Here is a 110109-nt window from a genome sequence, read left to right as displayed (position 1 = left end):
TCCACCAGCGCCCGCAACACGCCCGCCTGTGGGCCGCGCAAGGCGGTGTACAGCACCTCGCGTACCCGCGCCGGGCCCAGCACCTTGGCGTCCACCGGGTCCTGCAGGCAGCGCAGCAGCCGTTCCACGCATTCGCGCATCGGCGCATCGAGTGCAGCCGAGGTCATTGAATGCGGGGGTTGCGCCTGCACCGCGGCATCCGGCGCCAGGGCCATGCTTTGCACCAGTTCACCCAGCACGCCGCGGTCGATGTCCACCGCCACGCCCAGCAACGGTGCTTCGGGGGTGGCAAAGGTTTCGCACATGAACGGCACCGACAGTGCCTGCACCAGGTAATGCCCGGCGCCATATTCCAGGGTACGCGGCCCCAGGCGCGCCAGCTTGCTGCCCTGGGCCAGGATCATCAGGCTGGGTTCGTAGATCTGCGGGCTGCTGGCCACATAGTGGTCCCAGCTCAGCACCTGCACCTGGGGCAGATGCGTGGGCACGAAGCCCGGGCGCGTGGCAAGGCTGCGGATCAGTGTGCAAAGCGGCGCATTGGCGTCGACGTGGCGGGTCAGTTGCATGATGGACCTGGGCAGAGAATCAGACAGTTTGATCATCGCAGATTGAACGCTCGGCGCCAGATGCTGCATGGCATCTTCGGAGAATCAGGCATCGATACCGGAGAATCAGTCGTGGGCGAAGCGACGCATGGCGCGCAGAATGCGCAGCCTGAATCGTTTCACTTCATTGCGAGGCCCTGCATGTATACCGCCATCGGTTACGCCGCCCAGACCCCCACCAGCCCTCTGGCTCCCATGACCTTCGAGCGTCGCTGCCCGCGCTCTGACGACGTCGCCATCGACATCCTTTACTGCGGCGTATGCCACTCCGACATCCACCAGGCGCGCAACGAATGGGGCATTGCCGTGTACCCGCTGATGCCTGGCCACGAGATCATCGGCCGCGTCACCGCCGTGGGCGACAAAGTGACCACGCACAAGGTCGGCGACCTGGTCGGCGTTGGCTGCATGGTCGACTCGTGCCGACACTGCGAAGCTTGTGCCAAGGACCTGGAGCAATATTGCCTGGAAGGCCCGACCATGACCTATGCCACCCCGGACCGAGTCGACGGTAGCAACACCATGGGCGGTTACTCCAGCAGCATCGTGGTCAGCGAGCACTTCGTGGTGCGCATCCCGGCCGGCATGGACCTGCCCAGCGCCGCGCCAATCCTCTGCGCCGGCATCACAACCTATTCGCCACTCAAGCACCACGGCGTCGGCCCTGGTCACAAGATCGGCATCCTCGGCATGGGCGGCCTGGGCCACATGGCCATCAAGCTGGCCAAGGCGCTGGGCGCCGAAGTGACCCTGTTCACCCGTTCCCAGGCCAAGGCCGACGAAGCCCGTCGCCAGGGTGCCGACCATGTGATCGTGTCCACCGATGCCGAGCAGATGCACGCCGCGGCGGGCCGTTTCGACTTCCTGCTCGACACCATCCCGGTGCAGCACGACCTCAACCCGTACCTGGAAACCCTGAAATTCGATGGCGTGCACATCCTGGTCGGGCTGATCGAGCCGATCGACCCGGCGGTGCATGCGGCCAATCTGGTGATGAAGCGCCGGGTGCTGGCGGGGTCGTTGATCGGTGGTATTGCCGAGACCCAGGAAGTGCTGGACTTCTGTGCCGAGCACGCGATTCGTTGTGATATCGAGTTGCTGGATATCCGCAACATCAACCAGGCGTATGAGCGGATGATTGCCGGGGATGTGAAGTACCGGTTCGTGATCGATATGGCTACTTTGCAGGGCTGATGGTTGCCTGACCCGGCCTCTTCGCGGGCTCGCCCGCTCCCACAGGTACTGCACAGACTTCGTAAGCTGTGATTTACCTGTGGGAGCGGGCGAGCCCGCGAAGAGGCCGGTACAGGCAATGAAGATGCTGCAACTGTTACCAGGCCAATGCCCTGTCCCAGCCTTTCCAGAACAACCACCGCCGTACCTCGCCATGCGCCCCGGTACCGATCTGCCAGGCCGGGCGCCCGTTGTCCAGGGCAATCACCGAAACGAACCCGGCATGGCTCGCCGCTACCAGCGTACGCCCGTCGGCACTGATATCCAGGGCACTGATGGTCGACCCCAGGTAATGCTGCCAATGCTCGGTGCCATCTTCGCCAAATGCCCGCAGGTAACCATAGGCATCCCCCACGATATATTCGCCCTCGCGCGCCACGCCGGCATACACCCGTGCGCCATCCTGTACCAGCGGGGTACGCGGGTCCTGGCTGTAGTAGTCGGTATCCAGCCCCGGCAAGTCGGCCACCCTGACGGCCAGCGTGGCACCGCTATAGAAATGGCAGGCATTGACTATCAACTGGTCACCCGCACGATTGAACAGCGCAAAGTGCGGATACTCGCTGGCCGGGCCGATGGCCGCCACGGGCCGGAGCTGGTCATCCAGCACCAGGTGGCGGCTGCCTTGCTCGCCAACCACGATCAACCGACCATCCGCCGATACCGCACCGTGCTCCATGCTCAGCCCAAGGCTGATGTCGTCCGGGTCGGTGCCTTCGTCCAGTTCGTCGAGCACCCGCCCCTGGTGCGGCAGCAGGCGGGTCGCGCCGTGGCGGGTCAGCAGGAAGATACCCTCAGCGCTCACCAGCAGCACCCGCTGGCCATCCGGGAAGGGGATCAGCGTGGTCGGCGTGGGCGGCAGGTCGAAAGGCTCGAACGGGTAACCCGGCGGCAACCCCTCCAACCCCGTGGGCCAGGCCAGGCGCAGCACCTGCGGGCCGCCCCAGCCATCTGTCACGCGTATGCCCTCGGCATTGGCCAGGGCGAAATAGCGGCGGGCCGGGCAGCGGCCGAAGTGATCGACGCCGATCACCGGGGTCACCCCGAGAGGGTCGATGCGCACCACCTGGCCTTTGTCATGCGGCATGCCGATACGTGCCAGCAGGCTGCCATCCTCCAGCAGCAGGACGTTGCCGATGCCTTGCCCGTGCTCCTTGATCAGCGGCAGCAAAGGGTGGTGGGCGGGCGGCCAGGCTTCGCGGAAGGCTTGCTGCTCGAAGGCTTCGACGCCAGGCCGGTTGGCTGCTTGCAGGGCTTGCAGCCAGGCATCGAGCAAATGCTCGGTGGCTTGCGGCAGGGGCTCTTCGAGGTCATCCCAGCCTTGCGCGCGGCCCTGCGCGACATAGTCGTTGACGGCCTGGGCATAGGCGGTGACCGCCTGCTGCCACTGTTGCTGCTGGGAGTGCTGCTGGTCCATGAGCGGATCGGGCTCCTTGTTGCATACGCGTTCGCACAAAGCGCGCATGTTACTCCTTCTGCCCGCCTCGCGGTTGTGAGCCCCCGGCTTGACGCGTACCATGCCGGGCATTCCTTTCAATAACAAAGCGTGCGTCGACACCCCGGCAAGTGGGTGGCCGACGTGCGTCCTGTTGCCTTGCCTGCGGAGAAGCGGTTTGTACCCATGAATGGACCCATACCCACCAACATGCCACCCACGGCGGGTAGCGGCAGCTGGCTGAGCGTCATTGCCCTGGCCCTGGCGGCCTTCATCTTCAACACCACCGAGTTCGTCCCGGTGGCGCTGCTCAGCGACATTGGCCGCAGCTTCGACCTGAGCACCGCGCAAGTCGGCCTGATGCTGACCATCTACGCCTGGGTAGTGGCACTGGCCTCGCTGCCGATGATGCTGCTGACGCGCAACATCGAGCGGCGGCGGCTGTTGCTGTTCGTGTTCCTGGTGTTCATCGTCAGCCACTTGCTGTCGTGGATGTCACAGAGCTTTGCCATGTTGCTGGTCAGCCGTATCGGTATTGCCCTGGCGCATGCGGTGTTCTGGGCCATCACGGCTTCCCTGGCGGTGCGCGTGGCGCCGCCCGGGCAGCAGGCCAAGGCGCTGGGCCTTTTGGCCACTGGCACCACCCTGGCCATGGTCCTGGGTATCCCGCTGGGCCGCGTAGTGGGTGAAGCGCTGGGCTGGCGCATCACCTTCCTGAGCATTGCCGGGGTGGCGCTGGCGACCATGCTGTGCCTGATGAAGTCGTTGCCGCTGCTGCCCAGCCAGAACTCGGGCTCGCTGCGCAGCCTGCCGATCCTGTTCAAGCGCCCGGCGCTGGTGATCACCTATGTGCTGGTGACGCTGGTGATTACCGCGCAGTTCACCGCCTACAGCTATATCGAGCCGTTTGCCCTGCACGTGGCGCAGATAGGCGGAGAGCGCACCACGCTATTGCTGCTGCTGTTCGGCGGCGCCGGGGTGTTCGGCTCGGTGCTGTTCAGCCGTTACAGCGACCGCTTCCCGCATGGCTTCCTGGTAGGTTCGATCGGCCTGCTGGCGGCGTGCCTGTTGCTGCTGTTGCCGCTGTCGGGCAACTTCTATGTTTTCGCCTCGTTGAGCATGTTCTGGGGTGTGGCGATCCTCAGCTTCAGCCTGTCGCTGCAGTCCAAGACCCTGAAACTGGCGTCCGATGCCACCGATGTGGCCATGGCGCTGTTCTCGGGTATCTACAACATCGGTATTGGCGGTGGCGCGTTGCTGGGCAGTATCGTCAGCAGCCAGCTGGATGTGGCGGATATCGGCCTGGTGGGCGGTAGCGTGGCGGTGGCCGGGTTGCTGCTGGCTGTGGCCAGCACCCGGCAGTTCCGCGAGGCGCTGGGCGGGGGGCAAGGCATTCCTGAATGACCGTGCTGTTTTTTTCGCGGGCACGCCTGCTCCCACAGGTACTGCATCAACTTCAGGCGCGATGCAGTACCTGTGGGAGCGGGCGTGCCCGCGAAGAGGCCGGTACTGGCAATAGCGGGCTCAAGCCAGTACGGCAGCCCATGCAGAAATCAAGAGCACCCCCGCCAATACCTGGTTGAACACCCGCAACCGCCGCGGTGCCTGCAACCATCGCGCGCTGCCCACCCCCAGCAGCGCCCACGCCGCCATGCATGGCAGGGCAATCAGCCAGAACACCAGCGCCAGCTGCCATACCGGCAACGACGGCGAGGCAAACACCCCGACCACCGCCACGGCCATCAACCACACCTTGGGGTTCACCACCTGCAACGAGGCTGCGCTGAGTGCGCTGAAGCCTTGCGCCGTGGCCGCCTGCAGCGGGGCGGCGGCACTGCGCAGCATCTGCCACGCCAGCCAGCTCAACCACAAAACCCCGGCCCAGCTCATCAACTGCTGGGCCAGCGGGTGGCGCAGCAGCAGTTCACCCAGCCCCAGGCCCACCATCAGCACGATCGCCGCTGCGGCACCGCAGGCCGCAACGACCGGCGCCAGGCTCGCGCACAGGCCAAAGCGGGCCCCATGGGCAAGAATCAACAGGTTGGTCGGCCCGGGGCTGATGCTGGATACCAACGCAAACAGGATGAAGGGCAACAACGACTGCGACATGATCAAGGGCTCCGGATAAACGAAGCACCATGCTCGCTGCCCGCTGCCTTTCAGTCTGGAAGGTTTGAGCAGCGCCTGCGGTAGTCGGCCGGGGTCAGCTGGTAGGCACGGCGGAACCAGCGCCCTAGGTGGCTCTGGTCGGCAAAGCCCAGGGCCATGGCCACTTCGGTGGGAGTCTGGCCCTGGGCGAGCAGGCGCCGCGCCCGGGCCAGGCGCAGCTGGATCAGATAGGCATGCGGCGCCAGGCCGAATGCGGCCTTGAATGCGCGGGTGAGGCGGAAGCGGTCGATGCCACAGGCCTGGGCCAGGTCTTCCAGGCCGATGTCGCGCTCCAGGTTGGCGTGCAGGTAATCCCGCGCGCGCTGCGCGGTCAGCGGCAGGCGCGGGTCCGGGTTCAGGCGCCGGCGCCAGTGCAGGTGGCGGGTCAGGCAGGCCAGCAGGTCGTCCATGGCCGTCTGCCGGACAATGCGCAAGTCCTGGGTATGCACGGCCTGGAAGGCGAGGGCAGTGGCACGCGCCAGGCGCTCATCGTGGCACAAGGTATCGGCGAAGCTGGGCAGGCTGTCGCCCGGCGCGTGTTCGAAAAGTGCCCGCAGTTGGCTGTCCACCCAGGTGGGTTCCAGGTACAGGGTCGAATAGGTGAAGCCGTCCTCGGTGGGCGCATGGCCGTTATGGATTTCACTGGGCTCCAGCAGGAATACGTTCCCCGGCGTGCTGCGATGGCGCACTCGCCGGCAATCGAATTGCTGCACGCCCTGCTCGGTAACGCCAACCAGGAAGCTGTCGTGCCAGTGCGGGTCGTAGGCATGCCCGACGAAATGCGCGCGGACCGACTCGATGCCGGTGTCGGCGTCCTGCTTGAGGTCGATCCAGTTGCTCATGGGGGCGTGTCGTGGCAGAAATCGCTACCTTAGCGCAACGGCCAGGCTCAGTCTGGAACGATTGTGCAGCCGTTGGCCAGCGCCCGGTTACGCAAGGCCTCGAAGCGTTCGCGCAGCCACAGATGCAGTTGTGCCACTGCGGGCGTGAGCTGCTTGCGGTGCGGGCACACCAGGGTGACCGGGGCGGGTTCACCAAAGTGCTCGGGCAGGATGATTTCCAGTTCGCCGGCCGCGATGTTGGCGCTTACATCCAGCCACGACTTGTAGACGATGCCTTCGCCCTGCAAGGCCAGGCGGCGGATCACGTCGGCATCGTCGCTGACCAGCGGCCCACTCACCTGCACGGTGCGGTTGCCCACCCGCCACTTGTCGTAGACCCGGTTGTGCTGCATGTACAGCAGGCAGGCATGCTGCTGCAGGGCGTCGGGCGTGAGGGGGCGGCCGTGACGGGCCAGGTAGTCGGGCGCCGCCACCAGCACCCGGCGGTTCCAGTCTGCCAGCGGCAGGGCAATGTAGTTGGCGTCCTGGTTGAGGCCGTAGCGGATCGCCACATCTACCGGGTCGCGGTTGAGGTCGGCAATCTGGTCAGACAGGAAGAAGCGAAGGTGCAGGGCCGGGTGCTCGCGGCGGAAGGCGCTCAGCCACGGCAGCAACATGTTGCGGCCCAGGTCTGACGGTGCCGAAACCTGCAGGGTACCGCGCAGGGTGTTGGCGTTGCCATGCAGGTCTTCACGCCCCTGGCGCAGGCTCTCCAGCACATTCAGGGCAGTCGGCAGGTACAACTCGCCTTCGGCGGTCAGGCGGAGGCTGCGGGTAGTGCGGGCGAACAGGCGCACATCCAGGTCGCGCTCCAGGCGCTTGATCGCGGCGGCCACCTGCCCCGGCAGCAGTTCGGCCTCATGGGCGGCGGCGGTGAAGCTGCCCAGCACGCTGCTGCGGACGAACAGTTCGAGGTCGGCGATGCGCAGCATTTTCACTCCAGAGATGAAAGTGTTGCTGCATTGTGCCGGTTTTTCTTTTCTGCAGGAAAGATAAGATGCCCGGCAAATCCTCTGTTCATTCCCGGAGTTGTTGCATGGATACCGTCTCTCTGGCCAAGCGCCGCTACACCACCAAAGCCTACGATGCCTCGCGCCGCATTCCCCAGGCGACTGTCGATGCCCTGCTCGAGCAACTGCGCCATAGCCCTTCCTCGGTCAACTCGCAGCCGTGGCATTTCATCGTTGCCGACAGCGCCGAAGGCAAGGCTCGCCTGGCCAAAAGCACCGCAGAGCGCTATGCCTACAATTCGCCGAAGATCCTCGATGCCTCGCATGTGATCGTGTTCTGCACCCGAACCGAGATGACCGAAGCGCACCTGGATGCCGTGCTCCATCAGGAAGCCGCCGATGGCCGCTTCCGCGATGAGCAGGCGCGTGCCGGGCAGAACCAGAGCCGTCGGCATTACGTCGACCTGCACCGTTTCGACCAGAAAGACCTGCAGCACTGGATGGAAAAGCAGACCTACCTGGCGTTGGGTACTGCCTTGCTGGGGGCTGCGGCACATGGGCTGGATGCCACCCCGATCGAAGGCTTCGACAGCAAGATTCTCGATGCCGAGCTGGGCTTGCGTGAGCGTGGATACAGCAGTGTGGTCATTCTCAGCTTGGGCTATCGCAGCGAGGCGGATTTCAATGCCGGGCTGAACAAGTCGCGGTTGCCGGCTTCGCAGGTGTTCACCTTCCTGTGAGGTTGCCGGGGCCGCTCTGCGGCCCCGTCTTTCCGGTCGGCTTGCAAAATCCGGCATATGCCGCATACTTGTCGGCAAACGCCGGAAAGGAGAGAGCCATGCTTGCCGAAGTGCTTCGCGACAACGGTTACCACGAGTACCGGGCGCGCCTGCATGCACTGCTGGAAATCCCCGAACTCGCCAGTGACTTCGAAATCCACACCCGCATCACCCATGGCTTCGCTGCCACCTGGCTGGTGAAACTGACCGAACTCGGCGTGTTCACCCCTGTGGAGCGTGACCAGATCATTCCCCTGCGCACGCTGAAAACCCGCATCGAACGTGACCAGCCGCTGACCGTGGAAGAAAGCGACCGGCTGTTCCGTTCGGCCCATATCACCGCCATGGCCGAAGCCGTGTTCGGCGAGGCAGGCAAGGCAAAACGCTGGCTGTCCAAGCCCAAGGAGCGCTTCTCGGGGCTGACGCCGATGCAGATGCTAACCACCCAGCAGGGCACCACCCAGGTCGAAGAGATGTTGCTGCAGATCGCCGAGGGCTTCGGCCTGTGATTCTGTGGCGTATCAGCGCCTATGCAGACTTGAGCGGAACGGGCGGCTTGCGTGTCAGCGGCCGCTGGCACCAGGCGGGCCGGCCAGTGGTGTATGCCGCCACCAGCCCGGCCGGGGCGATGCTGGAGGTGCTGGTGCACCTGGAGATCGACCCTGAGGATTTCCCCACCACCATGCGGCTGCTGCGTATCGAGTTGCCTGACACCGTTTCGCAAGCGCAGTTGCCCGCCTTGCAGCCTGGCTGGTCGAGCCAGACCGAACTGACCCGGGGCCTGGGCAACCGCTTTCTGGATGAGTGTTCGGCGTTGCTGCTGCCGGTGCCGAGCGCGATCATGCCCAGCACCACCAATTACCTTTTCAACCCGCGCCATCCGCAGGCAAACAGTGCCAGGCTCGAGGTCGAGGACTTCACCCCGGACAGCCGGCTGTTTTAGGGAAGTTTCACCAAAGTGCCGCTGACGCCGCTGTCAGCACCCGGCCAAACACTTCGAGGGCCTTGTCCACTTCGGCCTCGTTGCTGAAACGCCCGATGCTCAGGCGCACGCTGTTACGTGCCTGGCGTTCATCCAGCCCCAACGCGAGCAGCACATGCGAGGCTGCATCGCTCGCCGAATTGCAGGCCGAGGTGGTCGACAACGCCAGCTCGCTGGCCAGCGCCGCGCTGTTGAAGCCCTTGCTGTCGATACACAGGTTCAGCGTATGGGGAATGCGTTGTTTGGCGCAGCCGTTGAGGGTGACGCCGGGCAGGGCCAGCAGGCCTTCACGCAGGCGCCTGGCCAGTTGTCCGAGGCGCAGGTGTTCGCTGTCGCCGGGCTGGCCGGCCAGGGCAAAGGCACTGCCCATGCCGGCAATCTGGTGGGTCGCCAGGGTGCCGGAGCGCAGGCCTTGCTCATGGCCGCCCCCGTGCATCTGCGCACGCATCAGCGTGCGGGCGCGTGGCCCCACGTAGAGCGCACCGATGCCCTTGGGCCCATACACCTTGTGCGCCGAGAACGACATCAGGTCCACGGCCATGGCGTTCAGGTCGATGGCCAGTTTGCCCACCGCCTGCGCCGCATCCACGTGCAGCAGGGCACCGTGGGCACGTACCTGTTCGCCAATCGCGGCAAAGTCTGTGATCGTGCCCAGTTCATTGTTCACCGCCATCAGCGATACCAGGCGGGTGTCGGCGCGCAACGCTGCCTGCACCGCCGCAGGCTGAATCAGGCCGGCGGCATCCGGTGCCAGGCGGGTAACGGCCCAACCCTGGCGCTCCAGTTCGGCCACCGTGTCGAGCACGGCCTTGTGTTCCAGTTGGCTGGTGATCAGGTGCCCGGGCTGGCCGAGGCCCTGGGCAATGCCCTTGAGCGCCAGGTTGTTGGACTCGGTCGCACCTGAGGTCCAGACCAGTGCATCGGCCTGCGCGCCGACGCGTTCGGCCACTTGCAGACGGGCCTGCTCCACGGCGTGGCGGGCTGCCTGGCCGAAGGCATGGCCACTGGACGCCGGGTTGCCGAAGTTGCCCTGGCTGCCAAGGCAGGCGAGCATGGTTTCGATGACCCGATCGTCGACCGGAGTGGTGGCGGCGTAATCGAAATAGAGCGGGGCGCTGGGCATGAGGGCGGGTCCGTGTCTGTCGCCGTGAAATCGGCAATCGTTGGAGCAAGCGTACCCGCTACTTCGGAGATATTTTTCACTTCCAGCGGCTCTATTCTGGAAATGATCAAGAAAAATTTCTCTCTATCGAGTTTTTCTTGGGATTTTTTTCTCCGCATCCCGCCATTCTGTTCAGGCTGGTTCCAAGGCCCTTTCTTCCTCGGCCACCACACGTTCGCACAACTCGGTGATCTGCTCGCGCATCCAGCGGTTGGCCGGGTCCTGATCGGTGCTTTCATGCCAGTACAGGTGCGTTTCCAGCGCAGGCACCTCCACCGGCAGTGGCTGGTAACGCAACTGATGGCGGCGGGCGAAGCGCTCGGGGACGGTCATCGCCATGTCGGTCTGCTGCAACACCTGCGAGGCCATCAGGTAATGCTGCGAGCGCAAGGCAACCTTGCGCTGCACGCCCATCTTGCCCAGGGCCAGGTCGACATAGCCCAGGCCGTTGCGGCGGCTGGAAATATGGATGTGGGTCATGCCGAGGTAGTTGTCGAGGGTCAGCTTGCTGTCGGCCAGCGGGTGGCCCTGGCGCAGGGCGCAGACATAGCGGTCTTGCATCAGTTTTACGTGGCGTACTTGCGGGTCGGTGTTCAACGGTGCGTCGATGGCGAAGTCCAGGCGGCCGGCGGCAAGTTCCTTGGTGGTCTCGCGGCGCTTGCACAAAAAGCTTTCGATCAGCACCGCCGGCGCCAGGCGGCGCAAGCGCTGGAACAGCGGCGGCAGGATGACCGCTTCGGTCAGGTCGGTCATGCTGATGCGGAAAGTCTTGTTGGCCTGTTGCGGGTTGAAAATGCGGCTTTCCTGCACCGAGGTGCGCAACAGTGCCAAGGCATTGCGCACCGGGCCGATGATGTTCTGCGCCATGGGCGTTGGCACCATGCCTTGCGCGGTGCGCACGAACAGCGGGTCATTGAAGGTTTCGCGCAGCCGTGAAAGGGCGTTGGACACTGCCGGCTGGGTGATGCCCACGATCTGCCCGGCGCGGGTCAGGTTGGCTTCGGTGTAGATCGCATCGAACACGATGAACAGGTTGAGGTCGACCTTGCTGAGGTTCATGGGCGCCGCTCTTTGTTGGAATTATTGGCCGATCATATATCGGTTATGAATGTTTATACACGCGGAAAATAGGCTAGGTGGATGAGGCCATGCTGCTCTAGGCTCTGGCCCATGTACTCCGAACCGTGAAGGTAGCCCCGATGGATTTCGCCTATTCGCCCAAGGTCCAGGCACTGCGTGAGCGCGTCAGCGCGTTCATGGACGCCTATGTCTACCCCGCCGAGGCGGTGTTCGAGCGCCAGGTCGCCGAGGGTGACCGCTGGCAGCCCACCGCGATCATGGAAGAACTCAAGGCCAAGGCCCGCGCTGAAGGGCTGTGGAACCTGTTCCTGCCCGAATCGGAATACGGTGCCGGCCTGAGCAACCTGGAATACGCCCCGCTGGCTGAAATCATGGGCCGTTCGTTGCTCGGCCCGGAGCCGTTCAACTGCTCGGCGCCGGACACCGGCAACATGGAAGTGCTGGTGCGCTATGGCAGTGAAGCGCAGAAGCGCCAGTGGCTGGAGCCGCTGCTGCGTGGCGAGATCCGTTCGGCGTTCGCCATGACCGAACCGGACGTGGCCTCCTCGGATGCCACCAACATGGCCGCCACCGCCGTGCGTGACGGTGACCAATGGGTAATCAACGGCCGCAAGTGGTGGACCTCTGGCGCTTGCGACCCGCGCTGCAAGGTAATGATCTTCATGGGCCTGTCCGACCCTGAAGGGCCACGCCACCAGCAGCACTCGATGGTGCTGGTGCCCACCGATGCGCCTGGGGTCAAGATCGTCCGCCCTCTGCCGGTGTTCGGTTATGACGATGCTCCCCATGGCCACGCCGAGGTGCTCTTCGAGAACGTGCGGGTACCGTATGAGAACGTGATCCTGGGTGAAGGCCGTGGCTTCGAAATTGCCCAGGGGCGCCTTGGCCCTGGCCGTATCCACCACTGCATGCGCTCGATCGGCATGGCCGAGCGAGCGCTGGAACTGATGTGCAAGCGCTCGGTGGAGCGTACCGCCTTCGGCCGGCCACTGGCGCGTCTGGGCGGCAACGTCGACAAGATTGCCGACTCGCGCATGGAGATCGACATGGCCCGGCTGCTGACGTTGAAAGCGGCCTACATGATGGACACGGTCGGCAACAAGGTGGCCCGCAGCGAGATTGCGCAAATCAAGGTAGTGGCGCCGAACGTGGCACTGAAGGTGATCGACCGGGCGATCCAGATTCATGGCGGGGCAGGGGTGAGTGGCGATTTCCCGCTGGCTTACATGTACGCCATGCAACGCACCTTGCGCCTGGCCGACGGGCCAGATGAAGTGCACCGGGCGGCGATCGGCAAGTATGAGATCGGCAAGTACGTGCCGGCGGAGATGATGCGTAGCGGACGATGATTTACCGGCTTGTTCCGGCCTCTTCGCGGGCTTGCCCGCTCTCATAGAACTGCACATAACTCATTGAATTAGCAGGGACCCTGTGGGAGCGGCTTTAGCCGCGAACACCGGCGCAGCCGGTGCCATGCACCGCGTTGGATTCTTCGCGGCTAAAGCCGCTCCCACAGGGTACGAGGATCGCTTGCGAGTTCAGTTCTCTGTGCGACAGCGCACAGGTACTGTGCTGCCTCCAAGCTGTGCACAATATCTGTAGGAGCGGGCTTGCCCGCGAAGAGGCCCTTGAAGGCTCACTGGTTCTCTGGATGGTCAGACCCGCATCTGCGGGTCTTCCTCCTTCTCGCTGAGTGTGCGATCGGCATTTGAAGGCTGTCTGGATTGAGCACCCTTGATTTCCGGCTTTTCCCCCCGCGTCTTGACCAACGAAACCACCACCCCACCCAGCAACAACCCGAACGTCACCCCCAGCGACAGCAATGCCGGCACCTTGCCCACCATGCCGTGGTAGAAGATCTTGCAGCCAATGAAGATCAGCACCAGCGCGAGCGCGTACCTGAGGTAAACGAACCGGTGCATCAGCGCCGCCAGCGCAAAATACAACGAGCGCAAGCCGAGGATGGCGAAGATGTTCGAGGTGTAGACGATGAACGGGTCCTGGGTGATGGCGAAGATTGCCGGGACACTGTCGACGGCGAACACCAGGTCGGCCAGTTCGATCAGCACCAGCGCCATGAACAGCGGGGTGGCATGGCGTAGCGCCTTGTGCTGCCCGGGCGGGGTCTGCTGCACGAAGAAGTGCGAGCCGTGGATCTGCTCGGTGACCCGCATGTGCCGGCGCACGAACTTGAGAATCGGGTTGTTGGCCAGGTCGGGGCGGCTATCTTCCTTAGACAGCGCCATCTTCACCCCGGTAAACAGCAGGAAGGCACCGAAGATATACAGTACCCAGGCGAAGTTCTGCACCAGCGCCGCGCCCACGCCGATCATGATCGCCCGCAGGAAAACCACCCCGAGGATGCCCCAGAACAGCACGCGGTGCTGGTAGCGGCGGGGGATGGCGAAATAGCTGAAGATCATCGCCATGACGAACACGTTGTCCATCGACAGCGACTGTTCGACCAGGAACCCGGTGTAGAACTCCAGCGCCGACTGCGCGCCCAACTGGTACCAGACACCGACGCCGAACAGCACGCCGACGCTGAAATAGCCCGAATACAGCAGCAGGCTCTCGCGCATTTCGATTTCCCGGTCGTGGCGGTGCAGCACGCCCAGGTCGAGTACCAGCAAACCGATGACGATGGCCATGAACACCAGCCACAACCAGGTGCTGGTACCGAGGAACGGGGTGGTGAGGAATGTGTGTAGAGCTGTCATGAGCCCCTCCTTGAATGTCGACGTTGCATGGCAACAGTGATCCGACATGGCGGCCTGGCAGCCGTCAGAGGGGCCCGGTATCACATGGGCTTGAGCCTAGACCCGTTTGCCGGTGATGCCGAATGGGGAGCTGTTACATTTCTTTGCCAGGCCGCTCCTACACCAGTCAGGCCAGAGCAGGCCAATCGTTCAATAAACCCACACTTCCACCCGGCGATTACGCAGTCGCCCTTGCTCCAGTTCGTTCCCTGCCACTGGCAGTTCATCCCCCATCCCCGTCACCTCCAGCACCTCCACGCCATCGCGCGCCAGCTCGCGGCGCACCGCCTGGGCCCTTAGGCGGGACAGCAGGGCGGCGCGACCGGGTGTCTCCTTGGGGTCGCCAAAGCCCACCAGCACCGCCTTGCGCTGCAATTTGCCCGCTTGGCGCAGGTAGTCGGCAACGCGCTGGACATCGCGCAGGGCCTTGTTGTCGAGGCTGGCGCTGCCTTCCTGGAAGCGGAAATTCACGCTCAACCGTTGCGCCTGTAGGGCGAGGGTGCGATAGCGCGGCGGCATGTCCGCCTGAAGGGGCGCAGGTTGGGCCTTGATCTGCTGCGAAACGAAACCCTGCTGGGCGACGATCGCCTGGCCCGCGGGACTCTGAGTGAAATCGGCCAGCGCCTTGGCCTGGGGCTTGGGGTTGGCCGGCAGGTAGAAGTACAGGCGCCGCGATAGCGGGTAGTCCTCGCTGGCCACCAGTGCACGCTCCGGCAGCATGGCCGGCGCGTCACCCTCGGCAACCGCCAGCACCTTGGCCCCATGCACCGCCGCCAGGCTGCTGAAGCCGATGGCCTGGCGGTCGGCGCCCACTCGCGCGGCCAGCTCGTCGCTGGACTCGAAGCGTTGGGCCTTGGGCGAAAGCTCGCTTTGCTGGGGTTCCAGCACCAGGGCCTTGAAGGTCTCGAAGGTACCGGAGCGGTCGTCACGGGCGTACAGGTGGATGGCCCCGCCGGCAACACCCAATTGCTCCCAGCGCTGGATCTGCCCGGCAAAGATCTGTGCCAGTTGCCCCGTGGTGAGCTGTGGCAGCGGGTTGTCGGGGTGAACGATGACCGCGACGCCATCCAGGCCGATGACTTGTTCGGCGGCAGCGGCGCGCAGGTCGCCCAAAGCCTGCAGTTGGCTTGCTTCGTTGTCGTTGATAGGCCGCGACGCGGCGGCCAGGTCGGCCTCGCCATGGCCCAGGGCGACGAAGCCGGTGCTGGAACCGTGTGCGGCGATGTCGATGCGCAAAGGCTGGCCATGCTTATCGCGAGCGGTGATGACAGTCTCGTTGGCCAGCTTGCCTGGGTATTGTTCGATGGCGGTAGCTTGCTGTGCGCGCAATTGCCCTTGCACCAGCGCTGGCAGCAAGGCCGCGCCGATGGTGTTGGAGCCTTGCACGCGCAGGTGAGCGGGCTCGGCCAGGGTCGCCAGCGGCAGCAGGGTGAGCAGCAAGACAAGCAGGCGGGGCATGCCGGAAGGCCTATGGCATAGAGATGGCCGGCAGATTACGACAGTGGCGTGATGATAATGTGACAGTCCATGGGGCAGTGAAAGGCCGCCCCTGTAGGAGCGGCCTTGTGTCGCGAAAGGGCCGCAAAGCGGCCCCAGCGGTTTCAATGCGCCCCGGCAGACTTGCTCAGGTCACTTTCCGCCCACTCGGTATAGATGCACGCATCCGCCACCGCCCAGCGCACCTTCACGGTATCCCCTGGCTGCATCGGCATGCCCGCCGCCGACAAAGCCTTGACCGTCAGCTCGGTTCCGCCCGCGGTCACTACGTGGCAGGTCTGGCTCTCGCCCAGGAACAGCACTTCACCAACCTTGGCACTGACCTCGTTCCACCCCGCCGGCAGCGGCTCGCGTGCGGCCTGTTCGGCGGTCAGGGCCAGGGCCTTTTCCGGGCGTACCATGATCAGTGCATCCTGCGAGGCGGCCAGGCCCGGGGTCAGGCGGATGGCTACCGGCTGGCCCTCGAAGCTGCCCGCGCCATTGCTGCTGGCCTTGATCCGCAGGAAGTTGGAGTTGCCCAGGAACGAGGCGACGAAGGCATTCGGCGGGTTTTGGTACAGGTCGTAACCGGTGCCCAGGCCGACGATCTTGCCATGGCTGAAGATGGCGATGCGCTGGGACAGGCGCATGGCTTCTTCCTGGTCGTGGGTGACGTAGACGATGGTGATGCCCAGGCGCCGGTGCAACTGGCGCAGTTCATCCTGCAGGTCTTCGCGCAGCTTCTTGTCCAGCGCGCCGAGCGGTTCGTCCATCAGCAGGATGCGCGGTTCGTACACCAGCGCCCGGGCGATAGCCACGCGCTGCTGCTGGCCACCGGACATCTGCGACGGCTTGCGGTGGGCGAACTTTTCCAGCTGCACCAGCTTGAGCATGGCATCGACGCGCTTGCTGGTTTCGCTGGCACTGAGCTTGCGAATGGCCAGCGGAAAGCCGATGTTGTCGCGCACGTTCAGGTGCGGGAACAGCGAATAGCGCTGGAACACCATGCCGATGTCACGCTTGTGCGGCGGCACGTTGACCAGTGACTGGCCATCGACCAGGATCTCGCCGCTGCTCGGCGTTTCGAAACCGGCCAGCATCGACAGGGTGGTGGACTTGCCCGAGCCGCTGGAGCCGAGGAAGGTCAGGAACTCGCCGTCCTGGATTTCCAGGTCGAGGTTGTCCACGGCGGTGAAGTCGCCGTAGTGCTTGTTCAGGCCGCGCAGGCTGACCAGGGTCTTGCCGTGCGCGTTGTCTTTGATCACTGCACTCATTGTTGTTTTCTCCGCGCGCTCAGGCGTTGGCTTCGGTGCGCCGGCGCAAGGCGGCGGCAATGAACATGACAAGCAGCGACAGGCCGATCAGCAGGGTCGAGGCCACGGCGATGACCGGGCTGAGGTCCTGACGCAGGGTGGTCCACATCTTCACCGGCAGGGTCTGCAGGTCGGGGCTGGCCATCATCACGCTCAGCACCACTTCATCCCACGACACCAGGAAGGCGAACAGGCCGCCGGCGATCATCCCCGGGCGAATCGCCGGGAAGGTTACCTTGAAGATCGCCTGCAGGCGCGAGGCGCCGCAGATCACCGCGGCATCCTCGATGGATTGGTCGAACAGCTTCAGCGAATTGATGATCGAGATGATGGTGAAGGGCAGGGCGACGATCACGTGGCTGACCACGAAGGCGAACAGCGTGCCGGTGTAGCCGAGCTTGAGGAACAGCGCGTACACCGCCACGGCAATGATCACCAGCGGCACGATCATCGGCATGGTGAACAGCCCGTACAGCAGCTCGCGGCCCGGGAAGCGGCCACGCACCAGGGCAAACGCGGTGGGCAGGCCGAGCAGCACGGCGGCGATGGTGGTCAGCACGGCCACCTTCAGGCTGGCCAGCGCGGCGTCCATCCACTCCGGGTTGGAGAAGAACTGGCCGTACCACTTGAAGGTCCAGCCCGGCGGCGGGAACACCAGCCACTGCGACGAGCCGAACGACAGCAACACGATGAACACCACCGGCAACAGCAGGAAGGCCGCGATGACCCCGGTGGTCAGGTACAGGCCCGTACGCAGCGGGCGGCCCATGGCATTGGGAGACAGGAGCATGGCGGTTTACCTCGCGTTGCCAACCGGGGATTCCGGCTGCAGCTTCAGGTACAGGTAGAAGAGCACCAGGGTGATCACCACCAGCAGTGCGGCGGCGGCGCTGGCCAGGCCCCAGTTGAGGAACGACTGCACCTGCTGGATGATGAATTCGGGCAGCATCATGTTCTGCGCACCGCCCAGCAGGGCCGGGGTGACGTAGTAACCGAGCGACATCACGAACACCATCAGTGCCCCGGAGAACAGCCCCGAGCGGCACAGCGGCAGGAACACTTTCCAGAAATTGGTCCACGGGCTGGCGCCACAGATCGAGCCGGCCTGCAGCACCATCGGGTCGATGGCGTGCATGGTCGCCTGCAGCGGCAGCACGATGAACGGGATCATGATGTAGCTCATGCCGATCACCACGCCGGTCAGGTTGTGCACCATTTCCAGCGGGGCATCGATGATACCCATGGCCATCAACGCCTTGTTGATCACCCCCGAGCTCTGCAGCAGCACCAGCCACGAGTAGGTGCGCGCCAGCAGGCTGGTCCACATCGACAGCAGCACGATGTTCAGCAACCAGCGGCCCCAGCCCTTGGGCACCAGGGTAATTGCCCAGGCCAGCGGGAAGCCCAGCAGCACGCTGATCAGGGTGACCACGCCGGCCACCGAGAAGGTGTTGAACAGCACCCGCGCATAGGCCGAGTTGGCGAACAGCTGCTCGTAGTTGCCCAGGCCCGGCGTTGGCTCCAGCACCCCGCGCAGCAACAGGCCGGCCAGCGGGGCGAAGAAGAACAGGCCAAGGAACAGCAGCGCCGGCAGCAGATTGCGGCTGCCTTTCCAGCGCTGGCTCAGGCTGACGCGGCGGGGGGCCGTTCCTGGGGCGCCGGTGCCCGTGGGGGCACCTTGCGCGTTATGCAGGGCGTTGATGGCGACTTTCATTTGACCAACCACTCATTCCAGCGGGCTGCGATGGCCTGGCCGTTCTTGGCCCAGTAGGCGAAGTCGAGGGTGACCTGGTCCTGGGCGTAGGCGGTTGGCAGGTTCTGCGCGAGGTCTTTGTCCAGCTTGGCCACGCTGTCGACGTTCACCGGCGCGTAGGCGGTCTTGTTGGCGAACTCGGCCTGGCCTTCGGCGCTGCTGGCGTTGGCCAGGAACTTCATGGCCGCGTCCTTGTTCTTGGCACCTTTGGGGATGACCAGGAAGTCGGCCATGACCAGGTTCTGCTTCCAGCTCACGCCCACCGGTGCACCGTCTTGCTGCAGGGCATAGACGCGCCCGTTCCAGAACTGGCCGAGCGAGGCTTCACCGGAGGCCAGCAGTTGCTGCGACTGGGCGCCGCCGCCCCACCAGACGATGTCTTTCTTGATGGTGTCGAGCTTCTTGAAGGCGCGGTCCAGGTCCAGCGGGTACAGCTTGTCGGGGGCTACGCCGTCGGCCAGCAGGGCCAGTTCCAGTACGCCTGGGCTGGGCCATTTGTACAGGGCGCGCTTGCCGGGGTAGGTCTTGGTATCGAACAGTGCGGTCCAGTCCACCGGTTTGTTGGCACCGAGCTTGCCTTCGTTGTAGCCGAGCACGAAGGAGAAGAAGAACGAGCCGACGCCATGGTCGGAGACGAAGCGCGGGTCGATCTTGTCGCGCTTGATCTGGGTGAAATCGAGGGGTTCGAGCAGGCCTTCGCTGGCGGCACGCAGGGCGAAGTCGGCTTCGACGTCGACCACGTCCCACTGCACGTTGCCGCTCTCGACCATGGCCTTGAGCTTGCCATAGTCGGTGGGGCCGTCCTGGACGACTTTGATGTCGGTGGCTTTGGTGAAAGGTACGGCCCATGCTTCTTTCTGGGCGTCCTGGGTGGTACCGCCCCAGCTGACGAAGTTCAGGCTGTCGGCGGCCTGGGCGGCCTGACATGCCAGGGTCAGCAGGCTGGCGGACAGCACTGCGGTTACACGTTTGCTCAACAGCATGGTTACGCCCTCGTTGCTTTTGTTATTCGAGGCGGGGCTTGTGGTGCGCCCGCCAACAGTGTTCGGGGAGCAGCTAAAACAAAGTGTTTTTTGGCCGTTTTTGATTGTAGGTGCCGGCCTGCAGATTCAAGGTCTACGGGATATCATATTATGGTATTCCAAACTTTTGGCAAGAGGTATGAGGCTACCGGCCATCACTCCGTCCCTTTCAGAAACAGCGCGGGCCCTGTAGGAGCGGGTTCACCCGCGAATGCGTTGGTGGCTTCACCATCGCATTCGCGGGTGAACCCGCTCCTACAGGGCCCTGCCAAGTCAGTTGCTTCGGTGTTTTAGCCGACCATGTCCGGCTCGAAGGGGATGCTCTGCACCACCTCCAGCTCATACCCCGCCAGCCCCGCGTATTTCAGCGGCGGGCCCAGGTGGCGCAGCTTGCCCACGCCCAGGTCCTGCAGAATCTGCGCGCCTGTACCCACCTCCGAGTACACCTTCGATTGCCCACGCTGGTAAGGCCGCACCGGCTGGGTCAGCTGCGGCACGCGCTCCAGCAGCGCCTGTGAGGACTCATGGTTGGCCAGGATCACCACCACGCCGGCGCCTTCCTCGGCCACCTTCTGCAGCGCCGCCCAAAGCGTCCAGTTGGCGGGGCCGGCGTATTCGGCGCCGACCAGGTCGCGCAGCGGGTCGATCACGTGCACTCGCACCAGGGTCGGCTGCTCGCGGCGGATATCGCCCATGACCATGGCCATGTGTACGCCACCTTCGATGCGGTCTTCGTAGGTGACCAAGCGGAAGGTGCCATGCACGGTCGGCAGTTCGCGTTCGCCGATGCGCTTGATGGTCTGCTCGGTGCTCAGGCGGTAGTGGATGAGGTCGGCGATGGTGCCTATCTTGATGCCGTGCCGGGCAGCGAACACCTCCAGGTCCGGGCGGCGGGCCATGGTGCCGTCATCGTTGAGTACTTCGACGATAACCGACGCCGGGGTGAACCCGGCCAGGCGCGCCAGGTCGCAGCCGGCTTCGGTGTGGCCGGCGCGCGTCAGTACACCGCCTTCGCGGGCGCGCAGGGGGAAGATGTGACCGGGTTGCACCAGGTCTTCCGGGCGGGCGTTGGGGGCCATCGCCGCTGCCACCGTACGTGCCCGATCAGCAGCGGAAATACCGGTGGTAACGCCCGTGGCAGCCTCGATCGACACGGTGAAGGCGGTGCTGAAAACGCTGCCGTTGGCCGGCACCATCTGCTCCAGGCCCAGACGTTGGCAGTGATCGTCGGTCAGCGTCAGGCAGATCAGCCCGCGCGCTTCACGGGCCATGAAGTTGACGGCCTGGGCGTCGCATCGCTCGGCGGCGATCAGCAGATCGCCTTCGTTTTCCCGGTCCTCGTCATCCACCAGCAGGACCATCTTGCCTTGCCGGTAGTCCTCGAGAAGTTCTTCGATGGTGTTGAAAGCCATGTTGCACGCTCACTGTGGTGGGATGATTATTATGGTATACCATCATACATAAATATCGCCGTAACAGGAGAGCAGCGCATGAAGGCCTATTGGATCGCCCATGTGGACGTGACCGACCCCGAGCAATACCAGCAGTACACCCAGCGCGCCCCGGCTGCCTTCAAGGCATTCGGCGGCCGTTTCCTGGCCCGTGGCGGGCGTAGTGAGGCGATGGAAGGGCGGCCTACCCCTCAGCGTAGCGTGGTGATCGAGTTCGATTCGTACGAGCAGGCGCTGGCGTGTTACCGGTCCGAGCTGTACCAGGAGGCTTGCAGCCATCGTCAGGGGGTGGCGAAGGCTGAGGTGATCATCGTCGAAGGGGTCGAGCCCTGAGTTGGATTTGCGGCCTCTTCGCGGGTAAACCCGCTCCCACAGGTACGCCACAGATTTCGAAGTCTGTGGCGTACCTGTGGGAGCGGGTTTACCCGCGAAAGGGCCGGACCTGCCTCAAGGCATACCAGGCAACTCATGCGGCCGCAGGTCGAATACCAGCACCTCGGCATCCACCCCATTGCCCAGTTCCAGCACCTGTTCCTGCCTCACTCGCACCCCATCCCCTTCATTCAGCACTTGCCCATTGAGCTCGATGCTGCCCCGGGCCACATGCACATAGGCATGGCGGTTTTCCGGCAAGGTCAGGATGGCACGCTCGTCACCGTCGAACAGGCCGGCATACACCCGCGCATTCTGCCGTACCTGCAATGACCCCTCGGCGCCATCCGGCGAGATGATCAGGCGCAGCTTGCCGCGCTTTTCCTCGGCACTGAAATGCTGTTGCTGGTAACGCGGCGTTGCCCCCTGCACGTTCGGTACGATCCAGATCTGCAGGAAGTGCACCGGCTGCACCTGGCTGTGGTTGAACTCGCTGTGGGCCACGCCGTGGCCAGCGCTCATCAGCTGCACATCGCCCGGGCGGATCACCGAGCCGGTGCCCAGCGTGTCCTTGTGCTCCAGCGCGCCTTCCAGCACGTAGGAGAAAATCTCCATGTCGCGGTGCGGGTGTTGACCAAAGCCCTTGCCGGGGATGACGCGGTCGTCGTTGATCACCAGCAGGTCCGAGAACCCTTGCTCGTCCGGGTTGCGGTAGTGGCCGAAGGAGAAGGTGTGGAACGATTTCAGCCAGCCATGAAAGGCCAGGCCGCGGTCTTTGGCGTTGCGTACGGTGAGCATGACGGGTCTCCTGAACCGGCAGGGCACCAGGCCCTGCCGCATGCGTGGATGAGGTTACTGCAGGTGCACTTTCAGCTCGCCGGCGGCCTGGCGCATGGCCGCTTGCACGGCCGGCACCTGATGCAGCGGGTTGAGCAGCCCGTAGTCATGGATCATGCCGTTGTAGCGCACCGAGGTAACGGTCACCCCGGCAGCATTCAGCTTACGAGCATAAGCCTCACCTTCATCGCGCAGCACGTCGAACTCGGCCGTTTGCACCAGGGCCGGCGGCAGGCCCTTGAGCTGTTCACTGCTGGCCCGCAGCGGCGAGGCGTAGATCTGTTCCCGTGCCTTGGCATCGGTGGTGTAGTTGTCCCAGAACCACTTCATCATCCCGGTGGTCAGGAAGTGCCCCTCGGCAAACTGCTTGTACGACGCAGTTTCGAAGCTGGCATCGGTCACCGGCCACAGCAGCAGCTGGAAACGCAGGGCCGGGGTGCCGGCCTCTTTGGCTTTCAAGGCCACTACTGCCGCCATGTTGCCGCCGACGCTGTTGCCGGCCACGGCCAGGCGCTTGCCGTCCACGCCAATTTCCTTGCCATGCTCGGCCACCCAGCGGGTGGCGGCGTAGGCCTGGTTGATCGCGGTCGGGTAGTGCGCTTCCGGCGATGGGGTGTAGTCGACGTAGACCGCCACTGCGCCAGAGCCAACCACCAGGTCGTGGATCAGCCGCTGGTGGGTCGGGAAATCGCCGAGCACCCAGCCGCCACCGTGGAAGAACATGAACACCGGCAGGTCACCCTTCACGTTGGCCGGGCGCACCACTTGCAGTTTGATCGACTCGCCATTGGCCTGGATGGTGCGTTCCTTCACCTCGATACCCGAGAGATCGACCTTTACCGAGGCCTGGGCACCGGTCAGCACCGCGCGGGCGTCTTTCGGGCTGAGCTGCTCCAGTGGCTTGCCGCCGCCTTGTTCCAGGGCTTCGAGGAAGGCCTGGGTGTGCTGTTCGATACCCGGGCTGCCAGCGGCGAAGGCGCTGGAAACGGACAGGGCCAGAAGGGAAGCGGTAAGGGTTTTGTGGACAATGTTCATGAGCGAATCCTTTTCTGTTGAATGTTGGTAGTGGGCGTCTTGCCTGGCCTTCAGGGCCATCGCTGCGACTTGTGCGTAGATTAGGGAGATGCGTTGATGGGAAAAAGCCGCTATAAAGCGTTTGACTGTCACCAAGAGCGAGACAATGAACCCTTACGAAGACATGCGGATCTTTGCCCAGGTCATGGAAGCTGGCAGTTTCACTGCGGCTGCCGACCGCCTGGGGATGTCCAAGCAATCGGTCAGCCGGCGCCTGATGCAGCTTGAGGAGCGCCTGGGCGTGCGCCTGCTCAACCGCTCCACCCGGCGCCTGGATGCCACGCCGCTGGGCCAGCACTACTACCAGTCGGCGTTGCGCCTGCTCGGCGAAGTGCAGCAGGTGGAGCACGACATCAGCGGCCAGGCCCAGGCCTTGCGTGGCACCTTGCGTCTGAGTGCGCCGCTGTCGTTCGCCATGGCGCACCTGGGGTGCCTGCTGACCGAGTTCCTGCAGTTGCACCCGCAGGTGGATGTGGAGGTGGATTTGAGCGACCGCGCAGTGGACCTGATCGGCGAGGGCTATGACCTGGCGCTACGGATTGGTGCGCTGGAGGATTCCAGCCTGATTGCGCGGCGTATTGCCAGTGTCGAGCGGGTGTATTGTGCGAGCCCGGCGTACCTGAAGGCTCGGGGCGTGCCGGCCAGGCCGGAGCAACTGGCTGGGCATGATTGCCTGCCTTATGGTCATTCGCGGCAGGTACAGTGGCATTTCCGCCAGGGCGGCAAAGTACAGGCGATCCAGGTAGTCGGGCGGATGCGGGCTAACAATGGCGAGCTGCTCAGGGATGCGGCGATTGCCGGGATGGGGGTGACCTATCTGCCAACCTTCATCGTGGGACAGGCGCTGGCGGATGGGCGACTGGTGACAGTGCTGGATGAGTGGCGGCCGCCAGCACTGCAGTTGTCGGCGGTGTACCCCCAGCACCGGCAGGTGGCGCGGCCGGTTCAGGGGTTTGTGAACTTCCTGCGTGAGCGCTTGGTGCACCTCTGACCTTCGGTACCGAGTGAGCTTCTTCGCGGGCGTGCCCGCGAACACCGGCGCAGCCGGTGCCAGCCACCGCGTTGGCTTCTTCGCGGGCCTGCCCGCTCCCACAGGTACTCCACAGCCCCAAGCCCAGTGATTACCCTGTGGGAGCGGGTTTACCCGCGAAGAGGCCGGTGCAGGTCAACGCATCAATTCATCTACCCCGACCCACCCACCATCGAACTCATCCATGGCATCCAGCACCGCTTCACGGAAATACGCCAGCGACGCCCGATCAAACAGCAACTGCAAGGCCGGCCTCTCATCGCTCCCCACATTCAGTACGATCACGTTGATCCGCGCCGCCGAGGTCTGCGCCACCGCCCCAACGGGAAACGCCCGGGCGCGCAAGTCCACACCGCACAACTTGGCCATCACCGCGCTGCAATGCACCCCCGAGAGCTGCAGCCAGGCATGGCTATCCTGACGCGGCAGCAGGTAGTTGCGCCGGGCATCCTGCACCCACTCGGCCTCTTCGGCAGCCACCCGTGCACCGCCGTCGGCCAGGCTGCCCAGCAACAGGTACTCGGTCTGCGACAAGCGCGCTATCCAGCCACCGTCTTCCTGGCGCACGGCCTGGTTGGGTAGCGACGGCAAGCGGTAGCCACGCGCCTGCAGGCAAGCGGCACTGTCGCCCCCGCGAAACCCGACCCGTGCCAGATCGGTCAGGTCAGTCAACGCGCAGGTATGCAGCAGTTCGGCCCGCGGGCCGAGTGAAATAAAAGCTTTGGCTTGCAAACTGGTCATGGCTCAGAGCTCCTGGCGCAGGTTGTCGGGATCGTGGAACGGCAGTGGCACCACCTTGGCATTGACCATCACGCCGCCCTCAACGCGGATCGGGATGTGCGTGCCAGGCGTGGCCTGATGGGCACCGGCGTAAGCCAGGCCGATGATCTGCCCCAGGGTTTGCGAGTATTCGCAGGATGTGACGTTGCCGCTGATGTCCGCCCCGTCCAGCACCAGATGCCCCTCCAGCGGTTGCGGGCTGCCCTTGGGCAGGGTGAAGCCGACCAGTTTGCGCTTGAGCGGCTGCGCTTCGAGGATCTCGATCGAGCGTTTGCCGACGAAGAATGGCTTCTTGCGGCCGATGGCCCATTGCATGTCGATCTCCGCCGGGTGGGTCATGCCGTCGGTGTCCTGGCTGATGATCACGTGGCCCTTTTCCAGGCGCAGCAGGCGTTGGGTCTCGACGCCGAACGGGCGAATGCCCAACCCCGCGCCAGCCTGCATCAAGGTATCCCACAGGCGCTCGGCGTGGCGCGCCGGCACATGCACTTCGTAGCCCAGTTCACCCACAAAGCCCACCCGCAGGATGCGCGCGGCAATGCCGGCCACTGTGCCCTGGCGTACGCCGAGGTAAGGGAAGGCCTCGGCCGACAGGTCCACATCGTCACACACCTTGGCCAGCACCTGGCGTGAAAGCGGCCCGGCCAGGTTGACCGCGGCCAGCGCGGCGGTGACGTTGGTAATGTCCACATCCAGGCGCCATTGCGCATTCCACTTCAGCATCTGCTGGTAGATGCGGTCGACGCCGCTGGTGGTGGCGGTGACGTAGAAGTGCTGCTCGCCCAGCCGGGCGCACACGCCGTCATCGATTACCACGCCATGCTCGTTGGTCATCAGCGCGTAGCGGGTGCGGCCGATGGCCAGCTTGGCGAAGCCGAAGGTGTAAAGGCGCTCCAGCAGTTCGGCGGCGTCGGGGCCGCGCACATCCAGGCCACCGAGGGTGGAAACGTCGATCAGGCCGACCTTCTCGCGCACATGGCGGGCTTCCTCCTGCATGCAGCGTTCGCGGTCCTCGGGCTTGCCATAATAGGCCGGGCGCTGCCAGATGCCGGCCGGCATCATCTTCGCCCCGGCTTCCAGGTGGCGGCGGTGCATGGGCGTTTGCCGGTACGGGTCGAAGGCGCGGCCGGCGACGTGGGCCAGTTTTTCCGCCTGGAACGGTGGACGGGCGGTGGTCACCCCGGTTTCGCTGATGCTGCGCCCGGTGGCGTGGGCCACCAGGCGGGCGGTCGGCAGCGCCGAGTGGCGGCCCTGGGACGGGCCCATGCCGACCGTGGAGAAGCGCTTGACCAGTTGCACATCGCGGTAGCCGCTGCGCGTGGCGTTGACGATGTCGCGCACTTGCAGGTCTTCGTCGAAGTCGACGAAATCCTTGCCCTTGGGGTGGGGGAAGATCGGCCAGGGGAAGTTGACCTTGGATTCGGCACTGAACACGGGCTGCACCGGCGCTTCCAGGCCCAGCGCTGCCAGCGCATCGGCAGCCCCGCGAGTGGCGTCGGCCAGCACATTGCCCAGTGCGTGACGGCCGTTCACCGAACCGGCGATATCCAGCCCGGCCGGCAGGTTGCTGATGACGAATTCGTCGCGGTTCACATCGTAGGCCAGCTTGCCGCCAGCCTGGCACGGCAACTGGTACACCGGCATGTAGCCTGCCGACATGCACAGCAGGTCGCAGGCCAGGCGCAGGCCATGCGGGCCGACCTTGCCCTGGCCGGTGATCGGGCGAATATCCACGCCACTCACGTGGCGCATGCCCGCTTCGTGCAGGGCTTCGTACACGGTGCTGCCCAGGTGCACGGGTATATCGCGGCGCTTCAGTTCGGCGGCCACTGCGGCATCGGCTGGCGCAGCGCGCATGTCGACCACCGCGGCCACGGCCACGCCTTGCTCCTGCAGGTCGAGGGCGGCGAGGTAGCCGTCATCGTGGCCGGTGAGGACTACCGCGCGCTGGCCGGGTTTTACCGCGTACAGCTTCATCAGCCGCTGCACGGCGCTGGTCAGCATGACCCCCGGCAGGTCGTTGTTGCGGAACACAACTGGCTGGTCGAACGAACCGGCCGCCACCAGGCAGCGGCTGGCGCGCACCTTGTACAGGCGCTTGTGCTGGATCACCGGCAGGTAGTTGTCGGTGAACCAGCCGTTGCAGGTGGCGTCCAGCAGCACCTGGATGTTCGGGTGGCCCTCGACGGCAGCCAGCAGCTCCTGGCGCAGGCTGGTGGCGCGGGTGCCGGCAATGTCGAAGCGGGCGTAGGTGAGCGAGCCGCCAAGCACCGGCTGTTGCTCGACAAGCAACACCTTGGCCCCGGCATTGGCCGCGTCCAGTGCCGCACGCAGGCCAGCCGGGCCAGCGCCGATCACGGCCAGATCGACGAACAGATAGGCCTTGTCGTAATACTGCGGCCTGAAGCCTAGGTCGAGCACGCCCAGGCCGGCCTTCTTGCGGATCAGCGGCTCCCACACCTTCCACATGCCCTTGGGCTTGTAGAACGAGCGGTAATAGAAGCCCACCGGCATGAAGCGCGAAAACTTGCCCAGGTAGGCGTCGCGATCGTGCGCCAGGCTACCGTTGAAGTTTTGCCCTTCGACTACCTGGCCATCGCGGGCGGCTTCCAGGTCGGCCAGCACATTGGGCTCGTCCGGCAGCTGCACCAGGGTGTTGGCATCCTGCCCGGCCATGCTCAGCGGGCCGCGCGGGCGGTGGTACTTGAACGAGCGCGACAGCAGCCAGCGGCCACTGCCGAGCAGGGCGCTGGCGATGCTGTCACCGGCAAAGCCCTGGCAGGCCTGGCCGTCGAACTGGAAGTGCAGGGGCCGCTCGCGGTCGATCAGCAGGCCCATGGGCGCGGGGAGGCGAGTGTGGCTGTTCATCCGGCAATCTCCGGGGTGGCGGCGGGGGTGAAGTCGACGCGGCGGTCGAACAGTTCTTTCGGGTCGAAGGTGCGCAGCACCTGGTCGCTCACCGTGTGGCGTTCGGCCAGGAACCAGTAGCTGGAGGCGTTGTGCAGCCACCACTCGGTCACCACCCCGGCCAGGTTGTCGCTGTTGAACACATAGTCGGCCCATTGCGCATCGCTGCAGCTGGCCGGGTCGGGCATGTGCCTGAATTCGCCGCCGTAGGTGAACTCGCTGATATTGCGCGGGCCGTTCAAGGGGCAGGTCAGGATCTTCATCGTCGTCGCTCCTTAGTGGCTGGCTGCGGTGGCGCCCATTTCGTTGACTTGCTGGAAGCGGCTGAAGCGCTCCAGGGCAAAGGGTGCGATCAGTTCCGGCACCTTGCCGCCACTGGCGACCAGCTCGGCCATGGTCTTGCCGCAGATCGGCGTGGCCTTGAAACCCCAGGTGCCCCAGCCGGCGTCCAGGTAATAGTTGTGCACCGGCGACAGGCCCATGATCGGGCTGTAGTCCGGGGTCATGTCGGTGATCCCGGCCCACTGGCGCATCAGCTTGGCGTTGGCCATGAACGGGAACATCTCGATGGCGTGTGCCAGCAGGCTCTCCTTGAGGTCGAGGGTGGAGCGGGTGTTGTACAGCGGGTAGGGGTCGGAGCCGCCGCCAAAGACGATCTCGCCGCGGCTGGTCTGCTGCACGTAGCAGTGCAGCGCCGAGGAGCTCACCAGTGGGTCGAGAAACGGCTTGAACGGCTGGGTGACCATGGCCTGCAGCGGGTAGGTGTGGATCGGCGCACGAATGCCGGCCTTGGCCATCAGCAGCGAACTGGCCCCGGCCACGGCCTGTACCACGCAACCGCACTGCACGGTGCCACGGTTGGTCTTCACCGCCTCGATGCGGCCATTTCGGATCAGCAGGTCCTGCACTTCGGTCAGCTGGTGGATCTCGACGCCGCGCTTGGCAGCCTGCTTGGCGTAGCCCCAGGCCACCGCGTCGTGGCGGGCGGTGGCACCATCGATGTGCCAAAGGCCGGCGAGTACCGGCAGGTGACCGGGGTCGAGGTTCAGGCTCGGCACCAGCTCGCGGATCTGCTGGCGGTCGATCATTTCAGTGCGCCCGCCAAAGTGCTTGTTGACCTCGGCGCGCTGGCGAAAGGCGCGCACGGTGGCGTCGGTGTGCGCGAGGGTGAGCTGACCGCGCTCGGAATACATGATGTTGAAGTCGAACTCGTTCGACAGGTTCTGGAACATGCGCACCGATTCTGCGTAGAAGCGCACACCCTCACTGGTGAGGTAGTTGGAGCGGATCACCGCTGTGTTGCGCGCAGTATTGCCGCCGCCCAGGTAGGCCTTCTCCAGCACGGCGACATTGGTGATGCCATGGTACTTGGCCAGGTAGTAGGCGATGGCCACGCCGTGGCCGCCGCCGCCGATGATCACCACGTCATAGCGTGGCTTGAGTTCGCACGGTGGTGGCAGGTCGACCTCCACCGGGTAGTCGGCGCTCAGGCCGTATTTCAGCAGGGCGAAAGGCATGGGGTGCGCTCCTGGTGGGCGGCCTGTTGTTGCAGGTCGAGGGCGAGCAGGGTGTTTTTCATCAGGTAGGCGATGGTCATCGGGCCGACGCCGCCGGGTACCGGGGTGATGCCGGCCACCTGGGGCAGGGCGGCGGCGAAGTCGACATCGCCGACCAGGCGGCTGTGGCCGCCTTCGTCGATGCGGTTGATACCGACATCGATCACCACCGCGCCAGGCTTGAGCCAGTCGGCACCGATCAGCCGTGGCTTGCCCACTGCGGCCACCAGGATGTCTGCCTGGCGACACAAGGCCGGCAGGTCGCGGCTGCGCGAATGCACCACGGTCACCGTGCAGTCGGCCTGCAGCAGCAGGGCGGCCATGGGCTTGCCGACGATGTTCGAGCGGCCGACCACCACCGCATGCTTGCCACGCAGTTCGCCACAGGCATCGCGCAGCAGGCGCATGCAGCCGCTGGGCGTGCACGGGGTGAGCACATCGCGGCCCTGGGCCAGGCCGCCGACGTTCTCGCTGTGGAAGCCGTCCACATCCTTCAGTGGGCTGATCGCCTGAAGAATGCGGTGTTCGTCGATATGGGCCGGCAACGGCAGTTGCACGAGGATGCCGTTGACCTCGGTGTCGCGGTTGAGGCGGTCGATCAGGGCCAGCAGCTCGGCCTGGCTGGTGTCTGCGGGCAGGCGATGCTCCAGCGAGCGGATGCCCACCTCTTCGGCACGCAGCACCTTGTTGCGCACGTACACCTGGCTGGCAGCGTCGGCGCCGACCAGCACCACCGCCAGGCTCGGTTGCACGCCGCCCTGGCGCAGCTCCTGCACCTGCTCGCGTACCTCGGCCAGCACCCGCGTCGCGGTGGCCTTGCCGTCGATCAGCTTGATACTGGGAGTGGCGTTCATTTGAAGATCACCGTGCGGTCGTGGTTCAGGAACACCCGATGCTCCAGGTGGTATTTCACGGCGCGGGACAGGGCGATGGTCTCGGTGTCGCGGCCGATGGCCACCAGGTCGTCCGGTGCGTAGGCGTGGTCCACGCGCTGCACTTCCTGCTCGATGATCGGGCCTTCGTCGAGGTCGCTGGTGACATAGTGGGCGGTGGCACCGATCAGCTTCACCCCGCGCTGGTAGGCCTGGTGATAAGGCTTGGCGCCTTTGAAACCGGGCAGGAACGAATGGTGGATGTTGATCGCCCGGCCTGACAGCTGGCGGCACAGGTCGTCGGAGAGGATCTGCATGTAGCGCGCCAGCACCACCAGTTCAGTGCCGGTGTCCTCGACGATGCGCAGCAGCGCGGCTTCCTGTTCGGCCTTGGTGTCCTTGCTGACCGGCAGGTAGACGAAACGGATGCCCTGGCGCTCGGCCATCGGGCGCAGGTCCAGGTGGTTGGAGACCACGGCGGTGATCTGCATGTCCAGCTCGCCCTTGGCATGGCGGTACAGCAGGTCGGACAGACAGTGGTCGAACTTGCTCACCATCAGCAGCACGCGCATCGGCCGGGCACTGCTGTGCAGGCTCCACTGCATGTCGAAACGCTGGGCGACATCGGCAAAGCCGGCTTCCAGCTGCGGTGTGTCACCCGTGACACCGGTGTTGTAGCGGAACACCGCGCGCATGAAGAAGCGCCCGTTGTCCTCGTCGTCGAACTGCGCCATCTCGCTGATGTAGCAACCGTGCTCGGCCAGGTAGGTGGTCACCGCGGCGACGATGCCGGACACGGCCGGGCAACTGACGCGCAGGATGAAGTGATCGGGAGCGGGATGCATGTCGGATAGGCCTCGTGATGGGGTGGGGCAGGTCGGGCACAAGGGCAAAAGAGGCTTCGCGTGGAGGCGAAGAAATATTTCTTGGTAGGAATATAAATTTCCTTTAGGCGATTTATAGGCGAAGAGGCGGGTGACGGTCTAGAGGTTTGTGAATTTTTTTTGCCTGGCAGGAAAGTTTTACCGGGGACCTGTAGGAGCGGGTTCACCCGCGAATAGGCCGGTACAGGCTATGATTGCTCCATGAGCACTACACCGCCTCTGCGCCAACCTTGCCCCCCTGGCGCCTGCGACTGCGGCCGCGAACACTTGGTCGATCACCCGCAGGCCGCTCAGCGCATCCTCCTGCTGACCCGCCAGGAAGAGAAACGCCTGCTCGACCGCCTGGAAAACCTCAAGGACCTGGAAGACCTGCAACGCCTGCAGCAGCGGATGTATGAAAACCTCGGCATTCGCGTGCACATTGCCCCCGGTTTCAACGAAGTGCGCACCATGCGCGGCATCGTCATCGAGCTGGATGATCAGCTCGGCCTATGCCGCAAGACCCGGCAGTCGATCCCGGCGGCGATCCGCCGTGGGCTGGAGCGCAATCCGCAGGTGGCCTTCCGCTTGCTCGATACCCACGACCTGTTGCGGGATACCTGAAGACCGCGTCAGCCCCACTAATTTTTTCGCCGCACGCCACGTCTACTTGAAAGCCCCCCTGCGCCAGGCGCGCAGCGGCATCCATCACTCAAGGAGACAGGCAATGACTTCCGTTTTCGACCGCGACGATATCCAGTTCCAGGTAGTGGTCAACCACGAAGAGCAATACTCGATCTGGCCCGACTACAAAGCCATCCCCAACGGCTGGCGTGCCGTAGGCAAGAGCGGCCTGAAGAAGGACTGCCTGGCCTACATCGATGAAGTCTGGACCGACATGCGCCCGCTGAGCCTGCGCCAGAAAATGGCCGAAGCCGCCGCCCAGTGACTGCATTGAACCTGCTGTGCCTGCCGTATTCCGGGGCCAGCGCCATGGTCTACAGCCGCTGGCGGCGCAAGCTGCCGACGTGGTTGCAGGTGCGCCCGGTGGAACTGCCCGGGCGTGGCGCGCGCATTGCCGAGCCACTGCACACCGACATGCAGGCCCTGGCCCGGCAACTGGCCGCCGAACAGCGCCTGGCGGCCAGCGCCCCTTACGCGCTGCTCGGCCATAGCCTGGGCGCCTTGCTGGCATTTGAACTTGCCCATCAGCTGCAAGCGCTGGGCTGCCCGGCGCCACTGGCCCTGTTCGCCTGCGGCACCGCAGCACCGACCCGGCGCGAGGACTACGATGGCAAGAACTGGCGCGAGCCCAAGAGCGACGCCGAGTTGATCGGCGAGTTGCGCGAGCTTCAGGGCACGCCAGAGGAAGTGCTGGCCAACGCCGAGCTGATGAGCCTGACCTTGCCCACCCTGCGCGCCGACTTCCTGCTGTGTGGTACCTACGCCTACCGCCAGCGGCCGGCCTTGCAGTGCCCGCTGCACGTGTTGGGCGGCATGCAGGACCGCGCCAGTGACGAGCAATTGCAGGCCTGGCGCAAGGAAACCCTCGGGGCGTTCTCGCTGCAGATGTTCCCAGGCGGCCACTTCTTCATCCATGAGCATGAGGACCGGGTGCTCGCTGCGCTGACCGCGTCGCTGCAACCGCTTCGGCTGTCCGCCTGATTGACGTCACCGCTTGCCTGGGGGAGGCTAGGCCTTTTCCCAGGCAAGAGGCAGACAATGCTGATCGATCCCCACAAGGCCACGCTGCTGGTCGTCGACATCCAGGAAAAACTCATCGGCGCCATGAGCGACCCTGAAGGCACCCGCGCGCGGGCCCGCTGGTTGTTGGCAGCGACGAACGAGCTGGAACTGCCGACGGTGATTTCCGAGCAGTACCCCAAGGGCCTGGGCCATACCCTGGCCGAACTGCTGGCCGCAGCGCCGGTCGCCGAGGTGGTGGAGAAAAGCCATTTTTCATGTGTGGCCGCCGAGTGTCTGCCAGCAAGTATGATGGCGCGCGAGCAAGTGATTGTCTGTGGCATTGAAACCCACGTCTGTGTGCTGCAGACCGTGCTTGGCCTGCTGGCACTGGGCAAGCAGGTGTTCGTGGTCGAGGATGCCTGTGATAGCCGTACGCCGGCGAGCAAGGCCGCAGGGCTGGCACGCATGCGGGCCGCGGGAGCGCAGGTGGTGACCCGCGAAATGGTTCTGTTCGAGCTCATGGGCAGTGCCAGCCACCCGCTGTTCCGGCACATCAGCAAGACCTACCTGGTCGGTGAACAGCCCTGAACGGCCGGTTACTGGCTGCCGGGTTGATGGCCCTGGCGCTGCTGCAAGGCTGCGCCGGGCGCCGTGAGGAAGCGCCCGAGACGGACCCGGCCAAGGTCCGCGCCCAACTGCTGCGGCTGTTACCCGCCCAGGCCAAGGACCGCGAGGGCTGGGCCCGGGACATTCAGGTGGCGTTCGACGCCCAGCGAATTGCCCCCAGCAAGAGCAACCTGTGCGCGGTGCTGGCGGTGACCGAGCAGGAATCGACCTTCAATGCCGACCCGCAAGTGCCCAACCTGGGGCGTATCGCCCGAGAGGAAATCGACCGCCGCGCTGCGCGCCTGCACATCCCCAAGCTGCTGGTCGACGGTGCACTGAAGGCGCCGTCGGGTAATGGCAAGAGCTACCAGCAGCGTTTGCAGGCGGTGCGCAGCGAGAAGCAGTTGAGCGAACTGTACGACGAAGTCATCGCTCGCGTGCCGCTGGGCAAGACCTTGCTGGGCGGGCTGAACCCGGTGCATACCGGTGGGCCGATGCAGGTCAGCATCGACTTTGCCGAAAAGCATGCGCGGGATTACCCCTACAGCCATGATGGCAGCATTCGCCAGGAAGTGTTCACCCGGCGCGGTGGCATGTATTTCGGTATCGCCCACTTGCTAGGCTATTCGGCCAACTATGATCGCCAGCTGTATCGCTTTGCCGATTTCAACGCGGGCTGGTACGCCAGCCGCAATGCGGCATTTCAGGCGGCACTGAGCAAGGCGACGGGGGTGATGCTGGCGCTGGATGGCGACCTGGTGGCGCCGGGCTCGATCATGCCCGGGACCACTGAAAAGGCGGCACGCAAACTGGGAGGAAAGCTGGGCCTGCGCAACCCGCAGATTCGCAGCCAGCTGGAGCAGGGCGATAGTCTGGCCTTCGAGGACAGCAAGCTCTACAGCGGGGTGTTCGCCCTTGCTGATGCTGCGGCCGGCAAGCCGGTGCCACGGGCGGTGCTACCGGGGATCCAGCTGAAAAGCCCGAAGATCACCCGCAAGCTGACCACGGCGTGGTTCGCCGGGCGGGTGGATGAGCGTTATCAGCGGTGCATGAAGCGCTAGCGCTGCATTCAACGCGATCAACTGTGGGAGCGGCCTTGCGTCGCGAAAGGGCTGCGCAGCAGCCCCAGAAATTTGTGCATCTGTGCTGAAATCCTGGGGCCGCGATGCGGCCCTTTCGCGACGCAAGGCCGCTCCCACATTGACCGTGCCAGCCTGCCTGATCAGCTTTCGCCCAGGGCGGCAACTACCTGATCCACACTGGCCTTCAACCCGGCAAACGCATCCTCAGGGTCACTCTCCACCACCACCAACTTCGCCCCGGACGCCTTGATCACCTCGGCCACAGCCGCCTCCGGCTGCCGATGGTCCAGCACCAGCGCCACATCCTGCGCTTTAAGGTTGTCCCCCAGCGCCTTCAGCGCAGTCGCATCCCACTCGGCTGGCAGCGGCTGCTCGACCATGTCCAGGTTCAACCCGCTGGCCAGATAACCCAGCCGTTCCGACAGGCTCACCACCGTCAGGTTGTCGACCTTGGCCAAGCGTGTCTGGCTGCTGGCCGAAAGCTCCAGCAACTGGCGTTTGAGCCCGGCCAGGTTGCCCTGGATCTGCGCCTTGTCGCCCGGCGCCAACCGCTCCAGGTCATTGGCTACCACGTCGGCCATGCGCCCGAAGTTGGTCGGGTTGAGCCAGGGGTATGCGCCATAGGCCTCGTCGCCGCTCACCGCTATGCCCGGTAGCGCGCCATCCACTGGCCGTGCTGCGTCGATTTCGACGATCCGGATATTGCTACGCCGAGCCATCGGGTACAGCGGGTCGTCACGCCAGATCGAGCGCACGCCGATCACCGCGTCGGCCTGCTGCGCGGCCTTGTGCAGGCTGGCGCCACCGCGACCGCTGAAATAGGAAGGCTGGCGGCTGGCAGGCAGGTTGGCGGGTGCTGCACGCTTGAGCTGCACCTTGGTGCCCTCGAGCAAGGCGCTGGCCAGGCTGTGGGTGACGGGCAGGGTGGTCAGCACTTGCGTGGCGAAAGACAGCGACGGCAGGCCGGCCAGGGCCAGCGCCAGGGTCAGGGTCAGGCGTTTCAGGTTCATGCCGGGTTTCCTTGCAGGCGGGGGACGAGGGCGCGGGCCAGCGCCGCCAGGGCGAAGCAGATGCCCGCGACCAGGATGATCGCGGCGCCGGACGGCACCGGCAGGTCGAAAACGATCGGCAGCAGGATGCCCAGCAGCGTGCTCAGCGTGGCGATCAGCACCGACAGGAAGAAAAAGCCCTTCAGCGACTGGCTGACCAGGCGTGCGGCGGCAGCGGGGATCACCAGCAGCGCCCCGACCAGGATCGCCCCGATCACCTTCACCGAGGCCACGGTGACCAGGGTCACCAGCACCACGAACAGGTAGTCCAGGGTTTTCACCGCCACCCCGCGCACGGCTGCCAGCTGTGGGTTGAAACTGGCCAGCATGATGCGGTTGTACAGCGGCACTGCCAATGCCAGCACCAGCACCGCGACGATGCCCAGTACCACCAGGTCCTGGCCGCTGACGGTCAGCACCGAGCCGAACAGCACGTTCTCGAGGATGTGCACGTTGATCTTGCCCGCCAGCATCAGCAGCAGGCTGGCGCCCAGCGCCAGCGACACCGACAGGAATACGCCGATCAGCGTGTCCGGCGACAGCCCGGTGCGGTTGCGCAGGAAGTTGAGCAAGATGCCGAACAGCAGGCAGTAGCCGAACAGGCTGCCGTAGGGGCCGGTGTAGGGCTCGCCCAGCAGGATGCCGATGGCCACGCCGGTCAGCGCGGCATGGCCGACCGCCTCGGAGAAGAAGGCAAAGCGCTTGACCACCACCAGGGTGCCCAGGCCGCCCAGCACCGGGCCGATCATCAAACCGGCCAGCAAAGCGTTGACCACGAAGCCGTAGGCCAGCGCCTCCGGCAGGTACCCGGCAGTGGCCCAGTCCTGGACCGTTTGCCGAAAGATTTCAAAACTCATCAGGCAAGGCTCTCGCTACGCGGGTGAACGGAGAACAGGCCGAGCAGGCGCTCCGGGGTCAGGGCCTGGGCGGGCGGGGCGTCGAACAGTACCTGGCGGCTCAGGCCGGTAACTCGGTCGGCCAGACGCATCACTGCTTCCAGGTCATGTTCGATCCACAGCACGGTGGTGCCGGCCTGGCGCCAACCCTGCAGCAGTTGTTCGAACACCTGGATGCCGGCTTCATCCAGGGCCGACATCGGTTCGTCCAGCACCAGCAGTTGCGGCTCGGGGATCAGGCCCTGGGCCAGCAGCACGCGTTGGCGTTCGCCACCGGAAAGCGCGCCCATGCGCCGTTTGCGCTTGTCGAGCATGCCGACCTGCGCCAGGGCTGTGTCGATGGCCGGCTGCACGCGACGCGACAAGCCGAGGAAGGCAGGGCGGCGCTGGCACATGGCAGCCATGAAATCGTCCACGGTCATCGGCAGGCCACGGTCGAATTCCAGCGCCTGCGGCACATAGCCGATCACGTCGCGTTCGCCGGGCCAGTGCAGGGTCAGCTGGCCCTGGTGCGGCATCTGCCCGAGCAGGGTCTTGATCAGCGAACTCTTGCCGCCGCCGTTGGGGCCGACGATGGCATGCACGCTGCCGGCGGCGACGTTGAAGCTGACATTCTCGAGGATGCGGGTGCGGCCCAGGGTGAGGTCGATGCCGGCGAACTCGATGCGCGGCCCGCAGGCTGTCACCAGGTTGGCGGCGGCGGTCATGCGCGGTTCTCCTGGATGGCGCGGACCACGGTGTCGAGGTTGCGCTTCATCTCCACTTCGTACTTGTCCTTGGTGTATTCGCCGTAGGAAATGTGCGTAAGCGGGTACAGGCGCACGCCGGATTCACGCTGGATGGTTTCGACATAGGCCGACGGGAAGTCCATTTCCGAGAAGATCACCCGCACGTCCAGCGCCTTGAGCTGATCGATGGTCTTCTTCAGCTGGGCCGGGCTGGGTTCGATGCCATGGGCTGGCTCGACCACCGCAGTCACTTCCAGGCCGAAGTCACGTACCAGGTAGTCGTAGGCGGCATGGATGGTGGCGACCCGGAAGGTGGCGCTGGGTGCCTCGGTGACCTTGGCCAGTGCTTCGGCACGCAGTGCGCGCAGGCGCTTGGCATAGGCGCGGGCGTTTCGCGTGTACAGCTTGGCGTTGTCCGGGTCGAGCTTGCCCAGTTCACGGGCGATGTTGTTGACCTGGGCGATGGTGGTGCTGATCGACAGGAAGGTGTGCGGGTTGACCACCTTGCCGGCGCCGCGGGCGGCAATGCCGGTGGCCGCCAGCAAGGGTACGTTCTGGTTGGCCTCGATGGTGTTTATGTCGGGCTTCTCGCTGGCGGCGATCATACGGTCGGCGAAATCGTCATGGCCGACGCCGTTCAGTACCACCACGTCCAGGGTACCGATGCGCTTGATGTCCTCGGCCCGTGGCTCGTAGGCATGGGGGTTGAACCCTGCCGGAATCAGCGGCACCACTTCGGCCTTGTCGCCGACGATGTTGCTCACATAGCTGTAGTAGGGGTGCAGGGTAATGCCGATACGCAGGGGCTTGCCGTTATCGGCCAGGGCCTGTGCCGGCAGGGCAATGGCCAGGAGCAGGGCGAGGGCGGAGCGGAGCATGGTGAAGTCCTTGGGTTCAATGACGGTGTTCGCGGGTGACCCCGGCGTCGTAATGGCTGACCACCTGCTGCCAGCCGGCGGCGATCAGGGCGGCCTGGCCAAGGTCGTCCGGGGTCACGGCGGCGCTGTCGCGGCGCAGCCAGACATCGGCCTGGCCGGTGCTGTCGGCCGGCAGGATCAGCAGCAGGCTGCCGGCCACTTCCGGGGCCTGGCTGCGGCCAAGGTAGGCCCCGGTCTCCAGCCACGACCATTGGTGGCTGCCGCGGCCCTGGCTGCCGGCATCGACCACGAACGGCGGCAGGCCTTCCTCGGCAAGTGCCTGTACGCTGGGCGCAGCGGTGTTCTCTTCACGCAGCAGCTGGATTTCGTCGAAGGCCACCCGCAAGTCGGTGTACAGGCCTTGCTCGGCGGCGGTCAGGTCGCGACGGGCGTCTATCTGGTGGCTGGCGATGGCCTGTTCATCCTCGCGTTCGCCGCGCAGCAGCACCACGCCGGTGGCGAGTACCACGATCAGCAGGCTGACCAGCAGCACGTACAGGGTTTCGTGCCCGGCGCCGGCCGGGCGAATCACTTGGGCGCGGCTCATGGCTGGGCTATATCGGCGTAGTCGACTTCCACCACGTGCCCGGGGCCGGCATCGAACAGCACGTAGAACTCGCCGTCCGGGCGCTTGAAGGTCAGGGTCGAGTCATCACCGAGCTTGCCGCCGACCAGCACCTGTTCGTCGTAGCCGATCACATCCAGGGTAACTCCGGGGGCGCCGCTGCCGTCTGAGAAGCCGCCGGTGCACTTGACCTGGCCGCCAGCCAGCTCTTCACACTCGCACATCGGGTTGTGCGCCAGGGCCGGGCAGGCGGCCAGCACCAGCAAGGGCAGGGCGAGGGTGCGTATCAGGTGTTTCATTTCTTGCCTCCTTGTTTCTCGAGCCAGGCCACGGTGGCTGGCGATGCCTTGGCCAGGGGGACCGACGCCTGGTGCATGCTGCCGTCCCAGCCTTCCAGGGTGATCCAGATCTGCGCGTCGGGCTTGGTGCGTGGCGGGATCGGCAACGAGGTGCCCATGTTGTACGGCGCACCGAAGAAAATCGTGCCGGCGGCGCGCAGGCTGCGCGGTTTGCCGATGCGCAGGTAGGCCGCCTTGACGCCGTTGACGCAGGCCTTGCACAGCGATGCATTGAAGACCTTGAAGTGGCCGGCCGGGCCATCGGCGCGGGGCGCCTCGTCACGCATCTCGGCCAGGTCCAGGGTATAGGGGCCGACCTGGATGTCGTGGATCACATTGGCGCCGAGCCCCGCTTCGCCGCGAAACAGCTTGGCCTCGGCGAAGTACTTGGGCATGAAGCCCAGCGGGATGAGAATCAGCAGGATGTTCAAGTGAAAACGCCACTTCAGCCACAGTTGCTTCAGCGGGCTGACGGTCACGGCTTGGGCCTGGCTCATGGGCGGATCTCCACGGTGGGTTCATGGCGCGCCATGCGCGGTGCGCGCTCGCTGCGCTTGAGGGCGGCGGCGGTGGCCTGGGCGGTGCGTTTGGTCCAGATCAGCAAACCGCTGAACACCATCAGGGTGAGGACCAGGCCGAAGAAGAACCACACCAGCTTGATCGGCAGGCCGCCGAAATCGCCGGTGTGCAGCGGGCGCATCGACTCGGTGACGAACTCCAGGGCGGAGCGGTCGCTGATCAGGAACTGACTGTCGACATTACGCGTGTACGGGTTCACCGAGGCGCTCTGGAACATCAGCGGGTACCAGCCTGGTCCGGCCAGGGTGATGTGGCTGTAGGCGGTAGCCGGCAGCGAGATGAAGCTGATCTCCAGCCCCGGGACCGCCAGGCCGGCGATGCGTGCCGCTTCATCCAGGTCGATGCGCGCTGCCGGGCTGCCATTCGGGGTTTGCGGCACGTCCTCACGGGCGATCACCGGCACGATGGGCCGGCTGGAAATGGTGATGTGGTTGTCGGCCAGGATTGCCTGGATCAGGAACCAGGTGCCGGTGATGGAAATGACCGCAATGAACCAGATCGACCAGACCCCGGCCAGGCGGTGCAGGTCGCCCCAGAAAATTCGCGAACCATGGCCGGTGCGCACCGGCTTGAAGAAGCCCTTCCAGAACTTCTTGTACACCACCAGGCCGGTGACCAGTGAAGCCAGCATGGGCAGGCCGAGCAGCGACACCAGGTACCAGCCCCAGCTGAAACCGCTGGTGAACGGCACCAGCCACCAGCCGTGCAAGGCGCGGGTAAAGGCTTCGAAGTTGAAGTCCGGGGTCTTGCCCTGGATGGCACCGGTGTAGGGGTTTACATACAGTGTCGGGCTGGTGCCGTCAGGCAGAGTGACATTGGCTTTGACCGCGAAGTGCGAACCGTCGGGCTGGATCAGCCGCTCCACCACCATGTCCGGCTCGGCCTTGTGCATGGCGTCCAGTACCTGCTGGAAGCTCAGGCGCTCGGCGTCGGCGTCGGGCTTGTTGGCGCGCACGGCGGGGTCGGCCAGCCAGACGATTTCCTGGCTGACCACCGCGAGCATGCCGGTGAAGCAGACGATCAGGACAAAGAACCAGATCGGCAAGGCGAGCCAGCTGTGGACCAGGAACCACAGCCTGGATTTGGATTTTTTCGGTGATTTGGCCATCTGACGGTCTTCTGCAATGGGGAGTCGAGCGTGTGCCCAGCCAAAGAGGGGCTGTATTGATAAGGACGAATGAGAATCGAAAACCTGCCGTTTTAAATGCAAGCAAATGTTTCAGGCAAAGAAGCCTGAAAGCTGGCGCGACCCTGTAGGAGCGGCCTTGTGTCGCGAAAGGGCTGCGCAGCAGCCCCAGGGTTTCAGCGCAGACGCACAAATTGCCGGGGCTGCTTTGCAGCCCTTTCGCGACACAAGGCCGCTCCTACAGGACCTGTGCATGCCTTGAGGGCAGGGGATCAGGCGCGGGTCAGGGCCACTGCCGGTTGCGGCTTGCCGTGCAGCTGCGCCAGGTCCTGGTACAGCGCGCGGCCAATTTCCGCAGCGCGCGCCGGCAGCACCGAGAGCAGGGTGTCACTCAGGCCGTGGCTGTTTTCGCAGAATCCCTGCAGGTACACCGAGGCCTGCAGGTCGGGGCTGGCCAGCACGCGGTAGTTGCGGTCGACGCTGAAATCTTCCAGGTAGCCGGCCAGGGGCGCCAGCAGGTCACGGTGCGAGCGGCGCTCGTAACCGGTGGCGAGTATCACCGCGTCGTAGCGGTGGGTCTGCTGCTGGCCGGTGGCGAGGTCGCGCAGTGTCAGCTCCAGGCCTTCGCGGGTGGCCACCACGGCTTCGACCTGGCGCCGGCACAGCACGTTGTGGCGGTACTGGTGGGCGACCTTCTGCCGGTAAAGGATGCCGTAGATGCGTTCGATCAGGTTGAGGTCGACCACCGAATAGTTGGTGTTGTGGTATTCGCCCAGCAGCTTGCTGCGCTGGTCGGCCGGTTCGTTGTAGACCAGGTCGGTGTAGTCCGGCGAGAAGATCTCGTTGACGAACGGGCTGTCATCGGCAGGCTTGAGCGCCGAGCCACGCAGGATCATGTCGACCTTGACCGACGGGTAGCTGTCGTTGAGGTCGATGAACGCCTCGGCGGCGCTCTGGCCCGAACCGATCACGGCAATGCGCATCGGCTTGCCGGCGGTGCATGGCAGCTTGTTCAGGCTGCTCAGGTACTGGGAGTGGTGGAATACCCGCGGGTCGTCCTTGAAGGCACCGAACTTTTCCGGGATTTTCGGCGTACCGCCGCTGCCGACCACCACCGAACGGGTGCGGCGGCTGTATTCGCGGCCTTGGGCGTCGCGCGAGACCAGGCGCAGGTGCTCGACCCGGCCCGCCTGCACGTCCGGCTCGATGCGCAGCACTTCCTCCCCATAAACCGCCTGGGTGGCGAAGTGCTCGGCGGCCCAGCGCAGGTAGTCGTTGTACTCGAGGCGGCACGGGTAGAAGGTGCCGAGGTTGATGAAGTCGGCCAGGCGCTGCTTCTGGTGCAGGTAGTTGACGAAGCTGTAGGGGCTGGTGGGGTTGCGCAGCGACACCAAGTCCTTGAGGAACGAGATCTGCAGCTCGCTCTGAGTGGCCAGGGTTTCGCCGTGCCAGCGATAGTCCTGCTGCTTGTCGATGAACAGCGCGTCGAGGGCATGGCCTTGGGACTCGGCGAGTTCCTCCAGGGCGATGGCCAGGGCCAGGTTGGAAGGGCCGAAGCCCACGCCGATCAGATCTTTGATGGTTTCCTGCTGTGAGGGCTGGCTCATGGCTGCGATTCCCTGAATGGTCGAATTTGGACGCCCGCCGGGGCTCCGGCTCCTGCGCAAGTACATGTGTTGGAACGAGCCAGTCGGGGGGGAATTTAAGCGGACTAAAGAACTGTGAGGGGTGGCCGATAGGGGATACGACAAGGAGCCAACTCGAGGCAAGGAACCGAGATGAGCGGGATAACAGCAAGCAATTTGATAATCAACGGCGTTTCGGCCCAGACGCTGAGTGCGAACGCAACTGCCGATCGCGAGCAGGCGAAACAGGCTGGTGAGGCACTGGGGCCCTTGAGCATCAGTAGCGACAGCATGAAGGTTGGCGGGGCTGGCCAGGCGCAATCCACGGACAGTGAAGGCAGTGGGGAGTCACAGGCCGTGTCCGAGCTGCGTCAGTTGATCAAGGATTTGCAGAAGCAGCTGGCCGAGGAGCAGAAGCAGCTTGCTGCATTGATGGACAGCAAAATGGACGAGGCTGCCAAGGCGGCTGCGGTGGGAGCCAAGCAGGCGAGCATTGCCACTATCAACGGGCAGATCATGGCGGCCACGGCGCAGTTACTGGAGTTGTTGCAGCAAGAGGGTGGCAGCAGCGCGGGCGGAATGGTCAGCGCCACGGCCTGACGAACTTGGGGCTGCTGTGCAGCCCTATCGCGGCAAGCCGGCTCCCACATGGACCGCGCAGGGCAGTTGCTCTCGCAGGCCTGGTGCTGTCACTGTGGGAGCTGGCTTGCCGGCGATAGGGCCGGTGCAGGCCCCATCATTCCGGCTCCGGTCATTCGGCCGCCAGGCGCCCCTTGTTCTGCCGCTCTGCCTTGTACTGCATGGCCACCGCCGGCGCCGGCTTGGCAGCACCGGTTTCCAGCCACTGACGCATGCGGCTGGCATCGGCGAAGTGGGTGTACTTGCCAAAGGCGTCGAGGATCACCATGGCCACCGGGCGGTTGTCCATGCGGGTCAGCAGCACCAGGCAGTGCCCGGCTTCATTGGTGAAGCCGGTCTTGGTCAGCTTGATGTCCCAGTTGCTCTTGTTCACCAGGTGGTCGGTGTTGCGGAAGCCCAGGGTGTAGTTGGGCTTGCGGAAGGCCACGGTCTTCTCGCGGGTGGTCGACAGCTCGCTCAGCATCGGGTACTTGCGCGACGCCATCAGCAGCTTGGCCAGGTCACGGGCCGTGGACACGTTCTGCGTCGACAGGCCGGTCGGCTCGACGTAGCGGGTGTGCGCCATGCCCAGGCTGCGGGCCTTGGCGTTCATCGCCTTGATGAACGCCGGGTAGCCGCCAGGGTAATGGTTGGCCAGGGTGTTGGCCGCACGGTTTTCCGATGACATCAGGGTGATCAGCAAGGTTTCGCGGCGGTCGAGCTGGCTGCCTAGGCGCACACGCGAATACACGCCTTTCATTTCCGGGTTGTTGGCAATGGTCATGGTGAGCATCTCATCCATGGGCTGCTTGGCATCCAGCACTACCATCGCCGTCATCAGTTTGGTCACCGAGGCAATCGGCACCACGCGGTCGGCGTGGCTCGAATACAGCTCCTGGTTGGTGTTCAGGTCGATCAGCAGGGCGCTGCCCGAGGCGAGATGCAGCTTGGATGGGTCACGTTGAACCTGGGCCGGGGGTTGTGCAGCAGCGGTCGACGGAAGGGTCGCAGTACCTGTGAGCAACAGCAGCAGGCTGAGGATGGACAGGGATGTTTTCACGTTGAGGCTCACTAAAAGTTGGTATGTCGTTGGCTGTGCAAGGGTTTTCCCCCAAAAAACCGCTGCATTCTGGAGTATGGCTGATTTGCTGTCGAATGCCTTATGACTAAAGGGCGCAACGTGAACGAAATTTAATCCTGTACCAATTCTGTACCCATCATCACTCTGCCGAAGACAGCAGAACAACCTCGAAGGTCGTCCCGTCCTCCTCAGTCGACTCCACCTCAATTCTGCCACCGTGGTTCGCCACGATCTCCGATGCGATGAACAGGCCAAGGCCGAGCCCCGCTGCTGAGCCACGCTCTCCGGATGAGTAGCTCGAGTATCTCCCTTCCGGCTTGAAGATCTAGGGCATCACCTCGGGTGGAATAGGTTCTCCGGAATTCTGGACGCTGACCCGTGGAACACCATCCACCTTGGCCAGCGTGACCTTGATCGGGGCCGTTGCATCGCTATGGCGCAGGGCATTGCCTATCAGGTTGGAGAAAACCTGAGAGATGCGGTCAGGGTCGAATTGGCCCGTGATGTGCGCCTGCTCATCCAGGATGATGCGCGCGTGCGGGAACGCCGTGCGCAGTTCGTCAATGACAGCCTTGCAGATTGGATTCAAATCCATTTTCCGCAAATCCACTGGAATGCCAGTCCCCAGATTGCAGCGGGCCAGATCCAGCAGATCGTTGATCATGACATTTGCCCGATGTGCACTGGCACAAACCTGGGTCGCAAGTAACTTTCCCTTTTCATCCAGACCGGCCTGCCGCTGGATCAGCCCGCCAGCCATGAGTATCGCGCCCAAGGGCGAACGCAAATCATGACCGAGCACGGCTAGCACCATTTTCCGGGTCGCCTCGACTGCCGTTCCGTAGGCAGCGATCGACTCTGCGAGCGCCTGGTCAATCGCTTCATTGAACCGGATCATGTCCTGAACATGATGCGCGTCTGCGAACGACTCCTGGGTAAGCCAGAGTGACAGAACGCTTGCGCGCAATGCCCGGTATTCGGACACCATCTGGTCCATCGAGAACCCAGCTATCAAGCGAGCAACAGCGTGGGTCTGCGCTGCGGTTTCGCTTGAACTCCTGGGGCCTCTGCCTTGTGCCTTCTCGGACTGTTGTTGCCTGCTCTGAGGCGTTCTCATGTCTTTGGCCACGGTGCGGAGCATCTTTTCGGCATGATCGCGCAAGCCGGAGGAGTCCTGCTTCGGCAGCTCTGTTTCAACCGAGCGGGCGTAGTTTTCCCAAGCCTGGAGAATGGGTTCCATACTGCTATCAATGAAATCGAACAGTCTCATGGGGCCTAACCCTGTCTGGAAAAAAGAGACCCGAACAGCTTAGTTCATCCGGGAATCAGGAAGTTTGGGCGACAGCCATTCGAGCTGATCGCTAAATGCAGGGCGATCCCGATGCAACCTGTGCCGGGATGCAGGGGCATCGGGATGTCTCGCCGGGTGCCTGGGTTCAGGCATGGATCAGCGAGAGGTCGCTGATGATGCAGATCGAGCCGTCATCGGCGGGCGTCGTGTCGGAGTAGTCCACCTGGTTGTACACCCCGCCGTGGAACTCGAACAGCCGCGAAGCCCAGGTACTGTCGAACTGGAGATCGCCGGACGAACCCGTCACCCCGTTGTACTTGGCGGTAACGGTGACCACGCCTGCCGACGTGGCGTGGATGCTCACCTCGAACTTCGACCCCAGCGGTACCCCCTTGAGCACCGTCGAATTCACAGGATCCGCCTGGTTGTAGGTCCGTCGAAACCCCAGGGTGATGTCGCCCTTTTTCCAGAACACCTTCACGGGCGGGCTGTCGTCCCCGTAGACGTGCATCTGCGCGATAACCACCTTCTGCGCCCAGTTGACCTTGGTCAGTGTCATTTCCTGGCGATTCCAGTGATCCAAGGCGCCGCCCAGGCTCCAGTATTCCGGCTCCGACCACTCGCAGCGGGTCCTGCGGGTGCTTTTGCTCGAAGCGCCTTTGGTGGGGGCAGACAACTGGACCGAACCATCGCTGAGCACTGTCACGTAGTTCGGGTACAGGGCAATCGCTTCGCTGCCGGTGAGTTCGACCGCTACGGTGCTGATCGACGATTCGGCTACCGGAACGGCGATGGTGAGGTTGCTGATATCTACGCTCATGGGGGGAACTCCTGAATGGAAATGTCGGTTGGTGCCGCAGCAGCACGGTGGCGGCTGCTGGAGTGGAATTTAGCTCTGCGCTAAATCATCGTCAATAGCTTATGGCTAAAATTATTTCGCCGGGCGACAAATTACCTGTTGGCGAAAATTTTCCGCAGCGGGGCTTTACGCTTGATTTGGCGGTGAGATAAGCTTTCCTTGAATACTGTACGAATATACAGCCGTCAGGATATGAGTATGTCTAAGCACATGAAGTCGACGCCCCATCAGCGCCAGGAAATAACCGGAATGGAGCGTCTGAGCTTGCGGGTATCAGCGATGATCAACCACCCGCTCGCGCAGACGCAGCGCTGGGTGACGGTGCATCGCCTGGATACCGACGGTGATGCCGAGTGGGAGGAGGTGATGGGCCTGCTGGCCGAGACGCCCGAGTTGGAACTGACCTTCAACGACGACGAGAGCGTGACGGTGCGCTGGGAGCGCAGCAGCGTGGAGGAGCGCGACGACTTTATCGTCGAGCAGGACAGCGAGCAGCAGGCCGAGGAGGCGGCACCTTTCTGAAGGTCAGAAAGAGCCTGCGGGGTAGCGTAATGCTGTTCACTCAAGTCTGATGTGGCATCGATGGGGCTGCCTTGCAGCCCTTCGCGGGCAAGCCCGCTCCCATAGAACCGCGCATAACTCATTAAATTAGCAGGGGCTCTGTGGGAGCGGCTTTAGCCGCGAACACCGGCGAAGCCGGTGCCATGCACCGCGTTGGATTCTTCGCGGCTAAAGCCGCTCCCACAGGGTACGCGTACCGCTTGGCTGTGGGAGCGGGCTTGCCTGCGAAGGGACAGCATTACGCCGGGGTGGTGGGCTTCGCCTTACACAAGGTGTGCATTCCACACCAGCAGCACCCTGGCCTGGATGTAGGTCTCTTCCCGGCGAATCATGCGGTCCTTGTGCCGCGAGTTGTCGGAAATCATCTCGAAATGCTCTTCGTCGGCAATCTGCAATCGCTTGATATAGATGTGGTCGCCCCAGGAGAAGAAGTAGATTCCGTCACCGACGAACTCGCGAATGCTGACGTCCACGATCAGCGGGTCGCGGTGCTTGATGGTCGGCTCCATCGACTGGCCCCAACCGGTCACCATCTTCAGGTGGTGGTGCTCGCTGAACTCCACGCCCAGCTCGCGCAGGTGGCTTGGGCTGACGCGAACATCCTTGAACATCTCGGGGTAGTCGTGGGGGATCTGCCCGCCACCCATGGCTGCGCGGACGTCGTAGTGGGCAATCCACACTTCGTCGCCCACCAGGCCTGGCCGAGCAGGTTCAGCGGCCACCAGTGTCGAATCTGCCGGCTCCTCGGCGGCGGCCAGCAGCCTTTGCCGGGTTTCTTCGGGGATGCCTCTGCCGCTTCTGGCAAGCATCTGCTTGACCAGGTCGGCTGCGGAAAGCTTGCTGTCACCCGCCTCGGCCGGCGACTGCGTCTGGTCGCCCACTGCCATCGCGTCGAACCACCCCCGCGGCAAGCCTTCGATGCCCTCGATTCGGCGGGCCACGTCATCGCCCAGGTTTTTCGCTGTCTTGTCCGAAAGGATCTGGCTCAGGTGCGCGGGCGCCATCCCCCAGCGCTCCGCGCAGGATCCCTTTCTCTGGCTGCCGATCAGCTTGACCAGGTTGTGCTTGCGAATTTCGTAGATGTCCATGGAGCGAAGCATGCCAGTGTTTAGCTTGCTGCTAAATATGCTTATAGCTAAATTTTCCTTGTCATGAAATTAGCTGTAGGCTAAATTTATCATGCAAGCAAGGAAAGCCACCGAGAAGCTGTTCTCCAGGCTTACGACATCACCATTCGTTATGAGGTTTTCATGGATCCGACTGACCTCGGCCCAGGCACCATCACCTGGCTGGGCGGAACAGGCACCGTGTTGCTGGGCGCATTCCTCTGGCTGCGCAAGTGGCTGTCCAGGGATGCGGCTGACCGTGCCATGGACAACGCTGATATTGGCGTGGTCCGGCGCCTGAACGAGTTGCTCGATATCGAGCGTGATGCCCGAAGGGAAGCGCAGGCCAGGGCCGATCAGTTTGCCAAGGAACGCAATGAACTGGTGATCACTGTAGGGCGCCTGGAAGGCAAGATCGAAGCGCTGACCAGTCGAGGTGGCCATCCACCCCGGCAGGTCACCGTCCAGGGCGAGGGCGTCGCCCGCCTGCGCGGGAAGCAGGGTGAGTGAGGCGGCCCGCAAGACAAATTCTGTTCACGCCCATGCGTATGGGCTTCTTCTACATGGAGACAACATGGCTCGATTGGATTCTGCCGCTGTCGGCGGTGCGAACGTGCTCGCGTTCCTGGACATGCTGGCCTGGTCCGAAGGTACCTCGACCATCGCTGCCAGCGACGATGGCTACAACGTCCTGGTCGGCGGCCAATTGTTCAATGACTACAGCGGGCACCCGAAGCAGAAGGTGTGGTTGCCCAGCTACGGCATCCACAGTTCTGCGGCTGGGCGGTACCAGATTCTGGCCGGTACCTGGGATGCCATCGTGAGCACCTATGGCTTCAACGGCCGCTTTACCCCTGAGGCCCAGGACCTCGCGGCAATCAAGTTGCTGAGCGAACGCGGTGCCTTGGCACTGATCAAGGCTGGCCGTATTGCCCAGGCGATCGCCAAGGCCGCGCCTATCTGGGCCAGCTTGCCTGGCGCGGGCTACGGTCAGCGTGAGCACCAGTTGGCCGCGTTGTTGGCAATGTTCATTGCCTGCGGCGGGGAGGTGCAGGCGTAACGCCCAGGCAAAAAAAGACCCGCCAGGTAGGCGGGCCAGAAGGGCGTAGGGAGCAACGCACAACAAATACGGGTCAGGCGACCATGGTGCCTGGTTGCAACTGTTCGACCAGGGCCTGGGCCGAGGCGCGGGTCGGCATCGGGCCGCTTACGGCTTCGCCGTTGCGCACCAGGTACCAGCATGCGAGCAGGCCCTGCTCACGCAGCGAAGCGGGGACGGCACTGCCAACAACGGACATGATCTGGATAGTGGCCATGTGGACCTCCTGTAAAACATGGCCCTACCTTACGCAGCAGCCGGGGCGGTTTGAAATTAACTTCCTCGATAGTGGTCATTGGTTCTATCAACATTTACCAGCGCGGCGGGCCGTAATACACCGGTGGCGGACCGTAGTAGGTGCGGTAGCCCGGAGGCGGTGGTGCTGGCACGTAGTACGGCTGGTAGTACACCGGCGGTGGCGGTGGTTGCATGTACACCGGGGGCGGCCCGTAGTAGACCGGTTGGCGCTCGACGTACACGGTACGGTCACGCCCGCCATAAACCGTCGCCCCGACCACGGCGCCAACCACGGCCGCACCCAGCAGCGGGCCGGGGCCATACCAACCGCCATGGCCATGGCCGCCGTGGGCGACAGCGGGCGCGCTGATGGTCAGGGCACCGACCAGCAGGGCGATTCCGGGAATGTGACGGTTCATGAAGAAACCCTCGCAAGGACACCCCAAGTGTGGGGTCCTATTACTATGACTCCACTCTTCGTCAGCTGAGCACGGGGGAACGGTAAAGGTTGTGTAAGGGACGACCAGCGGTTACCTCTGTTACGCTGAACAAACGATTCAGTTATGACAAAGGAGCAGGTTATGTCGGCAACTCCAAGCAGAGACACCGTGCTGTGCATCTCCCTGGCCGGCCGCCCCGGCACCTTCGGTGTACGGTTCCACAACCACCTTTACCAGCAGCTGGGCCTGGACTTCTACTACAAGGCCATGCGCACCGATGACCTGCCGGCGGCGGTGGCGGGCATTCGCGCTTTGGGTATCCGCGGTTGCGGGGTATCGATGCCGTACAAGGAGGCCTGCATGGCCCTGGTCGACGAGATCGACCCATCGGCTGCGGCCATCGAGTCGGTCAATACCCTGGTCAATACCAATGGCCACCTGAAGGCCTACAACACCGATTACCTGGCCGTGCGTCAGTTGCTGGCGCAGCACCAGGTCGACCCGTCCACGGCGTTTGCCCTGCGCGGCAGTGGCGGCATGGCCAAGGCGGTAGCCAGTGCCTTGCGCGATGCCGGGTTCGCCGAAGGCATCATCGTTGCGCGCAACGAGCAGGCGGGGCGGCAGCTGGCGGATGTGTGTGGTTATCGCTGGGTGGCGGAGCTGGGCGACCTGTGCCCACCCATGCTGGTGAACGTGACGCCGATCGGCATGGCGGGCGGGCCCGAGGCCGAGGAGCTGGCGTTTTCCGAGAATGCCATCGCCGCGGCGGCGCGGGTGTTCGATGTTGTGGCGATGCCGGAGAGCACTCCGTTGATCCGACGAGCGCGGGCGTTGGATAAGCCGGTGATCACCGGGCTGGAGGTGATTGCGCTGCAGGCGCTGGAGCAGTTCGTGCTTTACACCGGGGTGCGACCCACCCTGGCGCAGGTGGAGGCGGCGGTGGCGTACGCCCGGGATATCTGATTATTCCTGTGCCGGCCCTTTCGCGGGTAAACCCGCTCCCACAGGGATAGCGCACGCATGTAGCAACGGCGCTACCCCTGTGGGAGCGGGTTTACCCGCGAAGAGGCCGGCACAAGCATTGACAAGGTCAGAACACCTTGTGCCCTTCATCCAACTGCTGGTCGACCAGCGCCCGGCCATGGGCCAGCGACACATGCTGTGCGTTCTCGAGGTCGGAGAAGAACTTCATCGGCATCGACATGCGCCTGCTGGTGTGCCCGTCGGGGTCGGTAATCAGGCACCCGGCGGCGTAGGGCAGGGGGGAATCGGGGTGGGGCATCACGCTGGCGGTGATGGTGTGCTTGCGATATTCACAGTGAAGAGATTGCATCGTCCTTACCTCGCTGTGGCATGTGAAGCAGTTACCTTCATATACCACAGCAAAGGGCCGGGAGTTCCCGGCCCGACGAGCGAGCAGCGATGAGTGCTCAGCCTTTGAGCTCGGTCGGCTGGATGACTTCGACCCAGTAACCGTCCGGGTCCTTGACGAAGGCCAGGTGGTTCATGCGCCCGTCCTGCAGGCGTTTCTGGAACGGTACACCCAGTGCCTCGAAGCGTGCGCAGGCTTCGCGTACGTCCGGTACCGAGACGCAGATGTGGCCAAAGCCGCGCGGGTCGGTGTTGCCGTTGTGGTAGGCGAACTCGGCATCGTTTTCGGTGCCGTGGTTGTGGGTCAGTTCCAGCACGCCCGGAATAGACTTCATCCACTGGTGGCGTTCGTTGTCATCGGCCGGGATCTGCGCCGGGTCGACCAAGGCCAGGAAGTACAGGCTGAAGGCAGCTTCGGGGAAGTCGCGCTTGTCTACCAGGCGGAAACCCAGCACGCGGGTGTAGAAGTCCAGGGACTTTTCGATGTCCTTTACCCGCAGCATGGTGTGGTTGAAGACGAACTGGGCGGTGGCGGCGTCCGGTTGGGCGGTGACGCCAGGCAGGGTTTGCAGATCGTGCAGGCTCATGGGAACTCCTGAGACGGGGCCGGGCGCAGGGCACCGGCAAAACAGACAGGCTGACCATGATACGGCAGTGTGCCGATTGCGCAAATGAAAGCGCCCTGCACAAGGCAGGGCGCTGGAATTAGAGGCCCGCATGTGCGGGCGCGTGATGGGGTCGCTAGTCCTTTAGCTGTCTCGATACTGAGCCAGCCCTTGTGAAAAAAGTGTGAAGTGCGTGTGGACGTTTCATCAGCGTACCCAGCTTTCTACCGTGGCGGCGCCGTATTGTTCTTTCCAGGCCTTGAGCCCACGGTGGTTGCCGCCTTTGGTCTCGATTCGCTCGCCGGTATGCGGGTTGGTGTAAACCTTCACCACGCGCGCGCGGCGCTGTTGCTTGGGTGCTGCACTGGAAACCCGGGCCACTGCCTTCGGGTCGAGGATGGCGATGATATCGCGCAGGCTCTTGTCGTAGCTTTTCATCAGGCCGACTAGTTTCTGCTCGAATTCGATTTCGCGTTTGAGGCCGGCATCCTTTTTCAACGCTTCCAGTTGCGCCATCTGTTCCTGGAGCGCTTTTTCGGCAGCACGAAACTCTGCAAGTCTGGACACTGTAATCACTCCTGTACGTCGGTCGTGGCAGGGCGTGACGAACATTGAAGAAGAATAAAAACGCCGGCCACGCGGGTGGGTTCCGCTGTTCGCTGATATCGAGTGTAGTCATTCATGGGTACTGGGTAAACTGCAAACTTTTTGTAAGTAAGCAGGGAACTTTCCTAGTTTTGCGTGCGGTATTGTCCGGTTTTTCCGCGGTTGTCTTGTGGCGCGCTTAGACCATGGTCCAATGGCCCGTGCCAGAGGCTTCGCGCGATCATTTCAGATGATGGCCGGCTATTGTTCGGCCCCCTCGCAGTACCGTGGCCAACACGTGCCACAGGTTGTTTACTCGCCTTGATTCCGGATGTTTTCTCCCATGTTTGCCCCTTTCCCCCTCGCCCCCGGGCGTCGTGTTGCCGGCTTGTTCCTGTTGTGTGCCGGCGTCAATGCCCAGGCCGCCGGTTTTCTTGAAGACAGCAGTGCAAAGGTCGAAGCACGCAATGTCTATTTCAACCGGGATTTTCGTGACGGCCACAGCAGTTCCAGCCAGGGTGCGTCCAAACGCGAAGAATGGGCACAAGGTTTCATCCTCAATGTGCAGTCGGGTTACACGCAGGGGCCGGTAGGTTTTGGCGTGGATGCGCTGGGCATGTTCGGCTTCAAACTTGACTCCAGCCCGGCGGACAGTAACAGCGGCCTGTTGCCGTCTTCCGGTCACGACCCGCGCCACTCGGCCGACCAGTACGCGAAGATGGGCCTGGCGGCCAAGGTCAAGGTTTCCAGTACCGTGCTCAAGTACGGTTCGATGATGCCGGATGTACCGTTGCTCAAGTACAACGATGGCCGCCTGCTGCCGACCATGTTCCATGGCGCCATGCTCACTTCCGAAGAAGTGCGCGACCTGAAGTTCACCCTGGCCCGCCTGGACAAGTACACCGCACGGGATTCCACCGACCGCCAGGACATTCGCGTGCATTGCAAGAACAAGCGCTATGCCTGCGGTATCGAGGCTGATCACTTCGACCTGGCTGGTGTCGATTACCGTTTCAACGAACGCTTCAGCGCCCAGTACCAGGTGGCCAAGCTGGAGAACATCTACCGCCAGCACTTCCTCGGCCTGGTGGCCAGCCAGCCATTGGCGGTGGGCAGCCTGTCGGCAGACCTGCGCTTGATCAAGAGTGATGACATCGGCAATGCCCGCGCCGGCGAAATCGACCATCGCGCGTTCAGCGGCATGCTCGGCTACAGCCTGGGTGGCCACAAGCTCAGTGCCGGTTGGCAGCGCATGTATGGCGACAGTGCCATGCCATACCTGGATGGCACCAACCCTTACCTGGTCAACTATGCCCAGGTCAACGACTTCGCCGCGGCCCAGGAGCGTTCCTGGCAGGTGCGTTATGACTATGACTTCAAGGCCCTGGGCGTGCCTGGCCTGACCTTCTTCACCCGTTACATCAACGGTGACAATATCAAGGTGCCGGGCAGTACGGCCGAAGGCAAAGAGTGGGAACGCGACACCGAGTTCAAGTACCAGGTGCAAGGTGGCACGTTCAAGGACGTAAGCGTGCGTCTGCGTAATTCAACTTACCGCAGCAATTATGAAAAATGGGCGCGTGACATGGACGAGACACGGGTCATCGTCAGCTACAACTTCTCCATCTTCTGACGGGGCGCTTTGCCAAATACCGGCAGCCACCTGACAATGGCTGCTGGTTTCCGCAAAGGGCAGGGCAATGAAAGACCTGTTGTTGATCGGCATCGGCCCCGGTGACCCGCGCCAGGTCACCTACGAGGCGGTCGATGCACTGCGCCAGGCCAGTGTGTTCTTCGTGCTCGACAAAGGCGGCGACAAGGACGAACTGCTGCGCCTGCGCAAGGCCATCCTCCAACGCTACCGGCCCGAGGGCGGCTACCGCCTGGTGCAGGTGGCCGACCCTGCACGCGATGGCCAGGCCGATGACTACCTGGGCGCGGTGCAGGACTGGCACCGGCAGCGTGCGGCGCTGTATGCCCAATTGATCGAACAGGAGATAGGCATTGGGGAAACCGGCGCCTTCCTGCTGTGGGGCGAGCCGACGCTGTACGACAGCACCCTGCGCATCCTTGGCCTGGTCCGCGAGCGTGGTGTGGCGCTGCGCCTGCAGGTCATTCCGGGCATCAGCAGCGTGCAGGCGTTGGCAGCGCGCCATCAGGTGCCGCTCAACCGCATCGGTGAGCCGTTGACCGTATTGCCAGGGCGGCGCCTGGCCGGGCAGGGGCAGATCGACAATGTGCTGGTGATGCTCGACGGGCAGTGCGCGTTTGCCCGGCTCGATGATCCGGCGTTGATGATTTACTGGGGCGCGTACCTGGGGACTGCGGATGAGGTGCTGATTGCCGGGCCGTTGCAAACGGTGAAGGCACAGATACTGGAGGTGCGTGAGCGGGAGCGGGCGCGCAAGGGGTGGATCATGGATAGCTACCTGTTGCGCAGGGAACTGTAGTCAGCTACAGCCTGTGCCGGCCTCTTCGCGGGCTAGCCCGCTGCCACAGGTATTCCACTGCACTCAAACTTGTGCTGACCCTGTGGGAGCGGGCAAGCCCGCGAACCAGGCGGCACCGATTTCAAGGGTTACCCAGAATGGCCTGTACCTTGTCGCGCAACTGGTCGATGCTGAACGGCTTGCCGATCAGGTGCATGCCCTCCGGTACATTGACGTTCTCGGCATAGCCACTGGCGAACAGCACCGGCAACAGCGGCCGCAGCTCGCGCGCCTTGCCGGCCAGCTCTTCGCCACCCATGTCTGGCAACCCCACGTCGGTCAGCATCAGCGCCAACTCCTGGCCCGGGTCCTCGATAATGCGCAGCGCCGCGCCGGCATTGTCCGCCTCGATGACCCTGTAGCCCAGTTCGTCGAGCACTTCGACCATCAGCATGCGTACGATGTCGTCGTCTTCGACTACCAGAAGGTGCATGGTTCGGATCCTGTGCTAATGAATGTCTTTAATCTGTGCTCCAGATGGCAGCAGAAGTTCCCGAGGATACCGGGCACTGCAATCAGATGGAACGTTTGGCGCACGCTGCCTTCAAATACTGGCTAAATGCCCTGCCAGACCCGGCAAAGCTGGTTAGACTCGCTTAACAGGACGGCGCAGTGGCAGATAATGACAAAGACAGATCCGCCACACTTTTCAATGGACTTTTAGCTCGGGCGTTTTCACATGATTCAAGCAGCCTCGATGGACCAGCGAAGCTTCCGCAAGCTGTTGAGCCGCAACGTCGGCCTACCCCTGGGGGTTGGCCTGCTGGGGGCCGTGGCCTTCGTTGCGGTGATCAACTACCTGCTTTCGGCCTTGCAGTGGGTCGAGCACACCGACCGGGTGATCGGCAATGCCAACGAAGCGGTCAAACTGTCGATCGACATGGAAACCGGCATGCGTGGCTTCCTGATCACCGGCGATGAGCGTTTCCTCGACCCCTACGAGGTGGCCAAGCCGCGCATTTTCGGCAGCCTGCAGAGCCTGCGCGGCATGGTCGAGGACAACCCGCAACAGGTCGAACGCATCGACCGGCTGATCGCCCTGCAGCAAGCGTGGAACACCTTCGGCAGCGAGATGATCAACTTGCGCCGCAGCCAGGGTGATTACCGCGCCTTGATCGGCAACGGCCGCGGCAAGCGCCTGACCGATGAGATCCGCAAGGAGTTCGACAACCTCATCGGCAGCGAACAACAATTGCGCATGGCGCGCAACGAGCGGGTCAACAGTGTGACCGTCACGGTCATGTCGTCCTTCGTGCTGTTCATCGTCGGCCTCAGCGCCTTGCTGGCCTACCTCGGGCGGCGCGACCTGCTGGCGCTGTCCGCTACCTATGACGAAAACTTCCAGGCCCAGCAGCGCGCCGCCGAGCGCCTGGAGCATCAGGCCTGGCTGCGCAACGGGCAGACGCAACTGTCCGAACAGGTGCTCGGCCAGCTGACCCTGCCCATGCTCGGTGACAACATCCTGCGTTTCTTCGCCAGCTACCTGGGCAGCGTGGTAGGCGCGTTGTACGTGCGTGACGAACATGGCCGCCTGGTGCGTGTTGCCAGCTATGGCCTGGATGCCGAGGAGCAGGCGCGCGAGCAGGTACTGGGTGACCACGAGGGGCTGCTGGCCCAGGCCGTGCGCGAAGCGAGGCTGCTGCGCCTGGACGACTTGCCTGAAGACTATTTCCAACTCAGCTCCGGCCTTGGCAGGGGCCTGCCGCGCAGTGCCATGCTGATGCCCTCCAGCGACGACGGGCAGATCAACGGCGTGCTGGAGCTGGGCTTCCTGCGGCCGTTGCAGGAGCGTGACGAAGAGATGCTGCAGCGGGTCCGTGGCAACGTCGGTATTTCCATCGAAAGCGCCCGTTACCGGCAGCGCCTGCAGGAGGTGCTGGCCGAAACCCAGCAACTGAACGAAGAGCTGCAAGTGCAGCAGGAAGAACTTAAAACCGCCAACGAAGAGCTCGAAGAGCAATCCCGCGTGCTCAAGGAGTCCCAGGCCCACCTGGAAACCCAGCAGGCGGAGCTTGAGCAGACCAACGAGCAGCTGTCGGAGCGCACCGAGGCGCTGGACCGCAAGAACGACGAACTGCTCCAGGCCCAGGACGAGCTGCAGGCGCGTGCCGAGGAACTGCAGCGTTCGAGCAAGTACAAGTCCGAATTCCTCGCCAACATGTCCCACGAGTTGCGCACGCCGCTGAACAGCTCGCTGATCCTGGCCAAGCTGCTGGCGGAAAACGGCGAGGGCAACCTCAGCGACGAGCAGGTCAAGTTCGCCGAATCCATCTATTCGGCCGGCAACGACCTGCTCAACCTGATCAATGACATTCTCGACATCGCCAAGGTGGAAGCCGGCAAGCTGGAAGTGCGCCCTGAAACCACTCAGGTGGAGCGCCTGGTCGAAGGCCTGCGCAGCATGTTCGAGCCGTTGGCCGGGCACAAGGGCCTCGCCTTCGAGGTGACCACCGAGGCGCAGGTGCCGGCCACGCTGTTCACCGACCGCCAGCGCCTGGAGCAGATTCTCAAGAACCTGCTGTCCAACGCCATCAAGTTCACCGAGCGCGGCCAGGTCAGCCTGAACATCGGTTACCAGCCTGGCACCGGCATCGTCTTTGCCGTGCGCGATACCGGCATCGGCATCGCCGCCGACCAGCAGCAGGCGATCTTCGGCGCATTCCACCAGGTGGATGGCACCAGCAACCGCCGTTATGGCGGCACCGGCCTGGGCCTGTCGATTTCCCGCGACCTGGCGCACCTGCTGGGTGGGCAGATCAGCGTCGACAGCAGCCCCGGCCAGGGCAGTGTATTCAGCCTGATCCTGCCGGAGCGCTATGAGCGCGTGGCGCAGGATATCGAGCCGCTCAGCCTGCGCCCTGCGGTCGATAGCCTGCCACCCGCGCCGCAGGCACCAGTGGTGGCGGCACCGAAACGCCCGACACCAGTGTTTGCCGATGACCGTGAGCGCGCGCCGTTCGGCAACCGCTGCATCCTGGTGATCGAAGACGAACCGAACTTCGCCCGCATCCTCTTCGACCTGGCCCACGAGCTGGGTTACAGCTGCCTGGTGGCGCAGGGCGCCGACGAGGGCTTCGAACTGGCCGTGCAGTACATCCCCGATGCCATCCTGCTGGACATGCGCCTGCCCGACCATTCCGGCCTGACCGTGCTGCAACGCCTGAAGGAGCAAGCGAGCACCCGGCACATCCCGGTGCATATCATTTCCGTTGAGGACCGCGTCGAGGCCGCCATGCACATGGGTGCCGTCGGCTACGCGGTCAAGCCCACCAGCCGTGAACAACTCAAGGAAGTTTTCGCCCGGCTGGAGGCCAAGCTGACCCAGAAGCTCAAGCACATCCTGCTGGTGGAAGACGACGACCTGCAGCGCGAGAGCATTGCCCGTCTGATCGGCGACGACGATGTCGAGATCACCGCCGTGGCCATGGCCCAGGATGCCCTGGCGTTGCTGCGCGAGAATATCTACGACTGCATGATCATTGACCTCAAGCTGCCAGACATGCTCGGCAACGAGTTGCTCAAGCGCATGACCGCCGAAGACATCCGTGCCTTCCCGCCGGTGATCGTGTATACCGGGCGCAATCTTACCCGCGAAGAAGAAGCCGACCTGCTCAAGTATTCGCGCTCGATCATCATCAAGGGCGCACGCTCGCCGGAGCGCCTGCTCGACGAAGTGACGCTGTTCCTGCACAAGGTCGAGTCGCAGCTGTCCAACGAACGCCAGCGCATGCTCAAGACCGCGCGCAGCCGCGACAAGGTTTTCGAAGGCCGCAAGGTGCTGCTGGTGGACGACGACGTGCGCAACATCTTTGCCCTGACCAGCGCGCTGGAGCACAAGGGCGCGATCGTCGAAATCGGCCGCAACGGCCGCGAGGCCATCGAGCGCCTGGAGCAGCATGACGACATCGACCTGGTGTTGATGGATGTGATGATGCCGGAAATGGACGGCTTCGAGGCCACCCGGCTGATCCGCCAGCAACCACGCTGGCGCAAGCTGCCGATCATTGCCGTGACCGCCAAGGCGATGAAGGATGACCAGCAGCGTTGCCTGCAGGCCGGCGCCAACGACTACCTGGCCAAACCGATCGACCTGGACCGCTTGTTCTCGCTGATCCGTGTGTGGCTGCCGCAACTGGAGCGAATTTGACTAGCGAACGTAACACCGATATCGAAATCCGCTTGCTGATCGAGGCCATCTACCTCAAGTACAGCTACGATTTCCGCAACTATTCCGGCGCGTCGATCAAGCGCCGGATCCTGCATGCGCTGCGCCAGTTCGACTGCCTGACGGTGTCGGCGCTGCAGGAGCGCGTGCTGCACGACCCAGGCATGTTCATGCAGTTGCTGCAGTACCTGACGATCCCGGTCAGCGAGATGTTCCGCGACCCGGGGCACTACCTGGCGCTGCGCAACGAAGTGGTGCCGCTGCTGCGCACCTGGCCGTCGATCAAGGTGTGGATTGCCGGCTGCAGCACGGGCGAGGAGGTGTATTCGATGGCCATCCTGCTACGCGAGGAGGGCCTGCTGGAGCGCACCATCATCTATGCCACCGACATCAACCCGCATTCGCTGGACAAGGCCAAGCAGGGTATCTACTCGATGCAGAGCATGCGCGAGTACGCCGAAAACTATCGCATCGCCGGTGGCCGACGGGACTTTGCCGAGTACTACACGGCCGCCTACGGCAACGCCATCATGGACAGCACCCTGCGGGACAACGTGACTTTCGCCGACCACAGCCTGGCCACCGACAGCGTGTTTTCCGAAACCCAGCTGGTGTCGTGCCGCAACGTGCTCATCTACTTCAACAAGGAACTGCAGGACCGCGCCCTGGGCCTGTTCCACGAGTCCCTGTGCCACCGCGGCTTCCTGGTGCTGGGCAGCAAGGAATCGGTGGATTTCTCCGCCTACAGCGAGCGCTTCGAGCCGCTGGTCAAGCCCGAACGGATCTACCGCAAGTCATGAAAGGCGTACGCGCGATGGTGATCGGCGCCTCGGCCGGCGGCGTTACAGCGCTATTCAGTGTGCTGGGCGCGTTGCCGGCCGGCTTCGCCATTCCGGTAATTTGCGTGCTGCACCTGCCGGATGACCGCCACAGCCAGCTGGCCGAGGTGCTGCAACGTCGCCTGCGGCGGCCAGTGTGCGAGGCCTGTGACAAACAGCCGCTGCGCCCCGGGCAGATCTACGTGGCCGGGCCGGGTTATCACCTGTCGGTGGAGCGTGACCTGACCCTGTCGCTGAGCCAGGAGCCGCCGGTGCATTTTTCCCGGCCGGCGATCGACTACCTGTTCATGTCGGCGGCCGATGCCTATGGTGCCGGCCTGCTGGGCATGTTGCTCACCGGGGCCAACGAGGATGGCGCAGAAGGCCTTGCCTATATCAAGCGCAATGGGGGCCGGACCGTGGTCCAGGACCCTTGCGACGCACAGGTGGCGCTGATGCCGGAGGCCGCACTGGCCCTGCACCAGCCCGACCATATTCTTTCTCTGAGTGGCATCGAGCGATTGCTCGCCGCCCTGGAACCTAGCGCATGCTAAGCCACACCATCGCCAAACTGCTGATCGTCGACGACCTGCCAGAAAACCTGCTGGCCCTCGACGCCCTGCTCCAGGGCCAAGACCGCGAGGTGCACCAGGCCCAGTCGGCCGAGGCAGCGTTGTCACTGTTGCTCGAGCACGAGTTCGCCCTGGCCATCCTCGACGTGCAGATGCCGGGCATGAACGGTTTCGAGCTGGCCGAGCTGATGCGCGGCACGGAAAAGACCCGCAACATCCCCATCGTGTTCGTCACTGCCGCCGGGCGCGAGATGAACTACGCGTTCAAAGGCTATGAAAGCGGTGCGGTGGACTTTCTGCACAAGCCGCTCGACACTCTGGCGGTGAAGAGCAAGGTGTCGGTGTTCGTCGACCTGTACCGCCAGCGCAAGGTGCTCGACCGCCAATTGCAGGCCCTGGAACGCAGCCGCCAGGAGCAGGAACTGCTGCTGGCCCAGCTGCAGACGGCGCGGGGTGAACTGGAGCATGCCGTGCGCATGCGCGATGACTTCATGTCGATCGTGTCCCATGAGGTGCGCACCCCGCTCAATGGCCTGATTCTGGAAACCCAGCTGCGCAAGCTGCACCTGGCACGCGGCAACCTTGCCGCCTTCAGCGTCGACAAGCTGCAGGCCATGGTCGAGCGCGACGAGCGGCAGATCAACAGCCTGATCCGCCTGGTCGAAGATATGCTTGATGTATCGCGCATCCGCACCGGCAAACTGTCGCTGCGGCCCAAGGCGTTCGACCTGGGCCAACTGGTGCGCGGCCTGGTGGAGAACTTTGCTGCCCAGGCCAGCGCACTGGACACCCATATCGAGTTGCAACGCTGCGAGCCGCTGCTGGGCGAGTGGGACGAGTTTCGCATCGAGCAGGTGCTGGCCAACCTGTTGTCCAATGCCTTGCGTTATGGTGAGCGCAAACCGGTGCAGGTGCGGGTATTCGAGCAGGACGGCCTGGCCTGCGTGCAGGTGCAGGACCATGGCATCGGCATCTGCGTTGCCAACCAGCAGCGCATCTTCCAGCAGTTCGAGCGGGTCGCCACCCAGCAGGTCACGGGTGGGTTGGGCCTGGGGCTGTACATATCGGAGCAGATCGTCCAGGCCCATGGCGGGCGCATATTGGTGGAGAGTGAAGAGGGCAAAGGCGCCACCTTCACCTTGCAATTGCCACTGGCAACCTGCGAACAACAAAACGACCAGGCAAGGGCAACCTCTGCGTGAGCCTGGGGTCTGATGGCCAGCTGTAAGTATTTCAAGGCGTTGACATGAGTGAAGATGCACAAGATGTAGTACTGGTGGTCGAGGACGAACCGGCGATTCGCATGATCCTGCGTGATTACCTGGCAGGCGAGGGCTACCACGTGCTGGTGGCCGAGGATGGCGAGCAGGCGTTCGCGATCCTGGCGAGCAAGCCGCACCTCGACCTGATGGTGACGGACTTCCGCTTGCCGGGCGGGATTTCCGGGGTGGACATTGCCGAGCCGGCAGTGAAGTTGCGGCCGGACCTGAAGGTGATCTTCATCAGCGGCTACCCGGCGGAGATTCTCGAGTCCGGCAGCCCGATCACCCGCAAGGCACCGATCCTGGCCAAGCCGTTCGACCTGGATACCTTGCACGAGCAGATCCAGTCGCTCCTGCGCTAGCCTGCACTGGCCCTCTCGCGGGTAAACCCGCTCCCACAGGAACTGTGCAAACCTTAAGACTTGCACAGTTCCTGTGGGAGCGGGTTTACCCGCGAAAGGGCCGGAGCAGGCTAGCGCAGGGTCCGCTCCAGCCCACCCACCAGCATGCTTTCCATCAACCCCAGCCCCTGTTCTTCGGGCAAGGCCTTCAACAGCCCCGGCAACTGGTTCAGCAGTGTCGCCACCACATGCGCCGTGGCCACCAGGGCCTCCCCCTGCAACTTCGCCTGCGGTGCGATCAACCTCAGCAACCCCGCCTCATAGCGCTTGCGCAGCAAGGCCAGGCGCGCCTGCTGGTCGTCGCTCAGGCAACAGAAGTCGCGCTCCGCCAGGCGAAACTGCATGGGCCGCTCGGCATGCAGCTGCCAGTGCGCGGCAATCAGGCAGCTCAGCGCCGACGCCCCGCGCGCCATGGCCCGGCGCCCCTGGTCCAGGGTGGCCTGCAATTCCTCGTACAACTCCTCGATCAGGTCGTACAGCAGGTCCTGCTTGCTGGGGAAGTGGTGATACAGCGAGCCTGCGGTAAGCCCCACATGGGCCGCCAGCTCGCGCATGCTGACCTGGCCGAAGCCCTTTTCGGCAAACAGCGCCATGGCCCGGTCACGTCGCTCTTCAAAGTTGGCACAGCGCATCGCGGCATTGACCGGGGGCATGGCGTTCGCTCCTCAGTAGGTGAAGAAACCGCGGCCGCTCTTGCGCCCCAGCCAACCGGCCGCGACCATTTCCTTGAGCAACGGGGCAGGGCGGTACTTGCTGTCGTTGAAGCCTTCATGGAAGGCCTCCATGATCGCCAGCAGGGTGTCCAGGCCGATCAGGTCGGCCAGGGCCAGCGGGCCGATCGGCTGGTTGCAGCCCAGACGCATGCCGGTGTCGATGTCCTCGGCACTGGCCAGGCCTTCCTGGCGCACGAAGATCGCTTCGTTGATCATCGGCACCAGGATGCGGTTGACCACGAACCCAGGGCGGTTGCCGGCGGTGATCGGGGTCTTGCCGACCTTTTCGGTCACCACCAGCGCTTGGGCGTAGGTGCTGTCGCTGGTCTGCAGGCCGCGAATGATCTCGACCAGCGCCATCATCGGCACCGGGTTGAAGAAATGCACGCCGATGAAGCGTTCGGGGTGCTCGATGCTGGCCGCCAGCTGGGTGACCGACAGCGACGAGGTGTTGGTGGCGATCAGGCAGTCGGCGGCGACGTTGGCGGCCACCTGCTGCAGGATGCGCTGCTTGAGCTGCAGGTTCTCGGTGGCGGCTTCGATCACCATTTGCGCGCTGCTGAGCTGGGTGTAGTCGGTGCTGGTGCGAATGCGGGTGCGGGCAGCTGCCGCCTTGTCGGCGTCGAGGGTACCCTTGGCGACCTGGCGCTCGAGGTTCTTGCTCAAGGTGGCCACGCCGCGCTCCAGCGCAGCGTCGGACACGTCCACCAGCAGCACCTGGTAGCCGGCTACCGCGCACACCTGGGCAATGCCGTTGCCCATGGTGCCTGCGCCGATCACGGCAATCTGTTCAATGCTCATGTGTCAGGCTCCGTCAGACGCGCTCGAAGACCAAGGCGATGCCTTGGCCACCACCGATGCACATGGTGGCCAGGGCATAGCGGCCCTGGATGCGCTGCAGCTCATGGATGGCCTTGGTGGCGATGATCGCGCCGGTGGCGCCCACCGGGTGACCCAGGGAAATGCCCGAACCGTTGGGGTTGACCTTTTCCGGGTCGAAGCCCAGTTCGCGAGCCACGGCGCAGGCCTGGGCAGCGAAGGCTTCGTTGGACTCGATCACGTCCAGGTCCTGCACACTCAGGCCGGTCTTCTCCAGCACCTTGCGGGTGGCCGGGATCGGGCCAAGGCCCATCAGTTCAGGCTCGACGCCGGCATGGGCATAGCCCACCAGGCGGGCCAGGGGCTTCAGGCCCAGGCGGCGCACCGCATCACCAGTGGCCAGTACCAGGCCGCCAGCGCCGTCGTTGATGCCACTGGCGTTGCCGGCGGTAACGGTACCGTCTTTCTTGAACACCGCCTTCATCCCTGCCAGTTGCTCGGCGGTCACCTCGCCACGCACATGCTCGTCGGTGCTGAACTGCACGCTGCCCTTGCGGGTTTTCAGTTCCAGCGGAACGATCTGGCTGGCGAAGCGGCCTTCGGCAATGGCGCGGGCAGCGCGGCGCTGGCTGGTCAGGGCCAGTTCATCCTGCATTTCGCGGGTAATGCCGTGCTTGGCCGCAACGTTCTCGGCGGTGATGCCCATATGGAAGTGTTCGAACGGGTCCTGCAGCACGCCGACGGTGTAGTCGATGCCTTGCAGGTCACCCATGCGAGCGCCCCAGCGTGCCTGCGGCAGCAGGTACGGGCCACGGCTCATGGATTCGGCACCGGCCGCCACGGCCACGTCGGTGTCGCCGAGCAGCAGGCATTGGGCTGCCGAGACGATGGCCTGCAGGCCCGAGCCGCACAGGCGGTTGACGTTGAATGCCGGGGTTTCCTTGGGGATGCCGGCGTTCATTGCCGCTACGCGGGCCAGGTAGGCGTCACGCGGTTCGGTGGGGATCACCGTGCCCATCACCAGGTGGCCGACTTGCTCGGCGGCCACGCCCGAGCGCTCGATGGCGGCGCGGGTGATGGCGCTGGCCAGGTCGGCCAGCGGCAGGTCCTTGAGGGAACCGCCAAAACCACCAATGGCTGAACGGACGGCACTGACGACGTAGATTTCTGCGCTGCTCATAGGGGCTCCGATTGCGAAGGCATGGCGGGACCGGGCCAGGCTCTGCGAGAATGGCCGACGATCCCGGAGTGGGACCGAGTCTAGGCAAAGGCTCTGTTGCAGCCTATGCCGGAACTGTTCAGACAACCTGGCACTTTTTGCCACTCAGCATAGACAGCGAAAACCGCCATGCGCGATAGCGATTCGGTCGCCGTGTACTTCCTCAATGCCATGCTCCATGCCCTGCGCGACTGCCCCGCCGAACGCGATGCGCAGCTGCGTGCGGTGGGCATCGACCCACAACTGCTCGAGCAGCCCCAGGCGCGTGTACCGGCCAAGGCCTTCGCCCAGCTGTGGCTGGCGCTGATCCAGCGCCTGGACGATGAGTTCTTCCGCCTCGACAGCCACGGCATGCCGCCGGGCAGTTTCGCCCTGATCTGCCGGGGCCTGATCCTGGAGCCGAACCTGGAGAAGGCCTTGCGCCAGTGCATGGGCGGTTTTGGCCTGTTCCTGCGCGATCTGCGCGGCAGCCTGACGGTGCGTGGCGGGCGGGCGCTGATCAGCGTGCAGTCGAGCATCGCCGACCCGCTGACCCGGGTGTATGCCGAGGAAACCTACCTGGTGCTGATGATCGGCATGCTGTGCTGGCTGGCCGGGCGGCGGATCGCCATCGACCGCACCGAGCTGGCGGTGTCGCGCCCGGCCCAGGAAGACGACCTGCTGCTGTGGGGGCCGGACCTGCGCCTGGGCAGCGGGCGCACCGAGGTGGAGTTCGACAGCGCCTACCTGCGCCTGCCGGTGGTGCAGGACCTGGCGGCCCTGAAAACCTTCCTGCGCAGTGCGCCACAGGGGCTGGTGATTCGCTTTCGCAACCAGAACGGGCTGGTGGCCGAAGTGTACCGGCACCTGCGGGCGCGGCGTTATGGGCAGTGGCCGACGCTGGCGGCGCTGGCGCAGCAGCAGGGGGTCAGTGCCAGTACTTTCCGTCGGCAGCTGGAGCGGGAAGGGCGTTCGTACCAGCAGATCAAGGATGAGGTGCGCCGGGCAATGGCCTTCGAGCGGTTGCGCGAAGGGGAGTTGAGCATTGCCGAGATTGCCGAGCAGACCGGGTTCCAGGAGCCCAGTGCGTTTCACCGGGCGTTCAAGAAGTGGACCGGGCAGAGCCCTGGCAGCTACCGGGCGCGGTTGGCCGGGCGTTGAGATGTTGCCTGTGCCGGCCTCTTCGCGGGTTCACCCGCGAAGAGGCCGGCACAGGAAGTCAAGAGTGATCAGGCCGGCACCATGGCAAACCCGACCCCGAAGCGGTTCCAGGCATTGATGGCGGCAATTGCCAGTGTCAGGTTGGCCACCTCGGCCGGCTCGAAGTGTTCCTGCAAGGCTTCATATTCGCGCTGCGGCGCGCCGTGCTCGGGCAGCCTGGTCAGGCTCTCCACCCAGGCCAGCGCAGCACGTTCGCGCGGGGTGAAGTAGGCGGTTTCCTGCCAGACGCACAAGGTCTGCAGGCGTGCCTCGGTCTCACCGGCTTTGCGCGCATCGTTGGCGTGCAGGTTGACGCAGTAGGCGCAGCCGTTGATCTGCGAAGCCCGCAGGCGCACCAGTTCCAGCAGGGAATTCTCCAGGCCACTCTTGGCCAAGGCCTGCTCCAGGCCGACCATGGCTTTGTAGGCCTCGGGGGCGTGCTTGGCCCATTCGATACGGTTGTGCATGGCTGTCTCCAAAGGTGTGGGGTGGGGATGGCGCTACTGTAGCGCCGCACGTTGGCCTCCCCGATAGCCAATCACGCGCATAAGCGGGAGGCCAATCGGCCATTTGGGAGGCCACTGACAGGCATCCAATCTCTTCATTTCTGCCAGGCCGCCGAAGCCCGGATAATGATCAGGTCTTGCAACAGGGGAACCGATTCATGTCCGAAGAACGCTACATGCGCGAAGCGCTCGACCTGGCCCGCGCCAACATTCAGGCTGGTGGCCGGCCCTTCGGCGCCGTGCTGGTGTACCAGGGGCAGGTGCTGGCGCGTGCGATCAACGAGATCCACAGCACCCAGGACCCGACCGCCCACGCCGAGATGCAGGCCATCCGCAAGGCCAGCCACGCCCTGGGCCAGGCACGCCTGGACGGCGCCGAAATCTACGCCAGCGGCCACCCGTGCCCGATGTGCCTGGCGGCCATGCACCTGTGCGGTATCGAGCGGGCCTGGTTTGCCTACGACAACGCCGAGGGCGAACCCTACGGCTTGTCCACCGCGGCGGTATACGCGCAGATGGCTCGCCCGCCCCAGCAACAGAGCCTGCCGCTGCGCGCCCTGAAGCCCAGCGGCGAAGCCGGTCTTTACCTTGAGTGGAAACAGGCCAACGCACAATGAGAGCGGCATTGAACCTGCTGCTGGTCATCCTGCTGGCACTGAACCTGCGGCCGATCCTGACCAGCATCGGCCCGTTGCTCGAACCCATGCGCGCAAGTACTGGCCTGGGTTACCAGCAGGCGGCCTTGCTGACGGCGTTGCCGGTGCTGTGCATGGGCCTGGTGCCCTTGCTGCAACCCTGGTTGCGGCGCTGGATCAGCGAACATGGCGGCATGCTTGCTGGCCTGTCTGCCATCGCCCTGGCCTGCCTGTGGCGCCTGCAACTGGGCAGCGCCTGGGCGCTGATTGCCAGTGCGGTGGTCGCCGGCCTGGGGGTGGCGGTAGTGCAGGGCATGATGCCGGGGCTGGTCAACCGCTGGTTTCCCGGCCGCCTGGCAGGGGCGATGGGCCTGTATTCGGCTGCGCTGATGAGCGGCGGCGGCCTGGCCGCCGTGCTCGGGCCACACATCAGTGGCTACTTCGGCCACTGGCAGGTCGGCCTGGGCGTGTGGGCGATCCCGGCCGTGCTGGCGGTGCTGGCCTGGGCCGTGCTGCGGCCGCGCCAGGAGGCGGCGAAACTGGCCGGTGCCGCCGGCGGTCATTGGTTCGGTACGCGTCGGGCCTGGTTGCTGGCGCTGTACTTTGGCTTGATCAACGGTGGCTACACCAGCATGGTGGCCTGGTTGCCGGCCTATCACATCGAGCATGGTGGCAGCGCCCAGGGCGGTGCCGACCTGGTTGGCCTGATGACCATCTTCCAGGTGGCCGGCGCACTGGGCCTGCCGCTGTTGCTGCGGCGCTGGGCAGACCGGCGCCCGGGCCTGTGGCTAGCCTTGGCGATCCAGCTGGTGGGTTTCCTCGGCCTGCTGCTGGCACCCACGCTGGCCTCGGGGCTGTGGGTGGCGATGATCGGTTTCGGCCTGGGCGCCTGCTTCAGCCAGAGCCTGACGCTTACTCTGGAGCACCTGAAGACGCCTGCCGAGGCTGGCAGCCTGGCGGCGTTCGTGCAGGGCATCGGCTTCATCATCACCGGCATGGTGCCTTACGTCACCGGCTGGTTGCGCGACATGAGCGGTGATTTCCAGGCCTCCTGGACGCTACTGACCGTGACCGTGGTAGCGATGCTGCTGGTTACCACGTGGTTCAACCCTCGCGGTTATGCCGCGGCGATTGCTCGCCCGTTAGTGGCGGGCAAGGCCGCGCCGGTCAACTGAGGCGCTGCAGGGTGTCGCGCACCCGGTCCAGCGCCGGGTCGATGTCCAGCAGCTCGATGGCGCCGAAGCCCAGCAACAGCCCCGGGCGCACTGGCGCTTCGCTGAAGAACGGCGCGAGCGAATACAGGCCGACCTCCACCTTGCGTGTGAGGTTGGCCAGCAGCTCGACATCGACCCCAGGTTTGGCCAGGGCGCTGAGGTGGAACCCGGCGCTGGCGGGGATGGCGCTGAACCACGGTGCCAGGTCGCCGCCCAGCCGTGCGAGGATGCGTTCGCGACGGGCGCTGTAGACCTCGTGGCAACGGCGGATGTGCTTGTTCAGGTGGCCTTCGCCGAGAAAGCGCGCCAGTGCCCACTGCAACAGGGTCGGGCTGTGCCAGTCGCTGAGGTGCTTGGCCACGCAGGCGGCCTTCAGCACGTCGGGCGGCAGTACGGCGTAGCCCAGGCGCAACTCGGGCAGCAAGGTCTTGGAAAAGGTCCCCACATAGGCCACCAGGCCATGGCGGTCGAGGCGCTGCAGAGCGTCGGCGGCTGGGCCGTGGTAGCGGAACTCGCAGTCGTAGTCGTCTTCGATGATCAACGCACCCAGCTCGGCGGCCCGTGCCAGCAGGGCGTGCCGGCGTGGCTCGCTCATCGGCATGCCCAGCGGGAACTGGTGCGAGGGCGTCACGTAGATCAGCCGGGTGCCGTCGGCGATCTGCTCCACGCACAGGCCTTCATCGTCCACCGGTACCGATTGCAGGCGCGCGCCGAGGGCCAGGAACAGTTGCCGCGCTGGCGGGTAGCCCGGGTCTTCCATGGCTACCTGGCAACCCGGCTCGACCAGTACCCGTGCGATCAGGTCCAGTGCCTGCTGGGCGCCGTTGCACACCAGCAGGTCAGCGGCGCTGCAGTGCACGCCGCGGGCATAGGCGACATGATGGGCAATGGCCTCGCGCAGCTCCGGCAGGCCCTGGGCAGGGAACTGCCGCTCGGGATGGCGCTGGCTGCGGCGCAGGGCATAGTTCAGGCAACTGCGCCACTGGTCGAACGGGAACTGCGCCTTGCTCGAGGCCCCGCCGATGAAGTCGTAACGCGACGGAGCCTCCAGCTGGCGTCGGCTCAGCACGGTGGCGCGCTGCTGCCAGCGCTCGAGCGACGCGGCACCAGCCAGGGGAATCGCGGTCGATTCGCTGCTGCGCAGCGGCTGGCGCGGGGTGACGAAGGTGCCCCGGCCGACCACGCCGCTCAGTAGGTTGTCGTAGGTCAGCCGGGAATAGGCCTCGGCCACGGTCTTGCGCGACACGCCCAGCTGCTCTGCCAGCAGGCGGCTTGGCGGCAGTTGGGTGCCGGCGGCCAGGTGGCCGCTGTCGATGCCGGCGCGCAGTTGCTGGTAAAGCTGGTCGGCCAGGCCTTTGCGGCCTTCCAGGCGAATGTGCAGTTCCATGGAGCGGTCCGGAGCGGGGAAGTGCTCAGGATAGCGGATTGGTCGGGGAAGGGCATGGGGCCGCTTTGCGGCCCATCGCGACACAAGGCCGCTCCCACAGGTACAGCGCTGCAATCAAAGTCTGTGATGTCCTGTGGGAGCGGCCTTGTGTCGCGATGGGGTGCAAAGCACCCAGAAAGCCAACGCAAACTCAGATCCGGGCAGTACTCACCGTGATGTAGCCCTTGTCCGCCAGCGCGATACGTATCACCGTCTCGTCCGCCGGTGCCTTGCGGTTGCGCTTGATGCGAACGCCTTCCACCGCCGCCGCTTTCATATGCTCGGTAATGGCCCGCCCGTTCGGGTCGAAGAACAACTCGCTGGCCAGCAACTCGATACGCTCGATCAGTTGGCGGGAGCGTTCATCGGTGGCGCAGAAGAACATCACCCCCGACAGGTGGGGGTCTTCGTCCGGGTTGTTCATGTCATGGGCCAGCAGTTCGCGCAGGGTGCTGCGCAATTCGGCAGTGGGGCGGGCGTACAGGTGCATGCGGAACCTCCTCTGGATCGCGACCTTGCGTCATCCAGTGCCGATCATGTTTTCAGAGGGCGGAGGCAACAAGTAGGACGCTTCCGAGCGCCGAATAGGAAATTTCTGAAGGTGCCGGGATACCACCTGTTTTCATGCAGTGGGGCCGCATAGCGGCCCCTGTCAGCATCAGCGCCCAACCTCCTGCTTGAAACGCAAGCGCCAGCCATGCAGTAACGGTTCGGTATAGCCACTGGGCTGCTGCCGCCCCTTGAACACCAGCTCCCGCGCAGCGCGGAAGGCATGCGATGCCTCGAAACCGGCGGCCATCGGCCGGTACGCCGGGTCCCCGGCATTCTGCTGGTCGACCACGCCGGCCATGCGTTGCAAAGTCGCTTCGACCTGCTCGGCATCGACCACCCCGTGGTGCAGCCAGTTGGCAATGTGCTGCGCCGAAATCCGCAGGGTCGCGCGGTCTTCCATCAGGCCCACATCATGGATATCCGGCACCTTGGAACAGCCGACCCCTTGCTCGACCCAGCGCACCACGTAACCGAGGATACCCTGGCAGTTGTTGTCCAGCTCGGCCTGGATTTCGGCTGCGCTCCAGGGCCGCTCGGGGCTGACCGGGACACTGAGCAGGTCATGCAGCAACTCGGCGCGCTGGGCATTCAGGTCAACCTGTTCCAGCGTTTGCTGCACGGCCGCCACATCCACCTGGTGGTAGTGCAGCGCATGCAGTGTCGCGGCTGTGGGCGAGGGCACCCAGGCCGTGTTGGCGCCGGCCCTGGGCTGGGCGACTTTCTGTTCCAGCATGGCCGCCATCAGGTCGGGCATGGCCCACATGCCCTTGCCGATCTGCGCCTTGCCGCGCAGGCCACAGGCCAGCCCCACCAGTACGTTGCTGCGCTCGTAGGCCTGGATCCAGGCACTGCCTTTCATGTCACCCTTGCGCAGCATGGCGCCGGCTTCCATGGCCGTGTGCATCTCGTCACCGGTGCGGTCGAGGAAGCCGGTGTTGATGAACACCACCCGTGACGCGGCGCTGGCGATGCAGGCTTTGAGGTTGACGCTGGTACGCCGCTCCTCGTCCATGATGCCCATCTTCAGCGTGTGTGCGGGCAGGCCCAACAGGGCTTCGACGCGGCCGAACAGCTGGTCGGCAAAGGCCACCTCGGCCGGCCCGTGCATCTTCGGCTTGACGATGTACAGGCTGCCCTCGCGGGAATTGCCACGGCGCTTGAGGTCATGCAGGCCGATCAGGCTGGTGACCACGGCATCGAGGATGCCTTCCGGGATTTCCCGGCCATCACGGTCGTGGATAGCCGGGTTGGTCATCAGGTGGCCGACGTTGCGGATGAACAGCAGCGAGCGGCCCGGCAGGGTCAGGGGCTGGCCGTCTGCGCCGTGGTAGTGGCGGTCTTCGGCCAAGGTGCGTTCGAAGGTCTTGCCGCCCTTGCTGACCTGTTCGCTGAGGTCGCCCTTCATCAGGCCGAGCCAGTTGCGGTAGACGTTGACCTTGTCGTCGGCGTCCACGGCGGCTACCGAGTCTTCGCAGTCGATGATGGTGGTGAGCGCGGCCTCCAGCAGGATGTCCTTGACCCCGGCCGGGTCCTGCCGGCCGATGGCGTTGGCTGGGTCGACCTGGATTTCGAAATGCAATTGGTGATGCTGCAACAGGATCGCTGTTGGCGTGTTCGGCTCACCTTGGTAACCACGCAGTTGCGCGGGGTGCCTGAGGCCGACCTGGCGGCCATCGGCCAGGGTTACCTGCAGCGTGCCCTGGCTGATCGCGTAGGCCTTGGCGTCGCTGTGCGACGCACCGTCGAGAGGGGCCGCGGTGTCGAGGAACTGCCGGCCATAGGCGATCACCTTGGCGCCGCGTTGCGGGTTGTAGCCCTGGCCACGCTCGGCGCCCTCGGTTTCGGCGATGGCATCGGTGCCATACAGGGCATCGTACAGCGAGCCCCAGCGGGCGTTGGCGGCGTTGAGAGCGTAGCGGGCGTTGCTCAGTGGCACCACCAGTTGCGGGCCGGCCTGCACGGCGATCTCGCGGTCAACGTTGCGGGTGCTGACCTGCACGCTTGCCGGGGGCTCTACAAGGTAGCCGATGCCTTGCAGGAAATGCTGGTAGGCGGCCATGTCACGGATCGGGCCGGGGTGCCGGCGGTGCCAGTTGTCGAGTTCTGTCTGCAGGCGCTCGCGTTCGGCGAGCAGGGCGCGGTTTTGTGGTGCGAGGTCGTGGATCAGGGTGCTGAAGCCTTGCCAGAAGGTGCGGGCTTCGATGCCGGTGCCGGGGAGGACCTCATCTTCGATGAAGCGCTGCAGGGTGGGGGCGATCTGGAGTGGATGGTTTGGCATTGTCTGTTCGCTCGAGGTTCAGTCTTCTGGGTAAATGTTGCTTTTGCCGGCCCTTTCGCGGGTGAACCCGCTCCCACAGGGCTTTCACAAGGCCTGAGGCCTGTGCAGCACCTGTGGGAGCGGGTTTACCCGCGAAGAGGCCGGCACAGGATTCAGAGGGCAGCCGCCCCGGCCTTGGCCACCTGGGCATCCTGCTCGGCCTTGACCCCGGACACGCCGATCGCCCCCACCACCTGGCCATCCACCCGCAGCGGTACGCCACCTTCCAGGCTGGTCAGCAGCGGCGCGGTAACGAAAGCAGTACGGCCACCATTGACCATTTCCTCGTAATCTCGCGTCTCCTTGCGCCCCAGTGCGGCAGTGCGGGCCTTTTCCATCGCGATGTAGGCGCTGGCCGGCGCGCAGCCGTCCAGGCGCTCCAGGGCCAGCGGGTGGCCGCCGTCGTCGACCACGGCAATGGTCACGTTCCATTGTTGTGCCTGGGCTTCCTGGCGGGCGGCGGTCAGCACTTTGGCGACTTCGGCCTGGCCGATCACGAACTTGCTATGCATGGTGGTTCTCCGGGTTCAAGGCTGCTTCGACGATTTCGATCCAGTGCCGCACCGGTGTGCGTCCGGCCCCGTCGAGGTGGGCTTGGCAGCCGATGTTGGCGGTGGCGATGACTTGCGGCTTGCCGCTTTCCAGGGCGTTGAGGCGGTTGTCGCGCAGCTGTAGCGACAGCTCGGGCTGGGTCAGCGAATAGGTGCCGGCCGAGCCGCAGCACAGGTGGCCGTCCGGTACCGGGGTCAAGGTGAAGCCCAGGCGTGTCAGCAACGCCTCCACCGCACCCCCCAGCTTCAGCGCGTGCTGCAGGGTGCATGGGCAATGGAAGGCCAGGCGCTGTTCGGCGCACAGGCCCAGTTGCTCGACCGGCTCGTCGCGCAGCACCTCCACCAGGTCGCGGGACAGGGCGCTGACCCGTGCGGCCTTGGCGGCGTAGCGCGGGTCCTTTTCCAGCAGGTGGCCGTAGTCACGCACGAACGCGCCGCAGCCGCTGGCGGTTTGCACGATGGCCTCGGCGCCGGCTTCGATGGCAGGCCACCAGGCATCGATATTGCGCCGCGCCCGTTGCAGGCCTTGTTCCTGGGCATTGAGGTGATAGTCCACCGCGCCACAGCAGCCGGCCTGCCGGATTGGCACCACGCTGATGCCCAGGCGGTCCAGCAGGCGTGCGGCGGCTGCGTTGGTGTTGGGCGACAGGGCCGGTTGCACGCAGCCTTCCAGCATCAGCACCCGCCGCGCATGGCGCGGTGCGGGGCGTTGGCCGGGGGTGGTGACCCGCGCCGGCAGCTTGCGCTTGAGCGTTGCCGGTAGCAGTGGGCGCAGGGCCTGGCCACTGCGGGTCAGGGCCTTGAACAGCGCCGGGCGTGGCACCACTGCGCGCAGGCCCTGGCGCAGCAGGCGCTGGCCGAGCGGGCGTGGCACCTGCTGTTCGACCACGGCGCGGCCAATGTCCAGCAGGTCGTGGTACTTCACCCCGGAAGGGCAGGTGGTTTCACAGTTGCGGCAGGTCAGGCAGCGATCCAGGTGCAACTGGGTGCTGGCGGTGATCGGCGCGCCTTCGAGCATCTGCTTGATCAGGTAGATGCGCCCGCGTGGGCCGTCCAGTTCATCGCCCAGCAGCTGGTAGGTGGGGCACGTGGCGGTACAGAAGCCACAGTGCACGCAGGAGCGCAGGATGCTTTCGGCCTCGTCGGCGCGGGCCAGGCGTCGGGCGGTTTCGCTCAGGTTGGTTTGCATGGTCTGGCCTCACAGGTCCGGGTACAGGCGGCCAGGGTTGAACACACCCTGGGGGTCGAGTTGCTGCTTGAGCGCTCGGTGGTAGCGCATCAGCGCGGCGGGCAGCGGTGGGCTGCTGGCAGCGCCAGGGACATGGCAGGTGGCGTGGCCACCGACCTTGGCGACCTGCTCGCGGATGTACTGCGCCGGTGCCGTGGACTTGAGCCAGCGCTGCGCGCCACCCCAGTCGATCAGCTGCTGGCCGGGCAAATCCAGCTCGCCGGTGGTGTTGGGCACGGACAAGCGCCACAGCGGCGCGGGGCCAGTAAAGAACGCCAGGCGCTGCTCGCGCAGGTCGCTCCAGAAGCTGCTGTCCAGTGCCTCGCCGCCCAGGCGCTGGCGTGCCGACTGCACCGAGCCTTCGCCGCCTTCCAGGCGCAGGTACAGCGCGTCGCCGTCATGGCAGGCCGCGCTGATCGGCAGCGGCTGCTGGCCCCATTCGGCCAGCTCCGCCAGCGCCTGGTGGCGGCCCATCGGCAGGCGCAGGCTGAGGCACTGGCGCGGGCGGGGCAGCACTTTCAGCGACACCTCGGTCAGCAGCCCGAGGCAGCCGAAGCTGCCCGCCATCAGCCGCGACACGTCGTAGCCGGCAACGTTCTTCATCACTTCGCCACCAAAGCGCAACAGCTTGCCGTGGCCGGTGATTACCCGCGTGCCCAGCACATAGTCACGCACCGACCCGGCCCACGGCCGCCTGGGGCCCGACAGCCCGGCCGCGACCATGCCACCCAGGGTGGCGTCGGGGCCCAGGTGCGGTGGTTCGCAGGGCAGCATCTGGCCAGCCTCGTGCAGCGCTGCCTCGACCTCGCGCAGCGGCGTGCCGGCGCGGGCAGTCAGCACCAGCTCGGTCGGGTCGTAGCTGACGATGCCGCGGTGGCTGCGGGTGTCGAGTACCTCGCCGGCCACCGGGCAGCCGAGCATGGCCTTGCTGTTGCCACCCTGGATACGCAGCGGTGTGGCCTGGTTCAGCGCCTGGTTGACCTGCTCCAGCAGGGCCTGGCTGATGTCGCGGTCCATGCTCATCAGAAGCGCTCCAGTTCGGGAAAGGGCAGTTGCCCATGGTGCACGTGCATGGCGCCGAATTCGGCGCAGCGGTGCAGGGTGGGGATGTTCTTGCCGGGGTTGAGCAGGCCTTGCGGGTCGAAGGCAGCCTTGATCGCATGGAACAGGGTGATTTCGTCGCTGTTGAACTGTGCGCACATCTGGTTGATCTTCTCGCGCCCCACGCCGTGCTCGCCGGTGATGCTGCCGCCCACGGCCACGCACAGCTCGAGGATTTTGCCGCCGATGGCTTCGGCACGTTCCAGCTCGCCTGGCAGGTTGGCATCGAACAGGATCAGCGGGTGCATGTTGCCGTCGCCGGCATGGAACACGTTGGCCACGCGCAGGCCGTATTCGGCGGACAGGTCGCTGATGCCCTTGAGCACCCGTGGCAGTTCGCGGCGCGGGATGGTGCCGTCCATGCAGTAGTAGTCCGGGGAGCTACGCCCCACCGCCGGGAAGGCGTTCTTGCGCCCGGCCCAGAAGCGCACGCGCTCGGCCTCATCGCAGGCCAGCCGCACATCACGCGCACCGGCCTGGGCCAGCACGTCGGCGACCCGTTCGCAGTCATCGTGCACATCGGCTTCGACGCCATCCAGTTCGCACAGCAGGATGGCCGCAGCGTCAACCGGGTAGCCGGCGTGGATGAAGTCCTCCGCTGCGCGGATCGCGAGGTTGTCCATCATCTCCAGGCCGCCGGGGATGATCCCGGCAGCGATGATCTCGGCCACTGCCCGGCCGGCGTCCTCGACGCTGTCGAAGCTGGCCAGCAGCACTCGCGCCACCTGGGGCTTGGGCAGTAGCTTGACGGTAACTTCGGTGACGATGCCGAGCATGCCTTCAGAGCCGGTGAACAGTGCCAGCAGGTCGAAACCGGGGCTGTCCAGGGCATCGCTGCCGAGGGTCAGGCGTTCGCCCTCGACCGTGAGGATCTCCACCTTGAGCAGGTTGTGCACGGTCAGGCCGTACTTCAGGCAGTGCACGCCACCGGCGTTCTCCGCGACATTGCCGCCGATGGAGCAGGCTATCTGCGAGGATGGGTCCGGCGCGTAGTACAGGCCGTGGGGCGCGGCAGCCTGGGAGATGGCCAGGTTGCGCACGCCGGGCTGCACACGGGCGAAGCGGCCTTGCGGGTTGACCTCGAGAATGCGGTTGAAACGCGCCATCACCAGCAGGATGCCTTTGGCCAGCGGCAGGGCGCCGCCCGACAGGCCGGTACCGGCGCCGCGTGCCACCACCGGCACACCACGCTGGTGGCAGAGCCTGAGCAGGGCCTGCACCTGCTCCAGGCGCTCGGGCAGCACCACCAGCAGCGGCACCGTGCGATAGGCCGAGAGGCCGTCGCATTCATAGGGCTTGAGGTCTTCCTCGCGGTGCAGGATCTCGAGGTCCGGCAGGGCAGCGCGCAGCGCTTGCAGCAGCGCCCCCTGGTCCACATCGGGCAGCGCGCCATCGACGCGTTCGTCGTACAGGATATTCATCGGCTCACTCGGCAACGGTTTTTGTTGTTGTTGGCAAAGCGCTCACCCTTGCAGCCTGCGCGTGGTAGCTGTCGGGGTCGAGTACAGGGTGAGCTGGTCCTACCAGTTTTTGCGGCGGGTACTGGTTATTGACGGCTTTGTCCGGCTAAATTGAGACAAGTGGTCAAAGTGGTCATACCAGCAGGAGGGGCGCAGTGGGTAGTGAAGGCAAGGCCAAGGTCGCCGACCAGGTGGCCGAACGGGTCGAGCGGTTGATCGTCGACGGCGTGCTCAAGGTGGGCCAGGCCCTGCCGTCGGAGCGGCGCCTGGTGGACAAGCTGGGCTGCTCGCGCTCGGCGCTGCGTGAGGGCCTGCGCATCCTGCGCGGGCGCGGCATCATCGACACCGAGCAGGGGCGCGGCTCGTTCGTCGCAGACCTGACGGGCCATGCGGGGGCCACGCCGTTGATGCACCTGTTCGGCTCGCAGCCGCGTACGCTGTTCGACCTGCTGGAAGTGCGGGCGTTGCTGGAAGCCGAATCGGCGCGCCTGGCGGCACTGCGCGCCACCGAGGTCGACCGTTTGCTGATCCGCCGGCGCTATGAAGAGATGCTGGCTGCGCACGAAGCCCCCGAAGCGATCGATGCCCGTGAACATGCCCGCCGCGACCATGCCTTTCACCGGGCGATCAGCGAGGCTTCGCACAACCCGGTGCTGGTGCATACCTTGCAATCGCTCAGTGACCTGACCTTGAGCACGGTGTTCGCCTCGGTCAACAACCTGTATTGCCGGCCGGCGCAGAAGCGCCAGATCGACCGCCAGCATGCGCGGTTGTATCACGCGGTGATGGAGCAGTTGCCCGAGCAGGCGCAGCGCGCGGCGCGCGAGCATATCAACGGGATCCGCGACAGTTTGCGGGAGATCGAGCAGGAAGAGCAGCGGCTGGTAAGGGCTACCATGCGCATGGATGGCTGGGGTTGAGGTGTTGCCTGTGCCGGCCCTTTCGCGGGTAAACCCGCTCCTACAGGGGGGCTGCACTGGGTTTGAAGTCTGTGCGGTGCCTGTAGGAGCGGGTTTACCCGCGAAGAGGCCGGTGCAGAATTAGCCCAATCAATGATCGGCTATGCGGTCCTCCTGCGAGAGGAGGGCCCGGGCCAGCTCTTCATCATTGGCCTGCAGCCCTGGGTTGTCCTTGCGGGCCTGTTCCAGCGCCGACTCCACATAGGCGCCACGGATTGCACCACCGCTGGCAACGTAGGCCGAAAGCTCGTCACGCGCCGGGATGATCCGTTTGTCGTCCTTGAAGGTCGAGTAAAGCGAAGCGGAAACACCGGCCGAGGTTGCGACGTCGCCTGCGTCGACGTCAGCCAGGGCAGCACCGGCAGGCAGCAGGAGCAGCAGCGCAGGGGCGAGGAGTAGGTGGCGCATGGTGTGTTCTCCAGTAGCGTGAAGCCCAAGTAATTGAACCACTCAGTGATTAAGAAAGCGCAGGTGGGGAGGTAGTTCCCTTCGTATCGGAAACAGGCATTGACCCTGTCGAGCCAGGCGTGATCTGCTCGGGCTGCTGGCCCAATCATTCAATGGATGAAGGTTCTCCCCATGCCCGACTACAAGCTGCATTGTTTCGCCGAATCCGGTAACGCCTACAAGGCCGCCCTGATGCTTGAACTCACAGGCCAGGACTGGCAGCCGGTGTTCGTCGATTTCTTCAATGGCCAGACTCGCGAACAAGCCTGGCGCGACGACGTGAACGAACAGGGCGAGGTGCCGGTGCTGGAACACGCCGGCAAATCCTTTACCCAGTCTGCGCTGATCCTCGACTACCTCGCAGAGAAAACCGGGCAGTTCGGCCCCCGCGACGAAGACGAAAAGCGCGAGATCTGGCGCTGGATGCTGTTCGATAACCATAAGTTCACCAGTTACTACGCGGCGCTGCGTTTTCTTTTCTGCCTGAAGAAAACCGGTGAAACGGATGTGACCCGGTTCCTGCGCGAACGTGCCATGGCGGCCTACCGTATCGTCGACGTGCACCTGGCGAAGACACCGTTCATGGTCGGTGGCCGGCTGACGATCGCTGACCTGTCGCTGGCCGGGTATGTGTTCATGCCGGAGGACACTGGCATTGCGTTGGCGCAGTTCACCCACATCGAGGCATGGAAAGCACGAATCCAGGCGTTGCCAGGGTGGAAGCACCCGTATGAACTGATGCCCCGCGCGGCATCCTGAGCAATCCGGCTCGCCAGGCCATGGTGCAGTGGGCCTTTGGCGAGCCAGCCATTCTGATGGCCGGTCGGTGACAAGCGCAGCGGCGTGGCTACGCTCAAAAATCAAGAAACATCCCGAAATATTTGGCCGGCAGGCCCTGAAGGATCTCGTTCAACCACTGCAGATGGAAGGCCGCGCTGGTTAGCAAGTCGCCCCATGGGGGGCCGGAAATCACAGGGTGCGTCGTGCAACCCGGTTCTACTCCAAGCGGAGGCATCATGATGCTCAGGAAATGCTTGTTGGCTCTGGCTATCGGTACAGTGTTGTCGGCTTCGGCCGTGTTGGTGCCAGACTCCATTGACGGTACCTCCAGCGCGTATGCGAAGGATGGTGGTGGTGGCGGCGGTGGCGGTCACGGTGGTGGTGGCGGAGGCAGCGGCGGTGGTGGTGGCCATGGCGGCGGAGGTGGTGGTAGCGGTGGCGGCGGTGGCCATGGCGGTGGAGGTGGCGGTAGCGGCGGTGGTGGCTCGGGTGGTGGCCACGGCGGCAGTGGCAGCGGGCACAGTGGCGATGGTGGTGGGCATGATGGCCGCGGGCGCAATGGTGCAGATGATGGTGCCGACCACGAGGCCAACCACGAAGCCAATCATGAGGCGAATCACGATGTGGGCGAGCCCCACGGTGTAGGGCATGGCGCCGACGATGGGGCTGACCATGACGTTGGGGATGATCGCGGAGGCGATCGGAGCTAGCAGTTTGGGTGTCTGTGTCGACCTCTTCGCGGGCACGCCCGCTCCCACAGGTATCGCGCCGCTTTCAAGGTTGGCGCAGCACCTGTGGGAGCGGGCGTGCCCGCGAAGAGGCCCGAACAGGCCATAGAGCGGCTTCCAGCGGTCTCAAGCATGCGGCACGCTGCGAGGCGCTACCCCACCTGCATACTGCGGCTTCAGATGTCCCTGCTCATCCAGCAGATAGGCATCCATCACCTCCCGCACAACCGGCCCTGCCACCCGCCCGCCGGCTTCGCCGTTCTCGATCATAACCGCCACCACCACACTCGGGTGATCAGCCGGGGCAAAGCCTACGAACAGGGCGTTGTCGCGGTGCCGCTCCAGGGTCTTGTTGCGGTTGTAGCGTTCGCCCTGCTTGATCGCTACCACCTGCGCGGTGCCGCTCTTGCCGGCAATCCGGTACTGCGCACCGGCTGCGGCAGCGCGGGCGATGCCGCGCGGGTCGTGCATGACCATCTGCATGCCCTGGCTGACCTGGTCCCAGGCATGCCTGTCGTGCAGCACGATATTGGGCATCGGGTTGGGATCTACCGGCGCATCGCCTCCTACGGTCATGGCCAGGTGCGGGCGGTGCCACACGCCCTTGCTCGCCAGCAGGCTGGTGGCCTGGGCCAGCTGCAGCGGGGTGACCTGCATGTAGCCTTGGCCGATGCCCAGGATCAGCGTCTCGCCCGGGAACCAGGCCTGGCGCCGGGTGGCGCGCTTCCACTCGGCCGACGGCATCAGCCCGGACGCCTCCTCGAACATGTCCAGCGACACCTTCTGGCCCAGGCCGAACTCGGCCATGTAGTCGTGCAGGCGGTCGATGCCCAGCTTGTGCGCCAGGTCGTAGAAGTAGGTGTCGTTGGAACGCATGATGGCGGTGTACATATCCACCCAGCCATCGCCGCTGCGGTTCCAGTTGCGGTACTTGTGGTCGTAGTTGGGCAGCTCGTAGTAGCCGGGGTCGAACACCCGGCTGCCCGGGGTGATCACGCCGCTGTCGAGGCCGGCGATGGCCACTTCCGGCTTCACCGTCGAACCGGGGGCATACAAGCCGCGCAGCACGCGGTTGAACAGCGGGCGGTCGATGGAATCGCGCAGGGCGGCGTACTGTTTGAAGCTGATGCCCTTGACGAACAGGTTGGGGTCGAAGCTGGGGTTGCTGACCATCGCCAGCACGTCGCCATTGGCCGGGTCGAGCACCACCACCGAGCCGCGGCGGTCGCCCAGGGCCTTTTCCGCGGCCAGTTGCAGGTGGGCGTCCAGGGTCAGGACGATGTCCTGGCCCGGGGTCGGGGCCTTGTGGTTGAGCACACGCATCACCCGGCCCTGGGCGTTGGTCTCGACCTCCTCGTAGCCCACGTGGCCATGCAGCTGGCTTTCGTAGAAGTGCTCGATGCCGGTCTTGCCGATCGACTGGGTGCCCCGGTATTCGGTGCTGTCGAGGGTCTTGGCCTCTTTCTCGTTGATGCGCCCCACATAGCCTACCGAGTGGGCGAAATGCTCGGCCAGCGGGTACTCGCGGATGAACTGTGGTTCCACCTCCAGGCCTGGCAGGCGGAACTGGTTCACCGCCACCAGGGCGATCTGCTCTTCGCTCAGACCGACCATCAGGGTCACCGGCTCGAACGGCTTGCGGCCACGGCGCAGGTCCTTGTCGAACTGCTTGCGGTCGTCGTCGGTCAGGCTCAGCACCTGGGCCAGGGTATCGAGGACCTTGGCCGTGTCACCGCCGGCCCGCTCGCGGGTCATGGTCAGGTCGAAGCTGGGCTTGTTGTCGGCCAGCACCACGCCGTTGCGGTCGTAGATCAGCCCGCGCTCGGGGGCGATGGGCAGCACGTGCACGCGGTTGTTTTCCGATACGGCGGTCTGCTGGTTGTGCTGCAGCACCTGCAGCACATAGAGCCTGCCCACCAGGACGGCGACCAGGCTGAAGACCAGGGCGGCGCAGGCCAGAAGCCGGCGGTTGACCAGGTGCTTTTCCTTTTCGTGGTCCTTGAGGGGTATGGGTTGCGGCATCGGGGTTCTGTCTGCTGATGGTGTGGCTGGGTGAGGTGTGAGCGCTGTGGGCACGCGCCTGTGGGAGCGGGCGTGCCCGCGAATGGGCCGCGCAGCGGCCCCGGGGGGCGGTGATGCTACGCAAGGTAGTGAGCCCCCTCAAGGTGAAGGCCTGCGGCTGCAGAAGCGAAGAGGGCTGCCACGCCCGCAATCAGGGCGCTCGCCAGCAAAATGAAGATTTGTTCATGGCGGCAGTGCGTTGGTGCGGTTGGCTGAAAGCCGGACGTGATTGAGCGGAGGTATTGGTCAAGCGCTAGAACGCTTGTCCGTGCCTCTGCGGGAGAAACTGTCGGGCGCAATGTGGGAGATTGCCCAGCCCATTTGGGCTGCGCTGTCGCGCAGAGAACAAATATCGCTCTTTGTAGGAGCAGACTTGTGCTGCGAAGAGACCGGTACTGACAAAGCCTGTCTATTGTCTGTATCGGCCTCTTCGCAGCAGAAGGCTGCTCCTACAGAACCTCACTGAACCAATGAGTCATGTGTTGTTCTACGAGAGCGGGCGATCCCGCGAACACGGGCACAGCCCGTGCCATTATTTTGCAGCATCGAGTGATAAACCTCTATTCGTTCGTTTTCATACCTTGAGGCGGTACTTGCTGTGAAATCGTTATGCTTCCACTTTCTTGGCGTAATGGTGGGCGCTGAAAAAGCGCAAAAAATAGTTCGTTTATGTACTTTTCTTTGTCATCTACGTCGTCTAAAGGTATTTCGTGCGGTATTAAATCTCGCCAGTAATTTTCGTAGCTCCGCGTAAAGATTACGTGCTCAAGGCAGTCTGAAATATTTTCTGCTGCAATTGGTCCGAATGTTTTCAATAGTGCGCTCATTAGGTGGAAGAGTCTGTATCTATCTTTCCTGTTGTTTATTTCGAATTTGCTAATCTCTTCGTCTGTCATCGAGATTAGCGGGTAATATAGGTGGTGAATATAATTTATGTTTGCAATTTTCATTGGAATTTTTAGGTGAGTGTTAGTGGTCGGTTGTTTTTACGAGCTATGACGGCTATTGAGGGATCTTCACGATTGCTTTCGCCCGTGAGGTAATCTTAGGCGGTTACGCAATTAATATTTAGTATGGCGCTGTTGCTTCAGTAGAGTTCGCCTGGGCGACACCAGGTTTTATTGCATTCTGCTGATAAATATTTCTTTGAAAGCGTGCCGAGTCTGTCAGTTTTGGTTTTTGGTACAAGTTTGATCGAATGGCGTAAAACCTCTTTTTTATTATTGCTGGAAAGAGTTTGGCTTGCTTTAGTCTGCGGACTTCTTTTCTGTCTCCATGATTGCGGGCGAAAAGTATCATGGATTCTAATGCGATGAAGATTATATTCTCTAGTGCTATGGCATCGTGGCTAGATGCAGCGGCATCAATTTCAGCTTGCGTAATGGGGCTATTGGGAACGTTTTCTGCTCTAAAGTCTACATGGATTGGGAATTGAGTGGATTGGTTGTTGTAGGCTGAAAATGGAGAGCACACTAAATCAGTGCTTGAAAGCAGGTCTATATAGCTTAGCCCGCCATTGATGTAAAAGCTGCAGTAACCGGAAGCTTTTTGCAAATTGACTATTAAGTAAGTGTCGCCATGTCTCATGAAAAAGGTTTTGTCTCTCCCGCGAAGGTCAAACTTGGCGGCAACTCGCTGAAAGATTTTTTTTGTAGATTCTTTCTTCATGACTTATTTATGACCTCTCGGATGGTTCGCACGCCAGTTTCGGAATCCAATACGTCCAGAACTCCCTCAGTGCTTGAATGGCTCCTTGAACACCTTCGGTATCGACCTATGCAGCCATCATCCGTACTGCGCTCCAGCAGCGCTGGAGAAGAACCGGCATGTCGCTCCTTAGTTGGTGTATTATCTATTTTTAAATTTATTCTGATTAACCAAAACTATATCAACATGTTTTTTGTGCGAGAAGTTAGATGATAGATCTTGAAGATGTATGTGCTCGGTATCGTTTTCCTCCATTTCGTAAGCTGCGGTTATCAAAAATACACCCAAGGTACGAATCATGGCTGGTGTTGTAAGTAATGAAATCTCATCGAGCCTCAAAGTTTCATCGCTACCGACTTCGGTACCCCATGCTCTCATGTTGTTGAGCTTGATCATAGATTGAATCCTTTTTCTCCAAGAATATCTTTTGCAGTTCCTGTAAGCGCTGTCAGGTTTTTACATGGCTTGTGGATTTGAAAACCGCATAAGAAGTGCTGATGCTCGCGGGTGTTACGCTTTCTCTCTCCTTGCCACCGCGCATGGCCGCCATGGCTTTTCGCCAGTCGGTCGATGGTGTCGTTTGCTTAAAATATTCAACATGGTTTTTAAAGAGCAATATATGTCGGTACGGGTGTCGCTGGATAACTAATGAGTATTACTCGGTCGCATCGCCCTTGTTCTATATTGCCCCCTGGTTTTCTTGCTCATCTATCCATTTATTTATATCGTTAGTTGCGCGATCTAAATCGGAGATCTTAATAATCAAGCATAGTTCTTTGGCTTCATCTCTTTTGTTGTGGGTTGTGGAGTAACTTTTGACAGCTTCATGGATTACTACTCTCAGAATGTTCTGAGTGCTTGTGTTGCGGACGGAAAATATCGGGTTGGCCTCCATTAGTCGTGTCCCGTCAACGCATGTGGTGTTGTAGTAAGGTGTGCGGTATTTGGCTGGGTTGATTCTTTTGGAGTAAAGGTGTTCATTGAGCGCTGAAGTGAAAAATGACTCCAGTTTTTGGTATGTGTCTGGGTTGCTAAGGTAATCTTTAAACATAATTTCCCAATATCTGCGCGCTCATGGTTATGGCGTAATATTTTCGTGATGAAAGCAGTGAGTTGCAACTTGTGTTTGCTGTTAATTTCTAAGATATTTTAGCCCACTTGTCTAGGGAGGCTATAAGTTCCGGGAGGTTTGATATCCCGCCGAATACTATGGTCTCGACTCCATGTTCGGTATTCTTGTGCGCTGTAGAAATCTCGCTTTCGTCCTCATCTATGATGATGCGAATTATATTTTTGTGTTTTGCATTTCTGGCTGAGAATATTGGGTTTGCATCACCAAAAGATTGTCCGTTGTTGTATGTGGTTCTGTAGAAAGGTGCGGTGTACTCTTCCTGGTTGTTGCGTTCGCTAATGATTTTTATAAATGCATCCAGAAATAACTGCTCGAGCGCCATGTAGGTGCTTGGATTGGTTACGTAGTCGTCATACATTAGTGTATTACTCCTCGAATGCGCTTCCAGTAATGTTCTCAATGTCAACGCGCTCGCCGGATAGCTGTGCAGTTCGTGATCGTCGAACTTGAGGCTGAGCAGATGACCGCTGCCATAGGTGAGCCAGCTGACCCGGTGGCCATCAGAACGGGGTGGTCGCGATACGCATAATGTACTGAAAATTGTGATGCCCCGTTCCTTATGTCGGTCTAATTCCATAGCATTTCTGAATTAATTCTGATCTGGCAATTGTGACCGCGCCTCCCTCCGTGTCATCAAATTCACCTATGGGGGTAATTAGAAAAACTGACTCATTTTCTAAATGGTATAGTATTTTGTCGGGATGTTTTATCGAGCCATAGCTCCATCCATCGCCAAGTATTTTCTCCACGACAGAATTGCTCTTTGATAATGTGAGGTGAGTTGAAGCGTGAGTTGAGATTAGTTTGGCGATGTGAAAGAAATTTGGATTTTTCAATTGTGTGGCTCCAAAATACTGGATTTCATTCCCGTTCTTTAAGCTATACTCCTTGGTTCTTTGCCCTAGGGGGAGGGTGATCCCACCTTTATCCAGCCCGTCCCAAAGTCGATAGTACTCGACAATTCTGCTAGATTTAACCATTCCGCCATTGCTTAATAGGAGCCAGCAAGTATATTCAGGTAAATAGGAAATTACTTGATGGTAGAGCTGGTCCATTGCGCTCGCGTGGCAGTTTAGAAGATTCGTTGATCTATATTCGACCAGTGCTGCAGATAAAGCAGTTCTGACTCGTGCAGGCTTGCTGCTGACATTGAATACGTCATTTTGTTCGTAGATGTTTTTCGCTATTTCTATTTTGTTATCAGTAATCATAATGTCCGCCAGTTGGGTCGTTAAAGTGAGAGCCTCGGTTTTGAGGGTCGTTTTATCCGAAGTTGTGGCCTCCAGCGTCATCTCTAATTTGCGTAGTTGAGATTTTTCCAGAAGCATTTCTCTGGTCAAATTCGTAGATCCTACCTTTCTGAGTTCTTTTTCTTCTGGCAATGTTGGCGGATGCACGTGTTGGGTACGAGCATGCGGGGATGTTACTGTTGCGTACTGTGAGTACTTGGTTCTATGTGATGGAATAGAATTGTTGCGTCGCAAAAACTCATGTTCAGTCCATTCTTTCACAAGAGAGAAAATACTCAAATTTGCTTAGATCAAATAATCCATTCGTCATTTTTTCGATTTTTTTTGCAGCTTGCAAATCAATGGGGTACTCATCATAGAGTTGATCTGAATCTTCACCTATTCCAAGTATTGAGCGTAGTTCGCTTACCTCAATTTGGTTGATAAATTCTAGCGCCCCAATGTATTTCTCAGTATGTTTGTCAAATACGGAAATCGAATACTTTACTTTAGGGGTCATGGCTCAATTCTCCTGGTCGATTTAGGGTTTTTACTCGGTATCTGTATCCCTGTCTCAGGATCAAAAGCCCCAAGATGCCTTCCTCTACGATCGTATTTCTCGATTTCACCGTGCTGTGAATCCCACTCGCATATACAGCCATCAGGGAGACGCCAACGCTTCCTTAGTCCTCCACCGCCTTGAACCGTTGTTTTCGGCTTTGCCCGTACTGCACTCGGAAATCCTGGAAGACTACTTGGTGCAGGAATATATTTTTGAGTTAACCCTAGTGGATCCACCCAGTGAGTCGGGGCGGGGCAGTATTTATAGGAGTTGAAACTTCCTTCAAAGCCAATAGGGTCTTTGCTGATAAATCTGCCGATGAAAGGATCATAATACCTATGCCGGTTATAATGCAGCCCCGTCTCAACATCCCAATACTGCCCCTGAAAGCGTAGCGGATTACGAATCTCCGCCCACTTCGCCCCGTCACTCCGCTGCTCCTCCGCCAAACCCCAGGCCTTGTACCTCCCGCTCCAGGCAATCTCCCCATCTTCACCGGTCAACTCCATCGGCGTCCCCAGCTGATCGCACTGGTACCAAGCCATCGCATCAAACGCTTTCGGCATCGGCTTATGCAGCCACACCGGATCCTTGTCGATGTCATACGGGAACACATACACCGGCTGGCGCAACAACTCGACAACATGGTTGGACACTGCCTGCGCCACCGGCACAAAGGTCCCGGGCTCGAACACATAGTGAGTGGTGTGGCCTTTGCCTTCCCGGTCCCGGCACTCGAATGCCAGCGTGTCGCCTTCCCACACATACCAGGTGTACCCACAACCCAACTCTTCATCCCGCTGCCGCCGGGCATTCTGGTTCCACACCGGGCCGGCCTTCGCTTCCTTCATGTACTTGAAGTGCTGGTGCTCGCGGGTGTTGTTGCCCGCCAGGTCGTAGAACCACTGCAGCTTGCAGGCCTTGTTCTCGGCAAGTAGCAGGTTGCCGTTGCCGTCGTAGGCAAAGGTTTCGCTTTCCCACTCCTTGCCACCGCGCTGGCCGGCATGGCTTTTCACCAGGCGACCCATGGCGTCGTACTCGAAGCGGGTGATGCGGTCGCCATCGATGCGGCGGGTGGGCTGGTTGCTGCTTTGATCGTAGAGGTAATCGGTGACCTGCTTGTCGAAGCCGGTCTCCATGATCAATCGCCCGGCCGGGTCGTACTTGAAGCTGGCCTCGCTGTTGTTCTCGTTGCGCAACCACAGCAACTGGCCGAGCTTGTTCCAGTGGTAGGTGAGGGTGCTGTCGTCGGGGTTTTGGTATTGGTGGGCCGGGCCGGCTTCGTTGATGCCCGAAATCCAGTGCTCATCCAGCCGCCGCCGCCGCCCAACAGCTGGCTCGAAGCTGGATGAGACCGTTGTGTTTTGATTTTAAAGAGCGAAGCAGATTTCAAACCGCTTGTGATTTATAGTATCGAGTGATAGATTTATATTCTTTTGTTTTTAAATCTTGAGGTGGTGCTTGCTTAGAGGTCTTTATACTTCCATCTTTGGGAGTGATGGTGTGCGCTGAAAAACGCAGTGAGTAATAAAAATGGCGGATATGGTTTGTATTTGCTATTTCCATTGGTTTCTTTGGCTCGCTGTTAGATATTGGTTATTTTTGCGAGTGCTGGAGAGGGACCGGTCAGCCGCTCCCATCTGTTGTAGTGTAGCCTCGTCTCCATATTGAAATGCTGTTCCAGAAAGCGTAGCGGATTGCGAGTCCTGCTCACTTGGCCTCGTCGCTCCGTGTCACCTCCGTTAAGTAATTCCCGCCTAAGGCAATCTCCCCATATTTGCCGCTCACTCCCCATCCCTCTCCGGTTGATCTGCTTTAGCGCCATTTAATTAAGTATTCATAGTAGGGGGGATAGTGGTTGTGGATGTAATCTATTGATGCAAATGTAGAGAGGTCTACAGAAATAAATCTAATCTCATCACTTTCGTTTTCGTCAAAATTGAATTTTCTATTTAATTCGCAGTTATCCTTTGCAAGTATTGCCCCGCAATACTTCCAGTCATCATCAATTAGTATGTGGCACTCCTGTTGTAGTAATTTATTTTCTATATAATTAAAGAAATCCGCAGTGGATGGAAAGGCTTCATTGGTGGATGAAGACCAATGTGTTGTCCCGATTGTTCGGATTAGCTTGTCGGTTTCTTCTAGGTTAAGTTGCGTGGCGCAATTTTTTGCGTTTGAAATCAAATTTTCTTTTTTTGATTCAAACTTGTTCAGGCGCTTCTTTCCCTGAGCTTTTCTGTAGAGTAATTCTTTTTTATAATGGTCGACTTTCATTGGCAACACTCCTTTTCATAAAATGCTTTGCCTTTTCCATTTTGAATTTGCGGGCGTGAGTATTTGCTCATCCTAGGGAAACTCCGAACAAGTTGCTCATCAGTCGGAAATGGGCGGCTTAGGGATGCCGAAAAGCCCGCTTTTCAGTCGCTGATTATTGGATAACCAAGGCAAAGCCTTGGTTATCCGGACTCACGGGCGCACCTCTCCCGCAGCAGGCAATAATTGCCGGCGCACCATCCACAGATTCGACAGGGCAAACAGCGTGGTCAGTTGCGCCGTGTTCTTGGCCAAGCCGCGAAAACGAGTCTTTACATAGCCGAACTGGCGTTTGATCACCCGGAACGGGTGCTCCACCTTCGCACGCACTTGCGCCTTGGCCTTTTCGATCTTGCGCTTGGCTTGGTAGAGCACGCTGCGTTTGCTCAAGTGTTTGTAGGTGCTGCGGCGGGCAGCGACCTGCCATATCACCTGCCGTCCCTCGTGTTCTGGCCGCTTTTCCACGCCTGTGTAACCCGCATCCGCACACACGACATTCTCTTCGCCATGCAATAGCTGAGCGACCTCCGTCACGTCAGCTACGTTCGCGGCGGTGCCATGAACGTGATGCACCAGACCCGATTCAGCATCCGCGCCGATGTGGGCCTTCATGCCGAAATAGTACTGGTTGCCCTTCTTCGTTTGATGCATTTCAGGATCGCGCTTGCCTTCCTTGTTCTTGGTCGAACTGGGCGCGTGGATGATGGTCGCGTCGACAATGGTGCCCTGGCGCAACGACAGGCCCTTGTCTTGCAGGTAATTGTTGATGGTTTCCAGAATGCCGGCTGCCAACTGATGCTTCTCCAGCAGGTGCCGGAAGTTCATGATCGTCGTGTCTTCGGGGATCGGAGCGCTGAGCGTCAGACGAGCGAACTGGCGCATCGAAGTGATCTCGTACAGCGCCTCTTCCATGGCGGGATCGCTCAAAGAGAACCAATTCTGCAGCAGGTGAATGCGCAGCATGGTTTCCAGAGGATAAGGCTTGCGGCCACCGCCAGCCTTTGGGTAGTGAGGCTCGATCAACGCCACCAGTCCACTCCACGGTACCACCTGTTCCATCTCGGCCAGGAAACGCTCGCGACGGGTTTGCTTGCGCTTGCCGGCGTACTCGAAATCGGAAAAGCTCATCTGACTCATGGGATGGCGGACTTGTAGAAGGCAGTTGGACGGAGGGCTATTTCAGCACAGGTCAGATGGCCTGTGCTGACTTGATCGGAGAATCCCTAGGGTTGCCTTGATCATCAAGTTTAACCGCTCCTGCCTCCCAATGAGGCTTATCTGGGTGACTTAGATCCATTGTTTGTTGCTGTACCGATGCCAATCCCTTTCCAGCGCTGTGAACTGCTGCCCCTTGTGCGTGATCTGCATCGGCCGCCAGAGGATGTTCATGTCCTCACGGGCATGGCCGGCCAGCTGGAAGGCAATGCCCGGCTGCAGGCGCGCGTCGTCGCCTTTGACCTGGGCCACCCGGGCATCGCCGAACAAGGCGTTGATACGGGTCTGGGTAAACGGCTTGCCGGCGTTGTCGTGCTTGTAACGGCCGGGGTAGTCGTAGCGCTCGTACTCGTTGCCCTGGTTGCCCATGTCCCTGGGGTACAGGGTGTGTTCCAGGTTGTAGCGCGGGTGGGCGAAGGTGTAGTCGCGCTGGACCTGGATACTGGTGCGTACCTGTTCGCGATAGCGGAAGTCATGCAGGCAGGGCTGGCGCGCCGTGCCACCCCGGTTGGCCACATACAACACCGGGTCGCCTTCCAGGCTGCCGAACTGGCTGATCTGGTCCGCCTGGATCACGCCATGGCTGCCTTGGCTGTGCTCGAAGATCGAGATCAGGCCTTCTTCTGCCGATAGCCGCCAGAAGAAATCCAGGTCCAGATCACCGGCCTGTACGCAGAACTCACGCGTCTGGTGCGGGTTGACCAGGTACTGGGTCAACGCTCCCCAGCGGCGCTCGCGGAACAGTTCCTCGAGCAACTGCGGCACGGGACGGTGCTGGAAGATGCGCCAGTCCGACTGCAGGCCGGCGCGGGCCAGCTGCGGTTCGACAATGGCGCGGTAGCGGGTGCGGCGGTGGCCGGTCTTGCCCTGTTCGAAGCTGCTGATCAGGCCATGCACGTGACGCACCGGTTGCTCCTGCTGCCAGATGGTCAGCAGCGCGGGGTGGTCGAGCAGGGTGGCGAAAGCGATATCGACCTGGCCAGCGGCGTGCGGAACTACTGGTTTTTCCATGGTTGAGTCTCTTGCCGTAACTAACGGGTGCGAAGTGAATGCTGATCGTAGTCGATAGTTTCTGATTCAGGTCATTGTTTTTTCGTTTGAAAGTGGATATCGACCAATAAAAAGAACTTTCTGTAGGAAGTGTCTTTTTTTATTGGCGCGGGGCTGTTTATATTGACTTTTCGGTAAGGCTTTCAGGGTCGTGGAATTAATAAGTTCATCGAGAGTTGAAGCTGGATACCGCTTTTCGAATAGAGTCGGAAATTGCTTTATCGAGGAAAACGACGAGTGTTCGTTCACACCGCCATGAACCTGCTATTCCTAAGAAGACCCCTGAACCCACCAAGGCCCGTCGATGCTGGTCATCGAAAACCTCCACAAATCATTCCCCACCCCCCAAGGCCCGCTTCCGGTACTGCAGGGCGTCGACCTGCGCCTGGCGCGCGGCAGCAGCCTGGCGCTGATGGGCGAGTCGGGTAGCGGAAAGAGTACCTTGCTGCACCTGGTGGCCGGCCTGGACCGTGCCGACAGTGGCCGCATCCTGATCGACGACACCCCGCTCGACAGCCGTTCCGAGGCGTCGCTGGCGTTGTGGCGGCGGGAGGGCATCGGCCTGGTGTTCCAGCAATACAACCTGATCAGCAGCCTGGACGTGGGGGCCAATCTTGCGTTCCAGGCCCGGCTGGCCGGTCGGCATGATCCCGATTGGCTGGCCTACCTGGCGCAGCGCCTGGGTTTGGCGGATTTGCTGGCGCGTTACCCGGAGCAATTGTCTGGCGGCCAGCAACAGCGGGTCGCCATCGGCCGCGCCCTGGCCGGGCGCCCGGCCTGGTTGCTGGCCGACGAACCCACCGGCAGCCTCGATGAAACCAGCAGCGATGAGGTGTTGAGCCTGCTGTTGCAGCTGGTCGCCGAGGCTGGCAGTGGGGTGCTGATGGTGACCCACAGCCCGCGGCTGGCAGCGCGCCTTCAGCAGCGTTGTTACCTGCAGGCCGGCCGCGTGCGGCCCGAGCAGGGCGGATGAGGCTGCTATCGCTGGCCCTGCTCGCGCTGCTCAGCCACTGGCGGCGCCATCGCGTGCAGTTTTTCAGCATCTTCACCGGCCTGTGGCTGGCCACGGCGCTGTGGACCGGCGTGCAGGCGCTGAACAGCCAGGCACGCAGCGACTATGCCCGGGCCAGTGCGGTGCTGGCCGGGCCGTTGCAGGCGCAACTGGTGCCGCGCCGTGGCGAGCGCTTCGACCAGGCACTGTACGTGCAGTTGCGCAGGCTGGGCTGGGCGGTGACGCCGGTACTGGAAGGGCGCTTGCGCTTTGCTGGTGAGCCGGCGCGCAGCGTGCGGTTGATCGGCATCGAGCCGTTGAGCCTGCCGCCGGCCAGCAGCATCGCCGGTGTGCAGCCCGGAACGTTCGATCTGCAGGCCTTTGTCGGCATGCCCGGGCAAGCCTGGGTCGGGTCAGACACCTTGCGCCAGCTGAATGCAGGCCCCGGGGCGTCAGTACGCGACAGCGAAGGGCAACTGCTGCCGCCGTTGGTTCTGCAGCCAGCGCTGGCCCCGGGGTTGATCGTGGTGGATATCGGCCATGCCCAGGCGTTGCTGCATGCACCCGGGCAGTTGTCGCGCCTGCTGGTGGCCGGCACGCCGAGGCCGTTGCCGGCGGATATCGCGCCTTACCTTGAGCTGCAACCCCGGCAGGACGATGGCGGCTTGCAGCGGCTGACCGACAGTTTCCACCTAAACCTGACCGCCCTTGGCCTGCTGGCGTTTGTCGTCGGCCTGTTCATTGCTCATGCCGCAATCGGTTTGGCACTGGAACAGCGGCGCGGCCTGATTCGCAACCTGCGCGCCTGTGGCATCAGCCTGCAAACCCTGCTGTGCGCCTTGGTGCTGGAGCTGGGGCTGTTCGCGGTGCTGGGCGGCCTGGCCGGCGTGGCCAGTGGTTACGGGCTGGCCGCGTGGTTGCTGCCCGATGTGGCCGCCAGCTTGCGCGGCCTGTATGGCGCCCAGGTCGCCGGGGCGCTGAGCCTGCCCGCAGGGTGGTGGCTGATGGGCGTGCTGGTGAGCGTGCTGGGGGCGCTGCTGGCGGGTTTGGGTAGTGTACTGCGTGCGGCGCGGTTGCCGTTGCTGGCGCTGGCACAACCTCAGGCATGGCGGTTGGCCCAGGGGCCCTGGCTGCGGCGCCAGGCCCTGGTGGCCGGCCTGTTGCTTTTGCTGGCCCTGGGCTGTGGCGTGCTGGGCGACAGCCTGCCCAGCGCGTTCGGCCTGCTGGCAGGCTTGCTGCTGGCGGCGGCGCTGCTGCTGCCGGCCTTGCTCGACCGGGTGCTGGCCTGGCTGGCGCGCCATTGCCGGCGGCCTTTGTCGCAATGGTTCGTCGCCGACAGCCGCCAGCAACTGCCGGCCCTGAGCCTGGCGTTGATGGCACTGTTGCTGGCGCTGGCGGCCAGCGTCGGCGTGGGCAGCATGACCGAGGGCTTTCGCAAGACCTTTGTCGGCTGGCTTGACCTGCGCCTGTCCGCCGACCTGTATGTCACCCCAAGGGACTCCGCCCAGGGCTTGCAGATAGCCGAGTGGCTTGGGCAGCAACCTTCGGTGAGTGTGGTGTTGCCCGGCTGGCGTGTGGAAACACAGCTGCAGGGCTGGCCGGTGCAGCTCCAGGGCATCGTCGATCATCCCGTCTATCGCACTCGCTGGCCATTGCTGGCGCAGCAAAAGCAGGCCTGGCAACAACTGGCCGCCGGGCAGGCCGTGATGCTCAGTGAACAGTTGGCCAGGCGACTGAAGCTGCAGCTGGGCGATCGCCTGAGGCTGCCCGCAGACACTTCGCCAGCCCTGAGTGTTGTGGGCATCTATGCCGATTACGGCAACCCCAAAGGGCACATGCTGGTCAATGCCGGCTGGCTGCGCGGGCATTGGCCACAGGCAACCCTGACCGGGTTGAGTGTCGATCTGGTGGGCGATCAGGCGTCGGCGCTCGAGGCTGCATTGCAACAGCGCTTCGCCCTGGACGACAGCCGTGTGGTCGAGCAGGCGCGTCTCAAACGCTGGTCGACCGACGTGTTCAACCGCACCTTCGCCGCCACCGCCGCGCTCAACAGCCTTACCCTTGGCGTGGCAGGCGTGGCGCTGTTCATCAACCTGCTGACCCTGGGCCAGACCCGCCTGGGCCAGCTGGCGCCGCTGTGGGCACTGGGTGTGTGGCGCACGCACCTGGTGTGGCTGAGCCTCGGGCAGACACTGCTGCTGAGCAGCCTTACCGTGCTGCTGGCGATACCGCTGGGCATCCTGCTGGCCTGGTGCCTGGTCGCGGTGGTGAACGTGCAGGCATTCGGCTGGCGTTTGCCGCTCTACGTGTTCCCTGCGCAACTGCTGCACCTGGCGGTGCTGGGCATGCTTACCAGCCTGTTGGCCAGCGCGTGGCCCTTGTGGCAGCTGGCGCGTCGCCAGCCGCGCGAACTGTTGAGGCCGTTTGCCGATGAAGCGTAGCGCCTGGCTGTTGCTGTGTGGGTTGCTGGGCGGCTGTGATCAGCCCGCCGAGCAAAGCTATGCCGGGCTCGGGCAGCAGGCGGGTGAATTCAGCCAGGTACGGCGCGGCCATCGCCTGGAATTTCCGCGTGACCATGGGGCCCACGATGGCTTTCGCATCGAATGGTGGTATGTCACCGCCAACCTCCAGGACTTCCAGGGGCAGGACTGGGGCGTGCAGTGGACGCTGTTTCGCTCGGCCCTGCGCCCAGGCCCCGAGACTGCCGGCTGGAACAGCCCGAACCTGTGGATGGGGCATGCGGCGCTGACCGGCCCCGGGGGGCATCGGTCTGGCGAGACCTTGGCGCGCGGGGGTATCGGCCAGGCTGGCGTGCAAGCCCAGCCGTTTCGGGCGTGGATCAATGACTGGTCGTTGCAGGGCAGCAGTGGCATCGAGCATCTGCAAATGGTCGCCGGTGGTGACGGCTTTCGCTATGACCTGCAACTGCACAGCGATCGGCCCTTGGTGCTGCACGGGGACCAGGGCTACAGCGAGAAGTCCGGCAAGGGGCAGGCTTCGTACTATTACAGTCAGCCGTTCTATCGGGTGAGTGGGGAAGTGCAGCGTGGCGGCCAGTGCATTGCCGTCACCGGCCGGGCCTGGCTGGATCGGGAATGGAGCAGCCAGCCGCTGGCTGCCGGGCAGACGGGTTGGGACTGGTTTTCCCTGCACCTGGACAGTGGCGCCAGGCTGATGCTGTTCCAGGTGCGCGAAGTGCAGGGGGAGGCGTATCGCGCCGGGACCTGGGTTGGCCCGCAGGGTGAAGTGGTGGTGCTGCAGGGGGCGCAGATCCAGCTACAGGCGCTGGCCTGGGCTCGGCAGAAGAACGGCAAGCAGGTGCCGACGCGATGGCGGGTGCAGGTGCCGGGGCATGGCGTGGATGTGCAGGTCGAGGCTGTGGAATCGCAGGCCTGGATGGATACACGGTTCCCGTATTGGGAGGGGCCAGTGCGCTTGACCGGGAGTGCGGGTGGCCGTGGGTATCTGGAGATGACCGGCTATTAGCAATCCTGGGGGGCTGAGCTTTCCTGGGGCTGTGTTGCAGCCCATCGCCGGCAAGCCCGCGGGTGCAGCGTTGATCTCGAGGTTGTCGCTGTACCTGTGGGAGCGGCCTTGTGTCGCGAATGGGCCGCAACGCGGCCCCAGGTTTTCAATCTTTGATCAACCCTCGCAATACCGCTCGCGCTTCTTCAGTGCGCAAGCACTCGATGAACAACCGGGCCTCCCGCGCCACTGTCGCCTCGAGCTCGGCCCGCTGGCCGTCCTTGAGCAGCCGCTTGCTGATGCGCAGCGCCGCCTGCGGGTAGCCTTGCAGCTGCCGCGCCAGGCGCCGGGCAGCTGCCAGGCACTGTTCACCGTCGTCATGCAGTTCATTGGCCAGCCCCCAGGCCACCATCCGTTCACCGTCGAGCAACTCGTTTGCCAGCAGCAGGCGAGCCGCCCGGGCAGGGCCAAGCAAACGCGGCAGCAGCAGGCTGGAACCAAACTCTGGGCACACGCCCAACGGCGCGAAAGGGATGCGCAGCTTGGTCGTTCGGCTGACCAGCACCTGGTCGCAATGCAACAGCAAGGTGGCACCGATGCCGATCGCCGCGCCACTGACCGCGGCAATCAGCGGTTTGTCCAGGCCCATCACCACCCGCATCAGGCGGAACACCGGGCTGTCCAGGTCGGCAGGCGGGTTGTCGAGGAAGTCGCGCAAGTCATTGCCGGCGGTAAAGCACTGCGGCCCACCGGTGATGATGATGGCTTCGACATCAGGGTCTTCACCTGCTGCCAGCAGCAGGTCGCCCAGCTGTTGGTACATGGCGGTGTTCACGGCATTGAGCTTGTCGGGGCGGTTGAAGGACAGGGTCAGCAGGCCCTGGTCCAGGTCACGTGTGATCAGGTCGTTCATGGCAGCCGTTTTTGTTGTTGTGGGCAAGGTTGGCAAGGGTTTATCACGCAGTCCGGCTTGTTGTACAGTCGTTCAGTCCAGCCCCTAGCCCGAGAGCCGCCGATGAACCAGGAAGCCCGCTACCACCGCATGCTGCCGGAATTGCGCAAAGCCAACCTGGTCGAGGCGACCCTGGTTTGCCTCAAGCGCCATGGCTTTCAGGGTGCGTCGATCCGCAAGATTTCGGCAGAAGCCGGGGTTTCGGTCGGGTTGATCAGCCATCACTACGCCGGCAAGGATGAGCTGGTGGCCGAAGCCTACATGGCGGTCACCGGTCGGGTGATGGGCCTGCTGCGCGAGGCCATGGCCCAGGCCGCGCCCAATGCCCGCGAGCGGCTGTCGGCGTTCTTCCGTGCCTCGTTCTGCGCCGAGCTGCTCGACCCGCAGTTGCTCGACGCCTGGCTGGCGTTCTGGGGCGCGGTGAAGACCGCCGATGCGATCAATCAGGTGCATGACCATTCCTATGGTGAGTACCGCAATGAGCTGAGCGGGCTGCTGGCCACGCTGGCCGGGGAGGAGGGCTGGCAGGGCTTCGATGCCGACCTCGCGGCCATCAGCCTGAGCGCCTTGCTCGATGGCCTGTGGCTGGAGTCGGGGCTCAACCCCGGTACCTTCACCCCCGACCAGGGCGTGCTGATCTGCGAGGCCTGGGTCGATGGCCTGCAGGCCGGTGGCCGGCGTCGCTTCAGCCTGCCGGAGGGCTGTTGATCGCCTGTTCAGTAACGAGTAGGCTGCTGTCGCGAGTGTGTAGAACAAACCAATAAAAAAAAGAGACGACACGCAATGACGCCTCGGGTATTGATCGTCGATGACGATCCGCTTATTCGTGACTTGCTGCAGGCCTATCTGTCCCAGGAAGGCTATGACGTGCACTGCGCCGACACCGCGGAAAAGGCCGAAGCACTGCTCGGCAGCCAGGATGTCGACCTGGTGCTGCTGGACATCCGCCTGCCCGGCAAGGACGGCCTCACCCTGACCCGTGAGCTGCGGGTACGTTCGGAGGTCGGCATCATCCTCATCACCGGCCGCAACGACGACATCGACCGTATCGTCGGCCTGGAATGCGGCGCCGACGACTACGTGATCAAACCGCTCAACCCCCGCGAACTGGTATCCCGCGCCAAGAACCTGGTCCGCCGTGTGCGCCATGCCCGCGAGGTGCACCCGACGCCGGCCTGCGCGCAATCGCTGAAGCAGTTCGCCGACTGGGCGCTGGACACCGACCGCCGGCGCCTGATCGACGCCCGTGGCGGGCAAACCCTGCTGACCCATGGCGAGTTCCAGTTGCTCAGCGTGTTCCTGCGCAACAGCGGCCACACCCTCAGCCGCGACCAGTTGATGGACCAGATCCGCAACCGCGAATGGGTGCCCAACGACCGCTCCATCGACGTGCTGGTCGGCCGCCTGCGGCGCAAGCTGCACGACGACCCGGCCGAGCCCCAACTGATCATCACCATCCACGGCACCGGCTACCTGTTCACCGCCAGCGTGGCGGCATGACCCGCAGCGCCTGGGTGCTGGCCTTGGCATTGTTCGCCGTGCAAGCCAGTGCAAAGCAGCCGGTGCGCTATTGCGATTACCCGGTGTACCCGCCGATTTCCTGGAGTGACGGCCACCAGGTGCGCGGCCTGGCCCCCACCGTGGTGCGAGAGCTGTTCGCGCGCATGGGCTACGAAGTGCAGACCGTGGTGCTGGGCAACTGGAAGCGCTGCCTGATGGACGCCGCCGCCGGGCGGGTGGACGTGGTGCTGGCCTACAACAGCGACCAGCGTGACCAACGCATGCGCTTTTCCACGGTGCCGGTGGTGCGCGAGGAAGTGGCGGTGTTCTACAACCGCCTGCGGCCGGTGCAGTTCCAGCGCCTGGAAGACCTGGCCAGTTACCGCGGCGGCCTGCTGTACGGCGAAAGCTACGGCGCCGACTTCGACCGCTTCGTCGCCCGCCACCAGAACATCGAACGGGTTTCGTCCAGCCAGCAGAACTTCGGCAAGCTGATCCGTGGGCGCATCGACTACGTGATCCAGGAGCGGCGCACCGGCCAGCTGTTCATCGAAAAGCTGCCCGGGGCGCAGGACATCCGCGTATTGCCCACGGCCCTGAGCGTGGACTACCTGCGCGTCGCGATATCACGGCAATCGCCCTTGAGCCAGCATATGGACGAAATAGACGCGCAGTTGCTGCGCATGAACCAGGCCGGCGAGATCGAGCGCTGGCTGGAGCAGAGCGAAGTGACCTACCGCGACATGGTCAACCTGCCGGCGGACTCCCGATGATCCGCCTGCGCACCGATGGCTTGCTGCGCCGCCTGCTGCTGTTCATCCTGCTGTTCAGCCTGTGCTTTACCGTGCTGGCCAGCTCGGTGCAGCTGTACTTCGAATACCGCCGCGAGATGCGCGATATCGAGGCGCGTATGGCGCTGATCCGCGCCGGTTACCTGGCCAGCCTGGAGCGCAGCCTGTGGGACCTGGATGAGGCACAGCTGGATACACAATTGCGCGGCCTGGTGGACTTTTCCGATGTCGCCCGGGTGCGTCTGGTCAGTGACGATTTCCAGATGCTGCGCGGCCTCGCCGAGCCCAAGGGGCCGCTGCGTATCGAACGTTTCCCCCTTGATTACCAGCCGCCCTCGGGGCCGGCCAGGCACCTGGGCGAGCTGGAAGTGAGCATCGACCTGGGCGCGGTGCACCGGCGGCTGTATGCCACTGGCCTTGCCAGCCTGCTTTGGATGGGCGTGTTCCTGTGTGGCCTGGCGGTGGCGCTGTCGGGGCTGTTCTACCGCCTGGTCACCCGCCACCTGCAAGTGATGGCCGAGTTCGCCCGGCGTATTGGCGCCGGCCAATGGCAGGAACCGTTGCGCCTGGGGCGCCGCCCGTCAACGCGCCCGGACGAGATCGACACCGTGGCCAATGCCCTGGATGACATGCGCCGCGCCATCCTCAGTGACATCGAACGCCGCGAGCGCGACCGCCTGGCGCTGCAGGACAAGCGCGACGAACTGCAGGCCATGGTCGAGCGGCGTACCGCCAGCCTGGCCCGGGCCAAGGACGAGGCCGAAGCCGCCAACCTGGCCAAGTCACGCTTCCTGGCGACCATGAGCCATGAGCTGCGTACCCCGCTCAACGGCATTCTCGGCATGGCCGAGCTGCTGCGCGGCGGCCGGCTGGAGGCGGCCGACCGCCAGCGCGTCGAGGCCTTGTACAAGGCCGGCGAGGGGTTGCTGGCGATTCTCAACGAGGTGCTGTATTTCGCCCGGCTCGAGGAGGGCGAGAGCCGCGCGGAGCTGGTCGGTTTTTCGCTACGCCAGTTGTGCCAGGAAGTGCTGGCGCTGCTTGAACCCATGGCCCGGGACAATGGCGACACCCTGCAGCTGGATATCGACGAGCAATTGGCCGATTACCAGCACGGTGCCGAACAGTACCTGCGCCAGGTGCTCAGCAACCTGCTGGCCAATGCCATCAAGTTCACCGAACAGGGGCAAGTGCGGCTTGCGGTGCAGGTACTGGCCAGTGACCAGGGCTCGCAGCGCGTGCGGGTGTCGGTCAGCGACAATGGCATCGGCATCGAGCCGGCTGTGCAGGCCAGGGTCTTCGACCGCTTCGTCCAGGCCAGCGAGGCGGTGGCCCGGCGCTACGGCGGCACCGGCCTGGGCCTGGCGATCTGCAAGCACCTGGTGGAAAAACTGGGGGGCTGCATTGGCCTGGACAGCGTGCAAGGGCAGGGCAGTCGCTTCTGGTTCGAGCTCGACTTGGCCCGCGGGCAGCCAGTGCTGGCCAGTTCACCAGCCCCGTCGCCCATGGCCAGCCTGGACATCTTGGTGGTCGAAGACGTGGCACTGAACCGCGAGGTGGCCGGCGGTTTGCTGCTGCGCGATGGCCACCGGGTGAGCTTTGCAGAAGACGCCGTGCAAGCCTTGCAGGCCTGCGCACAGCGGCGCTTCGACCTGATCCTGCTCGACGTGCATCTGCCCGGCATGAGCGGGGTGGAGCTGTGCCGGCAACTGCGTGCCACGCCCGGGCCGAACCGCCATAGCCGGGTCCTGGCACTGACGGCTGGCGTGCAGCCGGGGCAAGTCCCAGGCTACCTGGATGCCGGCATGCAGGGAGTGCTGGCCAAGCCCCTGCGGCTGGACAACCTGCGCCAGGCGCTGGCCGAAGCGGCGCCTGCTGAAGTGGTTGGCGTCGACGCGACAATGGACTGGTCGTTGCTGGACACCCATCGCTCGCTGCTGGGTGAACAGAAGCTGCAAGGCCTGTTGAAGGTGCTGCGCCAGTCGCTGGAACATCACGCCACGGCGTTGGCCGAGGCGCTGCCGGCCCAGGACTTTACCGAAGTGCTGCACCTGGCCCACCGCCTGGCCGGCAGTTGCGATTCCCTGGGCTTTTGTGGGCTGGCTGCGTTGTTGCGTCGCCTTGAGGACGCTGCCCGGCAGCATGACGAACAGGCATTGAAAGCGCTCGCCGCGCCGCTGGCCACCGAGCTTGCCCAGGCCCGCGCCACCCTGGAACAGTTGATCCAGAGCTGACGTACAAAAACCTTACGACTTTTTACATCTTCGATCCGTTCGTTCAACGGCACCTTACATCCGTTTCCAATAATCCAAGGCAACCGTGTTGCACGCGGTCCATGAGGCTTATTGGAGACAAGAATAATGACATGCCGTAGCGCTCAGCCCCTCCTTCCCAACACACCGTGCGGCACCCCCGCGTGGTATGGCACCGGCCGCAAAGGCGAGGTGCGCCATGACTGACAACCGCGAAAAGATCCAGCTCACCCGCGCGCTGAAAAGCCGGCACATCTTCATGCTGTCGCTGGGCGGGGTGATCGGCACCGGGCTGTTCATGGGCTCGGGTGTGACCATCAACCAGGGTGGCCCGATAGGCGCGATCCTGGCCTACCTGGTCGCGGGTTTGCTGATGTACCTAGTGATGGTCTGCCTGGGCGAGCTGTCGGTGCAGATGCCGGTGTCCGGTTCGTTCCAGGCCCACGCCACCAAGTTCATCGGCCCGGCCACCGGCTTCATGATCGGCTGGGTGTACTGGATGAGCTGGGCCACCACCGTGGGCCTGGAGTTCACCGCCGCCGGCATGCTGATGACCCGCTGGTTCCCGGAGGTGCCGATCTGGTATTGGTCGGCGCTGTTCGTGGTCGTGCTGTTCGGCCTCAACGCCCTGGCCACCCGTGCCTTCGGCGAGGCGGAGTACTGGTTCTCGGGGATCAAGGTGGCGACCATCCTCGGCTTCATCATCATCGGCCTGTTGGTGATCTTCGGCGCCATCCCGCTGAGCAGCGGGGCGCCAGCACCGATGCTGGACAACCTGGTGGGCGAGTCGCTGTTCCCCCATGGCCTGTCGGCGGTGTTCGCGGTGATGATGACCGTGGTCTATGCCTTCCAGGGCTGTGAAATCATGGGGGTGGCGGCCGGCGAGACCGAGCACCCGGAAAAGAGCATCCCGCGGGCCGTGCGCAACGTGGTGTTCCGCGTGCTGATCTTCTACGTACTGGCGATTGCCGTGCTCTCGGCCATCGTGCCGTTCGAGCAGGCCGGGCTGATGGAAAGCCCGTTCGTGCAGGTGTTCGACATGGTGGGTATTCCCTTTGCCGCCGACCTGATGAACTTCGTCATCCTCACCGCCATCCTTTCGGTGGGCAACTCCGGGCTGTATGCCTCCACGCGCATCCTCTGGGCCATGTCGAAGAGCGGCATGGCGCCGAAAAGCCTGTCGCCGCTGAGCAAGCGTGGCGTGCCGTTGCGTGCGCTGAGCATCACCCTGTGCTTCGCGCTGATCTCGCTGATGACCAGTTTCATTGCCGCCGACACTCTGTTCATGGTGTTGATGGCGGTGAGTGGCATGTCCGGCACCGTGACCTGGATCGTCATCGCCCTGGCGCAATACCGCTTCCGCAAGGCCTACCTGCGAGATGGTGGGCAACTGCAGGACCTGAAGTACAAGGCGCCGCTGTACCCGCTGGTGCCGCTGCTGTGCATCACCCTGTGCAGCTCGCTGTTCGTGTTCCTGGCGCTGGATGAAACCCAGCGGCCGTCGTTGTACTGGGGCTTTGGCTTCATTGCCCTGTGCTACGCGGCGTACTTCTTCGTCAACCGCCGTCGGCAGGGGGCCTTCGAGCCGAGCGTGCCAGGGGTCTGAGGTTTCAATCTCGGGGGCTGCTACGCAGCCCATCGCGACGCAAGGCCGCTCCCACAGGTACCGCGCAGACCTGAAGTCTGCGAATGACTTGTGGGAGCGGCCTTGTGTCGCGAAAGGGGCGCAAAGCGCCCCCAGCAATCCGTCAGTTGTACAAAGTTGTAACAACCACCTCCTATCTCAACCTTGATACAACAAATAAAGCTAATAAAAACAACGATATATATCGTTTTCAAGCGTTGTTACAGCCCCATCCCCGCCCAATTGCCGCCTTGTTGAACACTCGTTTAGTATCTCCCTCATCAAGCCCTCTCAAACCATCACAACAACACCGAGGCCCCCCATGACCACCCCGTCGTCGTCACTGTTGAGCAAGGTCGAAGCCGGCGTTGCCTGGATCACCCTCAACCGCCCCGAGCAGCGCAATGCGCTGGACATCCCCACCCTCAAGCAACTGCACGCCCTGCTGGAAACCTGCAACAGCGACCCGACCGTGCGCGTGGTGGTGCTGACCGGCAGCGGCCGCAGCTTCTGCGCCGGTGCCGACCTGGCCGAATGGGCCGCGGCCGAGGCCCAGGGCACCCTGGAAAGCTACGGCTGGACCGAAACCGCCCACGCCCTGATGTTGCGCCTGCACAGCCTCGACAAGCCCACCATCGCTGCCATCAACGGCACCGCCGTGGGCGGTGGCATGGACCTCAGCCTGTGCTGCGACCTGCGCATCGCCGCGGCCTCGGCGCGCTTCAAGGCCGGCTACACCAGCATGGGCTACAGCCCCGATGCCGGTGCCAGCTGGCACCTGCCACGGCTGATCGGCAGCGAGCAGGCCAAGCGCCTGTTGTTCCTCGATGAACTGTGGGGTGCCGAACGTGCCCTGGCGGCCGGGCTGGTCAGCGAAGTCTGTGCCGACGAGCAACTGCCCGCCGTGGCCGCCGAGCTGGCCGGGCGCCTGGCCAACGGCCCCACCTTCGCCTACGCGCAGACCAAGCGGCTGATCCGCGATGGCGCGCGGCGCACCCTGGCCGAGCAGCTGGAGGCCGAGCGCCAGGCCGGCCTGCTGTGCGGCCGCAGCCAGGACGGTGCCGAGGCACTGCAAGCCTCGGTGGAGCGACGCGCACCCCGTTTTACCGGCCAGTAACCCGATAACCGACCCTCACCAGGACCTTCGCAGATGAATTTCCAACTGACCCAAGAACAAGAAATGTTGGTGGAAGCGGTACGCAGTTTTGTCGCCAAGGAGCTGCTGCCCCATGAGGAGGCGGTGGACCGCGCCGATGCCGTATCGCCCGAGCTGGCTGCGCAGATCCGTGGCAAGGCCATCGCCGCCGGGTTCTATGCCTTCAACATGCCCGAGGAGGTCGGCGGCGGTGGCCTGGACTATCTGTCCCAGGCGCTTATCGAGCGCGAACTGTCCAAGGTGTCCTGGGCCTTGCACGTGTTCGTCGCGCGGCCATCGAAAATCCTCATGGCCTGCAAGGACGAGCAGATCAACGACTACCTGTTGCCCTGCGTGCAGGGCGAGAAGATCGACTGCTTCGCCCTCACCGAGCCGGGCGCCGGCTCCGATGCCAACGCCATCAAGACCCGTGCCGTGCGCCAGGGTGACGACTTCGTCATCAACGGCAGCAAGCACTTCATCAGCCATGCCGGCCACGCCGATTTCGCCATCGTCTTCGCCGTCACCGACACCTACGAGCACAACGGGCGCAAGCGCAACGCGGTAACGGCCTTCCTGGTCGACCGTGGCACGCCGGGCATGACCATCCGCCGTGGCCCCAAGTGCGTGAGCAACCGTGGCTACCACACCTACGAGCTGTTCTTCGACGACTGCCAGGTGCCGGCCAGCAAGGTGCTGGGCGAGGTCGGCAAGGGCTGGGAGGTGGCCAACGCCTGGCTCACCGCCGGCCGGGTGATGGTCGCCGCCAACTGCGTGGGCCAGGCCCAGCGTGCCCTCGACCTGTCGCTGCAATGGGCCGCCGACCGCAAGCAGTTCGGCCAGGCCATCGGCAGCTACCAGGGCGTGTCGTTCAAGCTGGCCGACATGGCCACGCAGATTCGCGCTGCGGAAATGCTCACCCTGCACACCGCCTGGAAGATGGACCAGGGCAGCATGACCGACGGTGAGGCCGGCATGGCCAAGCTGTTCGCCAGCGAGGTGCTGGGCAAGGTTGCCGACGAAGCCGTGCAGATCTTTGGCGGCATGGGCCTGATGGATGAAGGGCCGGTCGAGCGCATCTGGCGCAACGCACGCATCGAGCGCATCTGGGAAGGCACCTCGGAAATCCAGCGGCACATCATCGCCCGCGAACTGCTGCGCCCGCTGCTGCGCTGAACGCCAGGAGAACACCCATGTCGCATTCGATTCGTGACAACCTCAAGCGCCTGCTGGCCCCCCGGCACCTGGCCTTCGTCGGCGGGCGCAGCATGGCGCGGGCGCTGAAGCGCTGCGCCGAAGGTGGCTTTGGTGGCGAGCTGTGGCTGGTCAACCCGCAGCATGACAGCCTCGAAGGCATTCCCTGTGTAGCACGTGTGGCCGACTTGCCCCATGCCCCGGACGCGGTGTTCATCGCCACCAACCGCGAACTGACCCTGCAGTGTGTTGCCGAGCTGGCCGCACGCGGCGCCGGTGGCGCCATCTGCTATGCCTCGGGCTTTGCCGAAAGCGGCGAAGAGGGCCGCCAGCTGCAGCAGCGCCTGCTCACCGCCGCCGGCAACATGGCCTTGCTCGGCCCCAACTGCTACGGCCTGCTCGACTACCTGCACGGCGCTGCCCTGTGGCCGGTGGCCCATGGTGGCCAGCAGGTGGAGAAGGGCGTGGCGATCCTCACCCAGAGCGGCAACTTCGCCTACAACCTGTCGATGAGCGACCGATCGCTGCCGGTGGCCTACATGGCCTCGGTCGGCAACCAGGCACAACTGGGCGTGGCCGAGCTGATGGACGTGCTGCTCGACGACCCACGGGTAACCGCCATCGGCCTGCACCTGGAAGGCCTGAAGAACGTGCCGGGCTTCGCCCGTGCTGCCTGCAAGGCATTGCAGCAGGGCACGCCGATCATTGCGCTGAAGACCGGCGTTTCGCAGATTGGCGCCGAACTGGCGCTCAGCCACACCAGCTCGCTGTCCGGCTCCGATGCCTTGTACGACAGCCTGTTCCAGCGCCTGGGCGTGATCCGCGTCAGTGGCCCGGTGAGCTTCGTTGAAACCCTCAAGGCCGCCGCCTGTGGGCGCCTTCCGGTGAATGGCGAGCTGATCGCCCTGGCCTGCTCGGGTGGCGATGCCGGCTTGATCGCCGACTATGCCGAGCGCAACCAGCTGGTCCTGCCGAAGCTCGAACAAGGGCAGGTGGCGCAGTTGGCCGAGGTGCTGCCGGCCTATGCCAACCTGGTCAACCCGCTGGACTTCACCACGGCCATCTGGGGTGATGCAGCGGCTCTGCAACGCATGCTCGACAGCACCCTGAGCGGCGCAGCCGACGCGGCCATGCTGGTGCTGGACTACCCGGCGGCGTTCACCGGCGAACGCAAGGAATGCGACCTGCTGCTGGCGCTGTACTGCGATGCACTGGAGCGCCACGGCAAGATCGGCTTCGTCACCTCGGCATTCCCGGAGCTGTTGCCCGCCTGCGCGCGCGAGCGTTTGCACGCGCGTGGCATCGCCGCCCTGCAGGGCGTGGAGGATGGCCTGGCAGCCTGGGGCCGCATCGTCACCTACCAGCGCAACCGCCAGCGGCTACTGGAACAGGGTGAGGCCGCGCGGGTGCCGCTGTGCCCGAAGGCCATCGCGGGCGAGGGCCAGCTGCTGGACGAATGGCAATCCAAGCAAGCCCTGCGTGCCTTCGGCCTGCCGGTACCGGCAGGGGTGCTGAGCACACCCGAGCGCGCCGTGGCAGATGCCGCCCGCGTCGGCTACCCGCTGGTACTGAAGGCGGTCAGCGCGCAACTGCCGCACAAGACCGAAGCCGGTGCGGTGGCGCTGAACCTGCGCGATGCCGCCGCCCTCGAGGGTGCGCTGGTGCAGATGCGCCAGCGCATCGCCGCCTACGCCCCGCAGGTAGCGTTCGACCAGGTGCTGCTCGAACCGATGGCCGAGCCGCCGCTGGCCGAACTGATCGTCGGCATCAAGCGCGAGCACGACTTCGCCCTGGCCCTGGTGATCGGTGCCGGTGGCGTGCTGGTCGAGCTGCTCAAGGACAGCGTCAGCCTGTTGCTGCCGACCACCGACGATGCCATCCGCAGCGCGCTGCTCGGCCTACGCAGTGCCAGCCTGCTGCAAGGCTTCCGTGGCCGCCCGGCCGCCGACCTCGACGCACTGGTTGCGGCTATCCGCGCGGTGGCCGACTACGCCTGCGAGAACGCCGGGCAACTGCTGGAGCTGGATGTGAACCCATTGATGGTCGGTGCCCACGGCACCACCGCGGTCGACGCGCTGATCCGCCTCGGCCAGGCGCAAGGAGAACGAAATGAATAAGCACACCCCGACCGCCGGCCAGGCGTTGGTGCGCCTGCTGGCCAACTACGGCGTGGAGACGGTTTTCGGCATCCCCGGCGTGCACACCCTGGAGCTGTACCGCGGCCTGCCGGGCAGCGGCATCCGCCATGTGCTGACCCGCCACGAGCAGGGCGCCGGCTTCATGGCCGACGGCTATGCACGGGTAAGCGGCAAACCGGGGGTGTGCTTCGTCATCACCGGCCCGGGCGTGACCAATGCCGCCACCGCCATCGGCCAGGCCTACGCCGACTCCATCCCGATGCTGGTGATTTCCAGCGTCAACCACACTGCCAGCCTGGGCAAGGGCTGGGGCTGCCTGCACGAAACCCAGGACCAGCGCGCCATGACCGCGCCGATTACCGCGTTCTCCGCCGTGGCCCTGCGCGGCGACGACCTGCCCGAACTGATCGCCCGCGCATGGGCTGTGTTCGACAGCGAACGGCCGCGCCCGGTGCACATCTCGGTGCCGCTGGACGTACTGGCCGCACCGGTCAGCCGTGACTGGAGCAATGAGGTAGTGCGCCGTCCCGGGCGCGGCCAGCCTTGCCGCGACATCCTCGACCAGGCCGCCATGAAACTGGCCGCCGCCAAGCGCCCGATGATCATTGCCGGCGGAGGGGCATTGCACGCGGCCGAGCAGCTGCAGCAGCTGAGCACTCGGCTGGCAGCGCCATTGTTCACCAGCGTGGCCGGCAAGGGCCTGCTGCCAGCGGACGCGCCACTGAATGCCGGCGCCAGCCTGTGCGTCGAGCCCGGCTGGCAGCTGATCAGCCAGGCCGACGTGGTGCTGGCAGTAGGTACCGAAATGGCCGACACCGACTTCTGGCGCGAGCGCCTGCCGATCAGCGGCGAGCTGCTACGCGTGGACATCGACCCGCGCAAGTTCAACGACTTCTACCCCTGTGCCATAGCGCTGCACGGGGATGCCCGGCAAACCCTGGCCGGCCTGCTCGAGCACCTGCCAGCGCTGGATCGTGACCCGGCCCAGGCCAGCGAAGCCGTGGCCAACCTGCGCCAGGCCATTCGCGGCGGGCATGCGCCACTGCAGGCCGTGCACCAGGCGATTCTCGACCGCATTGCCGCCGTGCTGCCCGACGATGCCTTCGTCAGCAGCGACATGACCCAGTTGGCCTACACCGGCAACTACGCCTTCGCCAGCCGGGCGCCGCGCAGCTGGCTGCACCCCACCGGCTACGGCACCCTTGGCTATGGCCTGCCGGCCGGCATCGGCGGCATGTTCGCCAGCGACCATCGCCCAGGCCTGGTGCTGGTGGGCGACGGCGGCTTCCTCTACACCGCCCAGGAGCTGGCCACGGCAGTCGAAGAACTGGACCGGCCACTGGTCGTGCTGTTATGGAACAATGACGCCCTTGGCCAGATCCGCGACGACATGCTCGGGCTGGACATCGAGCCGGTCGGCGTACTGCCACGCAACCCGGACTTCATCGGCCTGGCCCGCGCCTTTGGTTGCACGGTGCGCCAGCCGCGTGACCTGGACGCGCTGCAGGCCGATCTGGCCAGCGGTTTCGCCACCCCCGGCGTCACCTTCATCGAACTCAAACACACCTGCGTCTGCTAAGCGGCAGACACCACGAACAACAAGAGAAATCACCATGCAATTTAGCCGTACCCTCCTGGCTGCATCCCTCGCTCTGCTGATCACTGGCCAGGCCCCGCTGTACGCCGCACCGCCCCTGTCGATGGACAACGGCACCACCGCCCTGACCGCGCAGAACAGCAACGCCTGGGTCGAAATCAGTGCCGGCGCACTGCAACACAACATCCGTACCTTGCAGGCCGAGCTGGGCGGCAAGTCCAAGCTGTGCGCCGTGCTCAAGGCCGACGCCTATGGCCACGGTATCGGCCTGGTCATGCCGTCGATCATCGCCCAGGGCGTGCCCTGCGTGGCGGTGGCCAGCAACGAGGAGGCACGCGTGGTCCGCGCCAGCGGCTTCACCGGGCAACTGGTGCGGGTACGCCTGGCCAGCCTCGGCGAAGTGGAAGATGCCTTGCAGTACGACATGGAAGAGCTGGTTGGCAGCGCCGAGTTCGCCCGCCAGCTCGATGCCATCGCCGAACGCCACGGCAAGACCCTGCGCATTCACATGGCGCTCAATTCCAGCGGCATGAGCCGCAACGGCGTGGAAATGACCACCTGGTCCGGCCGGGGTGAAGCGCTGCAGATCACTGACCAGAAGCACCTCCAGCTGGTCGCGCTGATGACTCACTTCGCCGTGGAAGACAAGGACGATGTGCGCAAAGGCCTGGCAGCGTTCAACGAACAGACCGACTGGCTGATCAAGCACGCGAAGCTTGATCGCAGCAAGCTCACCCTGCATGCCGCCAACTCCTTCGCTACGCTGGAAGTGCCGGAAGCGCACCTGGACATGGTGCGTACCGGTGGCGCGCTGTTCGGCGACACCGTGCCGACGCGCACCGAATACCAACGTGTCATGCAGTTCAAGTCGCACGTGGCGGCGGTGCACAGCTACCCGGCAGGCAACACCGTCGGCTACGACCGCACCTTCACCCTGGCGCGTGATTCGCGCCTGGCCAACATCACCGTGGGTTACTCCGATGGCTACCGCCGGGTGTTCACCAACAAGGGCCATGTGCTGATCAACGGCCACCGAGTGCCAGTGGTGGGCAAGGTGTCGATGAATACCTTGATGGTCGATGTCACCGACTTCCCCGATGTGAAAGGGGGCAACGAAGTGGTGCTGTTCGGCAAACAGGCCGGGGGGGAGATCACCCAGGCCGAGATAGAAGAAATCAACGGCGCGTTGCTCGCCGACCTCTACACCGTATGGGGCAGTTCCAACCCGAAGATTCTCGTCGACTGAACTGCCAATGAAGGGAGATTGCCATGCGCTACGCCAAGCTCACT

Annotated in this window: 109 protein-coding genes and 1 pseudogene (2 of these 110 cut by a window edge); 45 read left to right on the top strand and 65 right to left on the bottom strand. The window is 63.5% G+C overall.

The features are described 5' to 3' along the window. Positions 1-566, bottom strand: partial view of an AraC family transcriptional regulator gene (locus tag NY023_RS17205; RefSeq protein ID WP_013973171.1) — the 5' portion only. The gene continues 340 nt to the left of window position 1, outside the view; only the first 566 of its 906 coding nucleotides appear in the window; the start codon lies at positions 564-566; its stop codon lies off the left edge, out of view. 180 nt (positions 567-746) lie between these two features. On the opposite strand from NY023_RS17205, the gene calA reads away from it, so the two are divergent. Next, positions 747-1799, top strand: coding sequence for a vanillin reductase (calA, locus tag NY023_RS17200; RefSeq protein WP_013973170.1), 1053 nt, complete (start codon positions 747-749; stop codon positions 1797-1799). Positions 1800-1935: 136 nt separating this feature from the next. Here calA and NY023_RS17195 read toward each other — a convergent pair whose 3' ends face one another. Further along, positions 1936-3255, bottom strand: a complete 1320-nt coding sequence (locus NY023_RS17195) for a hypothetical protein (RefSeq protein ID WP_013973169.1) — start codon at positions 3253-3255, stop codon at positions 1936-1938. Between the two features lie 204 nt (positions 3256-3459). Between NY023_RS17195 and NY023_RS17190 the strand changes: the two genes are divergently transcribed. Continuing rightward, positions 3460-4677 (top strand): sugar transporter, encoded by a 1218-nt coding sequence (locus tag NY023_RS17190; protein ID WP_044047087.1) that lies wholly within the window; start codon positions 3460-3462, stop codon positions 4675-4677. A 120-nt stretch (positions 4678-4797) separates the two neighbouring features. Here NY023_RS17190 and NY023_RS17185 read toward each other — a convergent pair whose 3' ends face one another. The 3 genes from NY023_RS17185 to NY023_RS17175 are packed head-to-tail and all read right to left on the bottom strand — an operon-like array spanning position 4798 to position 7234. Beyond that, a complete protein-coding gene (locus NY023_RS17185; protein ID WP_013973167.1) occupies positions 4798-5382 on the bottom strand; it encodes a LysE family translocator in 585 nt (194 codons plus the stop codon). Between the two features lie 50 nt (positions 5383-5432). Then, positions 5433-6263, bottom strand: a complete 831-nt coding sequence (locus NY023_RS17180) for an AraC family transcriptional regulator (RefSeq protein ID WP_013973166.1) — start codon at positions 6261-6263, stop codon at positions 5433-5435. Between the two features lie 47 nt (positions 6264-6310). Next, positions 6311-7234, bottom strand: coding sequence for a LysR family transcriptional regulator (locus NY023_RS17175; protein ID WP_013973165.1), 924 nt, complete (start codon positions 7232-7234; stop codon positions 6311-6313). Between the two features lie 104 nt (positions 7235-7338). Between NY023_RS17175 and NY023_RS17170 the strand changes: the two genes are divergently transcribed. The 3 genes from NY023_RS17170 (at position 7339) to NY023_RS17160 (ending at position 8974) form a co-directional block, all read left to right on the top strand. Then, positions 7339-7992 (top strand): oxygen-insensitive NAD(P)H-dependent nitroreductase NfsB, encoded by a 654-nt coding sequence (locus NY023_RS17170; RefSeq protein WP_013973164.1) that lies wholly within the window; start codon positions 7339-7341, stop codon positions 7990-7992. A gap of 98 nt (positions 7993-8090) precedes the next feature. Continuing rightward, the gene (locus NY023_RS17165; protein WP_013973163.1) at positions 8091-8540 is read left to right on the top strand and encodes an antitoxin Xre/MbcA/ParS toxin-binding domain-containing protein; all 450 of its coding nucleotides are present in this window, start codon (positions 8091-8093) and stop codon (positions 8538-8540) included. Then, positions 8537-8974 (top strand): RES family NAD+ phosphorylase, encoded by a 438-nt coding sequence (locus NY023_RS17160; protein WP_015270851.1) that lies wholly within the window; start codon positions 8537-8539, stop codon positions 8972-8974. Before NY023_RS17165 ends, NY023_RS17160 begins: the two co-directional genes overlap by 4 nt. A 7-nt stretch (positions 8975-8981) precedes the next feature. Here NY023_RS17160 and NY023_RS17155 read toward each other — a convergent pair whose 3' ends face one another. Beyond that, the gene (locus NY023_RS17155; protein ID WP_013973161.1) at positions 8982-10136 is read right to left on the bottom strand and encodes a cysteine desulfurase family protein; all 1155 of its coding nucleotides are present in this window, start codon (positions 10134-10136) and stop codon (positions 8982-8984) included. 171 nt (positions 10137-10307) lie between these two features. Continuing rightward, on the bottom strand, positions 10308-11234 hold the full coding sequence (locus tag NY023_RS17150; protein WP_013973160.1) for a LysR family transcriptional regulator: 927 nt from the start codon (positions 11232-11234) through the stop codon (positions 10308-10310). Positions 11235-11374: 140 nt separating this feature from the next. On the opposite strand from NY023_RS17150, the gene NY023_RS17145 reads away from it, so the two are divergent. Further along, positions 11375-12604 carry an acyl-CoA dehydrogenase gene (locus NY023_RS17145; protein WP_013973159.1) on the top strand — a complete coding sequence of 410 codons (1230 nt, stop codon included), beginning with the start codon at positions 11375-11377 and terminating at the stop codon, positions 12602-12604. Positions 12605-12910: 306 nt separating this feature from the next. Here NY023_RS17145 and NY023_RS17140 read toward each other — a convergent pair whose 3' ends face one another. From NY023_RS17140 to ribBA, 7 genes are all read right to left on the bottom strand, one after another. Further along, positions 12911-13975, bottom strand: a complete 1065-nt coding sequence (locus tag NY023_RS17140; RefSeq protein WP_038409931.1) for a TerC family protein — start codon at positions 13973-13975, stop codon at positions 12911-12913. Between the two features lie 189 nt (positions 13976-14164). Beyond that, positions 14165-15472, bottom strand: coding sequence for a substrate-binding domain-containing protein (locus tag NY023_RS17135; RefSeq protein ID WP_044047086.1), 1308 nt, complete (start codon positions 15470-15472; stop codon positions 14165-14167). Between the two features lie 143 nt (positions 15473-15615). After that, a complete protein-coding gene (locus tag NY023_RS17130) occupies positions 15616-16764 on the bottom strand; it encodes an ABC transporter ATP-binding protein (protein ID WP_013973156.1) in 1149 nt (382 codons plus the stop codon). A 19-nt stretch (positions 16765-16783) separates the two neighbouring features. After that, complete coding sequence (locus NY023_RS17125; RefSeq protein WP_015270845.1) at positions 16784-17593, bottom strand: ABC transporter permease; 810 nt, start codon at positions 17591-17593, stop codon at positions 16784-16786. Between the two features lie 6 nt (positions 17594-17599). Beyond that, positions 17600-18517 carry an ABC transporter permease gene (locus NY023_RS17120; protein WP_015270844.1) on the bottom strand — a complete coding sequence of 306 codons (918 nt, stop codon included), beginning with the start codon at positions 18515-18517 and terminating at the stop codon, positions 17600-17602. Beyond that, positions 18514-19539: an ABC transporter substrate-binding protein gene (locus NY023_RS17115; RefSeq protein WP_013973153.1), complete on the bottom strand. Its 1026-nt coding sequence runs from the start codon at positions 19537-19539 to the stop codon at positions 18514-18516. The genes NY023_RS17120 and NY023_RS17115 overlap by 4 nt, the downstream gene beginning before the upstream one ends. A gap of 329 nt (positions 19540-19868) precedes the next feature. Then, positions 19869-20990 carry a bifunctional 3,4-dihydroxy-2-butanone-4-phosphate synthase/GTP cyclohydrolase II gene (gene ribBA / locus NY023_RS17110; RefSeq protein ID WP_013973152.1) on the bottom strand — a complete coding sequence of 374 codons (1122 nt, stop codon included), beginning with the start codon at positions 20988-20990 and terminating at the stop codon, positions 19869-19871. Between the two features lie 78 nt (positions 20991-21068). On the opposite strand from ribBA, the gene NY023_RS17105 reads away from it, so the two are divergent. Further along, the gene (locus NY023_RS17105; protein ID WP_013973151.1) at positions 21069-21362 is read left to right on the top strand and encodes a DUF1330 domain-containing protein; all 294 of its coding nucleotides are present in this window, start codon (positions 21069-21071) and stop codon (positions 21360-21362) included. A 114-nt stretch (positions 21363-21476) separates the two neighbouring features. Here the strand turns inward: NY023_RS17105 and NY023_RS17100 are convergent, their stop codons facing one another. Both NY023_RS17100 and NY023_RS17095 read right to left on the bottom strand, forming a co-directional pair. Next, complete coding sequence (locus NY023_RS17100; protein WP_013973150.1) at positions 21477-22199, bottom strand: pirin family protein; 723 nt, start codon at positions 22197-22199, stop codon at positions 21477-21479. Between the two features lie 54 nt (positions 22200-22253). After that, entirely contained in the window at positions 22254-23273 is a 1020-nt protein-coding gene (locus tag NY023_RS17095) for an alpha/beta hydrolase (protein ID WP_023661817.1), read from the bottom strand. A gap of 145 nt (positions 23274-23418) precedes the next feature. On the opposite strand from NY023_RS17095, the gene NY023_RS17090 reads away from it, so the two are divergent. Beyond that, complete coding sequence (locus tag NY023_RS17090; protein WP_013973148.1) at positions 23419-24303, top strand: LysR family transcriptional regulator; 885 nt, start codon at positions 23419-23421, stop codon at positions 24301-24303. A 174-nt stretch (positions 24304-24477) separates the two neighbouring features. On the opposite strand, the gene NY023_RS17085 is transcribed toward NY023_RS17090, so the two are convergent. The 6 genes from NY023_RS17085 to purU are packed head-to-tail and all read right to left on the bottom strand — an operon-like array spanning position 24478 to position 31302. Beyond that, complete coding sequence (locus tag NY023_RS17085; RefSeq protein ID WP_013973147.1) at positions 24478-25083, bottom strand: sarcosine oxidase subunit gamma; 606 nt, start codon at positions 25081-25083, stop codon at positions 24478-24480. Between the two features lie 3 nt (positions 25084-25086). After that, positions 25087-27990, bottom strand: a complete 2904-nt coding sequence (locus NY023_RS17080) for a 2Fe-2S iron-sulfur cluster-binding protein (RefSeq protein ID WP_024087354.1) — start codon at positions 27988-27990, stop codon at positions 25087-25089. Continuing rightward, a complete protein-coding gene (locus tag NY023_RS17075) occupies positions 27987-28292 on the bottom strand; it encodes a sarcosine oxidase subunit delta (RefSeq protein WP_013973145.1) in 306 nt (101 codons plus the stop codon). The genes NY023_RS17080 and NY023_RS17075 overlap by 4 nt, the downstream gene beginning before the upstream one ends. A 12-nt stretch (positions 28293-28304) precedes the next feature. After that, complete coding sequence (locus NY023_RS17070; protein WP_013973144.1) at positions 28305-29546, bottom strand: FAD-dependent oxidoreductase; 1242 nt, start codon at positions 29544-29546, stop codon at positions 28305-28307. Further along, on the bottom strand, positions 29528-30439 hold the full coding sequence (gene folD / locus NY023_RS17065) for a bifunctional methylenetetrahydrofolate dehydrogenase/methenyltetrahydrofolate cyclohydrolase FolD (protein ID WP_013973143.1): 912 nt from the start codon (positions 30437-30439) through the stop codon (positions 29528-29530). The genes NY023_RS17070 and folD overlap by 19 nt, the downstream gene beginning before the upstream one ends. Continuing rightward, the gene (purU, locus tag NY023_RS17060; RefSeq protein ID WP_013973142.1) at positions 30436-31302 is read right to left on the bottom strand and encodes a formyltetrahydrofolate deformylase; all 867 of its coding nucleotides are present in this window, start codon (positions 31300-31302) and stop codon (positions 30436-30438) included. The genes folD and purU overlap by 4 nt, the downstream gene beginning before the upstream one ends. Positions 31303-31542: 240 nt before the next feature. On the opposite strand from purU, the gene NY023_RS17055 reads away from it, so the two are divergent. The 5 genes from NY023_RS17055 to NY023_RS17035 all read left to right on the top strand — a co-directional run bounded on the left by NY023_RS17055 (position 31543) and on the right by NY023_RS17035 (position 34673). Then, the gene (locus tag NY023_RS17055) at positions 31543-31944 is read left to right on the top strand and encodes a hypothetical protein (protein WP_023662857.1); all 402 of its coding nucleotides are present in this window, start codon (positions 31543-31545) and stop codon (positions 31942-31944) included. A gap of 103 nt (positions 31945-32047) precedes the next feature. Further along, positions 32048-32269, top strand: coding sequence for an MbtH family protein (locus tag NY023_RS17050; protein ID WP_003256222.1), 222 nt, complete (start codon positions 32048-32050; stop codon positions 32267-32269). Then, positions 32266-32985 (top strand): thioesterase II family protein, encoded by a 720-nt coding sequence (locus NY023_RS17045; RefSeq protein WP_013973140.1) that lies wholly within the window; start codon positions 32266-32268, stop codon positions 32983-32985. Before NY023_RS17050 ends, NY023_RS17045 begins: the two co-directional genes overlap by 4 nt. A gap of 57 nt (positions 32986-33042) precedes the next feature. Continuing rightward, a complete protein-coding gene (locus NY023_RS17040; RefSeq protein WP_013973139.1) occupies positions 33043-33594 on the top strand; it encodes a hydrolase in 552 nt (183 codons plus the stop codon). A gap of 26 nt (positions 33595-33620) precedes the next feature. After that, the gene (locus NY023_RS17035; RefSeq protein ID WP_013973138.1) at positions 33621-34673 is read left to right on the top strand and encodes a DUF1615 domain-containing protein; all 1053 of its coding nucleotides are present in this window, start codon (positions 33621-33623) and stop codon (positions 34671-34673) included. Between the two features lie 161 nt (positions 34674-34834). On the opposite strand, the gene NY023_RS17030 is transcribed toward NY023_RS17035, so the two are convergent. The 9 genes from NY023_RS17030 to NY023_RS16990 all read right to left on the bottom strand — a co-directional run bounded on the left by NY023_RS17030 (position 34835) and on the right by NY023_RS16990 (position 42499). After that, positions 34835-35704: a metal ABC transporter solute-binding protein, Zn/Mn family gene (locus tag NY023_RS17030; protein ID WP_013973137.1), complete on the bottom strand. Its 870-nt coding sequence runs from the start codon at positions 35702-35704 to the stop codon at positions 34835-34837. Beyond that, positions 35701-36600, bottom strand: coding sequence for a metal ABC transporter permease (locus NY023_RS17025; RefSeq protein WP_013973136.1), 900 nt, complete (start codon positions 36598-36600; stop codon positions 35701-35703). Before NY023_RS17025 ends, NY023_RS17030 begins: the two co-directional genes overlap by 4 nt. Then, complete coding sequence (locus NY023_RS17020) at positions 36600-37346, bottom strand: metal ABC transporter ATP-binding protein (protein ID WP_013973135.1); 747 nt, start codon at positions 37344-37346, stop codon at positions 36600-36602. Before NY023_RS17020 ends, NY023_RS17025 begins: the two co-directional genes overlap by 1 nt. After that, positions 37343-38245, bottom strand: coding sequence for a metal ABC transporter substrate-binding protein (locus NY023_RS17015; RefSeq protein ID WP_013973134.1), 903 nt, complete (start codon positions 38243-38245; stop codon positions 37343-37345). Before NY023_RS17015 ends, NY023_RS17020 begins: the two co-directional genes overlap by 4 nt. Before the next feature lie 16 nt (positions 38246-38261). After that, positions 38262-38831, bottom strand: a complete 570-nt coding sequence (locus NY023_RS17010; RefSeq protein ID WP_003260375.1) for a DUF6162 family protein — start codon at positions 38829-38831, stop codon at positions 38262-38264. Further along, complete coding sequence (locus NY023_RS17005) at positions 38828-39148, bottom strand: hypothetical protein (protein WP_013973133.1); 321 nt, start codon at positions 39146-39148, stop codon at positions 38828-38830. Before NY023_RS17005 ends, NY023_RS17010 begins: the two co-directional genes overlap by 4 nt. After that, positions 39145-39684 carry a hypothetical protein gene (locus tag NY023_RS17000; RefSeq protein WP_013973132.1) on the bottom strand — a complete coding sequence of 180 codons (540 nt, stop codon included), beginning with the start codon at positions 39682-39684 and terminating at the stop codon, positions 39145-39147. The genes NY023_RS17005 and NY023_RS17000 overlap by 4 nt, the downstream gene beginning before the upstream one ends. Beyond that, complete coding sequence (locus NY023_RS16995; RefSeq protein WP_013973131.1) at positions 39681-40874, bottom strand: PepSY-associated TM helix domain-containing protein; 1194 nt, start codon at positions 40872-40874, stop codon at positions 39681-39683. Before NY023_RS16995 ends, NY023_RS17000 begins: the two co-directional genes overlap by 4 nt. Positions 40875-41164: 290 nt before the next feature. Next, a complete protein-coding gene (locus NY023_RS16990) occupies positions 41165-42499 on the bottom strand; it encodes a lysine N(6)-hydroxylase/L-ornithine N(5)-oxygenase family protein (protein WP_013973130.1) in 1335 nt (444 codons plus the stop codon). A 171-nt stretch (positions 42500-42670) separates the two neighbouring features. Between NY023_RS16990 and NY023_RS16985 the strand changes: the two genes are divergently transcribed. Beyond that, positions 42671-43117 (top strand): hypothetical protein, encoded by a 447-nt coding sequence (locus NY023_RS16985; protein ID WP_013973129.1) that lies wholly within the window; start codon positions 42671-42673, stop codon positions 43115-43117. Positions 43118-43268: 151 nt separating this feature from the next. Here the strand turns inward: NY023_RS16985 and pbpG are convergent, their stop codons facing one another. The 3 genes and pseudogenes from pbpG to NY023_RS16970 form a co-directional block, all read right to left on the bottom strand. Beyond that, the gene (gene pbpG, locus NY023_RS16980; protein WP_023662495.1) at positions 43269-44195 is read right to left on the bottom strand and encodes a D-alanyl-D-alanine endopeptidase; all 927 of its coding nucleotides are present in this window, start codon (positions 44193-44195) and stop codon (positions 43269-43271) included. 160 nt (positions 44196-44355) lie between these two features. Further along, positions 44356-45486 (bottom strand): annotated as a pseudogene (locus NY023_RS16975) (sensor histidine kinase). A gap of 166 nt (positions 45487-45652) precedes the next feature. After that, positions 45653-46327 carry a polysaccharide lyase family 7 protein gene (locus NY023_RS16970; protein ID WP_013973126.1) on the bottom strand — a complete coding sequence of 225 codons (675 nt, stop codon included), beginning with the start codon at positions 46325-46327 and terminating at the stop codon, positions 45653-45655. Positions 46328-46564: 237 nt separating this feature from the next. Between NY023_RS16970 and NY023_RS16965 the strand changes: the two genes are divergently transcribed. Continuing rightward, a complete protein-coding gene (locus NY023_RS16965; protein ID WP_023662493.1) occupies positions 46565-46888 on the top strand; it encodes a DUF1654 domain-containing protein in 324 nt (107 codons plus the stop codon). Between the two features lie 302 nt (positions 46889-47190). Here NY023_RS16965 and NY023_RS16960 read toward each other — a convergent pair whose 3' ends face one another. Beyond that, the gene (locus NY023_RS16960) at positions 47191-48015 is read right to left on the bottom strand and encodes a helix-turn-helix transcriptional regulator (protein WP_013973124.1); all 825 of its coding nucleotides are present in this window, start codon (positions 48013-48015) and stop codon (positions 47191-47193) included. Positions 48016-48177: 162 nt separating this feature from the next. On the opposite strand from NY023_RS16960, the gene NY023_RS16955 reads away from it, so the two are divergent. Then, the gene (locus NY023_RS16955; RefSeq protein WP_013973123.1) at positions 48178-48543 is read left to right on the top strand and encodes a hypothetical protein; all 366 of its coding nucleotides are present in this window, start codon (positions 48178-48180) and stop codon (positions 48541-48543) included. Between the two features lie 64 nt (positions 48544-48607). Then, positions 48608-49093 (top strand): glycoside hydrolase family protein, encoded by a 486-nt coding sequence (locus NY023_RS16950; RefSeq protein WP_023662614.1) that lies wholly within the window; start codon positions 48608-48610, stop codon positions 49091-49093. A gap of 73 nt (positions 49094-49166) precedes the next feature. Here NY023_RS16950 and NY023_RS16945 read toward each other — a convergent pair whose 3' ends face one another. Together NY023_RS16945 and NY023_RS16940 are read right to left on the bottom strand one after the other, a co-directional pair. Next, positions 49167-49349, bottom strand: a complete 183-nt coding sequence (locus tag NY023_RS16945; RefSeq protein ID WP_003259487.1) for a hypothetical protein — start codon at positions 49347-49349, stop codon at positions 49167-49169. A gap of 94 nt (positions 49350-49443) precedes the next feature. Next, positions 49444-49788 carry a hypothetical protein gene (locus NY023_RS16940; protein ID WP_013973121.1) on the bottom strand — a complete coding sequence of 115 codons (345 nt, stop codon included), beginning with the start codon at positions 49786-49788 and terminating at the stop codon, positions 49444-49446. Between the two features lie 162 nt (positions 49789-49950). On the opposite strand from NY023_RS16940, the gene NY023_RS16935 reads away from it, so the two are divergent. Beyond that, positions 49951-50772 (top strand): shikimate 5-dehydrogenase, encoded by an 822-nt coding sequence (locus tag NY023_RS16935; protein ID WP_024087341.1) that lies wholly within the window; start codon positions 49951-49953, stop codon positions 50770-50772. Between the two features lie 127 nt (positions 50773-50899). Here the strand turns inward: NY023_RS16935 and NY023_RS16930 are convergent, their stop codons facing one another. The 3 genes from NY023_RS16930 to NY023_RS16920 form a co-directional block, all read right to left on the bottom strand. Then, positions 50900-51142, bottom strand: a complete 243-nt coding sequence (locus tag NY023_RS16930) for a hypothetical protein (RefSeq protein WP_013973119.1) — start codon at positions 51140-51142, stop codon at positions 50900-50902. A 97-nt stretch (positions 51143-51239) separates the two neighbouring features. After that, the gene (gene gloA / locus NY023_RS16925; RefSeq protein ID WP_013973118.1) at positions 51240-51767 is read right to left on the bottom strand and encodes a lactoylglutathione lyase; all 528 of its coding nucleotides are present in this window, start codon (positions 51765-51767) and stop codon (positions 51240-51242) included. A 225-nt stretch (positions 51768-51992) separates the two neighbouring features. Then, positions 51993-52352 carry a histone-like nucleoid-structuring protein, MvaT/MvaU family gene (locus NY023_RS16920; protein ID WP_015270810.1) on the bottom strand — a complete coding sequence of 120 codons (360 nt, stop codon included), beginning with the start codon at positions 52350-52352 and terminating at the stop codon, positions 51993-51995. A gap of 361 nt (positions 52353-52713) precedes the next feature. Here NY023_RS16920 and NY023_RS16915 point away from each other — a divergent pair, with 361 nt between their 5' ends. Both NY023_RS16915 and cobF read left to right on the top strand, forming a co-directional pair. Further along, the gene (locus NY023_RS16915) at positions 52714-54003 is read left to right on the top strand and encodes an OprD family porin (protein ID WP_024087340.1); all 1290 of its coding nucleotides are present in this window, start codon (positions 52714-52716) and stop codon (positions 54001-54003) included. A 67-nt stretch (positions 54004-54070) separates the two neighbouring features. Then, a complete protein-coding gene (gene cobF / locus NY023_RS16910) occupies positions 54071-54820 on the top strand; it encodes a precorrin-6A synthase (deacetylating) (RefSeq protein WP_013973115.1) in 750 nt (249 codons plus the stop codon). A 121-nt stretch (positions 54821-54941) separates the two neighbouring features. On the opposite strand, the gene NY023_RS16905 is transcribed toward cobF, so the two are convergent. Continuing rightward, complete coding sequence (locus NY023_RS16905) at positions 54942-55292, bottom strand: response regulator (RefSeq protein WP_013973114.1); 351 nt, start codon at positions 55290-55292, stop codon at positions 54942-54944. A gap of 246 nt (positions 55293-55538) precedes the next feature. Here NY023_RS16905 and NY023_RS16900 point away from each other — a divergent pair, with 246 nt between their 5' ends. The 5 genes from NY023_RS16900 to NY023_RS16880 are packed head-to-tail and all read left to right on the top strand — an operon-like array spanning position 55539 to position 62038. Next, entirely contained in the window at positions 55539-59006 is a 3468-nt protein-coding gene (locus NY023_RS16900) for a response regulator (protein WP_024087339.1), read from the top strand. Then, the gene (locus tag NY023_RS16895) at positions 59003-59824 is read left to right on the top strand and encodes a CheR family methyltransferase (RefSeq protein ID WP_003259474.1); all 822 of its coding nucleotides are present in this window, start codon (positions 59003-59005) and stop codon (positions 59822-59824) included. Before NY023_RS16900 ends, NY023_RS16895 begins: the two co-directional genes overlap by 4 nt. Beyond that, on the top strand, positions 59821-60396 hold the full coding sequence (locus tag NY023_RS16890) for a chemotaxis protein CheB (RefSeq protein WP_013973112.1): 576 nt from the start codon (positions 59821-59823) through the stop codon (positions 60394-60396). Before NY023_RS16895 ends, NY023_RS16890 begins: the two co-directional genes overlap by 4 nt. Beyond that, positions 60390-61616, top strand: coding sequence for a hybrid sensor histidine kinase/response regulator (locus NY023_RS16885; protein ID WP_013973111.1), 1227 nt, complete (start codon positions 60390-60392; stop codon positions 61614-61616). The genes NY023_RS16890 and NY023_RS16885 overlap by 7 nt, the downstream gene beginning before the upstream one ends. A gap of 44 nt (positions 61617-61660) precedes the next feature. Beyond that, positions 61661-62038 carry a response regulator gene (locus NY023_RS16880; protein ID WP_003256176.1) on the top strand — a complete coding sequence of 126 codons (378 nt, stop codon included), beginning with the start codon at positions 61661-61663 and terminating at the stop codon, positions 62036-62038. 110 nt (positions 62039-62148) lie between these two features. On the opposite strand, the gene NY023_RS16875 is transcribed toward NY023_RS16880, so the two are convergent. The 3 genes from NY023_RS16875 to NY023_RS16865 are packed head-to-tail and all read right to left on the bottom strand — an operon-like array spanning position 62149 to position 64789. Further along, a complete protein-coding gene (locus tag NY023_RS16875) occupies positions 62149-62730 on the bottom strand; it encodes a TetR/AcrR family transcriptional regulator (RefSeq protein ID WP_013973110.1) in 582 nt (193 codons plus the stop codon). 12 nt (positions 62731-62742) lie between these two features. Beyond that, a complete protein-coding gene (locus NY023_RS16870; protein ID WP_013973109.1) occupies positions 62743-63591 on the bottom strand; it encodes a 3-hydroxybutyryl-CoA dehydrogenase in 849 nt (282 codons plus the stop codon). Positions 63592-63604: 13 nt separating this feature from the next. Beyond that, on the bottom strand, positions 63605-64789 hold the full coding sequence (locus NY023_RS16865) for an acetyl-CoA C-acyltransferase family protein (RefSeq protein WP_013973108.1): 1185 nt from the start codon (positions 64787-64789) through the stop codon (positions 63605-63607). A 168-nt stretch (positions 64790-64957) separates the two neighbouring features. Between NY023_RS16865 and NY023_RS16860 the strand changes: the two genes are divergently transcribed. Beyond that, entirely contained in the window at positions 64958-65968 is a 1011-nt protein-coding gene (locus NY023_RS16860; protein WP_003259468.1) for an AraC family transcriptional regulator, read from the top strand. Positions 65969-66036: 68 nt separating this feature from the next. Here NY023_RS16860 and NY023_RS16855 read toward each other — a convergent pair whose 3' ends face one another. Beyond that, positions 66037-66474, bottom strand: coding sequence for a carboxymuconolactone decarboxylase family protein (locus NY023_RS16855; RefSeq protein WP_013973107.1), 438 nt, complete (start codon positions 66472-66474; stop codon positions 66037-66039). A 197-nt stretch (positions 66475-66671) separates the two neighbouring features. Here NY023_RS16855 and NY023_RS16850 point away from each other — a divergent pair, with 197 nt between their 5' ends. Together NY023_RS16850 and NY023_RS16845 are read left to right on the top strand one after the other, a co-directional pair. Beyond that, positions 66672-67130, top strand: coding sequence for a nucleoside deaminase (locus tag NY023_RS16850; RefSeq protein ID WP_013973106.1), 459 nt, complete (start codon positions 66672-66674; stop codon positions 67128-67130). Beyond that, positions 67127-68323 carry a cyanate transporter gene (locus NY023_RS16845; RefSeq protein ID WP_013973105.1) on the top strand — a complete coding sequence of 399 codons (1197 nt, stop codon included), beginning with the start codon at positions 67127-67129 and terminating at the stop codon, positions 68321-68323. The genes NY023_RS16850 and NY023_RS16845 overlap by 4 nt, the downstream gene beginning before the upstream one ends. Here the strand turns inward: NY023_RS16845 and NY023_RS16840 are convergent. From NY023_RS16840 to glcD, 7 genes are all read right to left on the bottom strand, one after another. Then, the gene (locus NY023_RS16840) at positions 68316-69749 is read right to left on the bottom strand and encodes a PLP-dependent aminotransferase family protein (RefSeq protein WP_013973104.1); all 1434 of its coding nucleotides are present in this window, start codon (positions 69747-69749) and stop codon (positions 68316-68318) included. The genes NY023_RS16845 and NY023_RS16840 overlap by 8 nt on opposite strands. Before the next feature lie 190 nt (positions 69750-69939). Continuing rightward, positions 69940-70278 (bottom strand): hypothetical protein, encoded by a 339-nt coding sequence (locus tag NY023_RS16835; protein ID WP_013973103.1) that lies wholly within the window; start codon positions 70276-70278, stop codon positions 69940-69942. 168 nt (positions 70279-70446) lie between these two features. Continuing rightward, positions 70447-72618: a malate synthase G gene (locus tag NY023_RS16830; RefSeq protein ID WP_013973102.1), complete on the bottom strand. Its 2172-nt coding sequence runs from the start codon at positions 72616-72618 to the stop codon at positions 70447-70449. A gap of 152 nt (positions 72619-72770) precedes the next feature. Next, positions 72771-73169, bottom strand: coding sequence for a heme-binding protein (locus NY023_RS16825; protein ID WP_024087335.1), 399 nt, complete (start codon positions 73167-73169; stop codon positions 72771-72773). Then, positions 73162-74397: a glycolate oxidase subunit GlcF gene (gene glcF / locus NY023_RS16820; protein WP_013973100.1), complete on the bottom strand. Its 1236-nt coding sequence runs from the start codon at positions 74395-74397 to the stop codon at positions 73162-73164. Before glcF ends, NY023_RS16825 begins: the two co-directional genes overlap by 8 nt. Positions 74398-74406: 9 nt before the next feature. Next, entirely contained in the window at positions 74407-75459 is a 1053-nt protein-coding gene (glcE, locus tag NY023_RS16815) for a glycolate oxidase subunit GlcE (RefSeq protein ID WP_013973099.1), read from the bottom strand. Further along, a complete protein-coding gene (glcD, locus tag NY023_RS16810; protein ID WP_013973098.1) occupies positions 75459-76958 on the bottom strand; it encodes a glycolate oxidase subunit GlcD in 1500 nt (499 codons plus the stop codon). Before glcD ends, glcE begins: the two co-directional genes overlap by 1 nt. 194 nt (positions 76959-77152) lie before the next feature. Between glcD and glcC the strand changes: the two genes are divergently transcribed. Further along, positions 77153-77917 (top strand): transcriptional regulator GlcC, encoded by a 765-nt coding sequence (gene glcC, locus NY023_RS16805; protein WP_013973097.1) that lies wholly within the window; start codon positions 77153-77155, stop codon positions 77915-77917. A 129-nt stretch (positions 77918-78046) separates the two neighbouring features. On the opposite strand, the gene NY023_RS16800 is transcribed toward glcC, so the two are convergent. Continuing rightward, positions 78047-78364 carry a DUF2388 domain-containing protein gene (locus NY023_RS16800; RefSeq protein ID WP_013973096.1) on the bottom strand — a complete coding sequence of 106 codons (318 nt, stop codon included), beginning with the start codon at positions 78362-78364 and terminating at the stop codon, positions 78047-78049. A 171-nt stretch (positions 78365-78535) separates the two neighbouring features. On the opposite strand from NY023_RS16800, the gene NY023_RS16795 reads away from it, so the two are divergent. Continuing rightward, positions 78536-79162, top strand: coding sequence for a glutathione S-transferase family protein (locus NY023_RS16795; protein WP_024087331.1), 627 nt, complete (start codon positions 78536-78538; stop codon positions 79160-79162). Positions 79163-79419: 257 nt separating this feature from the next. Next, a complete protein-coding gene (locus NY023_RS16790; RefSeq protein WP_230397050.1) occupies positions 79420-79893 on the top strand; it encodes a hypothetical protein in 474 nt (157 codons plus the stop codon). Positions 79894-80037: 144 nt separating this feature from the next. Here NY023_RS16790 and mrdA read toward each other — a convergent pair whose 3' ends face one another. The 11 genes from mrdA to tssI all read right to left on the bottom strand — a co-directional run bounded on the left by mrdA (position 80038) and on the right by tssI (position 91144). Then, a complete protein-coding gene (gene mrdA, locus NY023_RS16785; RefSeq protein WP_013973094.1) occupies positions 80038-81933 on the bottom strand; it encodes a penicillin-binding protein 2 in 1896 nt (631 codons plus the stop codon). 1107 nt (positions 81934-83040) lie between these two features. Beyond that, positions 83041-83640, bottom strand: a complete 600-nt coding sequence (locus tag NY023_RS16780; RefSeq protein WP_144084433.1) for a hypothetical protein — start codon at positions 83638-83640, stop codon at positions 83041-83043. A 180-nt stretch (positions 83641-83820) separates the two neighbouring features. Next, entirely contained in the window at positions 83821-84075 is a 255-nt protein-coding gene (locus NY023_RS16775; protein ID WP_013973093.1) for a hypothetical protein, read from the bottom strand. A 743-nt stretch (positions 84076-84818) separates the two neighbouring features. After that, positions 84819-85169, bottom strand: coding sequence for a hypothetical protein (locus NY023_RS16770; protein ID WP_049798449.1), 351 nt, complete (start codon positions 85167-85169; stop codon positions 84819-84821). A 199-nt stretch (positions 85170-85368) separates the two neighbouring features. After that, entirely contained in the window at positions 85369-86208 is an 840-nt protein-coding gene (locus tag NY023_RS16765; protein WP_158308192.1) for a hypothetical protein, read from the bottom strand. Positions 86209-86305: 97 nt separating this feature from the next. Beyond that, positions 86306-86560 (bottom strand): hypothetical protein, encoded by a 255-nt coding sequence (locus NY023_RS16760; RefSeq protein ID WP_013973092.1) that lies wholly within the window; start codon positions 86558-86560, stop codon positions 86306-86308. Continuing rightward, positions 86557-87801 carry a colicin E3/pyocin S6 family cytotoxin gene (locus tag NY023_RS16755; RefSeq protein ID WP_238531250.1) on the bottom strand — a complete coding sequence of 415 codons (1245 nt, stop codon included), beginning with the start codon at positions 87799-87801 and terminating at the stop codon, positions 86557-86559. The genes NY023_RS16760 and NY023_RS16755 overlap by 4 nt, the downstream gene beginning before the upstream one ends. A 190-nt stretch (positions 87802-87991) precedes the next feature. Beyond that, positions 87992-88168 carry a hypothetical protein gene (locus NY023_RS16750; protein WP_158308191.1) on the bottom strand — a complete coding sequence of 59 codons (177 nt, stop codon included), beginning with the start codon at positions 88166-88168 and terminating at the stop codon, positions 87992-87994. A gap of 249 nt (positions 88169-88417) precedes the next feature. Next, positions 88418-88879, bottom strand: a complete 462-nt coding sequence (locus tag NY023_RS16745) for a hypothetical protein (protein WP_044047084.1) — start codon at positions 88877-88879, stop codon at positions 88418-88420. 192 nt (positions 88880-89071) lie between these two features. Next, positions 89072-90055, bottom strand: coding sequence for an IS5-like element IS2000 family transposase (locus NY023_RS16740; protein ID WP_013973047.1), 984 nt, complete (start codon positions 90053-90055; stop codon positions 89072-89074). A 150-nt stretch (positions 90056-90205) separates the two neighbouring features. Next, the gene (gene tssI, locus NY023_RS16735; RefSeq protein ID WP_316927853.1) at positions 90206-91144 is read right to left on the bottom strand and encodes a type VI secretion system tip protein TssI/VgrG; all 939 of its coding nucleotides are present in this window, start codon (positions 91142-91144) and stop codon (positions 90206-90208) included. Between the two features lie 343 nt (positions 91145-91487). Here tssI and NY023_RS16730 point away from each other — a divergent pair, with 343 nt between their 5' ends. The 3 genes from NY023_RS16730 to NY023_RS16720 are packed head-to-tail and all read left to right on the top strand — an operon-like array spanning position 91488 to position 95660. Beyond that, the gene (locus NY023_RS16730) at positions 91488-92156 is read left to right on the top strand and encodes an ABC transporter ATP-binding protein (RefSeq protein ID WP_013973089.1); all 669 of its coding nucleotides are present in this window, start codon (positions 91488-91490) and stop codon (positions 92154-92156) included. Continuing rightward, positions 92153-94615 (top strand): ABC transporter permease, encoded by a 2463-nt coding sequence (locus NY023_RS16725; RefSeq protein WP_013973088.1) that lies wholly within the window; start codon positions 92153-92155, stop codon positions 94613-94615. Before NY023_RS16730 ends, NY023_RS16725 begins: the two co-directional genes overlap by 4 nt. Further along, positions 94605-95660 (top strand): lipocalin-like domain-containing protein, encoded by a 1056-nt coding sequence (locus tag NY023_RS16720; RefSeq protein WP_013973087.1) that lies wholly within the window; start codon positions 94605-94607, stop codon positions 95658-95660. Before NY023_RS16725 ends, NY023_RS16720 begins: the two co-directional genes overlap by 11 nt. 145 nt (positions 95661-95805) lie before the next feature. Here NY023_RS16720 and NY023_RS16715 read toward each other — a convergent pair whose 3' ends face one another. Then, positions 95806-96552, bottom strand: coding sequence for an enoyl-CoA hydratase (locus NY023_RS16715; RefSeq protein ID WP_013973086.1), 747 nt, complete (start codon positions 96550-96552; stop codon positions 95806-95808). A 102-nt stretch (positions 96553-96654) separates the two neighbouring features. Between NY023_RS16715 and NY023_RS16710 the strand changes: the two genes are divergently transcribed. From NY023_RS16710 to NY023_RS16660, 11 genes are all read left to right on the top strand, one after another. Further along, positions 96655-97299 carry a TetR family transcriptional regulator C-terminal domain-containing protein gene (locus NY023_RS16710; protein ID WP_013973085.1) on the top strand — a complete coding sequence of 215 codons (645 nt, stop codon included), beginning with the start codon at positions 96655-96657 and terminating at the stop codon, positions 97297-97299. Positions 97300-97374: 75 nt separating this feature from the next. After that, entirely contained in the window at positions 97375-98091 is a 717-nt protein-coding gene (locus NY023_RS16705) for a response regulator (RefSeq protein ID WP_013973084.1), read from the top strand. Beyond that, complete coding sequence (locus NY023_RS16700; protein ID WP_013973083.1) at positions 98088-98864, top strand: substrate-binding periplasmic protein; 777 nt, start codon at positions 98088-98090, stop codon at positions 98862-98864. The genes NY023_RS16705 and NY023_RS16700 overlap by 4 nt, the downstream gene beginning before the upstream one ends. Then, positions 98861-101113, top strand: coding sequence for a hybrid sensor histidine kinase/response regulator (locus NY023_RS16695; protein ID WP_013973082.1), 2253 nt, complete (start codon positions 98861-98863; stop codon positions 101111-101113). Before NY023_RS16700 ends, NY023_RS16695 begins: the two co-directional genes overlap by 4 nt. Before the next feature lie 217 nt (positions 101114-101330). After that, complete coding sequence (locus NY023_RS16690) at positions 101331-102737, top strand: amino acid permease (protein WP_013973081.1); 1407 nt, start codon at positions 101331-101333, stop codon at positions 102735-102737. Positions 102738-103077: 340 nt separating this feature from the next. After that, the gene (locus NY023_RS16685) at positions 103078-103872 is read left to right on the top strand and encodes an enoyl-CoA hydratase/isomerase family protein (RefSeq protein ID WP_013973080.1); all 795 of its coding nucleotides are present in this window, start codon (positions 103078-103080) and stop codon (positions 103870-103872) included. Positions 103873-103905: 33 nt separating this feature from the next. Further along, entirely contained in the window at positions 103906-105066 is a 1161-nt protein-coding gene (locus NY023_RS16680; protein WP_013973079.1) for an acyl-CoA dehydrogenase family protein, read from the top strand. Positions 105067-105083: 17 nt separating this feature from the next. Next, entirely contained in the window at positions 105084-107201 is a 2118-nt protein-coding gene (locus NY023_RS16675; RefSeq protein ID WP_013973078.1) for an acetate--CoA ligase family protein, read from the top strand. Further along, complete coding sequence (locus NY023_RS16670) at positions 107194-108801, top strand: 5-guanidino-2-oxopentanoate decarboxylase (protein ID WP_013973077.1); 1608 nt, start codon at positions 107194-107196, stop codon at positions 108799-108801. Before NY023_RS16675 ends, NY023_RS16670 begins: the two co-directional genes overlap by 8 nt. Positions 108802-108835: 34 nt before the next feature. After that, positions 108836-110065 (top strand): alanine racemase, encoded by a 1230-nt coding sequence (gene alr / locus NY023_RS16665; protein WP_013973076.1) that lies wholly within the window; start codon positions 108836-108838, stop codon positions 110063-110065. A gap of 23 nt (positions 110066-110088) precedes the next feature. Further along, positions 110089-110109, top strand: the beginning of a protein-coding gene (locus NY023_RS16660) for a pyridoxal phosphate-dependent aminotransferase (RefSeq protein ID WP_013973075.1). Its footprint extends 1170 nt past the window's final position; only the first 21 of its 1191 coding nucleotides appear in the window; it begins with the start codon at positions 110089-110091; the stop codon falls past the right edge of the window.

Origin of the sequence: Pseudomonas sp. NBB, from assembly GCF_032701105.1 — a bacterium.
Lineage (GTDB): Bacteria > Pseudomonadota > Gammaproteobacteria > Pseudomonadales > Pseudomonadaceae > Aquipseudomonas > Aquipseudomonas asiatica.
This window is presented reverse-complemented; position numbering and strand designations above follow the sequence as displayed.

What these genes read in the sequence shown, in the direction of transcription:
- NY023_RS16930 (WP_013973119.1), bottom strand. Translation starts at nt 51,142, where the DNA reads ATGCAATCTCTTCACTGTGAATATCGCAAGCACACCATCACCGCCAGC.
- NY023_RS16915 (WP_024087340.1), top strand. Translation starts at nt 52,714, where the DNA reads ATGTTTGCCCCTTTCCCCCTCGCCCCCGGGCGTCGTGTTGCCGGCTTG.
- NY023_RS17170 (WP_013973164.1), top strand. Translation starts at nt 7,339, where the DNA reads ATGGATACCGTCTCTCTGGCCAAGCGCCGCTACACCACCAAAGCCTAC.
- NY023_RS16670 (WP_013973077.1), top strand. Translation starts at nt 107,194, where the DNA reads ATGAATAAGCACACCCCGACCGCCGGCCAGGCGTTGGTGCGCCTGCTG.
- NY023_RS17095 (WP_023661817.1), bottom strand. Translation starts at nt 23,273, where the DNA reads ATGAACATTGTCCACAAAACCCTTACCGCTTCCCTTCTGGCCCTGTCC.
- NY023_RS16865 (WP_013973108.1), bottom strand. Translation starts at nt 64,789, where the DNA reads ATGAGCAGCGCAGAAATCTACGTCGTCAGTGCCGTCCGTTCAGCCATT.
- NY023_RS17070 (WP_013973144.1), bottom strand. Translation starts at nt 29,546, where the DNA reads ATGCCTTTCGCCCTGCTGAAATACGGCCTGAGCGCCGACTACCCGGTG.
- NY023_RS17120 (WP_015270844.1), bottom strand. Translation starts at nt 18,517, where the DNA reads ATGAAAGTCGCCATCAACGCCCTGCATAACGCGCAAGGTGCCCCCACG.
- NY023_RS17015 (WP_013973134.1), bottom strand. Translation starts at nt 38,245, where the DNA reads ATGCTCCGCTCCGCCCTCGCCCTGCTCCTGGCCATTGCCCTGCCGGCA.
- NY023_RS16970 (WP_013973126.1), bottom strand. Translation starts at nt 46,327, where the DNA reads ATGAGCGTAGATATCAGCAACCTCACCATCGCCGTTCCGGTAGCCGAA.
- NY023_RS16740 (WP_013973047.1), bottom strand. Translation starts at nt 90,055, where the DNA reads ATGAGTCAGATGAGCTTTTCCGATTTCGAGTACGCCGGCAAGCGCAAG.
- NY023_RS17080 (WP_024087354.1), bottom strand. Translation starts at nt 27,990, where the DNA reads ATGAACAGCCACACTCGCCTCCCCGCGCCCATGGGCCTGCTGATCGAC.
- NY023_RS16890 (WP_013973112.1), top strand. Translation starts at nt 59,821, where the DNA reads ATGAAAGGCGTACGCGCGATGGTGATCGGCGCCTCGGCCGGCGGCGTT.
- NY023_RS16830 (WP_013973102.1), bottom strand. Translation starts at nt 72,618, where the DNA reads ATGCCAAACCATCCACTCCAGATCGCCCCCACCCTGCAGCGCTTCATC.
- ribBA (WP_013973152.1), bottom strand. Translation starts at nt 20,990, where the DNA reads ATGGCTTTCAACACCATCGAAGAACTTCTCGAGGACTACCGGCAAGGC.
- NY023_RS16940 (WP_013973121.1), bottom strand. Translation starts at nt 49,788, where the DNA reads ATGAACCGTCACATTCCCGGAATCGCCCTGCTGGTCGGTGCCCTGACC.
- folD (WP_013973143.1), bottom strand. Translation starts at nt 30,439, where the DNA reads ATGAACGCCACTCCCAGTATCAAGCTGATCGACGGCAAGGCCACCGCG.
- NY023_RS16750 (WP_158308191.1), bottom strand. Translation starts at nt 88,168, where the DNA reads ATGGAAATAGCAAATACAAACCATATCCGCCATTTTTATTACTCACTG.
- mrdA (WP_013973094.1), bottom strand. Translation starts at nt 81,933, where the DNA reads ATGCCGCAACCCATACCCCTCAAGGACCACGAAAAGGAAAAGCACCTG.
- NY023_RS17035 (WP_013973138.1), top strand. Translation starts at nt 33,621, where the DNA reads ATGGCCCTGGCGCTGCTGCAAGGCTGCGCCGGGCGCCGTGAGGAAGCG.
- purU (WP_013973142.1), bottom strand. Translation starts at nt 31,302, where the DNA reads ATGCATCCCGCTCCCGATCACTTCATCCTGCGCGTCAGTTGCCCGGCC.
- alr (WP_013973076.1), top strand. Translation starts at nt 108,836, where the DNA reads ATGCAATTTAGCCGTACCCTCCTGGCTGCATCCCTCGCTCTGCTGATC.
- NY023_RS17050 (WP_003256222.1), top strand. Translation starts at nt 32,048, where the DNA reads ATGACTTCCGTTTTCGACCGCGACGATATCCAGTTCCAGGTAGTGGTC.
- NY023_RS17135 (WP_044047086.1), bottom strand. Translation starts at nt 15,472, where the DNA reads ATGCCCCGCCTGCTTGTCTTGCTGCTCACCCTGCTGCCGCTGGCGACC.
- NY023_RS16850 (WP_013973106.1), top strand. Translation starts at nt 66,672, where the DNA reads ATGTCCGAAGAACGCTACATGCGCGAAGCGCTCGACCTGGCCCGCGCC.
- NY023_RS17090 (WP_013973148.1), top strand. Translation starts at nt 23,419, where the DNA reads ATGAACCCTTACGAAGACATGCGGATCTTTGCCCAGGTCATGGAAGCT.
- NY023_RS16745 (WP_044047084.1), bottom strand. Translation starts at nt 88,879, where the DNA reads ATGAAAGTCGACCATTATAAAAAAGAATTACTCTACAGAAAAGCTCAG.
- NY023_RS17010 (WP_003260375.1), bottom strand. Translation starts at nt 38,831, where the DNA reads ATGAGCCGCGCCCAAGTGATTCGCCCGGCCGGCGCCGGGCACGAAACC.
- NY023_RS16965 (WP_023662493.1), top strand. Translation starts at nt 46,565, where the DNA reads ATGTCTAAGCACATGAAGTCGACGCCCCATCAGCGCCAGGAAATAACC.
- NY023_RS17195 (WP_013973169.1), bottom strand. Translation starts at nt 3,255, where the DNA reads ATGGACCAGCAGCACTCCCAGCAGCAACAGTGGCAGCAGGCGGTCACC.
- NY023_RS16680 (WP_013973079.1), top strand. Translation starts at nt 103,906, where the DNA reads ATGAATTTCCAACTGACCCAAGAACAAGAAATGTTGGTGGAAGCGGTA.
- NY023_RS17040 (WP_013973139.1), top strand. Translation starts at nt 33,043, where the DNA reads ATGCTGATCGATCCCCACAAGGCCACGCTGCTGGTCGTCGACATCCAG.
- NY023_RS16835 (WP_013973103.1), bottom strand. Translation starts at nt 70,278, where the DNA reads ATGCACCTGTACGCCCGCCCCACTGCCGAATTGCGCAGCACCCTGCGC.
- NY023_RS16840 (WP_013973104.1), bottom strand. Translation starts at nt 69,749, where the DNA reads ATGGAACTGCACATTCGCCTGGAAGGCCGCAAAGGCCTGGCCGACCAG.
- NY023_RS16855 (WP_013973107.1), bottom strand. Translation starts at nt 66,474, where the DNA reads ATGCACAACCGTATCGAATGGGCCAAGCACGCCCCCGAGGCCTACAAA.
- NY023_RS17190 (WP_044047087.1), top strand. Translation starts at nt 3,460, where the DNA reads ATGAATGGACCCATACCCACCAACATGCCACCCACGGCGGGTAGCGGC.
- NY023_RS17115 (WP_013973153.1), bottom strand. Translation starts at nt 19,539, where the DNA reads ATGCTGTTGAGCAAACGTGTAACCGCAGTGCTGTCCGCCAGCCTGCTG.
- NY023_RS17175 (WP_013973165.1), bottom strand. Translation starts at nt 7,234, where the DNA reads ATGCTGCGCATCGCCGACCTCGAACTGTTCGTCCGCAGCAGCGTGCTG.
- glcF (WP_013973100.1), bottom strand. Translation starts at nt 74,397, where the DNA reads ATGCAAACCAACCTGAGCGAAACCGCCCGACGCCTGGCCCGCGCCGAC.
- NY023_RS17075 (WP_013973145.1), bottom strand. Translation starts at nt 28,292, where the DNA reads ATGAAGATCCTGACCTGCCCCTTGAACGGCCCGCGCAATATCAGCGAG.
- NY023_RS17000 (WP_013973132.1), bottom strand. Translation starts at nt 39,684, where the DNA reads ATGAGCCAGGCCCAAGCCGTGACCGTCAGCCCGCTGAAGCAACTGTGG.
- NY023_RS17165 (WP_013973163.1), top strand. Translation starts at nt 8,091, where the DNA reads ATGCTTGCCGAAGTGCTTCGCGACAACGGTTACCACGAGTACCGGGCG.
- NY023_RS16705 (WP_013973084.1), top strand. Translation starts at nt 97,375, where the DNA reads ATGACGCCTCGGGTATTGATCGTCGATGACGATCCGCTTATTCGTGAC.
- NY023_RS17180 (WP_013973166.1), bottom strand. Translation starts at nt 6,263, where the DNA reads ATGAGCAACTGGATCGACCTCAAGCAGGACGCCGACACCGGCATCGAG.
- NY023_RS16675 (WP_013973078.1), top strand. Translation starts at nt 105,084, where the DNA reads ATGTCGCATTCGATTCGTGACAACCTCAAGCGCCTGCTGGCCCCCCGG.
- NY023_RS16905 (WP_013973114.1), bottom strand. Translation starts at nt 55,292, where the DNA reads ATGCACCTTCTGGTAGTCGAAGACGACGACATCGTACGCATGCTGATG.
- NY023_RS17105 (WP_013973151.1), top strand. Translation starts at nt 21,069, where the DNA reads ATGAAGGCCTATTGGATCGCCCATGTGGACGTGACCGACCCCGAGCAA.
- NY023_RS16720 (WP_013973087.1), top strand. Translation starts at nt 94,605, where the DNA reads ATGAAGCGTAGCGCCTGGCTGTTGCTGTGTGGGTTGCTGGGCGGCTGT.
- NY023_RS16945 (WP_003259487.1), bottom strand. Translation starts at nt 49,349, where the DNA reads ATGGCCACTATCCAGATCATGTCCGTTGTTGGCAGTGCCGTCCCCGCT.
- cobF (WP_013973115.1), top strand. Translation starts at nt 54,071, where the DNA reads ATGAAAGACCTGTTGTTGATCGGCATCGGCCCCGGTGACCCGCGCCAG.
- NY023_RS16775 (WP_013973093.1), bottom strand. Translation starts at nt 84,075, where the DNA reads ATGATCAAGCTCAACAACATGAGAGCATGGGGTACCGAAGTCGGTAGC.
- NY023_RS17145 (WP_013973159.1), top strand. Translation starts at nt 11,375, where the DNA reads ATGGATTTCGCCTATTCGCCCAAGGTCCAGGCACTGCGTGAGCGCGTC.
- NY023_RS16860 (WP_003259468.1), top strand. Translation starts at nt 64,958, where the DNA reads ATGCGCGATAGCGATTCGGTCGCCGTGTACTTCCTCAATGCCATGCTC.
- NY023_RS16795 (WP_024087331.1), top strand. Translation starts at nt 78,536, where the DNA reads ATGCCCGACTACAAGCTGCATTGTTTCGCCGAATCCGGTAACGCCTAC.
- NY023_RS16955 (WP_013973123.1), top strand. Translation starts at nt 48,178, where the DNA reads ATGGATCCGACTGACCTCGGCCCAGGCACCATCACCTGGCTGGGCGGA.
- NY023_RS16950 (WP_023662614.1), top strand. Translation starts at nt 48,608, where the DNA reads ATGGCTCGATTGGATTCTGCCGCTGTCGGCGGTGCGAACGTGCTCGCG.
- NY023_RS16730 (WP_013973089.1), top strand. Translation starts at nt 91,488, where the DNA reads ATGCTGGTCATCGAAAACCTCCACAAATCATTCCCCACCCCCCAAGGC.
- NY023_RS16685 (WP_013973080.1), top strand. Translation starts at nt 103,078, where the DNA reads ATGACCACCCCGTCGTCGTCACTGTTGAGCAAGGTCGAAGCCGGCGTT.
- NY023_RS16845 (WP_013973105.1), top strand. Translation starts at nt 67,127, where the DNA reads ATGAGAGCGGCATTGAACCTGCTGCTGGTCATCCTGCTGGCACTGAAC.
- NY023_RS16800 (WP_013973096.1), bottom strand. Translation starts at nt 78,364, where the DNA reads ATGCGCCACCTACTCCTCGCCCCTGCGCTGCTGCTCCTGCTGCCTGCC.
- NY023_RS16780 (WP_144084433.1), bottom strand. Translation starts at nt 83,640, where the DNA reads ATGAAGAAAGAATCTACAAAAAAAATCTTTCAGCGAGTTGCCGCCAAG.
- NY023_RS17005 (WP_013973133.1), bottom strand. Translation starts at nt 39,148, where the DNA reads ATGAAACACCTGATACGCACCCTCGCCCTGCCCTTGCTGGTGCTGGCC.
- NY023_RS17155 (WP_013973161.1), bottom strand. Translation starts at nt 10,136, where the DNA reads ATGCCCAGCGCCCCGCTCTATTTCGATTACGCCGCCACCACTCCGGTC.
- calA (WP_013973170.1), top strand. Translation starts at nt 747, where the DNA reads ATGTATACCGCCATCGGTTACGCCGCCCAGACCCCCACCAGCCCTCTG.
- NY023_RS16825 (WP_024087335.1), bottom strand. Translation starts at nt 73,169, where the DNA reads ATGCATAGCAAGTTCGTGATCGGCCAGGCCGAAGTCGCCAAAGTGCTG.
- NY023_RS16935 (WP_024087341.1), top strand. Translation starts at nt 49,951, where the DNA reads ATGTCGGCAACTCCAAGCAGAGACACCGTGCTGTGCATCTCCCTGGCC.
- NY023_RS16990 (WP_013973130.1), bottom strand. Translation starts at nt 42,499, where the DNA reads ATGAGCCAGCCCTCACAGCAGGAAACCATCAAAGATCTGATCGGCGTG.
- NY023_RS17140 (WP_038409931.1), bottom strand. Translation starts at nt 13,975, where the DNA reads ATGACAGCTCTACACACATTCCTCACCACCCCGTTCCTCGGTACCAGC.
- NY023_RS17055 (WP_023662857.1), top strand. Translation starts at nt 31,543, where the DNA reads ATGAGCACTACACCGCCTCTGCGCCAACCTTGCCCCCCTGGCGCCTGC.
- NY023_RS16985 (WP_013973129.1), top strand. Translation starts at nt 42,671, where the DNA reads ATGAGCGGGATAACAGCAAGCAATTTGATAATCAACGGCGTTTCGGCC.
- NY023_RS17025 (WP_013973136.1), bottom strand. Translation starts at nt 36,600, where the DNA reads ATGAGTTTTGAAATCTTTCGGCAAACGGTCCAGGACTGGGCCACTGCC.
- NY023_RS17085 (WP_013973147.1), bottom strand. Translation starts at nt 25,083, where the DNA reads ATGACCAGTTTGCAAGCCAAAGCTTTTATTTCACTCGGCCCGCGGGCC.
- NY023_RS16695 (WP_013973082.1), top strand. Translation starts at nt 98,861, where the DNA reads ATGATCCGCCTGCGCACCGATGGCTTGCTGCGCCGCCTGCTGCTGTTC.
- NY023_RS16790 (WP_230397050.1), top strand. Translation starts at nt 79,420, where the DNA reads ATGATGCTCAGGAAATGCTTGTTGGCTCTGGCTATCGGTACAGTGTTG.
- glcE (WP_013973099.1), bottom strand. Translation starts at nt 75,459, where the DNA reads ATGAGCATGGACCGCGACATCAGCCAGGCCCTGCTGGAGCAGGTCAAC.
- tssI (WP_316927853.1), bottom strand. Translation starts at nt 91,144, where the DNA reads ATGGAAAAACCAGTAGTTCCGCACGCCGCTGGCCAGGTCGATATCGCT.
- NY023_RS17150 (WP_013973160.1), bottom strand. Translation starts at nt 11,234, where the DNA reads ATGAACCTCAGCAAGGTCGACCTCAACCTGTTCATCGTGTTCGATGCG.
- NY023_RS17185 (WP_013973167.1), bottom strand. Translation starts at nt 5,382, where the DNA reads ATGTCGCAGTCGTTGTTGCCCTTCATCCTGTTTGCGTTGGTATCCAGC.
- NY023_RS16690 (WP_013973081.1), top strand. Translation starts at nt 101,331, where the DNA reads ATGACTGACAACCGCGAAAAGATCCAGCTCACCCGCGCGCTGAAAAGC.
- NY023_RS16880 (WP_003256176.1), top strand. Translation starts at nt 61,661, where the DNA reads ATGAGTGAAGATGCACAAGATGTAGTACTGGTGGTCGAGGACGAACCG.
- NY023_RS17100 (WP_013973150.1), bottom strand. Translation starts at nt 22,199, where the DNA reads ATGCTCACCGTACGCAACGCCAAAGACCGCGGCCTGGCCTTTCATGGC.
- NY023_RS16900 (WP_024087339.1), top strand. Translation starts at nt 55,539, where the DNA reads ATGATTCAAGCAGCCTCGATGGACCAGCGAAGCTTCCGCAAGCTGTTG.
- NY023_RS16760 (WP_013973092.1), bottom strand. Translation starts at nt 86,560, where the DNA reads ATGACCCCTAAAGTAAAGTATTCGATTTCCGTATTTGACAAACATACT.
- NY023_RS17125 (WP_015270845.1), bottom strand. Translation starts at nt 17,593, where the DNA reads ATGCTCCTGTCTCCCAATGCCATGGGCCGCCCGCTGCGTACGGGCCTG.
- NY023_RS16700 (WP_013973083.1), top strand. Translation starts at nt 98,088, where the DNA reads ATGACCCGCAGCGCCTGGGTGCTGGCCTTGGCATTGTTCGCCGTGCAA.
- NY023_RS17030 (WP_013973137.1), bottom strand. Translation starts at nt 35,704, where the DNA reads ATGAACCTGAAACGCCTGACCCTGACCCTGGCGCTGGCCCTGGCCGGC.
- gloA (WP_013973118.1), bottom strand. Translation starts at nt 51,767, where the DNA reads ATGAGCCTGCACGATCTGCAAACCCTGCCTGGCGTCACCGCCCAACCG.
- NY023_RS17130 (WP_013973156.1), bottom strand. Translation starts at nt 16,764, where the DNA reads ATGAGTGCAGTGATCAAAGACAACGCGCACGGCAAGACCCTGGTCAGC.
- NY023_RS16715 (WP_013973086.1), bottom strand. Translation starts at nt 96,552, where the DNA reads ATGAACGACCTGATCACACGTGACCTGGACCAGGGCCTGCTGACCCTG.
- NY023_RS17020 (WP_013973135.1), bottom strand. Translation starts at nt 37,346, where the DNA reads ATGACCGCCGCCGCCAACCTGGTGACAGCCTGCGGGCCGCGCATCGAG.
- NY023_RS16885 (WP_013973111.1), top strand. Translation starts at nt 60,390, where the DNA reads ATGCTAAGCCACACCATCGCCAAACTGCTGATCGTCGACGACCTGCCA.
- NY023_RS16870 (WP_013973109.1), bottom strand. Translation starts at nt 63,591, where the DNA reads ATGAGCATTGAACAGATTGCCGTGATCGGCGCAGGCACCATGGGCAAC.
- NY023_RS16725 (WP_013973088.1), top strand. Translation starts at nt 92,153, where the DNA reads ATGAGGCTGCTATCGCTGGCCCTGCTCGCGCTGCTCAGCCACTGGCGG.
- NY023_RS16995 (WP_013973131.1), bottom strand. Translation starts at nt 40,874, where the DNA reads ATGGCCAAATCACCGAAAAAATCCAAATCCAGGCTGTGGTTCCTGGTC.
- NY023_RS16960 (WP_013973124.1), bottom strand. Translation starts at nt 48,015, where the DNA reads ATGGACATCTACGAAATTCGCAAGCACAACCTGGTCAAGCTGATCGGC.
- NY023_RS16710 (WP_013973085.1), top strand. Translation starts at nt 96,655, where the DNA reads ATGAACCAGGAAGCCCGCTACCACCGCATGCTGCCGGAATTGCGCAAA.
- NY023_RS16770 (WP_049798449.1), bottom strand. Translation starts at nt 85,169, where the DNA reads ATGTATGACGACTACGTAACCAATCCAAGCACCTACATGGCGCTCGAG.
- NY023_RS16875 (WP_013973110.1), bottom strand. Translation starts at nt 62,730, where the DNA reads ATGCCCCCGGTCAATGCCGCGATGCGCTGTGCCAACTTTGAAGAGCGA.
- glcD (WP_013973098.1), bottom strand. Translation starts at nt 76,958, where the DNA reads ATGAATATCCTGTACGACGAACGCGTCGATGGCGCGCTGCCCGATGTG.